The organism is Mesorhizobium sp. BHbdii (assembly GCF_053848045.1).
Map to the genome: position 1 here is coordinate 1685169 of NZ_JBSPKX010000001.1, position 115343 is coordinate 1800511.

The following is a 115343-nucleotide window of genomic DNA, read 5'->3' on the forward strand; positions in this document are numbered from 1 at the left end:
AGACCACCTATGCGCTGGAAGGGTCGATCTTCATCGCAGGTGCTGCCGTGCAATGGCTGCGCGACGGCATCAAGGTGATCGGCAAGGCCGAGCAGAGCGGCGTGCTGGCGGCGAGCGCCGACCCGACCCAACAAGTCTACCTGGTGCCGGCTTTCGTCGGGCTTGGCGCGCCGCACTGGGACGCCGAGGCGCGCGGCGCCATCTTCGGGCTGACCCGCAATTCGGGCCCGGCGGAATTTGCCCGTGCCGCACTCGAATCCGTTGCGTTCCAGACGCGCGACCTGCTCGACGCGATGCGCAGGGACTGGAAGAGCGCGTCAGCGAAGACCGTTCTCAGGGTCGATGGCGGCATGGTGGCGTCGGACTGGACGATGCAGCGGCTTGCCGACATCCTCGATGCGCCGGTCGACCGGCCGACCATCCTGGAGACGACGGCGCTCGGCGCGGCATGGCTGGCCGGCTCGAAGGCCGGCGTCTGGCCGAAGACAAGGGAATTCGCCAAGAGCTGGGCGCTCGAACGGCGGTTTCGACCGGACATGGATGCGTTGGTCCGTTCCGCAAAGCTGGCGGGTTGGCGCCATGCTGTGCGCCGGACACTGAGCACGATTTAGATTCGCGCACCAAACAAGCCTGCGCCGGTGCCGGCGCAGGCTCTTCAACAATCTTTGTTCAACTCTGCCCGGCGTATCAATAGGGCGAGATGCACTGCCGGCGGGGGCCGTAGTAAGGCTGATACGTGTTGTCATACGCCCGGTAGGATCTGTAGCGGCTGTAGCACCACTCCACGTGTGAACCGCCTCGATAGACGGGGCGGTACTGGTTGTTGATGATCGCGCCGGTGATCAGCGCGCCAGTGGCGAAGGCAGCCAGCGGGAACCAGTAGTCGTTGTAGCGACGATAGCCGGGGCGATAATAGCGATAGCCGCGATAGCCGCGCCAATACCTGAAATCGTCACCGGCGAAGCGACGAAAATCGCGGCGGGAAAAATCGCGACGGGCAAAATCGCGACGGAAATCACGGCGGAATTCGCGACGGAAATCACGGCGGAAGTCGCCGCGGCGGAAGTCGCGACGGAAATCGCGGCGTGAAAAATCGCGATCGCCGTCGAAACGCCTCCAACGCCTGTGGTCGACGGTCTGGACATCCGACGAGACGTTCTGACCTAGCGGCACGTAAATGGGCTGGGCGTTGACGGGCACGATCTCCGCTACAGCGAATGACGCTGACAGCGCGGTCGCCAGCAAGCCCGACATGATCCTGTTCATCATCTTCTCCTTGAAAGCGTCGTCCCTTGTAGCCACAAAAACGGGCAGGTTGCGCAATTGTTCCGCAAAAAATAGCAAGCTGCTGATTTGTAACGCGTCTCGGTTTTTGTGCGAGACAGCAACTCCGACCTTGTCGAGACGTTTTGCGAGGCGCCATGAGATCGCGAAAAGCCCGGCTTACGTGCCCACTTTTCCGGTTGACCGGTCGAAGCACTCTCCCTATGTTCCGCGCAATTTCGAGGGCGGCATTCTGAGCCCGCGGGAGCGCGTAGCTCAGCCGGTAGAGCAACTGACTTTTAATCAGTAGGTCCAGGGTTCGAATCCCTGCGCGCTCACCATTGTTTCACGTTAAGATTCAGTTGCTTAGGCTTATCAGCGGATTACTGCCACGACAAACGCGACCGGCAAGAGGCGGCGAGCATCGGGGCAGGTTCTCCCAAGAATCGTGTGCTGAGAGATCCGGAACACTTCGATCACACCAGCGAGACGTTTCCGCCGGCGTGGCGTTCCAGCCGGCCGGCGAGGTCGAGTTCCAGCAGCACCATGAAAACCTGGGCGGGATGCAGGCCGGTGTGGCGGATGATTTCGTCGACCGCCACCGGCGTCGGGCCGAGCGCTTCGATGACGCGGGCGCGGTCGTCCTCGCCGGGCGGCGGTGTTGCCGAAAAGTCGGGGGGCTCTTCGAGCGGCGGCGTCCTTGGTGCCAGTGCGCCGACCAGCGGCGCGATCGCACCGGTAATGTCCGAGGCTTCGGTGACCAGGGTGGCGCCGTCCTTGAGCAAGGCGTTGGTGCCGGCAGCGCGCGGATCGAGCGGCGAGCCGGGGACGGCGAAGACCAGCCGGCCCATCTCGCCGGCAAGCCTGGCGCTGATCAGCGAGCCGGAGCGTTGCGCGGCCTCGACCACGACCAGCCCCAATGCTGCACCGGCGACAAGGCGGTTGCGGCGTGGAAAATCCTGGGGGCGCGGCTCCCAGCCGAACGGCATTTCCGAAATGATGGCGCCGCCGCGCTCGGCAATCTCGTTACAGAGTTCGGCATTCTCGGGCGGGTAGGGCAGGTCGAGGCCGCCGGCCAGCACGCCGATCGTGCCGGTCGCAAGGCTGCCCTGATGTGCTGCCGTGTCGATGCCGCGCGCCAGACCGGAGACAATGCTATAGCCGTCGCGGCCGAGTTCGGCGGCGAGCGTTCGCGCCATCTTGATGCCGGCCAGCGAGGCGTTGCGGGCGCCGACGATGGCAACCGCCGGCAGCCGGAACACCGCGCCTTCGCCCTTGACCGCGAGCAGCGGCGGCGGATGGTCCATGCTTTTCATCAGCGGTGGATAGTCGGCTTCGCCGATGCCGACGAAGCGGGCGCCGGCCCGCCGGGCTGTCTCCACTTCCGCCTCGGCCTCCGCAATCGACGGGATGCGGACGATCTTTCTGGCGCCTCCCGAAATCATCAGCTCGGGCAGCATCTCGAGCGCCGTCTCGGCCGAGCCGAAACGGTTGATCAGGTCGCGAAAGGTGGCCGGGCCGACATTCGGCGTGCGGATCAAACGAAGCCAGCTCAACCGCTGCCGGTCGCTGAGCCGCGGCCCGGCGGCGCGCTGGCTCACTCCCTGGCTCCGATCTTGCCCTCGGTGCCGGCCAGCAGCCGCGCGATGTTGGCGCGGTGTTTTATGATGACGATCAGGCTCATCAGCGCGAACAGCCCGGCAATCTCAGGCGTGCTGAGGACATAGAGCGCGATCGGCACGACGACTGCTGCCGTCAGCGCCGCCAGCGAGGAATAGCGGAAAAAGAAAGCGACGGCCAGCCAGACGACGGCGAAGATCAGTGCCACCTGCCAGGCCAATGCAATCAGCACGCCGAGATAGGTGGCGACCCCCTTGCCGCCCTTGAAACCGAGCCAGACCGGAAAGAGATGGCCGAAAAAGGCGCCGAGGCCGGCCCAGGGCCCGAGCTCCGGTGCAAAGCGACCGGCGATCAGCACGGCCGCCGTGCCTTTCAGCGCGTCGAGCAGCAGCGTGGCGGCGGCAAGGCCCTTGTTGCCGGTTCGCAGCACATTGGTGGCGCCGATATTGCCGGAGCCGATATTGCGGACGTCGCCAAGACCGGCGGCACGGGTGATCAGGAGCCCGAACGGGATCGAGCCGAGCAGATAGCCGAACACTAGCGCCAAGACGATGCCGTAAGCCATTGTTCCCCCCAGATATGCCCTAAAGCGCGTCGCGTTTGACCGGCCTCAGCGACGCGCTTTAGGTTACTGTTTCATGCATGTCGTTATCGCAAAACCGCTGCACACTTTTGCGCGACATGCATTAGGCTGAAAACACTGTGCGGCCCGCCATCATCGTTTGCAAGACCTTGCCCTGCAGCCGCGCGCCTTCGAAACAGGTGTTTTTCGAGCGCGAACGGATACCGCTTTCGCTGACGATCCATGGCTCGTCGAGATCGACCAGCGCAAGATCGGCGATCGCGCCTGGCTTCAGCGTGCCGCCGGGCAGGCCGAGCAGTCTTGCCGGCGCGGTGGACAAGGTCTCGACCAATCTAAGCAGCGTCACGTCGCCATTGTGATAAAGCCGCAGCGCTGCACCCAGCAGCGTTTCCAGCCCGATGGCGCCGGCCGCGGCGTCGGCGAAAGGCAGGCGCTTGGTGTCGACGTCCTGCGGGTCGTGCGAGGAGACTATGATGTCGATCGTGCCGTCCTTGACCGCCTCGATCATCGCCAGCCGGTCTTCCTCGGCGCGCAATGGCGGCGTCAGCCGGAAGAAGGTGCGGTATTCGCCGACATCGTTCTCGTTAAGCGACAGATTGTGGATCGACACGCCTGATGTGACATTCGCGCCGTCGGCCTTCGCCCGCGTTACCGCGTTTGCCGCCATGGCCGTCGAGATCTTGGCCGCGTGATAGGCGCCGCCGGTCAGCCGCGCCAGCGCAAGGTCACGCTCCAGCGGAATGGACTCGGCCTCGCGCGGAATGCCGGCGAGGCCGAGCCAGCTGGCATAGAGGCCTTCGTTCATGACGCCTGATGAGGCGAGGTCGGCGTCTTGGGTTTCATGCGCGATCACGCCGCCGAAATCGCGCGCATAGGTCAGCGCGCGGCGCATCACCAGTGCGCTTGATATGGTGTGCCGCCCGTCGGTGAAGGCGACCGCGCCGGCCTCGCGCAGCAGGCCGAATTCGGTCATCTCGCGGCCCTCGAGGCCCTTGGTGATCGCCGCCGCCGGAAAGATGTTGACGATGGCCGTATCCTTGGCAGTGCGCAGCACGAATTCGACCAGCGCGACATTGTCGATCACCGGGTCGGTGTCGGGCATCATGACGATGGAAGTGACGCCGCCCGCCGCCGCCGCCAAGCTGGCCGAAGCGATGGTTTCGCGGTGCTCGCCGCCCGGCTCGCCGATGAAGACGCGCGCATCGATCAGGCCCGGGATGATTGCTTTTCCGGCGCAGTCGATGACGGTAGCATCTTGCGGAGCGCCCTGGTTCAAGGCCGACTTGCCGGCAGCGACGATCTTGCGGCCCTCGACAATGACAGTGCCGACCTCGTCAATGCCGCGCGACGGATCGATGATGCGGGCCCGGCTGAAGACCGTTGTGCTCATCAGGCAACCTCGCGATTGCGGCGAGGATCGAGCAGCGCTTCCATCACCGCCATGCGCACGGCAACACCCATCTCCACCTGTTCCTGGATGACGCTCTGCGGACCGTCGGCGATTTCCGAGGCAATCTCGACGCCGCGGTTCATCGGGCCGGGATGCATGACCAGAGCGCCGTCCTTGGCCGCTTTCAGCTTCTCGGCATCCAGCCCGAAATAATGGAAATATTCGCGCACCGAAGGCACGAAGGCGCCTTCCATCCGCTCGCGCTGCAGCCGCAGCATCATCACCACATCCGCCTCCTTGAGCCCTTCGGCCATCGAACGGGTGACGACTACGCCCATTTTCTCGATGCCGGCGGGCAGAAGCGTCGACGGCGCCACGACGCGGACCTGAGCGCCGAGCGCGTTGAGCAGCATGATGTTGGAACGCGCCACGCGCGAATGCAGGATGTCGCCACAGATCGCCACGATCAGCTTCGACAGCGGGCCCCTGGCGCGGCGGATGGTCAGCGCGTCGAGCAGCGCCTGCGTCGGGTGCTCATGGGCGCCGTCGCCGGCATTGATCACCGAGCAGCCGACCTTTTGCGCCAGCAGTGCGGCGGCACCCGCCGACTGGTGGCGGATGATCAATATGTCCGGGCGCATGGCGTTCAGCGTCATCGCCGTGTCGATCAGCGTCTCGCCCTTCTTCACCGAAGAGCTCGCCACCGACATGTTCATGACGTCGGCGCCTAGCCGTTTTCCGGCCAGCTCGAACGACGACTGCGTGCGGGTCGAGGCTTCGTAAAAGAGGTTGATCTGGGTGCGGCCGCGCAGCGTCGTGGTCTTCTTCTCCGACTGCCGCGAGATCGCGACCGCCCGGTCCGCCTTGTCCAGCAAAAGCTCAATGTCGGCGGGGGAAAGATCGCGGATGCCCAGAAGATGGCGGTGAGGATAGAGTGGCAGGGACGAGGCGTCGGTCATCTCAAGGCGCTGCTATAGGGTGGAGGACCTTTGGCTGCAAGCACCAGCTTTGGATTGCGGTCTTTCTCCCCGGTATTTTCGTCGCGCGCGTTGCGCGGCTTGGGCTATAAACCGCTACTGGCTTCGGATTCGTGGCCTTGTGATGATAAGGACAGTGCGTGACCGACGACGTGACGAACCAGCCGCCTCCGCTGGCAGGCGGCAACGCCTGGCGGGGCGATCCGTTGCTGATCCAGCTTGCCGAGCGTTTTTCCGATCCGGTGCGCAAAGATCTCGATGGGCTTGGCCGTTTCGTGCTGACGCAGGAGGCGCAGGAATTGGCTCGCCTGGCCAATGTCGAGACGCCGAAGCTCAGGACCCATGACCGGCGGGGCCGGCGCATCGATCTGGTCGAGTTTCATCCAGCCTATCACGCATTGATGCGCCGGTCGGTGGCGCACGGGCTGCATTCGTCGGTCTGGGAAAATGGCGATGCCGAGATCGGCCGCCGTCATCAGGTGCGCGCCGCGCGTTTCTACCTGACGGCCGAGCTCGAAACCGGGCATCTCTGTCCCATCACCATGACCAGCGCATCGCTGGCAGCGCTGATGGCAAGCCCGAAACTGTTTCGCGAATGGGCGCCGCGGGTGACGACACGCAAATACGACCAGAGCCAAAAGCCGCCGGTCGAAAAGACCGGGCTGACGCTCGGCATGGGCATGACCGAGAAGCAGGGCGGCACCGATGTCCGCGCCAACATCACCAGGGCCGAGCGGGCCGGCAGCAGCTTCTATCGGCTGACCGGCCACAAATGGTTCATGTCAGCGCCGATGTCGGATGCGTTCCTGGTGCTTGGACAGGCGCCGGAAGGACTTTCGTGCTTTCTCGTTCCCCGCATTCTCGGCGATGGTTCGAGCAACGGCTTCCGCTTCCAGCGGCTGAAGGACAAGCTCGGCAACCGCTCCAACGCCTCGTCCGAAGTGGAGTTCGTCAACGCCATCGGCGAGATGGTCGGCGAGCCCGGGGCGGGCGTGAAAACGATCATGGACATGGTGACGCTGACCCGGCTCGATTGCGCGATCGCCTCTTCGGCGATCATGCGTGCCGGCCTGGCCGAGGCCGTCCACCACACCCGTCACCGCCAGGTGTTTGGAACCAATCTGATCGAGCAGCCGCTGATGCAGCGCGTGCTGGCCGACATGGCGCTCGACGTCGCCGCGGCCACCGCGCTGTCGTTCCGGCTGGCGCGCTCCTTCGACGAAGCGGCCGGCGACCGCGGCGAGGCGGCCTTCGCTCGCGCCATGACGCCGGTCGTAAAGTACTGGGTCTGCAAGATCGCACCATCGCTGCTCTACGAAGCGATGGAGTGCCTCGGCGGCAATGGCTATGTCGAGGAGGCGCCGCTCGCCCGCTACTATCGCGAAGCTCCGGTCAACGCGATCTGGGAGGGATCCGGCAACGTCATGGCGCTCGACGTGCTGCGCGTGCTGGGGCGTGCACCCGGCCTGTTCGAGGAGGTGCTGGCCGGCATCGATCGCGATCTCGGCGCTGGCGGACGCGGCACCGTCGGTGTACTCAAGGCGGCAATGCAGGTCGCGGCAACCGACGAGGGCTCGGCCCGCCTGCTCACCGAGCAACTGGCGCTGTCGGCGGCTGCGGCGGAGCTTCGCAGGCTGGGGGCAGGGCGGATCGCCGACGCCTTCGTCGAGACGCGCCTCGCCGGCCAGTGGCGCAACACCTATGGCATGCTCGATTCGCGCCATGACGCGCGCATGATCATCGACACGCTCTATCCGCCGACGAACTGAGCCGCCAATAGCAGTACAACCGGAATGGTCGCGAAGGAAGCAAGCGTCTGCAGCGTCGTAACCGTAGCGTAAAGCTCGGCGTCGCCGCCCATCTGCTTGGCCAGCACATAACCGTTCATGGCGGTCGGCACGGCGCCGCACAGGATGAGAAACAGCAATTCCTCGCCGGTGACGCCAAGCAGGAGCGAAATGGCCAGCAGCAGCGCCGGAAACACCACCAGCTTGACCGCAACCGGGACGAGGATAGCGATCCTGGGCTTGACCAGGCTGTCGAGCCTCAGGCCCGCACCAATGCCGACGAGGCCAAGCCCAAGCGCGGCCTGGCCGATCAGCTGAAGCGTCTTGTTGACCGGCGCAAAAAGTTCGAAGGGCAGCGCGCGCAGCAGAAGACCGCCGGCAGCCGCGATCACCATTGGATTGGTCGCCATGCGGCGGATCAGCGTCGGCCAGTTGGCCGTCCTGTCGGCGAAGCGTGTAACCACGAAAACCGTCACAAGATTGATCGGCAGGATGATGATCGCCATCACCAGCGCGACGACAGCCATGCCGGCGGGCGGAAACAGTTTCTGGGCAATGGCCAGCGCCATGAAACCGTTCCAGCGGATCGACGTTTGGAAAATCGACGAGAATTCGGCCGCTCCGGCAAGACCGGCCTTGCGCAGAAACGGCCACAATGACAGCACGAATACAAACATCAGCGGCACGGTGATTGCCAGCGCCAGCATCATGGCATCCAGCTGCAGGCCGGTGAAATCGGCGTTTACGATCGTCACGAGAATCAGTGTCGGATAGAAGAACCAGTAGCCCAACTGGTCGATGCCGTGCCAGCCCGCCGGATCGATCACATCGACGCGCCGAAGAATATTCCCGCACAGGATAAGCAGGAAGATCGGCAGAATGCTTTCGAACGTGGCTTGCATGGAAGCGTCTCGGAGGGAGACTGTGCCATAGCAGGCATTGCCGGCATGTAAAGCGCCACGACCGGCGCTGTCGTGCTCCTGCGGACGTCCGTTAACCTTAACAAATGGTTTCCATTGCGGTGGCGGGCTGCAAAGCCCACTGTCCTGTTTACGGAAGCAGGAACGCCATGCGGCATATATTGAGCTCCTTTCTGGCCTTGCACTGGGCGGTCGTTTTCGCCCTGCTGGCGTTCCTCTGCATCGACGGGAATCGCGGTGTTGCGGCAGCGCTTGGCGTGCTCGGCGTCGCCGTCCAGAACACCCGCTTCGCCGACCTCGAAAACGCCGTTGTCGTGGCACCGCTTGCTGTAGCGCTGCTGGTCGTAGCGGTGCTGTTCTGCTGGGCCTTTGTCGGGACTCTGTTTAGCGATCCGACAAATCCGGACGCCACCGACAGCGTCGTGCGGGTCGCCTTCATCTCCGCCTCCGGCGTATTGTCGCTGATTGTCGTCGGCGGCGCCGCGCAGGGCATCAACGGGCTGTTCATGGTTGTCGCGGTGCAACTGGCGGCGCTGCTGGCTTCCTATGTCGCCATGCTCGCAGAGCGGCGGTCGGCCCTTGCCGCAGCGGTTCCGGGCACCGGTGAAATCCGTGCCGCCGCGCATGTGATGGCGAAGGCGGCGGCGCACAACTCGGCGCTCTCGCGCATTTCCGGCCGGCTGGACACGAACTTGAGGCCGGACACGAACTTGAGGGATGGCCGCTGATGCGTACCTTGTTCGCGTTATGGGCGGCCCCGCTCGCCCTGTTCTGGGGCTGGTTCTTCCTGTCGCTCAACGACATCAATTTCGGTTATGTCATGCTGAGCCGCCAATTGCATGACCTCGTCTTCCAGCTTTATGGGGAGATGCTCGGCATTGATCCGGCGCTCATTCCCGGCATGGTGGCAAAGGCCTGCATCTTCGACAGTCTGCTGCTCATGGCATTTTGGGCGTTCCGCCGCCGCCGGGTGATCGGCGGTTGGATCAGGATAATGCGCGACCGCTATTTCGGCCAGGCATCGACGCCGAGCGCCTGAAGCCGGTCGAGAACGCCCTGCAGAATAAAGGCCGCCGCGGCCGAATCGATCTTGCCGGCGCGTTTGCGGCGCGAAAAATCCATCTCGATCAACGTCCGCTCAGCCGCCACCGTCGACAGTCGCTCGTCCCACAAAACGAAGGGCAGGTCGGTCACACCAGCCATGTTGCGGGCGAAGGCGCGGGATTTCTGGGCGCGCGGGCCTTCCGACCCGTCCATGTGGATCGGCAGGCCGAGCACCACGGCGCCGACGTTCTCTTTCTGCAGCAAGGCGAGCAGCACAGCTGCATCCAGCGAGAATTTCCTGCGCATGATGACCGGACGCGGATGGGCGAAGGCAAAGCCCCTGTCGGAAACCGCCACGCCGATGGTCTTGTCGCCGAGGTCGAGCCCGGCCAGCGTCTTGCCGCCGCTGAGCCGCGCCGGCAACTCTTCGATGGTGATGATGCTCAACGGCCTTCCTTGGACCACACGCCGCGAAGGGATGCTGTGGGACTTTAATTTCACTGCCGGCGTTCTATCCTTTGGCGAAGCAAAAATCGAGGAAGGTATTCATGAAACTGACCTGGTACGGACATTCCGCATTCTGCATCGAAACCACCGACGCGAAAATCCTCATCGATCCCTATCTGATCGGCAATCCGTCATGGACGAGCGGCTGGGAAGGACCGGCGGAAGGGGTCACGCATGTTCTTTTGACCCATGGCCATAGCGATCACATCAGCGGTGCGCTCGAAGTGCTTGGGAAAAGCGGCGCTATGCTGGTCGCCAATTTCGAGGTCTGCATGTATCTGGTCGGCAGGGGCGCCAGCGACAAGAAGATCAATCCCGGCAATATCGGCGGCACCGTGGATTGCGGCGGTTTCACCACCACCTTCGTCCAGGCGCTGCATTCATCGTCGTTCCCGGGTGACAATGGCCTGAACACCTATCTCGGCAATCCAGGCGGCCTCGTCCTGCATTTTCCGGAAGACAAGACGCTCTATCACATGGGCGACACCGACATCTTTTCCGACATGGCGCTGATCAACGAATTACATGAGCCGAAGATCGGCATCGTTCCGATCGGCGACCGCTTTACCATGGGTGGCGCGGTGGCAGCCCTTGCCTGCCGCCGCTTCTTTCAGTTCGAGACGGTCATTCCCAGTCACTTCGGCACGTTCCCGATCATCGACCAGACCGCCGACAAGTTTGTCGCGGGGTTGGACGGATCCGGCGTGAAGGTGGCGTTGCCGGAGATCGGTGGGACGATTGCGTTGTAGAGGATGCCCAAGGCGGCAGCTATCTCAGCTGCGACGGCGTGGCCTGCCAAAGACCTTCTGGGCCGGTTCTCAGCACGATGCATGTTGCGCGGCACGCGCCGCGCCGCTATAGCGCGAACTGATTTTTCCGAGGCACGCACAAACATGTCCGTTGATCATCAGACTGTGAAGCGCGTCGCGCGTCTCGCCCGCATTGCGGTGAGCGAGGAGGATGCCGAGCGCATGACCGGCGAGTTGAACGCCATTCTGGGCTTTGTCGAGCAGTTGAACGAGGTCGATGTTTCCGGCGTCGAGCCGATGACTTCGGTGATTCCGATGGAAATGAAGAAGCGCCCGGACGTCGTCACCGACGGCAGCAAGGCGGCCGACATCGTCGCCAACGCACCGGCCACCGAAGAGAATTTCTTCCTCGTTCCGAAGGTCGTGGAGTAGCGGGCCGATGGCAATCGAGATCGCCATCGAGACGCCGCTGCAGGACGATGTGCGCGGGCTGGTTAAGGCGCTCAACGCCACGCTGCTGCAGCTGACGCCGCCGGAGCACTGCTATCACATGACCGTCGAACAGATGGCCGACAACGACACAACTGTCTTCATCGCTCGCGACAACGGCCTTGCCGTCGGTTGCGGCGCGCTGAAGCGCCACGATGGCGCCGTCGGCGAGATCAAGCGCATGTACACGCGGCCTTCGCATCGTGGACAGAAGATCGGCGCCAGGATCGTCGAGCGGATCGAAGCGCTGGCGCGCAATGAAGGGCTGAAGCGTTTGGTGCTGGAAACCGGCGACCGCCATCCGGCAGCGTGGGCCGTCTATGAAGGCGCCGGATTTTCGCGCTGCGGCCCGGTGCTGGACTATCCCGATACCGAGTGGTCGGTGTTTTACGAAAAGAGCCTTGCCTGATGAGCGACCTGACCCACCTGACGATTTCGCAGGCCCGCACCAAGCTGCGCGCCAAGGAAATCACCGCAACCGAGATCACCGAAGCCTATCTCCAGGCGATCGAGCGGGCCAATCCGACGCTCAACGCCTATGTCGTCGTTACCGACGACAAGGCGCGCGACATGGCCAAGGCCTCGGACGCGAAGCTGGCGAAGGGCGAGGGCGGGACGCTCGAAGGCATACCGCTCGGGATCAAGGACCTGTTCGGCACCGAAGGCATCCACACCCAGGCCTGCAGCCATGTGCTGGATGGGTTCAAGCCGCATTACGAATCGACTGTCACTGCCAATCTGTGGGCCGACGGCGCCGTGATGCTCGGCAAGCTCAACATGGACGAGTTCGCCATGGGCTCGTCCAACGAGACCTCCCACTACGGCCCCGTCGTCAATCCGTGGCGGCGTTCGCGCCTCGACACGGTGGTGATGCCAACCACGCATCAGGGCGATGGCGGTTTCGTCTCGGCCGGCGGCACCAGGACCGCGCGCACGCTGGACAATGCCCGGCTGGTGCCGGGCGGTTCGTCAGGCGGCTCGGCCTCCGCCGTTTCAGCGCTCCTATGTGCCGGCGCCACCGCCACCGACACCGGCGGTTCGATCCGCCAGCCCGCCGCCTTCACCGGCACGGTCGGCATCAAGCCGACCTACGGCCGCTGCTCGCGCTGGGGTATCGTCGCCTTCGCTTCGTCGCTCGACCAGGCCGGACCGATCGCCCGCGATGTGCGCGACGCCGCGATTCTCTTGAAATCGATGGCCTCGGTCGATCCGAGGGACACCACCTCGGTCGACCGGCCGGTGCCGGATTACGAGGCGGCGATCGGCAAGCCGATCAAGGGCATGAAGGTCGGCATCCCCAAGGAATACCGCGTCGAGGGCATGCCCGACGAGATCGAGGCGCTGTGGCAGAAAGGCATTGCCTGGCTGAAAGATGCCGGCGCCGAGATCGTCGATATTTCGCTTCCGCATACCAAATATGCGCTGCCGGCTTATTACATCGTCGCGCCCGCCGAAGCCTCTTCAAACCTCGCCCGCTATGACGGCGTCCGCTACGGTCTGCGCGTGCCGGGCAAGGACATCGTCGACATGTACGAGAAGACCCGCGCCGCCGGCTTCGGCCGCGAGGTCAAGCGCCGCATCATGATCGGCACCTATGTGCTCTCCGCAGGCTACTACGACGCCTACTATCTGCAGGCGCAGAAGGTGCGGAATCTCATCAAGCGGGATTTCGAAAATGCATTCACGGCCGGCGTCGATGTCATCCTGACACCGGCAACGCCGTCGGCGGCCTTCGGCATCGCCGACGAGGACATGGCCGCCGACCCGGTCAAGATGTACCTCAATGACATCTTTACGGTGACCGTGAACATGGCCGGACTGCCAGGCATCGCCGTACCCGCGGGGCTTGACGCCAAGGGCCTTCCGCTCGGCCTGCAGCTCATCGGCCGGCCCTTCGACGAGGAAACTTTGTTCCAGACCGCCCATGTCATCGAACAGGCGGCGGGTACGTTCCAGCCGGAAAAGTGGTGGTAGGATCGTTTCTAATCCAAGGCGTCGCATTTGAATGATGCGAGGCACTTTAGTCCTGGCTTATGAATGTCGTTGCCCCAACACTGCTACGCGGTTTTGGGCGGCATGCGTTAGAGCGACGTGCATCCACTTGGACGCACAAAGGACACTCTAACACTTTGAATCTACGCATCGTGCTTTCTTAAAATCGGTACCGATCTTTGGGCCGATGCGGTGAGGGTGAGGGATGTTCTTCTATCTTTCCAAATTTCTCTGGTTCTTTGTCCAGCCGTTGAATGTTGCGATCTTCCTGCTGCTGGCTGGGCTGTTGGCGTCGAGGTTCGGGTGGCAACGATTGGCGACCGCCGGCAGCTTCCTTGCCCTCGTCATTTTAGCGCTTTCGACATTGACCTCGCTCGGGGCAATGATGCTCATTCCGCTGGAGCAACGCTTCCCCAGGCCGCCGTTGCCAGAAAAGGTGGACGGTATCATTGTGCTGGGCGGCGGTTTGGAGGGCGCCACCAATGCCGTGCGTGGCGGCTATGAATTGAATGGCGCCGGCGACCGGATCGTCGAGGCGGCCGTACTGGCACGGCGTTTTCCGACAGCGAAAATCGTTATCTCCGGTGGCACCGTCCAGATGCTCGCCGAAGGTGAGGGCGATGCAGATACGGGGCCGCGTCTGCTCACTGCGCTTGGCGTGACGGCCGATCGGCTGGTCCTCGAGAACAAATCCCGCAACACTTACGAGAATGCAGTCTTCACCAGGGAACTGGTGACGCCAAAACCGGGTGAGACCTGGTTGCTGGTGACATCAGCCTTCCACATGCCACGCGCCACGGCGCTGTTCGACAAGGCCGGCTTTCCGACCATTCCGTGGCCGGTCGACTACATGACCACTGGCAAGGAAAGCATCGGTGCGTTCTTCCCTTATAGCGGGTTGGAGGTCACCACCACCGCAATCCGTGAATGGATCGGGCTCGTCGCCTACTGGCTGTCGGGCCGCATCGATCGGCTCTTCCCCGGACCGGGTGTTGGCTCGGGCGGCTGACCGATCACGGCTTGCCGCGCCGCCGAGAAGAACTGGCGACGCACCAGGACCGCCAGCAAAAGCAGCGTCGACAGCACGAACACTTTTGGGTCGACGAACCAGCCGAGATAACCGATCGAGAAAAACACGCCGCGAAGGCCGGAATTGAAGTGTTTCCCGGCCAGCATGTTCATGCGCGCGGCACGCCATACCGCCGTCTCGCTAACTGGGTTACGTGAAGCCTCGCCATGCGGAATCGGCACAGCTCCGATCAGAATCGAGCAGTAGTTGAACAGCCGGTAGGCCCAGCCGAACTTGAAAAAGGAATAGGCAAGGATCAGCACCAATCCGAGCACCTTCATCTGAAAGGCGGAGCGGGATGATGTCGCGCCGAGCGGTAGATCGCTCAGCATCGAAACAACCTGATCGGAGGCGCCGACCAAGGCAAAACAGCCGCCGATCGCAATCAGCGAACTGGAGGCGAAGAAGGCGGTTCCCTGTTGAAGACCTGCCATAATGGCGGTGTCGACGATGCGGATCTCGCGTTCGGCCATGGTCCGCATCCAGGCTTCGCGCTGGACGTTCATCGCTGTCGTCAGCGACATGCGGCTGACCAGCTTCCCGTCGGATGCGAGCGTATGCAGCACCCATACGAAAAGGAAGAAGGCCAGCGCCACGAGGTCGGCCGTCGACAAATGAAAGGAATCGCCCATGCGACCCTTTTATCACAAGCGGTGGCGCCGCTTCGATTGGCGGAACGCAACGATGTCGCTGCCGGAGCAAACAAGGTCGGCAGGTGCAGCGCCGCGATCTTCGAAAGAGCGGAAACATCACAGGAATTCCTATATGTAAATTCCAGTAGGAGACAGCGGCGCGTGTTCCTTTCGGTTTTCGACCTGTTCAAGATCGGCATTGGACCATCGAGTTCGCACACGATGGGACCGATGACAGCTGCGCGGCGTTTTCTCGACGAGGTCGCGGGAGATGACTGGCCACGCCCGGCCGGCGCCAAGGTCGACCGCATCGCCGCCAGCCTGCACGGCTCGCTTGCCTATACCGGCATCGGCCATGGTTCCGATCGCGCCGTCGTGCTCGGGCTTGCCGGCCAGACGCCGCAGACGGTGGACCCCGATCAGGCGGACAACATCGTCGACCGTATCGCCGCCGACAAGCGGATTTCGCCGCCCGGCCATCCCTCCTATCGCTTCGACCCGGCGACGGATCTGGTGCTGGATCGCAAGACGCCGCTTTCCGGCCACGCCAACGGCATGGCTTTTTTCGCCTATGATGCCGACGACCGCCTGCTGCTCAAACGCATCTATTATTCGATCGGCGGCGGCTTCGTGGTTTCCGAGGAGGAGCTGCAGCGGATGAAGGTGAAGGGCTCGGTGACGACGGAAGGCAAGAAGGTTCCATACCCCTTCAAGAACGCCGTCGAGATGCTGTCGATGGCGGCGAAAAGCGGCCTTTCCATCGCCGACATGAAGCGCGTCAACGAAGAGACGCAGATGCCGCGCGAGGAACTCGACGCCGGCCTCGACGGCATCTGGAGCGCCATGAAGAGCTGCATCGAGCGTGGCCTGTCGCAGGACGGCATCATGCCGGGCGGGCTGAAGGTGCGCCGACGCGCGCGGCAATTGCATGACAAGCTGCAGGAACAGTGGCGGCAGAACCGGCCCAATCCGCTGCTCGCCAACGACTGGCTGTCGATCTATGCCATGGCGGTGAATGAGGAGAACGCCGCCGGCGGGCGCGTCGTCACCGCGCCGACCAATGGTGCTGCAGGCACGCTGCCCGCGGTGCTGCGCTACTGGCTGCATTTCCATCCCGAGGCCGACCAGCCAAGCATCCGCGATTTCCTGCTGACCGCGGCAGCGATCGGCGGCATCATCAAGACCAACGCTTCGATCTCGGGCGCCGAAGTCGGCTGCCAGGGCGAGGTCGGTTCGGCCTCGGCGATGGCGGCAGCGGGGCTGTGCGCCGTGATGGGCGGCACGCCCGAGCAGGTCGAGAACGCCGCCGAGATCGCGCTTGAACATCATCTCGGCATGACCTGCGATCCGGTCGGCGGGCTGGTGCAGGTGCCTTGCATCGAGCGTAACGCACTCGGCGCCGTCAAGGCGGTGACTGCTGCTTCGCTGGCCATCAAGGGCGACGGCGTTCATTTCGTGCCGCTCGATGCCGCGATCGAGACCATGCGCCAGACCGGCCTCGACATGAACGAGAAATACAAGGAAACCAGCCTCGGCGGACTGGCCGTCAATATCGTGGAATGCTGAGCCAAACTTTGCACTGGGGATTGGAACTGTGGAGAACAGCACTGTGGAGAACAGCACTGCGAAGACTGGCACTGTGGAGAAAGTCGACCAGGCCGTTGACGCCTTCGCACGCCGGACTAAACCTTAATTCATGTCTCTTAATCTCATAAAGCTCTGCGTCGGCTGCGACAGCGTTGAAGATCTCGAAGAGTGGATTGCCTTCCGCCTCGACGAACGGCGGCGCGCCGGTGAACCGGTCGAGCATTACCACACCACCCGCATGATGCCGACGCGCGGCGCCGAGGTCACCGATGGCGGTTCCCTCTACTGGGTGATCAAGGGTAATGTGCAATGCCGCCAGTTGATCACGGAAATCCGTCCTTTCACCGATGACGAGGGCATCGGCCGCTGTCATCTGATGCTCGATCCCGCGGTGGTGCGCACCGAATGGCAGCCGCGCCGCGCCTTTCAAGGCTGGCGCTACCTGAAACCGTCAGACGCACCGGCCGATCTCGGCAAGGGTAAAGCGGGATTGGTCGAGATGCCGCCGAAACTCAGGCGCGAGCTTGCCGATCTCGGCCTTCTCTAGGAAGGTCCCCCAAATTCAAAGCTGCCGTGCCCGCTGGCCCTCCAGGTCGCCTCATGCTGGGCTTGCAAGCTGTGCGACAACGCCACATCTTGAATGTCATGAGCGACAAGAAGCAGCCCGTGCCCGCAAAGGCCAATCCTGCGCCGGTCGAGTCCCAATCGAGCACTGGCGAGATCGACGCCTTTATCCGTCAGGCAAGGACGCTCGCTGCGTCCGCGGCCGGTTCTGGCAGGCTGATACTCTCGCTCGACGCGACGATGAGCCGCCAGCCGACCTGGGACCTTGCCTGTGCGCTGCAGGGCGAGATGTTCGACGCCGTCGGCAAGGCCGGAGCGCTGAAGGTTCAATTGGTTTATTTTCGTGGTCTTGGCGAGTGCCGCTCATCTGCATTCGTCACCGATACGGACGCGCTGAAGCAACTGATGGCGCGAATCGAATGCCGCAGCGGCCACACCCAGATCGGCAAGGTTCTCGCCCATGCACTGAAACAGACGGCGGCGGCCAAGGTGAATGCGCTGGTCTATATCGGCGACGCGATGGAAGAAAACATAGACGATCTGGCCGAAAAGGCCGGCAGCCTCGGCCTGCACGGCGTTCCTGTCTTCGTCTTTCAGGAGGGCCATGATGCCGGTGCAGAAAAGGCATTTAAGGAGATTGCGCGCCTGTCCAAAGGTGCTTGGTTCCGATTTGATCGTCGGGCCGCCGCAACCTTGGCCAGCCTGCTTTCGGCGGTCGCCGTGTTTGCAACCGGCGGGCTGAAGGCACTGGAGGCCAGGGGCAGGCCGGAAGACCGGCTGATGATCGAGCATCTGCGGAGCAGCAGAAAATAATGGGCGCGATTATCGCATTCGTGGCGTTGCTTTTGGTGCTGCTCGGCGTGGCCACGATCTTTCTCCGCGCCGACCCCGCGAGACTCGCAAGCGGGATGAGGACACTTGGGCCCGTCATGCTGGCGCTGATCGGCGTCGCCGTGCTTCTGGTCGGACGCGAAGGTATCGGCGGCTTGATCCTGTCGACGGCGCTCGCCTGGTATGGCTCCATGCGGATGAAGCGGCCGACGGCGAAACTGGAGCCGGGCAAGCATTCGACGGTGCGCACCGCGGCACTCGAAATGGAGCTTGATCACGATACCGGCAATCTGGAGGGGCTCGTGCTCGCCGGCCGCCATGAAGGCAAGATGCTTGGCACGATGAGCCTTTCGGAGTTGCAGCAACTTTATCGCGAGCTCCCCGGCGACCCGGAGAGCCGCCAGTTGCTAGAGACGTATCTTGACGGCAGATTTCCCATCTGGCGCAAAGACGCTGAGGCGAATGGTGGCGAAGGGCTGGGTGTTTCGCCAGGTTCGGGCGCCATGACTAAGGAGGAGGCCTACAAGATCCTTGGTCTTGAAGCGGGGGCCGCCGCGGCGGATGTCCGCAAGGCGCACCGCCGCCTGATGCAGCGCCTGCACCCCGATATCGGCGGCACGTCTTTTCTGGCGGCGCGGATCAATGAAGCCAAGGACGTCTTGCTCTCCAATCACAACTAGTCTCCTTCGACGCAGAATTTTTCCGGGAGATGTTTTCGACGCCGTCTACTGCTGGACGGCGTAGCACTCGATTTTCTTTTTCTTCAGGGCGTTGCAGGCTTTCCAGGCAGCAGTCTTCGAACCAAAGCCGAACCGGGCGCGGTAATAGGTGACGCCGTCCTTTTCGAAGGCGACGGTGAAACCTGTGGCATCGGCGAGGATCGAAGGCGCCTGCTTGCTCGTCTCGTCCAGGAGAGCCTGGGCTTCGGATTGTTTTGGCGAAGAGGCGACCTGGACTGCCCAGCCGGACGGCACCGATGCCGTGTTGACGGGATCGACCGCCGCCGGTTCGGCGTAGGCTGCTGCGACCCTTGCCGTCGCGACATCGTCCGCCGTGGCCGCGGCCACTGTGTCGACCTTCTTGGTCTGAGAGACGGGCCTGGTCTGGACGACGGGGGTGGCTTCTTCAACGGCGGGGTCGGTTTCCTCAACTAGCGAGGCAATGGCATCATCGTCAGGGGCATCGTCGTCCGGCCGGCTGTCCGGCGTCGGCGCGTCGCGCTTGGGCAGGAACACTTTTGCCAGCGCGCTGATCGGGTTGCCGCCGCCGGCCTTGGCGACCAGCATGCCGCTGCCGCGCGACGACGCCTTCGGCAAATAGGTTTTGATCAATGCGGCCATCTGGTTGTCGCGGCTGCCGCCGGATTTCCCGCCTATCACCACCGCCACGATGCGGCGATCGCCGTCGTCGACCGAGGAAACGAGATTGTAGCCGGAGGCGCGGGTGTAACCGGTCTTGATGCCGTCGACGCCCTTGATGCGCCCAAGCAGGCGGTTATGGCCGTTGATGCGCTTGCGGCCGTAGAGAAACGAACGCTGCGAGAAATAGCCGTAATACTGGGGAAAATGCTCCCGCAGCGCGATGCCGAGCACCGCCATGTCGCGCGCGGTCGTGAACTGACCGGGGTTTGGCAAGCCGTGGGCGTTGCGGAAAACGGTCCCCTTCATGCCCAGCGCCCGCGCCTTGGCTGTCATCATGTGGGCGAAATTGGCTTCATTGCCGCCGAGAAGCTCGCCGAGCGCCGTCGCCGAGTCATTTGCCGACTTGGTCACCATCGACAGGATCGCGGTCTCGACCGTGATCGCGCCGCCCCGTCTGACGCCGAGTTTCGTCGGCGGTTCAGCAGCAGCATTGGCCGAAAAGACGACCCGGGAGTTCTTGCTGATCTTGCCGTTCGCCATGGCCTCGAAGGCCAGGTAAAGCGTCATCATCTTGGTGAGCGAGGCCGGATAGCGCCGACCATCGGCATTCGAAGAATAAAGCACCTTGCCGGTCTTGGCATCGATGACGATGGCCGCCGACCTCGCTGCCATGGACGAAGCAGCGTCGGCAACGACGAATGTCATCGCCAAAGCGAGGATCATTATCGTTTTCAAAGAGGACGCGGATTTGGAGAGAATGCCCGACAACGCCTGACGCACCGATGGTTCCTTTGAATTTTTTGTTGCTGGAAGGCGGCAAAGGTCCTGCCTCACTTCGAACCAAGCTATCGCGGTCAGCGTTACCAATCCGTTTATGGTAACCATCGTGTTCACCATTTTCTTCGGGCTTGAGTTTCCCTTTATTCGAATTTTAGCCATTGCCGGTGGCTGGGCCTGCACGCCGGGCCGGTCGCCTGGAACCGCGCTCGGCGAAACATTGACTTTTTGTGCAGTGCACAATATATGACTTGCATTGCACAACGCGGCCTGGACAGGGCGCGTCCACCGTTCAACGGCTACTGTCAAGGGAGCGTGAAATGACCCAGACCTATGAAGATTTCAGCAAATATGGCAAGGAGTTTGCCGACACCGGCTTGAAGAGCTTCGCATCCCTTTCCAAGGGTGCGCAGGCCATCGCCGCCGAGGCGGGCGAGTACACCAAGAAAAGTTTTGAGGCTGGCAGCGCAGCAGCCGAGAAACTTTTGTCGGCCAAGTCGCTGGAGAAGGCGATCGAGATCCAGTCCGATTTTGCCAAGCAGTCGTACGAAGCCTTCGTCGCCGAAGCGACCAAGATAGGCGATCTCTATGCCGAACTCGCCAAAGAAGCCTACAAGCCGTTCGAATCAATCGTCGCAAAAGCGAAATAATCTCGCTATAATGTGAAGATGGCTCTCGGGCCTGCAAGACAGACCCGGTCGCGAACGCGCGGCCGGGTTTTTCATGGCAATTTGAAATCAGGGGGCTCTGCCGCCTTCACGATTTCGAAAATCGGCCAAGTTTGGCCACCTAGCCATATTGTCAGCTAAACAGAAGGGCTTAAAATCGTTCATCGAAGACCTACATGTCGAACTCGCATGGGGATTCGAAAAGGCAGGGCTACGTGACGATTGGTTTGACTGCCATGAGAGATGTGGTGCGGATGCAAAACGGCAACGACGGCAATGAGGCCGGTCGCGGCACGGCTGTTATCACGCGCACCAAAACCAAGACCAAGAAGCCTAGCCTTTATCGGGTCCTCATTCTCAACGACGACTATACGCCCATGGAATTCGTGGTTCACGTACTGGAGCGTTTTTTCCAGAAGGACCGTGAAGCCGCCACACGCATCATGCTACATGTTCACAATCATGGAGTGGGCGAGTGCGGGGTCTATACATTCGAGGTGGCCGAGACCAAAGTGTCTCAGGTCATGGATTTCGCCCGACAGAATCAGCATCCGCTGCAATGCGTGATGGAGAAGAAGTGAGGTAACATGCCGGCTTTCTCCCAAGGCCTGGAAAAGGCGCTTCACCAGGCGCTGACGCTAGCCAATGAGCGGCACCACGAATACGCAACCCTTGAACATTTGCTGCTCGCTCTCATCGACGACACCGAGGCGGCCGCGGTCATGCGCGCCTGCAACGTCGATCTCGACGAGCTGAAGCACACGGTTCTCACCTATATCGACACCGAGCTCGACAATCTCGTCACCGGCTACGACGAGGATTCCAAGCCGACAGCCGGTTTCCAGCGCGTCATCCAGCGCGCGGTGATCCATGTGCAGTCGTCCGGCCGCGAGGAAGTCTCCGGCGCCAACGTGCTCGTTGCGATCTTCGCCGAGCGTGAGAGCCATGCCGCCTATTTCCTGCAGGAACAGCAGATGACCCGCTACGACGCGGTCAACTACATTTCGCATGGCATCGCCAAGCGTCCCGGCGCATCCGAGACGCGGTCGCCGCGCGGCGCCGACGACGAGCAGGGCGGCCAGAGCGGCGCCGAGCCGCAAGAGGACGGCGGCAAGAAAAAGCAGCAGCAGGACGCACTCACCGCCTATTGCATCAATCTGAACAACAAGGCCAAGGCCGGCAAGATCGATCCGCTGATCGGCCGCGGGTCCGAGATCAACCGCACCATCCAGGTGCTGTGCCGCCGCTCCAAGAACAATCCGCTCTATGTCGGCGACCCCGGCGTCGGCAAGACGGCGATCGCCGAGGGCCTTGCCAAGCGCATCGTCGAGGGTGACGTGCCGGAAGTGCTGCACAACGCCACCATCTTTGCGCTCGACATGGGAACATTGCTGGCCGGCACCCGCTATCGCGGCGATTTCGAGGAGCGGCTGAAGCAGGTCGTCAAAGAACTCGAGGATTATCCGGGCGCGGTTCTGTTCATCGACGAGATCCACACCGTGATCGGGGCAGGGGCGACGTCGGGCGGCGCCATGGATGCGTCGAACCTGTTGAAGCCGGCGCTGTCGTCCGGAACGATCCGCTGCATCGGCTCGACCACCTACAAGGAGTTCCGCCAGTTTTTCGAGAAGGACCGCGCTTTGGTGCGGCGCTTCCAGAAGATCGACGTCAACGAGCCGACCATCGAGGACGCCATCGAGATCATGAAGGGTCTGAAGCCGTATTTCGAGGAGTTCCACAAGGTTCGCTACACGGCTGAGGCGATCAAGGCTTCGGTCGAACTGTCGGCGCGCTACATCAACGACCGCAAGCTGCCGGACAAGGCAATCGACGTGATCGACGAGACCGGCGCCTCGCAGATGCTGGTGCCGGAAGCCAAGCGAAAGAAGACTATCGGCATCAAGGAGATCGAAGCGACGATCGCCACCATCGCCCGCATTCCGCCGAAGACGGTTTCCGCCGACGACGAGAAGGTGCTGGCCGGTCTCGACGTTGAGTTGAAACGTGTCGTCTACGGTCAGGACACCGCGATCACGGCATTGACCTCGGCGATCAAACTGGCGCGGGCCGGCCTGCGCGAACCGGAGAAGCCGATCGGCTCCTACCTGTTCTCGGGACCGACCGGCGTCGGCAAGACCGAAGTGGCAAAGCAGCTCGCCGCCTCGCTCGGTGTCGAGCTGATCCGCTTCGACATGTCGGAATACATGGAACGCCACACCGTCTCGCGGCTGATCGGCGCGCCTCCCGGCTATGTCGGCTTCGACCAGGGCGGCCTGTTGACCGACGGCGTCGACCAGCATCCGCATTGCGTGCTGTTGCTGGACGAGGTCGAGAAGGCGCATCCGGACCTGTTCAACATCCTGCTGCAGGTCATGGACCACGGCAAGTTGACCGACCACAACGGCAAGCAGATCGACTTCCGCAACGTCATCCTGATCATGACCACCAATGCGGGCGCCTCGGATGCGCAACGCGCGGCGATCGGGTTCGGCTCGACCAAGCGCGAAGGCGACGATGTCGAGGCGATCAACCGGCTGTTCACGCCGGAATTCCGCAACCGTCTCGATGCGATCATCCCGTTCGGCTCGCTGCCGGTTCCGGTCATCCATCAGGTGGTGCAGAAGTTCGTCATGCAGCTCGAGGCCCAGCTCTCCGAGCGTGGCGTCACCTTCGACCTGTCGCAGGAAGCGATCGCCTGGCTGGCCGAGAAGGGCTACGACGAGCGCATGGGAGCACGGCCGCTCGGCCGCGTCATCCAGGAGCACATCAAGAAGCCGCTGGCCGACGAGGTGCTGTTCGGTAAGCTCAAGAAGGGCGGCACGGTGCGTGTCACCGTCGAGAAGAAGGAGACCGGCGAGACCGGCCTGAAGCTCGAGTCGCTCGCCGACGAGGCGCCGGTCAAGCCGAAAAAGGAAGAACCGGACGACACACCGAAACTCAAGAAAGCTGCCAGCAAGAAGCCCGTCGCGAAAAAGGCGATCGCGCAGAAGGCGGAGCCCAAGGGCAAGGATGGCGGCAAGCGCAGCTTGGTGCCGCAACTGCCCCGAAAGGCATGATGGCCTGAAAAATAAAAAAGCCCCGGAAACGGGGCTTTTTTTTTGGATAAAGAGGTAGTGGATGCTGGAGGCGTGCGCGACGCCCGGCTTCAGCTTCAGCTTCCCAGCTCTGTTCGTATCTTGTCAGCATTCTCAGTCAACACTTCCGGTTTCTCCATCTGCCCGCTATGCGGCTTCAAAGGGATTCCCTCGAAGCGCGGAATGACATGGACATGGAGGTGGTAGACGGTCTGGCCCGAAGCAGGCTCATTGAACTGCAGGATGGTGACACCATCGGCGCCGAAGGCCTTCTTCACCGCCAACGCCACCTTCTGCACGACGGCGAAGAGCGGGCCGAATACTGCCGGGTCCGCGTCAAGCAGGTTGCGCGACTGCGCCTTCGGCACAACCAGCGTATGACCCGGCCCTTGCGGCATTACATCCATGAAGGCAACGATCGCGTCATCTTCATAGACGCGATGCGACGGGATTTCACCGCGCAGAATTTTCGCGAAGATATTGTTGCTGTCGTAGGTGGGGTCAGCCATGGCGTGCGCTCCGGATTGTGCCTTGCTCTACCGCATCAAACCCGAAAATCGGAATCGATTTTCGGAAAGTACGATGCGGAGATTCAAAGTGTTAGAGCATGCTTTGTGCGTCCAATTGGACGCGGCGCCCTAACCGTCCGCCACATCCTTGCGGAACGGCGTGTGCTCTTCAAGATAGTCGCCCATCCGCTCCACTTCGCGCCGCTCGCGCCTGAGATAGTCGGCGACCGCGTTGCGCAAGCCGGGATGCGCGATGTAATGCGCCGAATGCATGGTCACCGGCCTATAGCCGCGCGCCAGCTTGTGCTCGCCTTGCGCGCCGGCTTCGACCACTTTCAGCTTACGGTCGATCGCGAAGTCAATCGCCTGGTGATAGCAGACCTCGAAATGCAGGAACGGATGGTCTTCGATGCAGCCCCAGTTGCGGCCGTAGAGCGCATCGTAACCGATGAAATTGATAGCGCCGGCAATGTAGCGTCCATTGCGCTTGGCCATCACCAGCAGAATGTCGTCGGCCATGCGCTCGCCGATCATCGAGAAAAACTCGCGGTTGAGGTAGGGCCGCCCCCATTTCCTGCTGCCGGTATCCATGTAGAAGGCAAAGAAGTCGTCCCAGATCCTTTCGGTGAGATCCCTGCCGGTCAGCCAGTCGATCGAGATGCCGTGGGCTAGCGCCTCGCGCCGCTCCTTCTTCATGGCCTTGCGCTTGCGCGACGCCAGAGTGGCGAGAAAATCGTCGTAGGTCGAAAAACCTTCGTTGAAGAAGTGGAACTGCTGGTCGGTGCGGTGCAGGAAACCCGCCGCTTCCAGCGCCCCGACATCCTTCTGCTGCGCGAAGGTTACGTGCGCGGAAGAAACGCCGAGCTTGTCCGTCACCGCCTTAAGGCCTTCTGCCAAGCCGGCTTTCACGGCGCGACTGTCCTCGCCCTTGTTGACCAGCAGGCGAGGACCGGTGACCGGCGTGAACGGCACGGCGCATTGCAGTTTTGGGTAGTAACGCCCGCCGACGCGCTCGAACGCGTCGGACCAGCCGTGATCGAAAACATACTCGCCCTGGCTATGCGATTTCAGGTAGCAGGGAACGGAACCGAGCAGTTTTCCCTGCGCTGTCTCCAGCCTGAGATGATGACCCCGCCAGCCGGTGCGCTGCACGGCGCAGCCCGAATCTTCGAGCGCGCTCAGAAAAGCGAACGAAACGAGGGGGTTGTAGCCGTTTTCTGTATCGCCGCGTGCGGTACCGCCGAGGCCATCCCATTCCGCGCAGGTGAAGGCTCCGATGCCGGAGGCAACCCGGATCGCATACGCTCCATTCGCCGTTTGCCCGTCGCCTTCATCGCCTTGATCCATGAGGCTTATTTAAGCTCCGTGCCGGTCCATGCAAGCTCGGTTTTCAAGCGACCTGCACAAGATCGGGTTCGAATCCTTCGAACGTCATTTGGTCGGCGTATCTAAAGGTCAGGTCGACCGCCGGTTGGTCGAGCACGGTCCACGTGATAACCGGCATTTTGAGCCTTTCGCGCACGAAACTGACAAACCGGTTCGGCAGGTCGCCGGCGGCGTAGGAGGCGAAGGCGATGTCGTGCGCCAGCATGGCGAAATGCGCCTCGATCAGCTTGACGTCCTTGCCATAAGCGGTCAGTCCGCCCGGAACGCCGGGCGCGTGTTTCGGGAAATCGCGGATCAGCCAGTGGTCGAACGACATGATCGCCGCCTTGCCCTTGTAGCGCTTGAGCATCTCGCCGACACTTTCCACCAGACCTTCGTCCCGGCCGGGGACCCCTTTCAACTCGACGACCATCGGCACACGACCATCGACCAGGTCGAGTGCCTGCTGCAAAGTCGGCAGATGGTCTGATGTGCCGCCAATCCTGAGCGCCGTCATCTCCGCTGCCGTTCGCTGCCAGACGAAGCCGTCCTGGCCGGTCAGCCGCTTCAGATCGCTGTCGTGAATGACGACCGGGATGCGGTCAGACGACAGATGCACATCGCATTCGATCGCATAGCCGCGTTCGGCTGCCGCGGCAAAGGCGGAAAGCGTGTTCTCCCACCGCGTCTTGTTCATGTCGTGGAGGCCGCGATGGGCAACGGGTCGGGCGGTCAGCCAGGAAAGATCGGTCATGACTGGCTCATTCGACTTCGAAGATGGCTTCTATTTCCACTGCGGCATTAAGCGGCAGTGAGGCGGCGCCGACGGCGGAGCGGGCATGTTTGCCGTGATCGCCGAGCACTGCAACCAGAAAATCCGAGGCGCCGTTGGCAACCAGGTGCTGTTCGACAAAATCCGGTGCCGAGGCGACGAAGACGGTGAGCTTCACCAGGCGGCGGATTTTCTCAAGATCGCCAAGGGCTGTCTTGGCCTGCGCCAATATGTTGATTGCGCAGTATTTTGCCGCTTCCTTGCCGCTTGCGGTGTCGACATCGCGGCCGAGCAGTCCGCTCGCCTGCAGCTTGCCCTCGCTGAGCGGCAGCTGTCCGGCGGTGAACAGCAGATTGCCTGACCTGGAATAGGGCACGTAATTGGCGGCGGGCGCGGCTGCGACCGGAAGCGTCACGCCGAGATCGCTTAGCCGCTTTTCGATTGTTTCGCTCATGGTATTTCCCTATTGCTTGATGACGCCGGGCAGGCCGGGCCGAAATTGCTATTTTTGCCTCGCTTCCGCCACGACTTTTTTTAAGCTGGACCCTCTTTCCTGCGGCCTGCCATCAGGCGCGATGATCGGAGCCCCTCATGCGCGCAACACGCCTCGCATTCCACGCTGTCCTGCTGCCAGCGGTGTTCTCGATGGCGCCGGCTTTTGCCGTACCGGCGCTGCAAGCCCATCGCGCGGTTTACGATCTGAGCCTGGACAAAGCCTCCGATCGCTCCGGCATTACCGGCATTTCCGGCCGCATGGTTTATGAGTTCAACGGCTCACCTTGCGAAGGCTACACGGTGAAGTTCCGCTTCGTCACCCAGATTGCCACTAACGACAATGCAACAAAGCTGACCGACCAGCAGACGACCACTTTCGAGGACGCCGAAGGCAAGACGTTCTCGTTCGTGACAAAATCCTTCGTCGACCAGAACCTCGACAAGGAGGTCAAGGGCACCGCGACGAAGGAGACGAAGGGCCTCAAGGTCGACATCGACAAGCCGGAGAAGAGCAGCCTCGAACTCGCTGCCACCCAGTTTCCGACCCAGCATCTGGCCGAACTGATCGACAAGGCCGAAAAGGGCGAAAATTTCTACGAAACCAACCTGTTCGACGGCTCGGAAGATGCCGACAAAGTGATGACCACCACCGTCGTCGTCGGCAAGAAAGCCGATGCCGACAAAGCTGATCCGGAAGCGCCGGCATTGGCGAAACTCGCCACCGACAAATACTGGCCAGTCGACATCGCCTATTTCGACGGCACCGACAAGTCAGGCGAGGAGGTGCCGGAGTACCGGATCAGCTTCAAGCTGCATGACAACGGCATCACGCGCGACCTCGTCATGGACTATGGCGAGTTCTCGATGACCGGCAAGCTGGTCAATCTGTCGTTATTCGATCAGTCGAAAGCCTGTCCGCCGAAATAGGCTTCAGGTTAACCACGCCCGCAAGGCGGCGCCTACAGCGCCGCGCGTTCTTGGCCGCGCAAAGGACGCTGAAGCACTTTGATTTTGCGTATGATCCTTTCCGAATCGATTCCGATTTCTGGGGTCATGCGCCATGACTTGAACACGCCGCAATTGCATCTCAACTTCTACGCCGATGGGTCGATCGGGGGGTGGGTTGAGCAGAATCGATGTGTTCGTGGCGCCGAGGCCCAATCCGGCGCTGATCAGGATCATGACTGTAGTCAACCGGGTTGTCATGTTGCATGGCATTCCCGGGTTTCGCGACCTGTTGCCGTTCAACCGCCTGGCCGGATTGCGCGGCGTCGCCAATGTCCGTCGTATCGACTTTCCCGACGACGACCGGCAGCGGCTGAAGGCCTGTTGCGGCGTCGGCAAGGCGACGTTCATAACGCCTAACCATCCGGAATTCTTTACCGACTGGATGATCGACAAGGAGATCGTCTCGCAGGTCAGTCCGCTCGCGGCATCCTGGGCCACGCATGGCGTCGTCAACGGCCTCGGCCGGATCATGCAGAAATTCTGGCTGGCCAACAATCTGATCGCCCAGATTCCCGGCAACAGTGGGGCCGCCAAGGAACACTCGATCGCCTGGGCGCTGAAAGGGCATGGTGTTCTCTTGCATCCCGAAGGCGGCGTCGGCTGGCATGCTAATGTCGTCGGTTCGCTCCTTCCGGGGGCGGTCGAGATGGGGTTCGAAGCGCTCAAGCGCGGTCGCGCCACGGATCAGGATTGTAGGATTTGGATCGCGCCGGTTGTCTGGAAGCTCGCCTTCACCAAAAATGTCGAGCCGGCGCTGGCGCAGGAATGCGCGTATGTCGAGAAGAGCCTGAAGATCGAACGCCGTGCCGCCGATACGCTGCCGGAGCGCGTCCACCATGTCTATGCGACGTTGCTGTCGCGCGATGAGATTGCCTGTGGCATGGCGCCCGACGAACGGGCTTCGTATGCAGCGCGTCAGACGCAACTGCTGCTCGAATTGAGCCGGCGCCTGGGGGAGGGCATTTCGTTCGATCCCGGCGCCAACGAGATCGCCGAGCTTTTGCGCCGGTCGCGCCGCTGGCTGCGGGAAAACACCGGCGACGCTGAGAGACAAAAACAGGTCCGCACGCTGGCGGACACCATCCAGCGTCTCCAGCGCGTCGGACCGTGGGCCTCAGTGAACTCGCGCATCACGCAAGAGGAGATCGCCGAGCATCTGAAGCGCGTCCGCAACGACTATTGCAAGGGCACGCTGCGCGACACGATCAACCGCTTCGTGCCGCAGCCGGCCGGGCCGCGCTGCGCGCATATCCGGGTGCCGGAACCGTTGGGATTGCACGCCTTTCCGGGCTCGATCGACGATGCGCTCGCCGAACTGCACAGCCGTATGCAGGCGGCTGTCACCACGTCAGTAGCCGAACTCGAAGCCGCGGGCGGCTTCATTTTCTATCCGAATCCCTTCTATCATCGCTAACGTTTGGATCTTGGCCCCAGGTGAACTGCGGCTCCGCTGGTCGGCGCAAGATGAAGGAGTGCGGCAAACCTCATGGCGGTGTATGTCGACGCGGCGATCTGGAAATGGGTCGGCCACCGCTGGTGTCATCTGCTGGCCGACGACACCGACGAGCTGCATCGTTTTGCAGCACAGCTCGGCGTCAAGCGTTCGTCCTATCAGGGGCCGCCGAAGACATCGGCGCCGCATTATGACATAACCGGCTTCGAGCGCGACCGCGCGGTGCGATTAGGCGCCATCGAATGCAGCCGCGAAGAGATCGTTGCTGTTTTCCGGCGTGTCCGCGTGCCGAAGGGGAAGATACGACTATAGCCCGGGTGCGCTGATCGCCGCATGCTGAGCCGCAAGACACCGCAGCGCTTGCGTTTGTCGCGCATCCCCTCTATATGCGCGCTCATTCCACACACGGACTTTGGTGTCTGCCCGGGAGAAATCCGGCTGAAACCTCCGGTGGCGTTCGAGGACAAAGTCCAGAAATGCCTGTGTCCGTGGAGGCTAACCGGAAAGGATACTCAAGAATGGCTCTGCCTGATTTCAGCATGCGCCAGCTTTTGGAAGCTGGCATTCACTTCGGCCACCAGACTCACCGCTGGAACCCGAAGATGGCGCCCTATATCTATGGCGCCCGGAACAACATCCACATCATCGACCTCTCGCAGACGGTGCCGCTGCTGCACCAGGCGCTCAAGCAGGTTTCCGACACCGTCGCCAAGGGTGGCCGCGTACTGTTCGTCGGCACCAAGCGCCAGGCGTCCGACATCGTCGCCGACGCCGCGCAGCGCTCGGCCCAGTACTATGTCAACTCCCGCTGGCTCGGCGGCATGATGACCAACTGGAAGACGATCTCGAATTCCATCCAGCGCCTGCGCAAGCTCGACGAGATGCTGGCTGGCGAGGCCCAGGGGCTCACCAAGAAGGAGCGCCTCAACCTCGATCGCGAGCGCGAGAAGCTCGACAAGGCGCTGGGCGGCATCAAGGACATGGGCTCGACGCCCGACCTGATGTTCGTGATCGACACCAACAAGGAAGCGATCGCCATCCTCGAGGCCAAGCGCCTCGGCATCCCGGTCGTCGCCATCATCGATTCCAACTGCGACCCGGACAAGATCGATTTCCCGATCCCCGGCAATGATGACGCGGCCCGCGCCATCCAGCTCTATTGCGATCTGATCGCCAAGGCTGCAATCGACGGCATTGCTCGCCAGCAGGGCGCGCTTGGCGTCGACGTTGGCGCTTTGGCCGAGGCCCCGATCGAGCCGGCACTCGAGCCGACGCCGACCGCCGAGACACCGGCTGCCCGGACACCGGAAGCATAGCAGGGAAGGCCGGTTTCGGCCTTCATCTTTCTCATATTCTGGCGCGCTAAGCGCTGGCGCCAGGCGCATCATCGAGGACCGGTGGTGCGTCGGTGCATTTTAAACAAAGAGGCGACAATGAGTATTTCGGCTGCACAGGTCAAAGAACTCCGCGACTTGACCGGCGCGGGCATGATGGACTGCAAGGCGGCGTTGAACGAGACCAACGGCAACATGGAAGAGGCCGTCGACTGGCTGCGCAAGAAGGGCATTTCCAAGGCCGACAAGAAGGCCGGCCGTACCGCGGCCGAAGGCCTGATCGGCGTCGATTCCGGTATCCGCGAGGCGGCGGTCGTCGAGGTCAATTCTGAGACCGACTTCGTTGCCCGCAACGCCGCCTTCCAGGAGATCGTCGCCAAGGTCGCCAAGGTCGCGCTCGCCTATGGCGGCAAGACCGAGGCCGTCGCAGCCGCCCCCTATCCGGGTTCCGACAAGTCGGTTGCCGACACCATCAAGGACGCTGTCGGCACTATCGGTGAGAATCTTGGCTTCCGCCGTTCGGCCAAGCTCACGGTCGAGCACGGCGCTGTCGCGACCTACGTCCACAATGCGGTTGCCGACGGCCTTGGCAAGCTCGGCGTGCTGGTCGCCATCGAGACGACAGGCAACGCGCAGGCCGCCAACGCCTTTGCCCGTCAGGTCGCCATGCATGTCGCCGCCACCAACCCGATGGCGCTGACGACGGAGCAGCTCGATCCGGCCGCGGTCGAGCGCGAGAAGGCGATCTTCGCCGACCAGGCGCGCCAGTCCGGCAAGCCGGAGGCGATCATCGAGAAGATGGTCGAGGGCCGTCTGCGCAAGTTCTACGAAGAGGTCGTGCTGCTCAAGCAGGCTTTCGTGCTCAATCCCGACATCACGGTCGAGAAGGCGCTGCAGGATGCCGAGAAGGAAATCGGCGCACCGGCCAAGATCACTGCTTATCTGCGCTTCGCGCTCGGCGAGGGCATCGAGAAGGAAGAGACCGATTTTGCGGCGGAAGTCGCGGCGGCGGTCAAGAAGTAAACCGCCCCCCATCTTTCTGAGAAGACTTTATGGCCGGGTGTCCGCGAGGATGCCCGGCCGATTTCTTGCGCGGTGCGGCCGGCGACAGGCCGGTTGGCTATCTGCCGGATCTGCTCATGCCCGGATCTGCTCATGCAAGGTGCATTTGCCGGCGTAAGCTAAAGGCTGGAAGAGAGTTTTCCGGTTCGGGCGCCGCGTGACATCGCGGCGCCCTTCGTGTATCGGAACCCAATGTTTCGGGGCAGCGCCTGCGCGGCGGCAGCCCGCGGCGCGTCACATGCATGATAATGAGGACCAGATGACGGTGAAGCCCCTCTACCGACGTGTCTTGCTGAAAGCATCTGGCGAAGCGTTGATGGGCGAGCAGCATTTCGGCATCGACGTGTCGGTAGTCGATCGCATCGCCGCCGACATAGCCGAGGCCCGCGCCCTGGGCATCGAGGTCGGCATCGTCATCGGCGGCGGCAACATCTTTCGCGGCGTGGCGGTTGCGTCCAAGGGAGGTGACCGGGTCACCGGCGACCACATGGGCATGCTCGCCACCGTCATCAACTCGCTGGCGCTGCGCACTTCGCTGAACAAGATCGGCGTCGACGCGGTGGTGCTGTCGGCAATCGCCATGCCTGAGCTTTGCGAGAGCTTTTCGCAGCGCCAAGCGACCGCCTACATGAACCAGGGCAAGGTCGTCATTTTCGCCGGCGGCACCGGCAATCCTTTCTTCACCACCGATTCGGCCGCGGCGCTGCGCGCGGCGGAAATCGGCGCCGATGCGCTGTTCAAGGGTACCCAGGTCGACGGCGTTTATTCGGCAGATCCCAAGAAGGACCCGAATGCGACCCGCTTCGAGCGCATCAGCCATGGCGAAGTCATAAGACGCGGTCTTTCGATCATGGATACGGCCGCGATTGCACTTGCGCGCGAAAACAACATTCCGATAATCGTTTATTCGATCCACGAGAAGGGTGGTTTCGGTGATATTCTGAGGGGCGGCGGCCGTTGCACGGTCGTCACGGACGACTGATCGGGAGCCCGATCCCGAACCGAAGGTTTCCCGTAGGCGAAAAGCGGGAACCGGTTTCCGGATTGAGGCTTGAATACGGGATTACCCTGAAGTGAACCCGGCTAACGGGTCGAGGAGACGATGATGAGTGGCGAATACGATGATCTCAAACGGCGCATGGACGGGGCGATCGCTGCGTTCAAGCACGATCTGGCTTCGCTGCGGACCGGCCGCGCTTCGAGCAACCTGCTCGACGCGATCCAGGTGCAGGCCTACGGCACCACCATGCCGATCAACCAGGTGGCAAACGTGTCGGTGCCGGAGCCGCGCATGATTTCGGTTTCGGTCTGGGATAAGTCGATGGTCGGCGCGGTCGATCGCGCCATCCGTGAATCCAATCTCGGCTTCAATCCGATCGTCGATGGCACCAATCTCAGAATTCCGCTGCCCGAGCTCAACGAACAGCGCCGCAAGGAACTGGTCAAGATCTCGCACGGTTATGCAGAGAATGCCCGTATAGCCGTGCGCCACGTGCGCCGGGACGGCATGGAGTTTCTCAAAAAGGCGGAAAAGGACGGCGATATAAGCGAAGACGATCATCGCAAGCGGTCCGACCAGGTTCAGAAACTCACCGACGAGACGATCAGCACCATCGACCATCTGCTTTCCGATAAGGAAGCTGAAATCATGCAGGTTTAGGGTCTGGCCACTGCTGGCTCGAAAGCGAGAACATGACAAGCCCCGCGCATGTCGCGATCATCATGGACGGAAACGGACGTTGGGCCAAGGCGCGTGGCTTGCCACGGCTTGCTGGGCATCGTGCCGGCGTCGAGGCGCTGCGCAACACGGTGCGCGCCGCTCCTGGCCTCGGCATCTCGTTCCTGACCGTCTACGCCTTCTCCTCGGAAAACTGGTCGCGGCCGAAGTCCGAAGTCAGCGACCTAATGGGCCTGTTGAAAATCTTCATTCGCCGCGATCTCGCCGAGCTGCACCAAAACGGCGTGCGGGTCAGGATCATCGGCGACAGGGCAGGGCTGCAGCCTGACATCAGGACCCTGCTTGAAGAGGCCGAAACCCTGACCGTCCACAACGACGCCCTGACCCTGATCATCGCTTTCAACTATGGCGGACGCGACGAGATCGTGCGCACAGCGCGCAAGCTTGCCTCGGCGGTGGCGCGCGGCGAGCTCGACAGCGAGGCGATCACGGCCGAATCCTTTGCCGGCTCTCTCGACACCCAGGGTATTCCGGATCCGGAACTGGTCATCCGTACCAGCGGCGAGCTCAGGCTGTCGAATTTCCTTCTGTGGCAAGCGGCCTATAGCGAGCTTGTTTTCCTGCCTTGCTACTGGCCCGATTTCAGCCGCGAGCATTTGGCCGACGCATTGCGCGACTTTGCCGGTCGCGAGCGCCGTTTCGGCGGTCTGGGCGCTCAAGACGTCGCCGTGACGGCCAAGGGATGAGCAACCTCCAGCTTCGGGTTATTTCTGCCGTCGTGCTTGCGGTCGTCACACTCAGCCTGACCTGGCTGGGCGGACTGCCCTTCCGGTTGCTTTGCGCGGCCATGACGATTCTGATCTTCTACGAATGGTCACGAATGTGCCGCCCGGTTGCCGCCACGGGTCTTGGTTTTCTGCCGGAAGCGCTGCTTCTGGTTTTCGTCGGCGGTTTGGTCGCCGGCTTGCCTGCGTCATGGCTTCTGCTTCTTGTGGCAGTGATGGTCGTTGTCACCGTGGTCGTGGGTTCGATGCGCCAGATTTCGATGCGCCAGGCGGGACAGTGGGACGCGTCCGGCCTTGCCTATGCCGCCATTTCCGGACTGTCACTTGCTCTTTTGCGTGACGGCGATCATCCCGGCCTCGTCGCCATTCTCTTCCTGTTCGCGGTGGTTTGGGCGACCGACATATCAGCCTATTTCGTCGGCCGCGCTGTCGGCGGTCCGAAGCTGGCGCCGTCGATCTCACCAGGCAAGACTCAGAGCGGGGCACTCGGCGGCGCCGTCGGCGGCGTGGTTGCCGGGCTGCTTCTGGCGGCCGCGGCCGGAGGCGGAAATCTCGCAGTGCTCGGCGTCGTCGCGCTCGTGCTTTCGCTCGTCTCCCAAGCCGGCGACCTTTTCGAATCATGGGTGAAGCGCCGCCACAACCGCAAGGATTCGGGCACGCTGATACCGGGCCATGGCGGCGTCATGGACCGGGTCGACGGGCTTGTCGCGGCGGCTTTCGCCCTGTACGTCATCGGCTGGATTTCGGCGACCGCCGACCATCCGGCACAGGGGCTGTTTCCAGCTTGACCAGCATTGATTCCCGGCCTGGTTTTCTTGACCTGCGCAGGATGCGCCATGGATTCGCCTGGATTGATGCCACAGTCGCGGTACGACCGTGCTGCGGACGAATTTGAGGACATGAGTTGAACGAGATTCTTCACGCGGTTTTCAGCACGGAAGGCTTTGTCCTGGGCACGCTGGTGCCGTTCCTGTTCGTGCTGACCGTAGTCGTGTTCGTCCACGAGATGGGCCATTATCTCGTCGGCCGCTGGTGCGGCATCGGCGTGAAAGTCTTTTCGATCGGCTTCGGCCCGGAACTCTTCGGCTTCAATGACAGCCATGGCACGCGCTGGAAACTCTGCGCAATACCACTCGGCGGCTACGTCAAATTCGTCGGCGACATGAACGCCACATCGAGCCAGCCCAGCTCGGAGGAGATCGAAACGCTGACCGATGCCGAGCGCAAGATCGCGTTTCACGCGCAGCCGGTCTGGAAGCGCGCCGCGACTGTGGTGGCCGGTCCGCTGTTCAATTTCCTGCTGACGATCGCCGTCTTCGCGGTGCTGTTTACCGCCTATGGCCGCCCTGTGATGGAGCCGATGGTGGCTGAAGTCACCGCCGACAGTCCGGCGGCGCAGGCCGGGATCCTGCCCGGGGACCGATTCGTCAGCGTCGACGGCAGCAAGGTCCAGACCTTCGCCGACGTCCAGCGCCGGGTCTCGGGCCGCGGCGGCGACGCCATCACCTTCGTCATGCTGCGCGACGGCAAGGAGATCACCGTTACGGCGACGCCGCGGTTAATGGAACAGGAAGACGCGCTGGGCAACAAGGTCAAGGTGGCCGTGATCGGCGTCGTCAACAACCAGGAATTCGGCCAACCGCGCCTGATCACCTACAGCCCGGCTGGCGCACTGGCTGCCGCGGTCGAGGAAACCGGCCACATCATCCAGGGTACCGGCCAGTTCCTGCAGCGTTTCGTCGTCGGTCGCGAAGACAAATGCCAGCTGGGCGGTCCAATCAAGATCGCAAAGATGTCGGGGCAGGCGGCAAAACTGGGCTTCGACTGGCTTGTGCAACTTGTTGCGCTGTTGTCGGTCGGGATCGGTATTCTCAACCTTTTGCCGATTCCCCCCCTCGACGGCGGCCATCTCCTGTTCTACGGCGTGGAGGCCGTCATTCGGCGACCGGTGTCGGAACGGATGATGGAAATGGGTTACAGGGCCGGCCTGCTTTTCGTCTTGGGCTTCATGGGGTTCGTTTTCTGGAACGACCTGTTTGGATGCTGAAATCATGAAGAAATTTGGCTTCGGCACAGCCAATGTTGAGACGCCGTTTACCATGCATGGGGATATGCGTGACGCGAAAGCCACGCAACAGGGTTAAGTAAATACAAATTAACCAGGAGCCTTGCGTGTAGGGAAAATCCGGTTAATACGGTAGGGGAAATTACCGCACGTCCGGTTTTCTCGCCGTGGGGACTTCGAGAAAAGGTACAAAAGCCCGATGAAGGCAGCATCCAAGTTTCTGAGCGCCGCGTCCGCGGTGGCCCTGTCCGCCGCCCTGGTCGTACCAGGTGCGCTCGCAGTGCAGTTCGTTGCCACATCGGCGGCCGAGGCCGCTGTTGTTTCAAGAGTTGAAGTCAGCGGCAATCAGCGTGTCGACGCCGACACGATCCGCAACTACGTCACGATCAAGCCCGGCAAGCCATTTTCCAGTTCCGATATCGACGATGCGGTCAAGGCGCTGTTCGGCACCGGGCTGTTCTCGGACGTCCAGATCAACCAGGTCGGTTCGTCGCTGGTCATCAAGGTTTCCGAATATCAGGTCGTGAACCAGGTGCTGTTCCAGGGCAACAAGAAGCTCAAGGACAACGCCCTTGCGGCCGCGGTCCAGTTGAAGCCGCGTGGAACGTTCTCGCAGCAGGCGCTCGATGCCGATGTCGAGGCGGTCAAGGCTGCCTACAGGCGTATCGGCCGCGACGACGCCGCCGTGACCACCCAGATCATGGACCTCGGCGACAACCGCGTGAACGTGGTCTTCAACATCAACGAAGGCGGCCGCACGCAGATCGCCGCGATCAATTTCGTCGGCAACAGTGCCTACTCGAGCCGTCGCCTGTCCGACGTCATCTCCACCAAGCGCTCGTCCATCCTTTCGTTCGTGCTGCGCGACGACGTTTATGACGAAGATAAGCTGCGCGCCGACGAGGAGCTGCTGCGCCGTTTTTATTACAATCACGGCTATGCTGACTTCCAGGTGATTTCCGCGGTCGGCGAACTCGACGAAACCACCAACAAGTACACGGTGACCATCACCGTGCAGGAGGGCGACCGCTACACCTTCGGCGACGTCAGCGTCGAGAGCACGATTCCCGAGGTCGACGCTGCATCGCTGCAGTCGGCGGTCGAAACCCACAAGGGCGACGTTTACAACGCTGAGAACGTCGAAGACACCATCATTGCGTTGACCGAGAGGGTCGCCGGTTCCGGCTATCCCTTCGCCCAGGTGACGCCGCGCGGCGACCGCAATTTCGAGAACCACACCATTTCAGTGGTCTATACGATCGACCAGGGCACCAAGGCCTATGTCGAGCGCATCGAGATTCGCGGCAACGACCGGACACGCGACTATGTCATTCGCCGCGAATTCGACGTGAGCGAGGGCGATGCCTTCAACCAGGTTCTCATCCAGCGCGCGAAGAAGCGGCTGGAAGCGCTCGATTATTTTGAAAAAGTCGAAGTTTCCACCGTTCCCGGCTCTGAGCCAGACCAGGTGGTGCTCGTGGTCGACGTGGTTGAAAAATCGACCGGCGAGTTCTCGATTGGCGCCGGCTATTCGACAGGCGGCGACACGTCAGGCCCGTCGGTCGAGGGATCGATCACCGAGCGCAACTTCCTCGGACGCGGCCAGTTCATCAAACTATCGGCGGGCGGCGGCAGGAATTCGCGCGACTACAGCTTCTCCTTCACCGAGCCCTATTTCCTCGGGCGGCGCATTGCCGCCGGTTTCGATGTCTTCAATCGGACCAGGGAGTACGACGACTATAAGAGCGAGACGCTAGGCGCGACAGTGCGCTTCGGCCTGCCGATCACCGACAACATCTCGACGCAGCTGGCGTACAATATCTCGCAGGAGAAGTATAAGCTCGACGATGGCTGCGATCCAATGGCTGGCTGCGACATCTCTACGGCTATCCTAAACGGGATTGAGGAAAGCCCGTGGCTCAAGTCGTCGGTCAGTCTCGGCCTGGTTTACAACACCATCGACGACATGAAGAACCCGCATGAAGGCATCTTCGCCAACGTCACCACGGAATTCGCCGGCCTCGGCGGCGACGCCAAATTCGTCAAGGTGACCGCGCGTGGCAGCGTTTACCAGACATTGTCTGAGCAGCTTGATCTGGTTGGTTTGATTTCGGGCGGAGCCGGCCATATCCAGGGCTACGGCAACGACGACCTGCGCATCTTCGATCATTTCCAGAGCAGCGACCGCATGATTCGTGGCTTCGCCTATGGCGGCATTGGCCCGGTCGACAATGAAGACGGCGACGACCATCTCGGTGGCACCACCTATTTCAATGCCTCTGCGGAAGCCCAGTTCCCAATGCCGGTCATTCCGGAAAGCTTCGGCCTGCGCGGCGCGGTCTTCGCCGATGCGGCGACGCTCTATGGCAGCAAGATCGATCCTACACTGGTCGATCAGTCGACGGTCGACATGCAGTGGCGCGCCTCTGTCGGCGTCGGTCTTATGTGGGCGTCGCCCTTTGGCCCGATCCGCATCGACTATGCGATTCCGGTCCTCAAGGAGGACACCGACGACGTGCAGGAATTCAACTTCGGTATATCGACCCGCTTCTGATCGGTGGGCAACGATGCTTCCGGGCGCTGGAGTCCGGAAGAGAGTGATCCGACACTACAGCGCCGAGCGTCCTCTTGGACGCGCAAAGGACGCTGTAGAACTTTGATTTTGCGCATGATGCTTTCCGAAAATCGATTCCGATTTTCGGGGTCATGCGCTAGCTGGATATAGCTTCTGGAATGACCGATCCGGTGTTCTTCGCGCCATCACGCCGGTATACGGCTGGCGAAGTCGCGAATCTGACCGGCTCGGTGCTTGTTGATCCCGACCTCTCCGATATATCGATCGAAGCCTTGGCGCCGGCAAGCGAAGGCGGCGAGCACGCTCTTGTCTTCGTCGATGGCAGGCGCAACTTCGCGCTGATGCAATCGCTGCGGGCAGCGGCGGTTCTCTGTCCCGCCGAATTTGCCGGCAAAGCGCCGGCGGGCATCGCGGTTTTGGTCCATCCACGCCCGCAACAGGCTTTCGCGATGGTCGGACGCCTTCTTTTTCCGGCGGCTGCGACACCGGCGCCGATGACCGGCGAAACCGGTATCTCGCCGCATGCCCATGTCGATCTATCGGCGCATGTCGAGGCCGGCGCGATCGTCGAGGCCGGCGCGATCATCGGCCCCCGCGCATCTATCGGCAGCGGAACCGTCATTGCTCCTCATGCCGTCATCGGTCCCTCCTGCCAGTTCGGCCGCGACGGCTATGTCGGTCCAGGCGCCAGCATCCAGTACGCCCTTATCGGCAACCGCGTCATCATTCATGGCGGCGCCCGCATCGGCCAGGACGGTTTTGGCTTCGTGGCCGGCGCCAAGGGCCCGGAGCGCGTCCCGCAAATCGGCCGGGTCGTCATCCAGGACGACGTCGAGATCGGTTCGAACACCACGGTCGATCGTGGCGCCATGTCCGACACGATCATCGGTCAAGGCACCAAGATCGACAATCTGGTGCAGATCGCTCATAACGTCCGTATCGGCCGCAACTGCATAATCGCCGGCCTTTCGGGTATTTCCGGTTCCGTAACGGTGGGCGACAACGTCACCATGGGTGGCGGTGTCGGCCTTGCAGATCACCTGACCATAGGGACAGGAGCCAAGCTTGCTGCAAGAAGCGGGTTCATGAGCAACGTCCCTGCGGGCGAGATTTGGGGTGGGTACCCAGCGCAGCCCATGGCGGAAGCCATGCGGGAGATCGCGGCTCTGCGAAGACTGGCCAGGGCGCGCAAATTAGGCGACGGAGGGAAGAACTGAGATGGTGGCGGCGACGACGCTCGAGGCGGTCGACATATTGGGGCTGATGAAGCTCCTGCCGCATCGCTATCCGTTCCTGATGATCGACCGCATCATCGACATCGATGGCGACGAGTCCGCTATAGGCATCAAGAACGTGACCATAAACGAGCCGCATTTCCAGGGTCATTTTCCGGATCAGCCGGTCATGCCCGGCGTGCTGATCGTCGAGGCGATGGCACAGACGGCTGGCGCCATCTGCATCCGCAGCCTTGGCACCGAAAAACCGTCGCTGGTCTATTTCCTGACCATCGACAATGCCAAATTCCGTAAACCGGTCGTTCCCGGCGACCAGTTGAAGATCCATGTGAAGAAAATCAAGAAACGCGGCAACCTTCTCAAATTCGCCTGCGAGGCTCTGGTCGACGGCGTCAAGGCCGCGGAAGCCGAGATCTCGGCGATGATGGTTACGAGCGACTGACGATCGAATGCTTATGAAAATCCAGACAGTCATCCATCCATCGTCGGTCATCGAGGCCGGCGCAAAAATCGGCGAAGGCGTCCGCATCGGGCCGTTCTGCCACATCAGCGCCGACGCGGTGATCGGCGACCGCGTCGAACTGGTCAGCCACGTCTCGGTGATGGGCGCGACCATCATCGGTGCGTCGACCAAAGTGTATCCGATGGCGACACTGGGCGCGCCGCCGCAGAACACCAAGCACAAGGGCGGCCGCACCACGCTGGTCATCGGCGAGAACTGCACGATCCGCGAAGGCGTGACCATGCACCTCGGCACCGATTCCAGCCGCGGCGAGACGACGATTGGCGACAACGGCAATTTCCTTGCCTACGCCCACATCGCCCATGACTGCATCGTCGGCAAGAATGCCACCTTCGCCAATCAGGCGACGCTGGGCGGCCATTGCGAGATCGGCGACAACGTCTATATCGGTGGCCTCACCGCCGTTCATCAGTTTGTCCGCGTCGGTGACAACGCCTTTCTCGGCGGTTGTTCGGCAATCGTCGGGGATGTCATTCCCTACGCCATCGCCGTCGGCAATCGCGCCAGCCTTCGCGGACTCAACATCATCGGCCTGAAGCGCGCGGGCCTGCCGCGCTCCGAGATCCATACGCTGCGCAAGGCCTACAGGACGATCTTCGATCGCTCCCGAACCGTCGGCGAGAACGTCGAGTTCGCCAAGGCGGAATTCGCCTCGTCACCGACCGCCATGAAAATCATCGATTTCATCGCCAGTCGCGGCAAGCGGCACTATGCCGTCCCGTCGCTCAAGGCTGGCGACGGCGACGATGCAGATGACGAAGATTGAGGCCACCCGGACGGGCCTTGATCTCGCGCCAGACGCCAAGGTCGGCATCATTGCCGGCGGCGGCAGTCTGCCGGTCGAAGTCGCCAGGGCGCTTGGTGGGCAAGGTAAGTCTCCCTTCGTGGTAATCGTGGCGGGCGAGGTCGACCGCATATCCGATTTCGACGCCTACGAGCAGGCGACGTTGAGGCTGGAGGATGTTGGCTCACTGCTGCCGACGCTCAAAAATCATCATGTTACCCATTTGGTGACAGCGGGCCATATCACACGCCGTCCCCGGCTGAGCGCCATGCGCCTCAATCTCGGCCTGCTCGCCTGGGTGCCCAGCCTTTTTGTCGGTGTAACCCAAGGCGACGACACCGTGCTGAAACTGTTCGTGCGGAGGATCGAGCGCAGCGGCATCAACGTTGTCGGCGCCCATGAGATCGTGCCGGAATTGGTCGCTGCCGAAGGCGCGCTGACCAAGGCTATGCCGCGGAAATCCGATTGGCGCGACATCGAAGCGGCGCATACGGCGGCAAAGGCCATCGGCGCGCTGGATATCGGCCAGGCGGCTGTTGCGATCGGCGGCCGCGCCATCGCGCTGGAGGGCGTCGAGGGCACTGACGGATTGCTCGATCGAACAAGGCAGTTGCGCGACCATGGCAGGCTGGCCGGTAGAACGCGCGGCGTCCTGGTCAAATGCGCCAAGCCCGGCCAGGAGTTGCGCGCCGACCTGCCCTCCATCGGCCCGCATACGGTCGAGGCGGCGCATGCCGCCGGACTTGCCGGCATTGCCATCGAAGCCGGCCGCTCGCTGGTTCTGGAAGGCCCTACCGTCGTTGCCCGCGCCAATGCGCTCGGCCTATTCGTGATCGGCCTGCCTGCTGCGGAGCCGATGCATGGCGACTAAGAAACCGCTGAAGATCGCCATCGTCGCCGGCGAGGAATCCGGCGACCTGCTTGGCGCCGACATCGTAGCGTCGCTCAAGCGCGCGACTGGCCGCGAGGTCCGGCTCGTCGGCATCGGCGGCCGGCATTTGCAGGCGCTCGGCCTCACGCCGCTCTTCGACGGCGGCGAGATCGCGCTGATGGGCCTGAGCGCCATCCTGCGCGACCTGCCGCGCCTGATGCGACGGATCAGCCAGACGGCCGACGCGGTCGCCGGTGAAAAGCCCGACTGCCTCATCACCATCGACAGCCCGGATTTTTCGCTGCGCGTGGCGAAGAAGGTGCGTGCCGCCGATCCGGCAATCCCGATCATCCACTATGTCTGCCCGAGCGTCTGGGCGTGGCGGCCGGGCAGGGCGGAAGCGATGAAACCGTATGTCGATCATATCCTCTGCATCCTGCCTTTCGAGGTGAAGGAGCTCGCCCGCCTCGGCGGTCCGCCCGGCACCTATATCGGCCATCGCCTTATGCACGATCCGGGCGTGCTCGGCGCTGCCAAGGCGCAAAGCCTGCTGCGCGACCTGTCCGAGGATCGTGTGAAGACACTGCTTGTGCTGCCCGGCTCGCGTCGCGGTGAGGTGCGACGGCTGGTTGGCCCGTTCGGCAAGACGATCTCGATCCTACGCGCACGCGGACACCGCTTGCGCCTGCTGTTGCCGACGGTGCCGCATGTCGCCGACCTAGTCAGGGCTTCGGTGGCAAGCTGGGACGAGAAGCCGGAGATCATCCTTGATACCGAACGCAAATGGCAGGCCTTCGGCAAGGCCGATGCAGCGCTGATCGCATCGGGAACGGTGTCGCTGGAACTGGCGCTGTCGGGCGTGCCGATGATCTCCTGCTACCGGCTCGATCCGGTCATGCGGATTGCCCAGCGCCTGATCACCGTATGGAGCGCCGCCTTGCCCAATCTCATCGCCGATCGCCCGATCGTGCCGGAAAGCTACAACGAATATGTGCGGCCGCACTATCTGGCGCGGCAGTTGGAGGCGCTTTTTTCCGACACCCCCTATCGCGCATGGCAGAAGGACGGTTTTGCCGAGGTGGCCAGACGCATGGCCGTTGATGAACCTTCCGGCGATATCGCTGCGGGGGTCGTGATGAAATACATCTAGTGAGTAGTGAGTAGTGAGTAGTGAGTAGTGAGTAGTGAGTAGTGAAGATAGCAGAGCACCGCTCGGCGTCTAGAATTCCTATTTACTACTCACTACTCACTTCTTCTATTCAGCGCTTAGCAATCGGCACGTAGTCGCGTTCCGGCGCACCTGTATAGAGCTGGCGCGGGCGACCGATCTTCTGGTGCGGATCCTCGATCATCTCTTTCCACTGCGCGATCCAGCCGACGGTACGGGCGACCGCGAACAGCACGGTGAACATGGTGGTGGGGAAGCCCAGCGCCTTCAGCGTGATGCCGGAATAGAAATCGACGTTCGGATAAAGCTTCTTCTCGATGAAATAGGAGTCGGTCAGCGCGATCTTTTCCAGTTCCATGGCGATGTCGAGCAGCGGATCATCCTTGATGCCGAGTTCGCCCAAAACCTCATGTGCGGTCTTCTGCATGATCTTGGCGCGCGGATCGTAGTTCTTGTAGACGCGGTGGCCAAAGCCCATCAACCGGAACGGATCGTTCTTGTCCTTGGCGCGGGCGATGAATTCCGGGATGTGGTCGACATGGCCGATCTCGCCCAGCATGTTCAAGGCCGCTTCGTTGGCGCCGCCATGAGCCGGTCCCCACAGGCAGGCGATGCCGGCGGCGATGCAGGCAAACGGGTTGGCGCCCGACGAGCCGGCGAGGCGAACGGTCGAGGTCGAGGCGTTCTGCTCGTGATCGGCATGCAGGATGAAGATGCGCTCCATCGCACGCGCCAGCACCGGATTGATCTTGTATTCCTCACACGGCACGGCAAAGCACATATGCAGGAAGTTGGCCGCGAAATTCAGCTCGTTCTTCGGGTAAATGAAGGGCTGGCCGATGTGGTACTTATAAGCCATCGCCGCGATCGTCGGCATCTTGGCGATCAGCCGCATCGACGCGACCATGCGCTGGTAGGGGTCCGAGATGTCGGTGGAATCGTGATAGAAGGCTGACAGCGCGCCGACCACGCCGCACATCACCGCCATCGGGTGCGCGTCGCGGCGAAAACCGGTGAAGAAGCGCGACATCTGCTCGTGCACCATGGTGTGGCGCGTCACCCGGTAGTCGAAATCGTCCTTCTGCGCCTTGGTCGGCAATTCGCCGTAGAGCAAGAGGTAGCAGACTTCGAGGAAGTCGCCATGTTCGGCCAACTGGTCGATCGGATAGCCGCGATGCAAAAGGATGCCGGCATCGCCATCGATGAAGGTGATTTCCGACTCGCAGCTGGCCGTCGAAGTGAAGCCGGGATCATAAGTGAACGCCCCGGTGGTGCTGTAAAGCGAGCCGATATCGATGACGTCTGGTCCGACCGAGCCGCTTCGCACCTTGAGCTCGTGAGTTTTGCCGCCGAATTCAAGTTTCGCAGTCGACGCGTGGGTTTTGCCGCCAAATTCCATTTTTGTCGCAGCTTCGGACATTGCAAACTCCTTTAGGTTTTCTCATGCCGGCAAAGGCGAAATATCTGCAACGCAACACTTCGAAAGCACCGGAGTTCGCGCGTTTGCGCCCGCAATTGGATTTGCGTGCCAAATTGGGCCAAGCCTAATGTTGCACTGCGAAACCCACCTTTCAATGCCAATCTTCTTGGGCCAGTTTTGCTAATCGATTTGATCCGCGACGCGCGCCAGGCTTTCCTCGCGGCCAAGCACGGCAAGCACGTCGAACACGCCCGGCGAGGTGCTTTTGCCGGTGAGCGCGGCGCGCAAGGGTTGGGCCACAGCGCCGAGCTTATGGCCGCCGGCCACCGCATATTCCCGGATCGCAGCCTCCGCTGCTTCGGCCGTCCAGTCGCCTGAAATCGCCTTCAGCGCCGCATGAGCACCCCGCAGGATCTCGCGCGCATGACCGCCGAGCAGCGCCGCCGCCTTCTCGTCGATCCGCAGCGGCCGCTCGGCAAATAGGAAGGCGGCACCGTCGGCCAGCTCGACCAGTGTCTTGGCCCGCTCCTTTAAGCCGGGCAGGGCGGCGAGCAACTGCGCCTTGCGCGTGTCGTCGAGGCGCGCTGCGATCGCCGGGCCGCCTTCCAGATAGGGCAAGGTGGCGATGAAGATATCGAGCAATTCGGCGTCGTTCATGCGGCGCATATGCACGCCGTTCAGCGCCTCGAGCTTGGCGAAGTCGAAGCGGGCGGCCCCCTTGTTGACGTCGCCGATGTCGAACCAGGCAATCATGTCGGCGATCGACATGACCTCGTCGTCGCCGTGGCTCCAGCCAAGCCGCGCCAGGTAGTTGAGCAGTGCCTCAGGCAGGTAGCCCATGGCACGATAGGCTTCGACGCCTAGGGCACCGTGCCGCTTCGACAGCTTGGCACCGTCGGCGCCATGGATCAGCGGGATATGCGACATCGACGGCACGTCCCAGTCCATGGCTCGATAGATCACCATCTGGCGGGCGGCATTGGTCAGATGGTCGTCGCCGCGGATGATGTGGGTGATGCCCATGTCATGGTCGTCGACGACGACGGCATGCATATAGGTCGGATTGCCGTCCGAGCGCAGGATGATGAAATCGTCGAGATCCTTGTTGGGGAAGCGGACTTCGCCCTGCACGCGGTCATGCACCACCGTCTCGCCGCCGGCCGGCGCCTTGATGCGGATCGCGCCCTTGGCGCCGGCCGGCGCCTCCGACGGGTCGCGGTCGCGCCAGCGGCCGTCATACCGAGGAGGCAGCCCCTTGGCACGCGCGCTCTCGCGCATCGCCTCCAACTCGGCCGGCGTCGCATAGCAGTAATAGGCTTTGCCGAGCCGCACCAGCTCCTCGGCGACCGCGCGGTGGCGCGGCGCGCGCTCGAGCTGCGATACCGGCTCGCCGTCCCAGGTGAGGCCGAGCCAGGTGAGCCCATCGAGAATGGCAGCGGTTGCCGCATCGGTCGAACGCTCGCGATCGGTGTCCTCGATGCGCAGCAGCATCTTGCCGCCAGTGTGTTTCGCATACAGCCAGTTGAACAGCGCCGTGCGCGCCCCGCCAATATGCAGGAACCCGGTGGGCGAGGGGGCAAAACGGGTGACGACCTTGTCGGACATGGAACTCTCAGGCAAGCGCAGGAAACGGATGTGGTTGCGCGGACTTTCGCGCGTCGCGCGTTCATGTAGCATAGGAGGTCAAGGGCGCAAGGGGCAGACCCGATGGCTGGACCAGGCCGGGGCGTGGACGAGAGCGAGGGCGCGATCACAAGCGTCAGCGAACGATCGCTGTTTGCCGACGTTCCTCACGCCGAGCCGCTACCCGCTTCGCTGCCTGCATCGCACCCGGCCACCCAGCCTCTTTCGCCGGACCGCTCCGCGCCAATACCGGCTCCACAACCGGGGCCCGTCATTCGTTTCCGCCGACAGCTCAGCCATCTTTCACCATCCGGTATCCGCAACAGCGTGGCCTCGGCAGCCGGCCTGGAACTCGACCGCGGCGTCGCCTTCCTGCTGGTGCCGGTTTTTCTGGCGTGCGGGGTGATCGTCTATTTTTCGCTTACCGTCGAACCGGACTTTCCGCAGCCCATTGCCGTCGTGGTCCTCGCGGCATTGTGTGCGGCTGTCACCCGCTCATGGCGCAAGACGCATCTGTGCTTCATGGCAGCGTTGCTGTGCGCACTCGGTGTTCTCGCCGCCAAGGTTGAAACCTGGCGCGCGGGAACGCAGATGCTCGGTTCGGAAATCCAGACCCAGCTCACCGGCCGTGTCGTTAGGCTCGATCAGATGGCGAACGGCCGGATCAGGCTGACCATCGACGTGATGTCGACCGCCCGGCCGACACTGCGTTATGCACCGGGACGTGTCAGGGTTTCGGCACGCAAAATTCCCGCTGAGATGACTGCAGGCTCGGTGGCAACCGGTTATGTGCGGCTTTTGCCTCCGACTGGCCCGGTTAGGCCGGACAGTTATGACTTCTCCTTTGACAGCTATTTCGCCGGTATCGGTGCCAGTGGCTTTTTCCTCGGCAATCCGAAGATCGTCGTTTCCGAGAATGTGCCGTTCGCCGCGCGCCTTTCTTCCTCGATCGAAAAGGCGCGCGAAAACATTGCCGACCATATCAGGGACAGCATTGGTGGCGCCGAGGGGGAGATTGCCGCCGCACTGATCATCGGTGTGCGTGCCGGCATTCCCGAAGAGATAAACGAATCGATGCGGCGCACCGGCATCTATCACATCATCTCGATTTCCGGCCTGCACATGGCGCTTGTCGCCGGCACGATCATGGGATTGCTGCGCGGCGCCTTTGCGCTGTTTCCCGATTTTTCGTCACGCCGGCCGGTCAAGAAATATGCGGCTGCTGCCGCACTCCTTTCCATCGCTGCCTATCTCATTTTTTCCGGTATCGTGGTCGCGGCTGAACGCAGCTTCATCATGCTGGCGGTAATGCTTGTCGCCGTGCTGTTCGACCGAGCGGCACTTACCATGCGCAATCTGACGATTTCTGCCATCGCCGTCATCGTCGTGTCGCCGCACGAGGTGGTCGGCCCAAGCTTCCAGATGTCCTTCGCCGCGACTGCTGCTCTCGTGGGCGCCTATGCCGGCTGGTCCGACTATCGTGCCGACAGGGCCACGGCGCCGCCACAGCGACGGTCGCCGGTCGCTTTCGTCACGCGAAAACTCGCCGCTGGGACAGGTACCATCGCAATGACCTCCATCATTGCCGGCAGCGCCACCGCGCTCTTCGCCATCTGGCACTTCCAGCGCGTATCGCCGCTTAGCCTGTTCGCCAATCTGGCGGTCATGCCAATCGTCACGGTCGTCATGTTCCTGGCCGTCCTCAGCGCTCTGGCAATGCCTTTCGGCTTCGACGAACCTTTCCTCTACATGATGGGCAAGGGACTGACGGCCATGATCGCAATATCGGGACGGATTTCCGAGCGGTCGCCGGTCGATGCAGTCGGGCTGATCTCGTTGCAGTCGGTTCTGCTGGTGACGGTCGCCCTGGTCATCGCCACGATCGCGACGACATGGTTGCGGCTTGCGGCACTTCCCTTTGCGCTCGCCGGCCTGCTGACGATTTCCGACACGCGCGCCCCCGATGTGCTGATTTCGGAAGATGCGCATCTGGTGGCGCTGCCGATCGGCGGCGGCGAACTTGCCGTCAACCGGGTGCGTTCGAACGAATTCACCACCGACAACTGGAAACATGCGCTGGTTTCAGCGACCATTGTCGAGCCGGAGACATTCGAAATAGGAGACGTGCGGTTCGACGTCGCCGACCCGGCCGACCTGCCGCCTGGAGCGCCCTTCTACTGCACTGCCGGCCTGTGCCTCGCCCGGCACCCGTCCGGCGCGATCATCGCACTCGCCGACGACCGCAAAACCGCACGGCCAGCCTGTGCCTTTGCGGATTTGATCGTCATCGACGATGCCACAGCCTATTATAATCCCTGCCGCAATCCGCTGGTTCTCGTCGTCACCAAACGGCAGCTCGCTCGCATGGGCAGTGCCGCCGTCTTCTTCGATCCGCTATCAGCGACGACGCGCGCAGAAATCCGTTTTGCCGTCAGACAGCCATATAGGCCTTGGCACGAGCAGCGGAGATATTCGCGCGAGGCGAGGGGCTTGCCACCATACCGCAGGGCCGAGAAACCCAAGAAACCTGCCGCTCAGTAACGCCGGATCAGTCCGACGAGCTTGCCTTGCACCTTGACCCGGTCCGGCCCGAAGATGCGCGTCTCATAGGCCGGATTGGCGGCTTCCAGTGCGATCGAGGCGCCCTTGCGGCGGAACCGCTTCAGCGTCGCTTCCTCCTCGTCGACCAAGGCGACGATGATCTCGCCAGGCTGAGCGGTGTCGGCGTTGCGGATGATGACCGTGTCGCCGTCGAAAATGCCGGCCTCGATCATCGAATCACCCTTGACCTCCAGCGCGTAGTGCGTGCCGCCGGTGATCATGTCCGGTGGTACCGAGATCGAATGCGTCTGGTGCTGGATGGCGTCGATCGGCACACCGGCAGCGATGCGGCCCATCACCGGTATGGAGATGGTGGCAACGACGTCGTCGTCATTGCCGGCCGCGGGCAGGCGCGAAGGCGCCGGTTTGATCTGTCGTCCGAGGCTGCCCTGCCCAAGGCTGCCCTGAATGACGCTTGGCGAGAATTTGCGAGCCGCATTGAGGCCGGGCGCGATCGAATCGGGCAGGCGCAGCACCTCCAGCGCGCGGGCCCGGTTGGGCAGGCGGCGAATGAAACCGCGCTCCTCCAGCGCCGTGATCAGCCGATGGATCCCCGATTTCGAGGCGAGGTCGAGCGCTTCCTTCATCTCGTCGAACGAGGGCGGAATGCCGCTTTCCTTCAGCCGCTCGTGGATGAACATCAGCAGTTCATGTTGTTTGCGTGTCAGCATCGCGACCCCCAACAGAATCAGAAAAACAAACCCAGAACAAACACTATCTGTTCCAGTTGTGTTCCGCAACCGTTTAAAGTTTAATGAATGTGTTGACGTTTTGTTCAGCGTAGCATCAGCACGCTACACGCGGCGCCCGTCGCGGCTGGCGGAGCGAATGGCTCGCGCACGATCAGCCCGTTGGCGTCGGCCAGCATTTTGAGCATCGAGGAATCTTGGATGCCGAACGGGGTCGCTAGTGGCGTGCCGTCTTCCTTCACCACCGCGCGTACATAGTCCTGCCTGAGATCGTTGGCCGGCATGGCGGCGCCGAGCCGCGCCTGACGCATGTCCTGCCGGAAGGCGCGGCCGCCGAGCCGCGCAAGCAGCGGCTTCAGAAAGAGCTGCGTGCAGACCAGACTCGCCACCGGATTGCCAGGCAGGCCGATGCAGCGGATGTCGCCCAGCCGCCCGAACATCAACGGCTTGCCAGGCCGCATGGCGATTTTCCAGAAATCGAGCGTCATGCCTTCACCGGTCAGCACGTTATGGACCAGGTCATGGTCGCCGACCGAGGCGCCGCCCAGCGTGACAATGACGTCGGCGCCTGCGTCGACCGCTTGTTTCACCAGCGTGGCGATCGCCTCCTTGCGGTCGGGGGCGATGCCGAGATCGAGCGCGCTGGCGCCGACCGAGCGGGCCGCGGCGGCGACGCCATAGGCATTGGACGAGATGATCTTGTCGGGGCCAAGGTCGCTGCCCGGCGGCAGCAATTCGTCGCCGGTGGCGATGATGGCGATCAGCGGCCGTTTCACCACGCTGACCTGCGGGTGGTTGGCCGACGCCGCCAGCGACAATGCCGCCGGATCAAGCGGGCGGCCTTTCTCCAGCAGGACGTCGCCCTTCGAGAAATCGAGCCCGAGGCGGCGGATGTTGCGGCCTTCAACCGTCGACGCGGTCACTTCGACGCTGCCGCCGCCGAGATCCCTTGCATTCTCCTGGATGACGATGGTGTCGGCGCCTGCAGGAAGCGGCGCGCCGGTGAAGATGCGCACGGCCTGCGCCGGGCCGACTGTTCCGGCAAAGCCGCGTCCGGCCGGCGCCATGCCGATCACCGAAAGTCTTGCGGGCACGGACGCGACGTCCTCGGCCCGCACGGCATAGCCGTCCATGGCGGACGCGTTGAACGGCGGCTGGGTGCGGAGCGCCAGAAGCGGCTCCGCCAGCACGCGGTCGGCGGCGTCCATCAGGGCGACGCATTCAGCCTGCAAGGGCGCAGCATCCTCAAGCAGGCGCTCGAGCGCCTCGGCGACCGGAAGCAGTGCCATTATTGGCCTGCCCCCTTGGCGTCCGCCTTGTAGTCGCCGGATTTGCCGCCGGTCTTTTCGACCAGCCTGATGCCCGAGATCACCATGGCGCGGTCGACCGCCTTGGCCATGTCATAGATGGTCAGGCAGGCGACCGAGACGGCGGTCAGCGCTTCCATCTCGACGCCGGTCTTACCTGTGACGCGGGCCAGCGCCGTGACCTTCAGGCCTGGCAGCGTCGCGTCCGGTTCGATGTCAACGGATACCTTGGTCAACAGCAGCGGATGGCAGAGCGGGATCAGCTCATGCGTCCTCTTGGCCGCCATGATGCCGGCGATGCGCGCCGTGCCCAGCACGTCGCCCTTTTTGGCATCGCCGTCGAGAATCATCTTCAGCGTTTCGGGCCGCATCGCGACAAGACCTTCGGCGATTGCCGTGCGCGTCGTCTCCGCCTTGTCGCCGACATCGACCATATTGGCTTCGCCTTTCGCGCCAAGATGGGTGAGGGCGGCCGTCATCGTCAGTCAGCCTTAGAGCGACGTGCGTCCGTTTGGACGCGCAAAGTACGCTCTAACCCTTTGAAACTATGCATCGTGCTCTCCAAAAATCGATTCCGATCTTCGGGTCGATAGATGAGCCGGCGCCTTGCCCGTCAAAAGCAGGCGCGTTGCAGTGGCCACATTCTGTTGCCGCATCAGGCTCTCGCCGACGAGGAACGTACCGATGTCGCTCAGTTCCAGCCTGCGGCAGTCTTCGTGCGAGAAAATACCGCTCTCGCTGACCAGCAGGCGGTCTGCCGGCACCATCTTCGCGAGCCGCTCCGAGGTCTCGATGCTGGTTTCGAACGTCCGGAGATTGCGGTTGTTGATGCCGATCAGCCGCGATGACAGTTTCAGCGCGCGTTCCGTCTCGGCCTCGTCATGCACTTCGACCAGTGCGTCCATGCCGAGTTCGAACGCCGTCGTTTCGAGTTCGCTGGCCACGGCGTCATCGACGCTCGCCATGATGATCAAGATGGCATCCGCGCCCCACGCACGGGCTTCGAACACCTGATAGGGCTCGAACAGAAAATCCTTGCGCAAAGCGGGCAATGTCACGGCGTTGCGCGCATCGGTGAGGAATTCAGGCGCGCCCTGGAAGGACGGCGCGTCGGTCAGCACGGAAAGGCAGGCAGCACCACCTTTCGCATAGGCCCTGGCCAGTGCCGGCGGATCGAAATCGGCGCGGATCAGGCCCTTGGACGGGCTCGCCTTCTTTATCTCGGCGATCAGCGCGAAGCTGCCGGATTTGCGCTTGGCTTCAAGAGCCGAGAGAAACCCGCGCGCTGCGTCGGTGTCCTTCGCCCGCGCCTTGATCTCGGCAAGCGGCACGCGCGCCTTCGCCGCAGCGATCTCGTCGCGCTTGTAGGCTTCGATCTTGCGCAGGATATCAGACACGGCTCTATCCGTTCGAAATCTCGACCAGCCGGTCGAGCACTTTCAGCGACCGGCCGCTGTCGATGGCTTGCGCTGCCGTCGCCATGCCGTCGGCAAGCGTCGTCGCCTTGCCCGCCACCACCAGTCCGGCGCCGGCGTTCATCAGCACTGTATCACGAAAGGCGCCGGCAGCGCCGCCCAGCATATCGCGCAGCGCCTGGGCGTTGTAGGCGGCGTCGCCGCCGCGCAACTCGTCCTTGGTGTGCCGCTTCAGCCCGACCGCTTCCGGGGTCAGTGAAAAGCTGCGGATCTCGCCGCCGACCAGTTCGGCCACTTGGGTCTCACCGGTGGTGGTGATCTCGTCATAGCCGTCGCCATGGGCGACCCAGGCGTGGTCGGCGCCCAGTGCCTTCAGCGTCTCGGCCACCGGCATGATCCATTCAGGCAAGAAGACGCCGACCATCTGCCGGCTCACACTGGCCGGATTGGAGAGCGGACCAAGCAGGTTGAAGATGGTGCGGGTGCCGAGCTCGACGCGGATCGGGCCGACATGCTTCATCGCCGGATGATGCGCCGGCGCGAACATGAAGCCGACGCCTGTGTCGTGGATACAGCGGCCGATCGTTTCCGGCGGGATATCGATCTTGACGCCGAGCGCGGTCAGCACGTCGGCGGCGCCGGTCTGCGAGGATAGTCCGCGATTGCCGTGCTTGGCCACCGGCACGCCGCAGGCGGCGATGACGAAGGCGGATGCGGTCGATATGTTGACGCTGTGCGAATTGTCGCCGCCGGTGCCGACGATGTCGATCGCGCCAGCGGGCGCGTCGACGCGCAGCATCTTGGCACGCATGGTGGCGACGGCGCCGGAAATCTCGCTCACCGTCTCGCCGCGCACGCGCAGCGCCATCAGGAAGCCGCCGATCTGGCCGGGCGTAGCGTCGCCCGACATGATGATGTCGAAGGCCTCGCGCGCCTCCTCGAAGGAAAGGGAGTTGCCGGTGGCGACCTTGGCGATATGGGTCTTGAGCGCGCTCATCTGGTCAGGGCTTGGGCAACGGCGGTCTGGTCGATGCGAACGTCGTACTGCGTCTGAAGCTGCGCCACCAGCTGGTCGAGCAGGTCGTCGGACATGCCGGCGGTGAACGATTTCTGCGCGTCGTCCGGCACCGAGCTGGCGTCGGCTCCGGCAGGTTCGAAGACTTCGGCGATCTTGAACAGGATCTGTCCGTCGCCGGTGGGCGAAGGGATCAATCCGGTCCCGCCTTCGCCTTCGCCGAACATCGCAGCCGCCCCTTCCTTGCCGAAATCGACGTCGTCCGCCTCGCGCTTGACGCCGCGCTTGGTCTGCTTCTCAAGCTTGAGCTCGCTCGCGATCACGTCGAGCGTGGCGCCGGCCTTGAGACGCTTTTCGAGCTCGTCCGCTTTTGCCGTGAGCCGCTTGGTCGTTTCCGCCGCCGTCCAGTCAGCTACCACCTTCTGTCGGACTTCATCCAGGGTGCGGTCGCGGGCCGGCGTGATCGACTCCACCTCGTAGAACACGAAGCCGTTGTCGGCGGTGGTGAGGTCGGGATTCTCGGTGCCCGGTTCGGCGTCGAACACCGCCTTGATGAGTTCCGGCGATTCCGGCAAGTCCTTGACGACGGTGCCGTCCGGCCTCAGGCCGGTGCGATCGATCGCGTCGATGGTGACGACCTTCAGCTTCAGTTTTTCGGCCGCTTGCTTGAGCGTGCTGCCCGAAGCGCGGATATCTTCGTAATTGTCGTGCACATCCAACAGAATGCGGCTTGCCTCGCCCAGCGCCAGATCCCTGCGGATATCTGCGGACACTTCGGCCAGCGGCTTCACCACTTCGGGCTTGATGTCGGTGACGCGCAGCAGCACCGGACCGAAGGCGCCCTGAACGACCGGACTTACTTCGTTGACATTAAGCGCAAACGCCGCATCCGCCACTGCCTTGTCGGCGATCTTGTCCTTGGACAGCGTGCCGAGCAGCGTGTCGGCTTGCGTCTTGCCCTCGGCGACGACGATCTTGTCGAAGGTAGCGCCGGTCTTGAGTGAATCGAGCGCGGCCTTCGCGGCATCCGGCGTTTTGAACACGAGCTGTTCGATGGTGCGCGTTTCCGGCGTGGTGTAGCGCCCCTTGTTCTTGTTGTAGTCGTCGCTGACCTGTTGGTCGGTCACGGCACTCGGATCCATGATGTCTTGCGGCTCGAGCCTGACATAGGAGAATTTGCGGTATTCGGGCGCCGCATAGGTCTTCTTGCTTTCCTCGAAATAGGCCGAAAGCGCAGTGTCGGATGGCGCTTCAATCGGCTCGACCAGCGATTTCGGCAAAGTCACATACTCGATGGTGCGGTCTTCGCCACGATAGAGCGCGACTGCCTTCAAGAAAGTATCCGGAGCCTTGAGGCCGTCCGAAACCGCCTCGACAATCTGCTGGCGCACAGCCACCTGGGCGCGATTTCTCAGATAGTCTTCCGGCCGCATGCCGACCTGTTGCAGTATGTATTCGAACGTCCTCCGGTCGAAGGTGCCGCCAGGACCCTTGAAAGCTGGGTCTTCATGCGTGAGTTGGGCCAGCCGGTCCTTGGACAACCCAAGCCCGAGCTTGCGCGCCTGCTCATCGAGGACTGCACCCGACACGAGTTGCGCCAGCACCTGGTTATCGAGGCCGAGTGCCGTCGCCTGCTCGCGGCTGATGCGCTGGCCGAATTGCTGCGACATCACGCTGATCTGGCGATCATAGGCGAGGCGATACTCGTTGATTGACACTTTGGTGCCTCCGGCCGTGATAACGGCATCGTGGCCCGCAAAACCACCGACCATCTGCCCGGAAATGCCCCAGACGGCAAAGCTCAACACCAACAATACCAGCAGCGCCTTCGCGACCCAGGTCCCCGCCGCGTTTCTCAAGATACTAAGCATGGTCACTTCCGATTTTTGGCGCATTTTCGCATGCGCCGAGTTTGAAACAAGCGCAATAGCGTCCTTCCGGCCCACTGTCGATTGCTTTGTAGGCTGAGTTTGGTAGTGAGGACGCAGCCGAATATTGCCCGGAGAAGCAAATCCCATGACGCTAGGAATCCGCCCGCTGGTCGCAGGCAACTGGAAAATGAACGGCACCAGCGCCTCGCTCAACGAACTCAGGATGATCGGCAACGGCTTCATGAGCGGGCTCGATGCGGAGACCGAAGCGCTGGTCTGCGTTCCGGCGACGCTACTCGCGCACGCCGCAGAGATTTTGTCGCGCACGCCGGTCCGGGCCGGGGGCGAGGATTGCCACACGAAGGAGAGCGGCGCCCATACCGGCTGCATTTCGGCCGAGATGCTGAAGGATGCGGGCGCTAGCTACGTCATCGTCGGCCATTCCGAACGTCGCGCCGATCACAATGAGGACGACGCCATTGTTCAGGCCAAGGCGTCCGCGGCGTGGCGCGCCGGGCTGGTAGCCATCATCTGCATCGGCGAGACGAGAGCCGAGCGCGAGGCGGGCGCGACGCTCGATGTGCTGTCGCGCCAGGTCGCCGGCTCGGTTCCGCCCAACGCCACGGCGTCGAACACCGTTATAGCCTATGAGCCGGTATGGGCGATCGGCACTGGACTGACGCCGACCGCCGCCGACGTTGCTGAGGCTCATGCGCATATTCGCGAAAAACTGTCGGAAAAGCTTGGCAGCGCGGCGGCGAAGATGCGCATCCTCTATGGCGGCTCGGTCAAGCCGTCGAACGCGGTCGAACTGCTCGGCGTGAAAAATGTCGACGGCGCGCTGGTCGGCGGCGCCAGTCTGAAGGCGGCGGACTTTCTCGGTATCGCCGAAGCCTATCGAAATATCTCGTAGCATCGAAAGGCTATCGGGGTACTTCGGATAGGCTGTGCCGCAGCGGGAAATCGTTGCAAAGGGCGCATTGCTTCCCATATTCCGGCCACGGGCTTGGAAATGCCATCAAAGCATTGTATTGAGCCGCCTCCAAATCACCGGCCGTATCCGCGGCCGCGCAAGGCTTTGCCAGGGTAAGCTATGGAAACCGTTCTGATCGTCGTCCACCTCATGGTCGTGCTCGCTCTTGTCGGCGTGGTGCTGCTGCAGCGCTCCGAAGGCGGCGGCCTCGGCATCGGCGGCGGCTCGGGCTTCATGACCGCGCGCGGCGCGGCCAACGCGCTGACGCGGGCGACGGCGATCCTGGCGGCGGCTTTCTTCGCCACCTCGCTGACATTGTCGATCGTCGCCCGTTATGGCGAGAAGCCAATCGATATTCTCGATCGTGTGCCTGTGACTAACGGCGGGGGCGGCGTGCTCAACCAATTGCCTGGCACCACGGCGCCGACACCACCTTCCGGCAATACAGCGCCAACGCCGCCTTCCGGCAATGATGCTGCAGCCCCGGCTCCCGCTGCACCGCCTGCGGCGGATTCGACCGCGCCGCCGGCCACAAACGGCGTCACCCTGCCAGTAACGCCGCAGGTTCCGAACCAGTAACCAGCAGACGTCCGGCGCCGCGATCTGTTGTTGTTTGAACACAGTCGCGGCAAATGCCGCACGATCCCAAGGATTCGACCGGGCACGGCACGACAGGGCGCTTGAGGCGTCTTCGATTAATCGATTATAGATTGCGCGCGGCACTTTCGGCGTCCTTGGGGGACGCCGGGCGACGCCGTGGGCAACAAGCATTGAACGATCGGATCTCAGCCATGCAGCTTCGCAGCTTCATATTAGCCGGCCTTTGTGCCGTGCTCAGCCTTGGTGGGCCCGCTTACGCGGCCATGCCGGCGGGTAATTCGGCCTCTAAAACCGCAGTAACAACTGACGTCGTCAACGTCGCCGCCAAAAGCGATACGGCGCAGCTAAGGCTCCTCAAGAAGAAGAAAAATCCGACCGTGGACGATCTGGCCCAAATCGGCAAGATCGAAGCCAAGATTGCGGCCGACAAAGAGGCCGCTCGAGCCAAGGCGCTCGAGGCCAGGAAGCTAGCGATGCGCGAGGCGGCCAAAGCCAAGGCCGACGCGGAACGGCAGGCGTTCCTTGCCAAGAAGAGCCTTGCCAAGAAGGATAAGTCCGCTGCCCAGCTGGCCGACGGAAAGCCGGCTAAGAAGACCGTCAAGATCATCGAACCTATCGCACCGATCCAGTCGGCCGAGCCGGTTTCCGCCGAGGCCATGAACGTCGCGTTGACCGGCAACAACGGTGAATTGCGCAGCGAGCCGGTTGGACAGAAGCCGCAGAGCGTCGGGCTGTTCGCCGGTCTGTTCGGCGGCACGTCCTCGTCGATGTCGCTGCTCCCCGAGACCCGCGCTCTCGATGCCGCACTCGCCAGGAAGGAAGCCAAGAAGCAGTTCAAGGTGAAGCCGGAGTTCGTGCCGCAAGAGGTCGAATTCACCGGCTACAGTCCCGGTACCATCGTTATCGATACCAGCGCGCGCCGCCTCTACCTCGTTGAATCTTCATGGACCGCCCGCCGTTATGCGATCGCGGTCGGTCGTGACGGCCTGCAGTTCAAGGGCACGGTCGCGGTCGGCGACAAGCAGGAATGGCCGCGCTGGATTCCGACGCTCGAGATGCAGAAGCGTGAACCGAAGAATTATGGCCGGTACAAGGACGGCATGCCCGGCGGCGGCGAAAATCCGCTCGGCGCGCGCGCCATCTATCTCTACGACGGCAAGAAAGACACCCATCTGCGCATTCACGGCACCATCGCGCCGCAGTCGATCGGAACGAGCGCCTCCAATGGCTGCTTCCGCATGATCAACGAGCACGTCATGGACCTTTACCGCCGGGTGAAAGTGGGCACCAAGGTCGTCATCATCTGACGACTTAACGGGCTATTCCAAAGGGCCGGTCTCGCCGGCCCTTTTGTTTTGGTTCGAGCATCACCAGGGCGCCTTCTTGGGAAAAAGCCTTCGCGGCGGTTTTTTCTCTGGCGGAATCAATTCGGCCGCGTTAAGCGATGACTCCCATGGCGCGATATGTATTCATCACAGGCGGCGTGGTTTCCTCACTCGGAAAAGGCATCGCTGCAGCGGCCCTTGGGGCTCTCTTGCAGGCGCGAGGCTATCGCGCGCGCATAAAGAAGCTCGATCCCTATCTCAATGTCGATCCCGGCACGATGTCGCCATACCAGCATGGCGAAGTCTTCGTGACCGACGACGGCGCCGAGACCGATCTCGATCTTGGCCATTATGAGCGCTTCACCGGCCGCTCGGCCAACCAGCAGGACAACATCACCACAGGCCGCATCTACAAGAACATCATCGAGCGGGAGCGGCGTGGCGACTATCTTGGCGCCACCGTGCAAGTGATTCCGCACGTTACCGACGAGATCAAGAACTTCATTCTCAACGGCAATGACGACTATGACTTCGTGCTGTGCGAGATTGGCGGTACGGTCGGCGACATCGAGGCGATGCCGTTCCTGGAGGCGATCCGCCAGCTCGGCAACGATCTGCCGCGCAACAACGCCGTCTACGTGCACCTGACGCTGATGCCCTACATTCCAACGGCGGGCGAATTGAAGACCAAGCCGACCCAGCATTCGGTCAAGGAATTGCGCGGCATCGGCATTGCGCCCGACATTCTGCTGGTCCGCGCCGACCGCCCCATCCCCAGGGAAGAGCGCCGCAAACTGTCGCTGTTCTGCAATGTCCGCGAGAGCGCGGTCATTCAGGCACTCGACGTCCCGCACATCTATGACGTGCCGATGGCCTATCACAATGAAGGGCTGGATTCGGAGGTGCTGGCCGCTTTCGGCATCGATCCGGCGCCGAAGCCGCGCATGGAGCCCTGGCAAGCGGTGTCCAACCGCATTCACAATCCGGAAGGCGAGGTGACCATCGCCGTCGTCGGCAAGTATACCGGCCTCAAGGACGCGTACAAATCGCTGATCGAGGCGCTGTCGCATGGCGGCCTCGCCAACCACGTCAAGGTCAAGCTCGACTGGATTGAGAGCGAGATTTTCGAGAAGGAAGATCCGGCGCCGTGGCTGGAAAAGGTCCACGGGATTCTGGTCCCCGGCGGCTTTGGCGAGCGCGGCGCCGAAGGCAAGATCCTGGCGGCGAAGTTCGCCCGCGAGCGAAAAGTGCCATATTTCGGCATCTGCTTCGGCATGCAGATGGCTTGCATCGAAGCAGCGCGCTCGCTGGCCGGCGTCGAGCATGCCTCGTCGACCGAATTCGGTCCGACCGAGGAACCGGTCGTCGGCCTGATGACCGAATGGCTGAAAGGCAACATGCTGGAGAAGCGCAGGGAAACTGGCGACCTCGGCGGCACCATGCGGCTCGGCGCCTATCAGGCTGACCTCGCCAGGGGTTCGAAAATCGCCGACATCTACGGTGACACGCAGATTTCCGAGCGCCACCGCCACCGCTATGAGGTTAATGTCGACTACAAGGAGCGGCTCGAGGATTGCGGCCTGGTCTTTGCCGGCATGTCGCCCGACGGCGTGCTGCCGGAAACGGTCGAATACCCCGACCATCCCTGGTTCATCGGCGTGCAGTATCATCCCGAGTTGAAAAGCCGGCCACTCGACCCGCACCCGCTGTTTGCCAGCTTCATAGAGGCCGCGGTGGAACAGTCGCGGCTGGTCTAGGCTGCCACCGGCCGTCATGCAAACTTACGTCGCTCTGCTTTACAGCATCGTTCTGGGCGAGGGGCGACGTCTCGTCATGTCCGATCTCAGGGCCATGACAGAAGGCCTGGGGCTGTACAACCCGCGCACGCTGGTGGCGACCGGCAATCTGGTCTTCGAGACGAAAGAGACAGAAATTGCCGCGTTGGAGCGCCGGTTGGAGACGGCGTTCGAAAAGACCTTCGGCCGCCATGTCGACATCATCGTGCGCCGCGCGGATGACTGGTTGAAGCTTGCGGCCGGCAATCCGTTTCCCGCCGAATCGGCTGCCGCGGCGGATCAGGTAGCGGTGCGCGTGATGCGTAAGCCCGTTCCCGCTGAGGCCCTCGCGGCGCTGGAGGCCTATGTCGGGAACGATGAGCGAATGCAGGCCGTCGGCGGCGACATCTGGATCTTCTTTTCCCGCGGGACGCCAAGTTCGCGGTTGCTTGCGGCGACAAGCCATAAACGTCTCGGTGTCGGCACATCCCGCAACTGGAACACAGTGCGCAAATTGGCGGAGATGGTCGGCGGGTAGGCTTCTCCTTCTCCCACAAGCTAGGGGAGGAGGGGACAATTATGTCATGCCTTCGCCGTCCCGGCTCCGGCGGGACTCGCCATTTCCCTGTAGAGAGCCTCGACGCGAGGGAACCGGCAACCGCTTGGTTTGCCGGCTTTGGCCTTATAGGCATTCGATGAAAGCCGCGCGTATCGGCGCACAACGGTTCGTCGCACCCTTGTCACGTTTGGTGATTCGATTTCGGTCGAACGATATGAGAGACTTCGTCTTGGCCCGGCCTTATTTTTTAACATCGGGCCCTGTTTGCCGGAACCAAGTGGTCAGCCGTAAGTTTAACAAGGTTCGATCAGGCACGTAGCGATCGACCGGGAGGAAACGATGGATCGCCTGCAATTCTTTGCGCCTGTGCGGATTTCGCGCGGGCAGGAAAGCCCTGCCGAAGAAATTTATAGTGTAGCCGAAGCGATGGGGTTCTTGCGTAAATGGCCAATAGGCCGGCGTGGGCCAGTCTACCAGTGCGCGGTGAATTGCTGCTCTGCGGCTCTGGCGGGCCGGATGTCTGCAGAAGAAGCAAGGAAGGCTTTTGCGGGCTTCGCCCGCATCACACGCTTGCTCGACGACGACATGGCACTGCCGATGGGCGGCGAAAATATTGATAGCGTGCATGCGCTGAGGCGATGAACGTTCATATTGCACCCCGCCATGAACGCGGTGCCTGCGGCAACGTCACAGCACCTCGACTGAGGCAGCCAACACGCAGCCAGCGCCGCGCTCGGTGACAACGAGCTTCGGCTCGCTCGGGTTGACCTCAAGCTTGCGGCTCAGTCGAAATATCTGCACGTCGATACTGCGGTCGAACACCTCTTCGTCGTGAATCCTGCTGGCGGCGAGAAGCTGCTCGCGGCTCAGGATCTGCTACGGCGATTGCAGGAACGCTGCCAGCATGTCGAGGATCATCAGGTCCACCGGTCTTTCGTTGAGGACGCGCGACAAGGGCCGGCATGCTCGTCACGACACTGCCTTTCTTGTCCGCTCGAACATGGAAATGACATTGTTGTTCGATGGCCGCTCGCCGTTGCCCGTCACCCGGTCGAGGTCGCCACGCTTGCGAAGGCGGGCCGCATCCAGAAGCATGCTGCCGGCCCAGCGATAGACGTTATTGTCACGGACCATCTCGCGCATGGGCCGCATACGCTCGCGCTGTTCCTCCGGCGTCATTGTCAGCGCCTGCAGCAGCGCTTCGCTCGTCATGGCCGTATCGTAGGGATTGACTATCAGTGCCTCCAGGAGTTCGCGCGAAGCGCCGGCAAAGGTGCTGAGCAGCAGCACGCCCTGTTCGTCGTCGCGCGCCGCGACGAATTCCTTGGCCACCAGGTTCATGCCGTCATGCAGGCTGGTGACCATGCATATGTCGGCCGCCCGATAGATCTCGTAGACTTGTTCCTGCGAGTGATGTTCGGCCACCATCAGGAGAGGACTGTAGTCCTCGGTGCCATAGCGCTGGTTGAGCTCTTCGACATAGCGAAGGCATTCGTCATGAAGTTGCTGGTAGGCCGGCAATGTGCCCCGGCTGGGCGCCGCGACCTGCAGGAAAACCACTTTGCCTACCCATTCGGGATATCGCGTGAACAATTCGTCCAAGGCGTGAAAGCGATCGAGAATGCCTTTGGTGTAGTCGAGGCGCTCGACGCCGACGCACAGTTTGACGTTCGCAGGCAGCCCGAATCTTTCGCGGACACGGGCACGGCATTCCTCGACAGCCGGCAATCTTGCCAGCAGTTCGGCCGGCCATTCTATTGAAATGGGGTAAGCGTGGACCAGAGTCGTTTGCCCGCCATAGGAGATCGCCGCGTCCGCCCGTTCTATGCGGCTTTCCAGGAAGCGATCGACGCTTTCGGTGAAATTGTTGGCGTGGAACTGAGTATGGAAGCCGATAATGGAGCTGCCCAGCAAGCCTTCCAGGATCCGTTCACGCCATGGACAGATGCTGTACACTTCCGAATTGGGCCACGGGATGTGCCAGAAAGTGATGACGATTGCCTCGGGCAGGCGCTCGCGGATCATGCGCGGCAAGAGCGCGAAGTGGTAGTCCTGGACCAGCACAATCGGCCGCTCGTTGCGCGCCTCGGCAACCACTGTATCGGCGAACTTCCGGTTGACGGCCTCATAGGCCTCCCAATCCGACGCGCGAAAAATCGGGCGGGTGAACGCGATATGGCAAAGCGGCCACAGACCTTCATTGGCGAAGCCCAGATAATAGGCCTGGTATTCTTCCTCCGTCAGCCAGACCCTGCGCAGCGTGTAGGACGGATTGCCAGGCGGCACCTCAACCCGGTCGTTCTCGTCGACGGTGAGACGGTCCGCTGTTCCGCCGCCGTAGGCGATCCAGGTGCCGGCACAGGCTCGGGTGATCGGCTCAAGCGCCGAAACCAGCCCGCTGGCCGGTACCAAGAGCTCGACGCCGTCATCGTTGACGTTGTGGATGTACGGTTCGCGGTTGGATACCACGATCACCTGCGTCTCCGGCAGATCCTCGGCCAGGATCTTGCGCAAGGTATCGGGCGACCATGTGATCAGCGCTGCATCGGCCGAGTGGCCGTTCTTTTCAAACTCCCGCAGCACTGTGCGAGTCGCTTCCGAACTCACGTCCTCGCCTGCGGTGGATGCGGCTGCTGGTATGTGGCGTCGGCGGGATATCGAGAACACCAGGGCAACTGCGGAAAGGCCAAGGCTTGCAATGATTAGAACCCAGAGTACCTCTATGCCATAGTCCGACATTGGAATAACGATTTTTCTCAGGCCGATCAGTGGCCACGTTGGTGTGTCGAATTCGCAGCCGGCCAATCGTGACAAGCTGCCGTGCGTCGGAACGTTCAGACGGGCCATCGGTTCCGCTAATCGCAGCGCAGCGGTCGGTTCCGAAAAGCCAAACTAGGTCCGCACGATGAGCGGCACTAAGCCCTCATGCCGGTCGGCGAGAAAGGCGACGACCCTATCGCCGACACACTGGAAGGTGAGATCCACCTTCCTGGTGCCAACGCCCAGATGCCTCAGCGTGAGCGTGTCGATACCAATCGGCAGCCTGGGACCGGTGACGTGGATTTCGCTGTCCCAGCCGTCGATCTCCAGGCCGAGGCAGGCCTGCATCAGCATGAAGGCAGACCCGGCCGACCAGGCCTGCGGCAGGCACGCGACGGGATAGGCGATCGGCGCTTCGCCCGGCGCGCGGGTAAAGCCGCAGAACAGTTCGGGCAACCGCATGTTGAAATGGACAGCCGATTCGAAGGTGCTGCTCATCAGCCGGACCACGCTTTCACCCTCGCCAAAGCGTGCCAGACCGGCGCCGCACATGGCGGTGTCATGCGGCCAGATCGAGCCGTTGTGGTATGACATCGGGTTGAAGAACACAGCATCGTCGGCGAGCGTCCTCAGCCCCCAGCCCGAATGGAAGGAAGCCGAAAGCAGCTGGTCGGCGACCAGCTTCGCCCGCGTCGGCTCGGGGAGCCCGACATAGAGAAGATGCCCGACATTAGACGTCCGCACCTTGCAGGGCTCGCCGGCGCCATCAATCGCCAAGGCATAGAAGCCGAGATCATCCAGCCAGAAATGGCGTTCCACAGCGGCACGCATGGCGTCGGCGCGGCTGTCCCAATGATCGGCCCTCACACCTTCGCTGCGGCGGCGGGCGAGCGCCGCCAGCCCCCGGAACGCGGCAAAGACATAGCCTTGCACCTCCACCAGAGCGATCGGTCCCTTTGGGATGCGGCCATCTGCATGGAAGATGGAATCGATGCTGTCCTTCCATCCCTGGTTGGAGAGGCCGGACTCGGCGGCACGCTGATAGGTTACGAAGCCGGTCGGCCGGCTCGCCTCCTCGGTCCACTCGGCCGCAGCGCAGAGCGACGGCCACAGGCTGTCGACGAACGCCATGTCGCCGGTACGGTCCGCATAGGCGCAGGCGAGATGGATGAAGAGCGGCGTCGTGTCGACACCGCCATAGTAGCGGCCGAAGGGGAGCTCCCGCAGCGCCGCCATTTCGCCTTTGCGGGTCTCGTGCATGATCTTACCCGGCTGAGAATCGCTGAACGGCGATGTCTCCGTAGCCTGGTGCTGGGCAAGGAAGGCCAGCACGCCTCGCGCCAAACCCGGGTTGAGCCACAGCATCTGCAACGCGGAGATCACGCCGTCACGGCCGAACGCAGTAGAAAACCAAGGGATACCCGCATATGGGTAGGGTCCGGTCGTAAGCTCCGTGGTCAGCAGCGCCACATCCGCGCGAGCGCGCTCGACCCAATCGTTGAAGACGCGGCCGGAACTGTGCACAGTGGCGCCATGGCGACGCTTGGCCCGCATGCCAAAGCGAGCGCGGGCCGCGGCGGCGCGGTAGCGATCGCGGTTCGGCGTTTCCGCCACTTCGGGACCGACCTCGACATACAGCACCTTGCTGCTGCGCCTCGTCACGGCAATCAGGAAGTCCGCACGGTCGACCGTCAGCTGGTCCGGCGCCTGCGAGAACGATATCGCCGACATCCGCGCCAGCCCGTCTAGCCCGTCGTAGCGAAGCAGGACGGAGGTCGCATCCGTCTCGGCAGCATGGGCCATGCCGCGCTTCAGCCTTGTCGAGCCGCGCACTTCGAACATGTCGCGGAAATCGGCGGCAAAATGCAGCGAAACGCGGATAGTGGAGTGGTCCTGGCTGTAATTGGAAAGGGTAATGCGTTCAAATAACCGGTCCTGCCAAAGCAGCCTGACGCGTTCGATATGGATCGCGCCCTGCGGAATGTCCCTGCCGCGGGCGCTCTGCATCGGCAGATTGGTCAGGTTGGAGGTGAAGAGCACATTGTCCTGGCTGAGCGACGCACCGAGCAGCGATGTTTGCCGGCCGCCGACGGTCAGCCGGAATTCGGAAAGCACTCGGGTGTCGTCACGGAAGAAGCCGTCGCCGGCGCCGCGGATATCGCCGTAGGCGTCGGCCACGGCAAAGCAATCGCCTTGGTTGAGGGCGAACAGCCGATGCGGCTCTCGAGGTGCGGTGGCGTCCAGGGACGCAAGTGCTACCGCCGGATCAAGCTTGCGCTCGTCGAGTTGCGCCATTCGCTACATATCCCTCTCGTTTCGCCCCCCGAGGTAATGCCGCTCACAACGCTCTTGCTTCGGCCGAGGCGCCGATCAGGCGCGCATAGGCGGAAACGTAGTCGCGGGTCATTCTTTCGGCGGAAAACCGCCTTTCGAAGACAGCTCGCACCTTCCGCCTGTCGAGCCGCAGCATGCCCGGCACCGAGGCGACTGCGCCCTCCATGGAATCCACGATAAAACCGGTCGCGCCTTGATCGACGATTTCCGGCATTGCGCCGGAGTTCCAGGCGATCACCGGCGTGCCGCAGGCCATCGCCTCTATGACGGCAAGACCGAACGGCTCTGGCCAGTCGATCGGGAATACCAGGCCGGCCGCCTTGCCGAGGAAGTCCGCCTTCTTATCCTCCTCGATCTCGCCGACATAGTCGACACGGTCACCGTCGACCAGCGGCTCGACCATCTCCCGGAAATAGGCGCGGTCGTCATCGCCGATCTTTGCCGCAAGCTTCAGTTTCAGCCCCGAGCGCAGCGCGATCTCGATGGCACGGTCCGGACGTTTATCGCGCGACATTCGGCCAAGGAAGGCGAGGTAGGGCTCCTCTGGGCTCGTCTCGAAAACCGGTTTGTAGAGTTCGGTCGGCAGCCCGTGGTGGATCGTCGTCAGCCAGTTGGCGTTGGCGAGCCCCGTGCTTTGGCTACGGGATACGGAGATCATCGGAAAGCGCGGAAAACGCTCATAGGCCGGCGCCAGATCGACATAGTCGAGCCTGCCATGCGGCGTCGTCACCGTCCGCTCGGGCATATGCTCGAAGAAGGAAAAATGCAGGAAATGGCTGAGGTGGAAGTGAATGATATCAAAATCATGAGCTCGTTTCCTCACCTCGGAAAGCATCGAAAGGTGCGCGGCTGTCTCGGATTTCAGCGGGCGTGGGTCAAGACGCAGCGCACGCTCGCGACACGGCACCAATTTTGCCGACGTTTTTGTATCGCCACTGGCGAACAAGGTTACGTCATGGCCAAGCTCGACCAATCCTTCGGTCAGATAGGAGACAATGCGCTCCGTACCTCCATAAAGCCGGGGCGGCACGGATTCATGGAGCGGCGCCACATGGGCTATTCTCATAGGCTGGCATTTCCCTCAAACATCATCGCTGAAGTCGAAATGCATCACCCCCCCGAACGTTCCGCAACGGCAAGAAGTCGGGCGATGATTGGCGATTCACCAGTCGACCCTTTGCCATTTATCAAGGCCGTGGGCGTTTTTGCCGGGAACCAATTGGCTGGCCGTGAATTTAACTAAGTTCGATCGAACGCATCGCGATCGACGGGGAGGAAAGATGAATCGCCTGCAGTTCTTTACGCCGGTGCTAATTTCGCGTGGGCAGGGAAAACCTGTCGAAGAAATCGACAGTGTCAGCGAAGCGATGACGTTCTTGCGCCACTGGCCGAAAGGGCGGCGCGGCCCGGTATATCAATGCGCGCTGAACTGCTGCGCTGCGGCTCTGGCGGGCCAGATGTCTGCCGAGGAAGCAAGAAAGGCTTTTACGGGCTTTGCCCGGATCACCCGGCTGCTGGATGACGACATGTCGCTGCCGACAGGCAGCGAAAGGATGGACGGCCTATACACGGCGAGGCGATAGACGGTAGATCCACTCGCGACGATCCGCGCCAGTGCGTCCACGCCGCCAAAGAGACGGGGCTTCAAGCTGCAGTTCTTGCACCTGTCTCTGTTGGCGGGCCCTCACGCGAGGTCGTTTCCCGTTAGCTCATTCAGGTCACAAAGAATGCAGCTGCCGTAAGCGACAGACCTGGAGAGAGAGTGGCGAATTGTGTTTGAACCGCGCCGCCGATCCCGTCGCTGTCGAAAGAGAGCGCTCCGGTTGAATTGTTGTAGAGGATACGGTCGGAACTGTCGTGCGCGGCCGCACCCGCAAAGAAAGCGGCGGATGTGAGCGCGCCCGAGCTCAGCCCGGCAAATATAGCGTTGTCGATGTGGATCTTGTCCTGGAGCTTGTTGAAGTCAATAACCCTGTCAATATTGCCGGCCCCCAGAGCGGTATTGAAAACGAAGGCATCATTGCCGCCAAAGCCGGTCATCTTATCAGCGCCGCCGCCGCCGTTGATGATGTTGGCGCCGGCATTGCCTTGAATGGTCTGGGCCAGTTCGTTGCCGGTGAGGTTGATTGCCGTCGTGCCGGCGTCGTTCGTGGTGCCCAGGACTTCAATCGAGATGCCGGCTGAGAGCGCATGGCTCACAGAGGTCCAGACCCTGTCTTGACCTTGGCCAGAGGACTCGACCACCTTGTCGCCGGCATTGTCGACGTAGTAGTCATCGTTTCCGCCATAGCCGACCATTGTGTCGGCGCCGGCGCGGCCGTTGATGATGTTGGCGCCGGCATTGCCCTGAATGGTCTGGGCGATCTCGTTGCCCGTGAGGTTGATTGGCGTCGTGCCCGACTGGCTGGTGGTGGCGAGAAGCTCGATCTGCGAGCCGGCCGAAAGGGCATGACTCAATGAGGCGAGCACCTTGTCGGTGCCGCCGCCCACCGCCTCGACGACCCTGTCGCCCGCATTGTCGACATAATAGGTGTCGTTGCCGCCGTAGCCGGTCATCGTATCGGCGCCAGCGAGGCCGTTGATGACATTGGCGCCGGCATTGCCCTGGATAGTCTGGGCAAACGCATTGCCGGAGAGGTTGATTGCCGTCGTGCCAGACGGATTCGTGGTGGCGAGGAGCTCGATTTCCGAGCCGGCCGCGAGCGCATAGTTCAGCGAGGTGAGCACCCTGTCGGTGCCGCCGCCGGCCGCCTCATTCACCTTGTCGCCGGCATTGTCGACGTAGTAGGTGTCGTTGCCGCCGTAGCCGATCATCGTATGGGCACCGGTCCCCTGAAGTACATCGGCTCCGCTGGTGCCATAGAGCGTATCGTCGGTTGGAGGTGGGGTCGTGGTGCTGGTGTTGTGTCGCAGGAAAAAGTCCTGCATCGCCGGAGTGTTCCCAAGCGAGGTTTCGCCGTTCTGCGAGGCCCATTTATAAGCCATGTCAAACGCAGGATTGGGAACCAGCCTTTCCCAGTGGTCCATCATGGTCTGCATCTGGGATGTCGTGGGCATGACATATGACCCGCCCGTATTGGTCGTCCAGCCGCCGCCGCCAAACGCCTGATAAACCGGAACGATCGCGCTCTGCGGGATGCCTGCTTCCAACGCCGCAGCCACAGCTCTATCAATGTAGTTGAAGTCCACCGCAGTCGTGCGCACCGGATAAGGATTTATTCCGTAGTAATCGATCCCTGTGTTGGCAGGATTGTAGGTGTTGGAATAATTCGAATCTGTGTACGACCCCATGTCCATCAGGGTGATGAAAGTCTTGGCGCCTGGAAAATGGGAATGGATCCAGTCGGATTCCGCCTTCAGATTGGCAGCGCTCACTTGGGTATGATATCTGCCGGTGGGATCCGGCTCGTCAGTCAGAAAAAATCCAAAAACCTTCGGATTATTGAGGAGAGGCGTTACCTTGTCGATAAACGACTGGGTTACACCATTGCTCTCGCCGAGCCAGATCAGGGCTTTCGAGCCATCCGGCAACGCGTTGACCGATGACGCGTATTGAAGATCAACCAGATTGAAGCCATAGGCCTTGGCCTGGGCAGCTGAGGCGCCCCAGGTGTAGTGCATCGTGGCCATGCGAATATCCCCTCGTGTGATTCTGTAGCGCCCCCATCCCTGCCTACGCGACGGTCCATATTAGCGCCAAATCAATTAGCGATACGCTGTTGATAGAATCGTTGATCTTGGATGGATCACCAATTTTCATGCGATTTGACTGCAGGGACTTGCGCGAAACTTAACGACGGCAATGTTGGATAAATAGCCAATCGGTTGGGATCGCCTGGTTTTCCCGAACGGCCGGCGCGCGCGCGGGCCATTCGAAGGCAGAGGTCACAGGTTCGAATTATGTCGGTGCGCCAAGTGGCGCCGGCGATCCGCGCCAGGGCATCCACGCCGCCAAACGAGACAGGCTTCAAAAGTGCAGTTTATGCACCAGTCTCTGTTGGCGAGCGCGGGCCCTCGCGCGATGGCTTTTCCCGCTAGCTCCGTTAGGTCACAAGGAACGAGGCTGCCGTAAGCGACAGATCTGGAGAAAGAGTGGCGAACTGTGTTTGAGACGCGCCGCCTGTGCCGTCGCTGTCGTAGGAGAGCGCTCCAGTCGAACTGTTGTAGATGATGTGGTCGGAGCTATCATGCGCGGCATTACCCGCAAAGAAAGAGTCGGATGCGAGCTTGCCCAGCTTAAGCTCGGCAAAAATCGCGTCGTCGAGGTGGATCTTGTTCTGGGACGGGTTGAAGTCGGTGACCTTGTCGACATTGCCGTTACCAAGGGCGCTATTGAAGACGAAAATGTCGTTGCCGCCAAAGCCGCTCAATTTATCGGCACCGCCGCCGCCGTTGATGACGTTGGCGCCGGCATTGCCCTGGATGGTTTGGGCCGACTCGTTGCCGGTCAGGTTGATTCCCGTGGTCCCGGCGTCCTTTGTGGTGCCAAGGACTTCAATTGACGAGCCGGCTGAGATCGCATAGCTCACAGAGGTCCACACCCTGTCTTGACCTTGGCCAGAGGACTCGACCACCTTGTCGCCGGCATTATCGACGTAGTAGTCATCGTTGCCGCCAAAACCGCTCAACTTATCGGCACCGCCGCCGCCGTTGATGACGTTTGCGCCGGCATTGCCCTGGATGGTTTGGGCCGACTCGTTGCCGGTCAGGTTGATTGCCGTGGTGCCCGCGTCCTTCGTGGTGCCAAGGACTTCAATCGATGAGCCGGCTGAGAGCGCATAGCTCACAGAGGTCCACACCCTGTCTTGACCTTGGCCAGAGGACTCGACCCCCTTGTCGCCGGCATTGTCGACATAGTATTCGTCGTTGCCGCCGTGGCCGATCATGGTGTCGGCACCGCCGCCGCCGTTTAGAGTGTTGGCGCCAACATTTCCCTCGATGGTCTGGGCGGAGCCGTCGGATGGGGGCGTGCCAGAATCGCTAACCGGAGGCGTATCAGAATCGCTAACTGGAGGCGTGGCAGAATCGCTGACTGGAGGCGTGTCAGAATCGCTAACTGGAGGCGTGGCAGGATCGCTAACTGGAGGCGTGGCAGGATCACTAACTGGAGGTGTAGCCGGGGCGTCATCCTGAAGATTGTGTTCCCGGAAGACGGCTTGCAGTTCCGGGGAGCTCTCAAGTGCGACGTCGCCTTCCTGCGAACCCCAGGCATAGGCAAAGTCGAATTCGGGCGACGGAACCAGTTCGTTCCAATGGTCCATCATCGTCTCCAACTGATCCGTCGTCGGCATGACATATTTGCCGCCCGTGTTGGTCGTCCAATTGCCGCCGCCAAAGGTCTGATGGACCGGGACGATCTGGCTGACCGGGATGCCCGACTCCACCGCTGCAGCCACGGTTCTGTCGATCATGTCATAGTCGACCGTGTCTGTTCCGGTGCGCACCGGGTAAGCGCTTATTCCAAACAGATCGATGTGCGTGTTGTCATAGTTGTAGGTGTTGGAAAAATCCGGGTCAGCGGCAGACCCCATGTCCATCGCGGTGATGAAGGTCTTGGCGTCTGGCATGCGAGAGTGGATCCAGTCGGATTCGGCTTTCAGATCCTCAGCGTCCACCTTTGTGTGGTACTTGCCGGTGGGATCCGGCTCGTCGACGAGAAAAAACCCATACACCTTCGGATTGCCAAGGAAGGGGGTGACTTTGTCGATAAAGGACTGGGTTACGCCCTCGCCCTCGTTGAGCCAGACCATAGCCTTCATGCCATCCGGCAGCTCGTTGACCTGGTCGATGTATTGAACGTCGACCAGGTTGAAACCGGCGCTTGCGACTTCTGTGGCGGACCCACCTGCTGCGAAATGAAGTGCCATTGATAATCCTTTTTTCTTAGCGCCCCGCGGTGGGGCCTGCCTACTCGACGACGTATATTAGCGCCAAATCACATACCCACACCCCTCTGATAGATTCGTTGATCACCGGTAGGATCGCCTCACGGAAGCAGGCTTTTACTTAGGATAACCACGATATTTCCAAGTAGCATGCCAATTTTACCATTGTATAAATTAACCACGGCATTTCAGATAAATTGTACGTTTTTCGGATTGGTCTTTAACATGCTTATATGTGATCCGTCTTCGGTAGTGAATTCCTGTCGAGTAGTTTGCCTTTCAATAAGATTGTAGATGGCGTCGAAGCCGGTATTTTCGCGAAGATGCTTTGGTGATGCTGACCCGCTGAAGTGACCCTACAAAAGTCTGATTGCAAGTGACGGTAACTAGAGTCCATGAATAGAACGGCAGCCAGAATAGCTTTTCTCTACAATATACACCTAGATGCGGGCAAATCTGACTGCGTTAAGCCAGGTGCTGAGCCAGGCCTTGTTCTCTGGCGTCGCAACCCAATTTTCTGTGGACACCGTGGGCAGGTGCTCGCTCATAACGATGTCATCCGCCAACGACATTGCCGACATCGGAGATGGTTGAGGCTGGTCGCAGGCAGATTCGACCAGGGGCGGAAGTGACTGAGATGCGGTTCAACCAGCGTACTGAGGCACCGGCCCACGATCGGGACGATGCTCAGGCTGGCAAAGCACCGACCGAACCCAGACTGAGGTAACAACGGACGGCATCGGAAGCGCAGTCCTTGATTGCCCCGCCCGCCGGCGAATGTGCGCGCAGGACATGCAGACGATCCCGCCACACCCCTCATTGCGCAGAAGGATATGCGCGTCGAGGAGGCCCGCCATACGGGCCTCGGTAGCGCACCCTGTGCAGGTCCTTGGCGTGGATTGCCTCGCCAAGCCGGAGGCTTAGCTGCCTGATGCTCGCAAGGCCTTGATCCAAATGCGGTTTGCGTCATGCAAACAGACGAGGACAGTAGGCAAGCCTGCCCGTACCGTGACTTGGCATCCATACACGCAGAAGAAGCGAAACCAAGATCATGAAGGCAGAGTCAAAAGCCGGCCACTTCCCGCGATTCGCGGACGGCACATGGTCGGGAGAGGCAGGATGAACCCGCATCTCGTGTGTGTGGGAGGCGAGGATCACGCCTTAAGAATTCCGTTCCTGATGTCGCTTCGCGAAAGGGGTTTTCGGGTCACTGCAGTCTCGAGTGGCGGTGAAACCGCATTTTCGCGGCATGGCATTCCGCATCACCGCTATGGTTTCGACCGATTTGCCAGCGGCGGCAGCGGGGAGTGGGGCGCCATCCGAACGATTCGAAAATTAATGTCGGAACTGCGACCGGATGTTGTCCAAAGTTTCGACACCAAACCGAACCTGCTGACGCCACTTGCGGTGCGCGGGAAGGCTCCCGTCATCCGCACGATCAACGGTCTGGGCTGGACATTCTCGTCGCAGGAGCCACGGGCTCTGGCCCTGCGTCCAATCTTTTGCGGACTGCAATGGCTTTCGTCCTTCTGGACGGCTGCGACGGTCTTCCAAAATCGGGACGATCAGGCTTTCTTCGAGCGTTGTCGACTGATCCGACGCGGCAGCGGGCGGCTGATCCGCAGTTCTGGAATCGACGTCGATGCGTTCGCCATGGCAAGGCATCTTGCCCCGTCAGCGGCGAAAATGCGCGAAGAGCTTGGACTCCAATCCGCCGAAATCGTAATTTTTGTCGGCCGGCTGACCCGCCAGAAGGGTATCCCGACACTCCTCAAAGCAGTCCCACGCATCCTGTCTAAAAGGCCTGATGCGCGTTTTGTGCTTGTCGGCCCATGGGAATCTGAAGGGCCATTTGCGGTCGATAAATCGGATATTGATCGATATGCCCCCCATGTCATCGCCCTAGGCCCACGACGCGATGTTCCAGCCCTTCTTGGCATGGCCGATCTGTTCGCCTTTCCGACGCAGTATCGGGAAGGGATCCCGCGCGTCCTGCTCGAGGCAGGACTGGCGGGATTGCCTATCGTCGCCTCAAGGATGCCTGGCTGCAAGGACGTGGTTGAAGACGGATGGAACGGCTATCTAGTCCGACCGCACGATGCTGATGGCCTTGCGTCTCGAATAATAGACATCCTGTCCGACCGCGGTCGCGGAAAGATCATGGGCGGTCGTTCCGTCGAGCTCGTTCGGGAGCAGTTCGCGCTGCCGTGGGTCGTCGACCAGTATTGCGATCTGTACAAAAATGTCCTTAGCGCCAAATCCCATGGAGGTCTCGCTCGACCGGCGTCCTCGATCTTGCTTGAAGAGGATGCCGCAAACCGCGGATCGGGTGGAGCACGCCGATGATCCGGGATGCGTTGCTGGCCAGCGGCATTGCGATGGGCTATGCGGCGCAGTTCGGTGTTCCGGGATTGCCCGTCGGATATACCGAATTGTTCTTATCGCTTTGGATCATGCTGTCGATCGGGCGAGTAGTCGCCGGTGGTCACTTGGAGGCCACGCCGGCCCTGTTTCGTCTTGCGACCTTCTGGCTGATCATGACGTTCACCCTGGCGGTCGGGGCCCTTGTCGGCTTACTGACCACGGCGGTTCTGGACCTCTCGGCGCCGATTCACGACATCATGGCATACCTGCTGCTGGCCAGCGTGACCTGCCTGGCTGCCGCGGAGCCCGACGCCGCTCGCCACCTGCGCCGCACTGCTTGGTGGCTGATCTGGATAGCGAATGCATGCTTTACGTTTCAGCTGGCACTTGGGTGGGGTTGGATCCACCAAGCCGGTGTCGATCCCTGGTTCTGGGATCGCTTCATGGGCTGGTCCGACAATCCGAACCAACTTGCGCTCTATTGTGCAATTTTTGGTCCGCTGGCGTTGCATCTTGCGACGACCACAAGCAATCCATGGGGGAGGCTGATTGGGTTCAGCAGCCTTGTGCTGACCGTCTATGTCGGAAGGCTGACAAAGAGTGATAGCTATCTACTTACAAGCGTCCTGACCGGCCTGATATTTCTGGGGCTGCGGGTTCGGACATGGCTCACGACCGGTGACAAGGGCAGCGTTTCCCGGCAAGTCGCCGTCCTCTTGATGGTCGGCTTCCTTCCCCTGGCGATGTCGATGACGCCCTACGTGCTCAGGGACATAAGCAGTGTCGAAAATTTCGCCAAGAGCCTCAGCAAGGGGAGGGGCGGCGAGGAAACCGCCGAAACCGCTGAACTTCGCGTCAGGCTCTGGGGTAATGCAGTCTACAAGGGTGTGACGTCCGCGTCTCTTGGCCTCGGTCCTGGCCCGCATGTGGACCGCCCCTCCGTCGTCTATCGGCAGTTTCTGCCCGAACCTTTCGAGGCCCACAACACGATCCTCGATCTGTACACGCAAGGTGGTCTGGTTGCGGTCCTGGCCCTGTTTTGGATCGTCGGCTCTGCTGCCATGTCAGCATGGCGTGCGAAGCTCGATGCCCTTTTTGCGCTGGTGGTCGCGATCGTGATTTACGGGGTTCCGCACCTGATCATCCGCCACCCGATCGTTTGGTTTGCGGTGACCCTCTGTCTTGTTGCCGGAACGCCGCGAGCAGTGTCGGCTACTTCCAGTGAAACTTCCAGGGACTTGGGGTGACGGGATGTGTGGGGTTGCCGGAATTCTTCTTGCACCCGATGCGGCCAGTGCGAAGCCGCTGAGGGCAATAGCGCAAATGACGACAGCCCTTCGTCACCGTGGGCCTGATGGCGAAGGCTTCTGGAAAGATCGTGAAGCCGGCGTTGCCTTCGGCCACAGGCGTTTGGCCATCGTCGACTTGTCGGAGGCGGGACACCAGCCGATGCATTCGGCAACTGGCCGATATACCATCACCTTTAACGGCGAAATATACAATTTCCACGATCTGCGCCGCGAACTTGAAGGCGCGGGCCATCGTTTCCGCGGCACCTGCGATACCGAAGTCATGCTGTGCGCGATCGAAAGTTGGGGGCTCGATACCGCACTCACGCGCTTCGCCGGCATGTTCGCTTTTGGATTGTGGGATATGAAGACGAGGACTCTTCATCTCGCCCGCGACCGAATGGGCAAAAAGCCGCTTTACGTTGCTTCAACACGCGATGCGCTCGTTTTTGCCTCCGAGTTGAAGGCGATCAACTGCTTTCCAGGTTTCTGTCAGGAACTCGATATCGATGCCGCCACGTCGATGCTGTCGAGGGGGTGGGTACCGGATAACAAGTGCATCTGGCGCGGCGTGTTCAAGCTGCCGCCCGGCTCACTCCTGTCGGTGACGGCCGCAGATTTCGCTGAGGCCCGCAGTGTCGCGTTGCTTTCGCATCGTATCCGATACTGGTGGTCTCTGGCCGAAGTCGCCGCGAAAGGTCGGCAGGAACCAATTGTCGGCACTGACGAAGAACTGACGGATGAGCTTGACGGCCTGCTTCGACTTGCGGTCCGGGAACGCATGAACGTTGATGTGCCGCTGGGCGGCTTTCTATCCGGTGGTGTCGACAGCTCCGTCGTTGTTGCCCTGATGCAGGCTCAATCCACAAAACCAGTGCGTACGTTCACGGTCGCTTTCGGAGAGGGCGGGTTTGATGAGGCTCCCCATGCTGCGGAGGTCGCACGGCACCTGGGCACCGACCATACCGAACTTCACCTTTCTTGCGCGACCGCGCGCGAGGTCATTCCAGAACTGCCGAAGACCTGGGACGAGCCGTTCGCCGACGAATCGCAGATACCAACTCTGCTCGTGGCGAGGCTCGCTCGCCAGCACGTTACGGTGGCTCTGACGGGCGACGGTGGCGACGAATGCTTCGCCGGCTACGCTCGCCATCTCATGGCAGCCCGTGCGAGACGACAGCATAGGCTGCCGTCGCCGCTGCGTCAGACGCTTGCGGCCGGTGTTGGATTGCTGGCTCGTGCAGCCCGTCACGATCTCGTCAGCAAGCTGCCGCTTTCGGCGCATGCGCGGCACGCGCTGCGGAGCGACCGGTTGGATCGCTTGGCTCGGCTGCTCGCAGCGGCAGATGAGGACGAATTGTATCAGCGGCTTAGGGGATCATCGACCGAGAACCTCACCCAGCATGAGCTGCCCTTATCAGTTCACGGCGCACCGCCGCTTGATGGCCTGCTGTCCCGTCTCTTGTACGACGACATGGTCGGCTATCTACCCGGCGACATACTGGTGAAGCTGGACCGCGCCAGCATGGCCGCCAGTCTCGAGGGGCGATGCCCGCTTCTCGACCATCAGGTTGTCGACTTCGCCTGGCGATTGCCGGCGGACGTAATGGTTCGCCACGGCAGAGGCAAGTGGATACTTCGTCAGTTGCTGCATCGGTATGTTCCCAAGCGGCTGACTGATCGGCCGAAGCAGGGCTTCGACGTCCCTATAGCAGTCTGGCTGAGAGGGCCGCTGCGCATCTGGGCCAGCGACCTGCTCGCCGATATGCGCCTCTCCGGAGACGGGATCTTCGACTTTGCAAAGGTCCAGACGTGCTGGCGAGATCACATGGATGGAAGGCAGGATCATTCTCGTGATTTGTGGGCGGCGTTGATGTTCCAGGCCTGGCGCAACGAGGCCCATCGGCCGCCGGCGCCCGCAGCGGACCTGTATCGCGTACTCGAACTGGCAGGAGTATAAAATGGAAGGTTCCATAGTCAGCCGCAAGCAACTTCCGCGCGCCACTGAGATGCACGTAACCGCGCACGAGACCAAGCCGCGCATGAGGCGGCCGCTGCGCGAGCAGATAGACGCGCAGAGTTCAATCCATCAACTCCTCATTACTATCATGAGGAGAAAACGGTTCCTGCTCGCCATGGTGGTTCTGGGCGGTGTTTTGGCCGGGCTTGCGGGTTTTGCTGTCCCTGTCGGGTTCGAGGCGAGTACGCAAGTTATTCTCGATGCTCCAAACAGGAATGGGCCCGCCGGCGCGGTACCTGCTCCGGAGATGCTGGATGCCAGCATTGACGACAATATAACCATGCTCTTGTCGCAAGGAAATCTGCGTCGCGTGATGGCAGAGCTGCGCAAGACGGAGTTCGGCGGCACCGCCGAACAAGGTGATGCCGGAACTGGAAGTTCTCGTCCCGACCCTGCTCGCGGCGGCCGGCCGATTTTGCGCTCATTTGCAGACGGCCTGCTGGCCGGAATTTGGCCGCAGGGCAAGCCGGAAGCTGCGGATGCAGCTGAACTAAAGGCGTTGCGAAAGGGCATGAGGGTTGGGCAGGAACTGCGATCGAGAGTCATCAGCATAGGCTTTACCGATCCCGATCCGGCGCGAGCCGCCATGGTGGCTAATACGATCGCCCGATTGTATATCGACGATCTCGCGAAGAGACGCCAGGCAGCGGACAGACTGGAACTCACCTCGATAGTCGCGGCTCTGCCGGGCGTACAACGCGATCTGGCAGAAGCGACCGATCGTCTGGAAAAGTATCGGCTGAGCCATGGTGCAGTGGACCAAGGCGCTGCGGACAACGCCGCCAAGGAGACGGCTGAACTCAGCCAGCAGATTTCCTTGTCGAAAGCGGATCTCTCCGCCACGGAATCTCGCCTTCAACATATTCAGGAGCTGCGAAAGGAGGGGGCATCTGTCGCCTCGCTCGCTCAAGCTATCGGATCACCGGCGCTGGCCGACCTGGCGGCTCGTCAGGCCAATGACACGGCAGATAAAAATCTGAGCGATCTGATCAACCGCGAGATCGAACAAGATACCGCTCGTCTCGCTGCCGAGGCCAGCATCTACCGGGCCCAGATTGCAGCTCTGGAAAGTCGCAAGAATGTGCTCGACGCGGTTGTGGCCGATACGGCCGGCCGGCTGTCCGGGCTGCGTGCACTCGAGCCGCAGGTCAGTATCTTGACGGAACGATACAACCAGCTTCTGACCCAACAACAGGACTTGATACGGCGCATCGCAACTCCCTCGGCCGGCGTGTCGGTCCTTTCGGCGGCATGGCCGCCGACGGTTCCTAAGACCCTGTCGCCGATTTTCCTTATTCCACCCGGTATGGTTGTGTTTGGGCTTCTTGGCGGGGTACTCGTTGTCGTTCGCAACCGCCTCGATCAGACTTTGCGGGGCGAGGCCGAAGCTGAAGCAGCGCTCGGGGTTCCGTGCCTGGGGCTGATACCACAAGCTGCCACAATGCACGCCAAACGGCTAAAGCAGCTGGTTTTAGGCCAGCAGAACACGAGATACAGCCGCGCCGTGACATCCCTGCTTGTCGCCGCAGCACCCAAGCAAGCGAGGGATCGCTCGTCGCACATCATTCTCGTAACGTCCAGCGTCCAGGATGATGGCAAGACCGAGCTTGCATGGAGCCTGGCCTTGGCAGCCACCCGACTGGGGGGCCGAGTGCTTTTCCTCGATCTTGACCGCACGGGCGCCCGCCTCACGAACGAATTCCTGGATGAATTTACGGCGCTCAAGCCACACAACTTTTTCGGGGACTATGTGGGTGAACGCTGTGCCTTGCACGATGCAATCGCGGGAATGCCTGAAATCGGAATCGACTTCATGGCTCTCGCACCGTCGGAGGATCTGCTGGCGTTGCTGTCCACGGTCGACAGTTCCCTGTTCACGGATGAGCTGCACTCGATCTACAGCGTCGTCATCATAAATGGACCGCTGGGACTTGGAGGGCCGGAGGCCGGGCTTCTGACGGGCTGGGCTGATGCGGTTCTTTTCGCCATTCGCTGGGGCAGGACGAGACGCAGCATCGCACGCGGTGTTTTGGAAACGCTTGCTAGCGATGCGTCAGATTCGGCCCCTGTGGGGAGCGTTCTCACGCAGGTTAATCTCAAGAAGCACGCCGGCTACCAGTTCGGGGACAGCGCTGATCTTTTGCTCGAGGAAACATCATGAGCGTCACAAGCGGACTTCGAAGCAACGATGGTTGCGGAAATCGCGCGGGTATCGCCACGATCGGATTGGACCCATGATCATTGAACTCTTCGGACCGCCTGGATCCGGCAAGAGGACCTTTGCTCACGCCCTTGCCCGGCGACTGCGGGAGGAGGGGTACCACGCCAAGGTTGCCCTCAGTCACCGACCTCGCCAGAGGGGATCGAGCGTCGATCTCGGGGTCTTCCTGGCTATTTTCAGGATCATATCGGCGATATTATCAACATTGAAAATCCTGCTTTCTGCGAGAGGCAGGATCAAGGATCTTTCAACGTCCCTTTCCATGATAAGAGTGATGCCACCAGACAAAAGAATATGGCGGGCCCGGCTCTGGCAGCACATATTGAAGCTTTCGCGCCGCTGGGATGAGGCCAAGCAATCCAGAGAAGTAGTCATATTCGATCAGGGCTACGTCCAGGCGATTGCGTCGCTGGCAATGTTCAATGGAACCGCAGACAAGGTTGCGCTGGCAAAGGCACTCAGTCTCGCGCCCGCAGCTGATTTCACGCTCAGAGTTGTTGCACCACGCGCGATCGTGGAGACGCGCTTGCAGCAGCGGATGGAGCATGAAGCGCCTGCGGAGCGAATTTTCGAGGCAGATTTTGACACAAACATGGGCACTTTCGGGGTATTTCAAAGCATAAATGACATTCTCGTCGGGTCCGACCGAAAAGTCATTCCGATCCACACTCTCAACGATCAGTCCTCGTTAGAAGGCATTCAGTGTGTTGAGCGGAAGATAATCTCGAAAATTTTGCAAGCCGGGGGTGGACCTGCGGCCAAAGGCAGCCAAGGCCATGAGATACCCGACGCTGACCACGACTGTAATGATATGAAGACCGCACGAACTTCTGCGGCCTCTCTTGCCGCCGGGGATATAGTTTTGTCCCACAACAAAGACATGGGCCGGAGTCTCGGCTACGCCAGCATCTTCGCTCTTTTGATCTATATCGGTGGTGCGGGGTTGACCAGCTTGGCGCAGTTGTTGATTGCGCGACTCGTCGGTTCCACCAGCTATGGCATCTATTCCTATGTCTTGGCCTGGACCTCCGTGCTTGGCTATCTTGCAACGCTGGGTTTCAATGTCTCCCTACTGCGCTTCGTGTCAGCCTACAGGGCAAACGGGCGGCTTGACCTGGCACATGGTGTCGTCAGGTTTGCTCTGCAAAGATCGCTGGCGGCGGCGACACTGTTCGGCATGATCGGCGCTGCTCTGCTCTATTTCTTTTCAGATCCTTCTCACAAGGAACTTGAAATCAGCCAGCTCCTTGGCATGGCAGCAGTGCCTTTGGTCACCGCCTCCGCGTTGGGTGCAGCACTTATTCGTGCCTTCGGCGGTGGTGTCTCAGCCCTCCTGCCGGAACGCATCGTACGCGACGGCCTGTTGTTGATGTTGCTGGGAGTCGCGGCTTTTTCCGGATCATGGACCCTCAACGCACCCCTGGTGATGCAAGCGGTTCTGGCAAGTTCGGGCATCACGGTCGGACTGGTGTTCATCATGGCGACAAGGTTTCAGCCCCCCGGCTTGCGGCAGACTCAACCCAGCGACGCGTCGCAAGAGTGGTGGGCGGCCGTTCCGCCAATCATGCTCATGGCCGGGCTCGATGTTTTCATCAGTCGGGCCGGGGTTATGGTGCTGGGCTGGACAGGTCATATTCGAGACGCAGGTATCTTCGCCTTGGGACTGAATGTTGCGTTGCTTGTGAGTCTTGCCCTCGTCGCCGTCGGCGTGATGTTTTCGCCAGCAGCGGCTGCCCTTCATACCCGAGGCGATCGGAAGGGCCTGCAGCAGTTATTTTCACGAGCCGCCATACTTTCCTCTGCCGGCGCCATAGCGATGGCCATCCCGCTGGTTGTGATCGTTAAACCTCTCATGAACTGGTTCGGTGAGGATTTCAGCACAGGAGCACCCATCGCGCGGGTACTGATGCTCGGATATGTCTTTGTGGCGCTGTGCGGACCCCAGCTGAATCTCTTGACCATGACCGGAAACGAATGGGCAGCAGCAGCCGCCATGATCGTTGGCGCAGTCGCCGGTATCATAGGCTGTGCGGCAGGAATCGAGCTTTACGGTCCGCTGGGTGCTGCAGTGGGCCTGGCGCTTGCATTGGCCGTTTGGAACCTGGCGATGGCGATCTATATCAGAAAACGACTGAAGATCATGCCTGCGCTGATCTTTGCGCTAACGTCACTCAGAACAGGTGCAGTCGACGGCCAGCACCAGCAACGGTATTGGTTCTTGCGCTGACCCGAGATTTTCGGAGCTGGATTCCAAATTCGCTCATTGGGCCGCTCCAACACTGGGCCGCTCCAGAATTGACTTTGCGAATATCAGATCACACTGACAACGCCGCCCGACAGGTGCGCGGCCGACACCTCGGGCTCTCAGACCCGCATGAACGCTTTGTGCTGGCTGCAGCATCCGTCCCGTGAAAGTGTCGACCATTGCGCTCCGTCCTCGGGCGCTGTCGCGGGTGCGGAGCCGACAGCATTGTGAAGGTCGCTGACGTTACTCACTCCTTGAAACCGTGCCTATGTGAAGTCGAACATCGTGGCGTTTCTCAATGTGCTTGAGGGCTGCTGGCAGTTCGGCATTGATCACCTCGTTTACGCCTCGTCGAGCCCGACCATACCGTTTTCCGAGCACCATGGCGCCGCATCGCGTCTGCAATATCGGCAATGACCGGCCAGAAGAGATCAACTGGCTGGTTCAATCATCGAGACGGCTGGCCAGCGATGTACCTTTGCCGCCCCGGCGACGTTTCTGGACACTCGCGCCGGCGCACTCCGGCCCTGAGCGGCGAGGTGCACAAATTGTGACGGCTGAAAGTCTGACAACAGCAGCTGAAGCGCGCCGAGTCCGCCAGATCCATTCGCAGCGGGGTGCACCCCGGCTCGGCACAGAGGCGTGCAAAACCCGCTTCGTTAGTGTTGGATCATGAAAAGGGGTGTGAAATTGTCGACGTTCACGACCTCGATTCCGTGCCGCCCAAGCTGCAAGGCCACGTGATAGCCAAGGAAGAGGATCGAACCCGCCCGGGCTAGTTCCACCGCGGAGCGATCTGATCGCGATCAAACGGATTCCATCTTCAGCGCGCGGAAAGAGCAGACGGTTTGTGGATCATTGTCCAACCGGTGGTCCCCGCCCAGACGCTGTACGCCGGCGCATCGAAGCCAGCCGTAGTTGGGCAACCTATGTTGGAACAGCTCCAAATTCCGGTCGCCTGAATCCTGGTGGATGCCGACGTCCGGCGCCTGAGAACCAGACCATGATCCCGAGAAGCGCAACCGGTTTTCAGGAAAGATCTGGTAAAATGATAAGTTAGAGTTCCATCCCGACTCTATCGGGATGGAACATGCTCTAGGCGGCCGCCCTTATGGTAACACCGAAATGCGCCCCAGAAGAGCCACCAGTTCCGCCTGACGTCTCGTTTCGGTCTTGGCGAATAGCGAGGCAAGCTGGGAGCGGATCGTGGTGCGGCTGAGGCGCCAACTGCGGGCGATCTCCAACGGCGCATCGCCCTGAGCTAAGCGCAGCGCAAGGTGCGTTTCCGCGCTCGTCAAGCCAAACATCCTTTGCAGTGTCTGAGGATTTGGCCCCGACCTGTTCTCACGATCAAGCAATGCCACAATGCTCGTTCCGTCAGGAGCGATAAGGCCGTTCTCTTTCAGTATCACCGGCCTGTCGCTTCTGCTGCGGATCACCACCCAAGACAGTGAACCCGGCAGGAAATGGGCCGGAACATTAGCGATCAGCCGCCTTAGGGCTATCGAAAGCTCACCGGCTGTATCAGCCGCTTCGCCCTGGCGCTCCAGTGTGGTTTGGGCAGCTGCGTTCCATTCGATTACTTTTCTTTCGCGGTTCAGTACGAGATATCCACAGCCGATGCGATCGAGCATGCCGGTGATGGATTCCAGGCTGCGTTTCTTTGGTTGGTCGCCCTCTGCGTCCGGCCAATCCGATGCTCGAGCTGAAGGATAAGCATACGATGGCCGTGTCATCTGCGTGCCGGCGTTATACTTGGTCCCTATTGTAATGTATCGTTTGCCCGCAACGACATCGCTGTGTCTATCGATCAGAGTCATTTTTCAACCTCCCCAAGTTTCACAGCCCGAAAATAAGTTGTTCGGGATTTACAAACAGTCTTGTATGCATAGGGCTCGCAAAAACGGGCCCTATTACGTTGAAACTCTATATATTCTGAGGAGTTCTGACCAAGTCATGCCTCCCCCCGTCGGTTAAAATGCGCGCTGTGATAGTGGTATGGCAATCCGGCAGTCGGACTAGGTTGTACGTTTTTTGCTCTAGTCTCGACGGCCTAGTCAAATGGTTGTAGTCTACGCCTATGAACTCGCAGTCGCGCAGGCCCCATTCGAACCCATCGGGCAGACTGCTAACTCATGTGGCCTCCGCATTGGTACTGGCTGCTACACTGATATTTGAAACAAAAGCGTCAGTATATATTGGGGAAGGTTCGAGTTTTCTGGAATTTATTCCAGCCATTATAATCATTTCCTACCTTGAAGACCGTGGGCCTGCGCTTGCGGCGACAATCCTGATGGTGGCTGCCGGCCTGTGGGCACGAAGCACCCTGCATGGTCAGATCTCCGGCGAAGATTGGGCGCGCGCCATTCTGCTTGTGGTTTCGGGCGGCGTGATTGCCATGACGTTCCATCGGCTGCGGCAGGACTTGCGTGAGCTGCTGGAAGTAGCGGAAGCCAGACTCGCTGCCGTCGAAGCAACCGAAAACCGCTACCGTTGGGCTTTCGAACGCGCCGCCATGGGATTCGCAAACACCAACGAGAGAGGTGAGCTGCTGCAATCCAACAGACGCCTCAGTGAGATGACTGGCTACGAGGAGGAGGAGCTTGCCCAATTGCGGCTCGAGACACTCGTTCATCCGGACGACCGTGATGCCTTGGCGCAGTTGCTGGCGGGCCTGGGTAACGACTCTGCTTCGTTCGCTTCGGAGGTGCGTCTGTTAAGAAAGAACGGTTCGGCATTCTGGGCGCGGCTAACCCTGTCTTCATCCGCGCCCGACGGGGTTCTCTCAGAGAGCATCTTTGTGGTGGTCGACGATATCTCGGAACGACGAGCCGTACACGAAGCGCTTCGGGCTCAGAAGGAGTGGCTGGATCTCGCTTTGTCTGCCGGACGCCTGGCCACGTGGCGAATCGACCTTAAAGACGGGATCGTCACCGGCTCCGGCACGTTCTGGGACATTCTCGGCCTGCCCCCGGCCGCTAGCCGCCGTTTGGACGAACTGTCAGCCCTCATTCATCCGGCGGACTGGCCAAAGCTGGTAGCATCGAGAAAGCTCGCATCAGTCACCAATTACGACGTCGAGATTCGCGTCCGACGACCGGACGGACATATCCGCTGGGTTGCCCTGCGCGGAAGGGAAGAGAAATACGATGATCGTCTACAGCGGCTCGGCGTGGCCGCCGACCTGACCGAGCGACGACAGACCACGCTGCTACGCGCCGCGGCAAAGAAGCGGGAGCGCATTATGCTCGAACAACGCCACAGGTTCAGCAACCTATTCCCTGTGATCACGGCGCTGGTGAACATGGTCGACGTTCCCGAGAACAATGTCGCCAGGTACAAGGAGACGCTCGTCGACCGGATTCGTGCGCTCGAAGCAACGCATCTGCTGCTTTCACGCAACGGCAATGCGTCGGGGATGCTCCACGATCTCGTTGTCCAGGAGTTGCAGCCGTATATGGGAACACGCGACATATCGGTCAGCGGTCCTTCCGTTGTGATTTCAGGCGGCGCCGCCGAAAGCTTTGCGATGATTGTTCACGAGCTTGCGACCAACTCCTTGAAACATGGAGCGCTCGGCGATTCAAAAGGCCGGATCGAGGTAAATTGGACGTTCGCGTCTGAAGACGCAAGTAGTGACATCGTGTTCGAGTGGGTGGAATCGGGGCGACGGCGGACTTCAAAAGTTGTCCGTCATGGTTTCGGTTCCATGATACTCGGAGTGGATGGGGCGCCGCTTGTTGGTTACTCGCCCAAGTTGGAAATGTCGGATCACGGGCTGCGATATTCGCTGCGGCTGTCGCGCAAGGAAATCGGCCCATAACGCATTGGCGCAAAATCGGCCTCGTTTCTACAAGCCATAATGCGTAGATTCAAGTTTTAGAGCGTCCCTTGCGCGCCCAACAGGACGCGGCTCTCTAATTGATATCCCTGGTTAGCCAAGTCTTCAGCATAACGGCAGCTTCTGTCCGATTCCGTACCCCAAGCTCACGCAGAACCGCAGCGGCATGGATTTTCGTCGTCGCTTCGGCGATTTCCAGATCGCGCGCAATTTCCTTATTCGAATACCCTTCCGCCATCAGCTTGAGGACCTCCTTTTGTCTCGAGGTCAGCCTGCCAAGATTGCCACTGGTGGTACGTCGGTGTGGGATATGCTCGGAGGGAGTAGGTACGTGAGTTGCTTGTGCGGCTCCGGGGCGCGACAGAAGTGCAGGGACGTAGATGCGGCCCGAAAGGATTTCGTTGACGGCCATGACGACCTCCTCGTCCCTTTGCGACTTTACGATATAGCCGTGAAGGCCGATCGACAGAGCCGTGAGTATCTCCGAACGTGAATCATTCCCGGAAACGATCGCAAAGCGTGTATCCGGATAAGCCGACAGAATGCCGCTGAGCACTTCCTGATTGAACAATCCCGGCATGTTCAGGTCCAGGATCGCAAGATCAACTGACGCCTGTTCCGCCAGCAGACTGAGTACGGCATCGAAACACGACGCCTCAAATATTTCCACACCTGGAATGCCTGCGGTCAGTGCCAATCGCAAGCCACGACGATACAAGCCGTGATCGTCGGCGATGACGATTCGATACATTGAACTACCCCAACGAATCCTGGAATGATTGAACGGTGATGGCCTTAAAGTCGTGGCCGACCACTCGTCGATTCATCCAGTCAACACTTGCGATGCCCCAACACCGCAAGCGTCAGATTGCTAATATAATCCTAAATGACGGGAAACGCTCCTCTTATTTTTGAATCCCGCGAACGGAGCCGGCTGACCTGTCGAACATTCGTTCTCAGCCTCCAAGACCCGTGTCCCAACCGCTCGCTTCGATGCCGATACCGCGCAATCGCCGGGTTGTCCTGGGTCGTTCCGGCGATTGATGGATACTAGGCTCATTGTAAGCACTCTTCGGGTTTTGTCGGTCTTGTGGCCCCAAGCTGATCGGCCAAGAACTGATCGCTGAAGCGCGCTCCGAGCCTGCCTCTGCGACAGGCGCCAGCCTTCGTCGATCGGCAGGGTTATTGAATACCAGAATGTCTGAATCGCTACCATTCGAATGCACGACGACATCCCCCCCGACGGCCACATACCATTTAGCTACAATGTCCGGATCAGGGCCGGCGGGAAACCTCACCGGTCCTTTAAGAGAACAAGAACGCGGCTTTCCGGACGCTGTGGCCGTAACGATGGCGTTTAGGTCGAGTGAACATGGGAGGACCAGATGAAAGCAGTGATTCAATGTGGTGGAATGGGGACACGCCTTCGCCCCTTCACATCGGTCTTGCCGAAACCGCTCATGCCGATCGGTGCTCGACCGGTTCTTGAGATGCTTCTGAAATGGCTGCGACGCAATGGCATCCAAGAGGTCTACATCACAACCGGGTATCTCGGCCACTTGATCCGCACCGTATGCGGAGATGGCTCGCAGTGGAACCTGAAAATTCGATACACGCAAGAAATGGAGCCGCTCGGCACCATCGGACCGCTCTCCTTGATCAGAGATGAGCTGACAGAACCATTCATCGTCCTCAACGGAGATGTCCTTACCGATCTAAGCCTCAGTCGATTTGTGGCAGCGCACCGCAAGCACACCGATCCGGTGACGATCGCGACAGCTTGCCGCCTGATCAAAATGGACTTCGGCGTCATAGACGAAGTCGACAACACCGTGCAGATCTTTCGCGAGAAGCCGACGCTTTCGCACCTGGTCAGCATGGGAATCTACTGCATGAATCCAGACGTTCTGCAGTTTATTCCATCTGGCATTCCCTTCGGGTTTGACGACCTGATGCTGCAGATGATGCAGAACGGTACAACTGTCCACGTGTACAAGCATGATGGCCTCTGGCTCGATATTGGGCGCGTCGACGATTTCCAGAATGCACAAGCCATTTCCTGGGAAGACCAGTCGGCCTCGATCGAGGTCACTGCCACGGCCGCATGACGAGATCGCCAAGCCGATCCCACAGTCCAACAGTCTAGGAGGTTATGATGCTCTTGGTCAGTGCCCCAATTTTGGGTGTGCCGGAGAAGGCAGCTTTGTCCAAGGTCATCGATAGCGGCTGGCTGACCATGGGAGAGCAGGTGAGAGCCTTTGAAGAGGCTTTTGCCCACATGCATGGTGCAGAGGATTGCGTCGCGGTCAATTCTTGTACTGCAGCGCTTCATCTCATTCTACATGCACTCGGTATCGGACCAGGCGACGAAGTGCTGGTCCCGTCAATGACCTTCGTGGCGACCGCAAACGCGGTTCTCTACGTCGGTGCCACTCCGGTCTTTGTCGATATCGAGTCGGCCGACGTGCCGCTGATGTCGATCGTGGAAGCTGAAGCGCGATGCACTGCGCGCACCAAGGCGGTCATTCTCGTACATTTTGCCGGCTATCTCGCCAATCGGGAAGAATGGCAGAAGTTCGCTCGTGCCCGAGGGCTGCAGATCATCGAGGATGCCGCGCATGCGCCCGGCCTGAAGGAGGTAGGTACATTTGGTGCCGCGGCCGCCTTCAGCTTCTATGGCAACAAGAATATGACCACGGCGGAAGGTGGGGCCGTGATTGCCCGAGATCCCAATCTGCTTGAGACAATCCGCCAGGCCCGTGGGCACGGCATGACCACGGGGACACATCAGAGGCTGAACAGTCGCACGCCGCAGTACGATGTCACCATGCTCGGATTCAACTATCGCATGGATGAAATGCGCGCTGCAATCGGACTGGTCCAGCTGCAGAATCTGCAAGAGTGGAACGAGATCAGGCGTATTCTGGTCATGCTGTATCGACGTCTGATCGCAAAACATTGTCCGGCCGTAACAGTTCCGTTCCACGAGCCGCGGACGTCCGCCTATCATATCATGCCCGTCCTTTTGCCGCGTTACGCTGACAGGCAAGACGTCATCGATGAATTGCGCAGGCAAGGAATACAAACCACCATCCACTATCCACCGGTGCACCAGATGACGCTCTATCGCGAGCTTTTCCCCGGCACATATTTGCCTCGGACAGAGGACTTTGCCCAGCGTGAGCTCACGGTGCCACTGCATCCCCAGATCACCGCGCCTGTCGTCGAATCAGTGGCGGCCGCTCTTGCCGCTGCAGTCCACAGTTGCGCCCAAGCAGGAACAGCAGCATGAATGCCTTGGATTTATCCATACATCGATCTGTCGTCTCAAGCGCCGTCCATGGGTTTGCGAGACGTGCAATTGATCTCGTGATCGCTACAGCAGCCGCCATAGTCTTCGCTCCGCTGATGCTGGTGATCGCCCTAGCGCTCTTACTGGAAGGCGGCCGGCCCATCTTCTTTACGCAAACCCGCGTGGGTGCCGGTGGGCGGCCGTTCCGCATGTATAAGTTTCGCAAATTCGCGGTGCGATGCGATCCCGGTGGCTTGGCGCTGACCATGGCCGGCGACAGCCGCATGACGAGAATAGGTCGGTTCCTCGCCCTCACCAAGTTCGACGAGCTCCCGCAATTGTGGAATGTCTTCAGAGGCGAGATGGCAATTGTCGGGCCGCGGCCGGAGAGCCTTGTCTTTGCCGATTGTTTCCGCGGTGGCTTTGAGGCCGTTCTACAATACAAGCCGGGCTTGTTGGGTCCGGCCCAGGTCCTCTTCCGGCATGAGGCCAAATACTATCCGCGATCCGCGGATCCGGTACTGTTCTACCGCGAGGTTCTGTTTCCTGCCAAGGCCAAGATCGACCTCTCCTACTATCCGCAGCGGACGATCGCCGCTGACATCATCTGGATGATGCGCGGCTTTCTGGCGGTTCTCGGCTTGGTCTCGCGGCCGCCGGTCGGCCTGGTCTCGCCGCCACCAATCGGCATGTGAGAACATGCTTGGCATGGCCAGGCTCTGGTGAATTCGCAAGTCAGCGCTTCACGTCAAAGGGGGAACGCTTAGTCATGAACTACAGGGGTAGGAAAGTTCTGGTTACGGGTGCCGATGGGTTCATCGGGTCGCATCTCACCGAAGCGCTCGTCCGTGGTGGGGCGGATGTCACGGCGCTCGCCCTCTACAATTCCTTCGACAGTCATGGTTGGCTGGATGATTTGCCGGACACCATTCGAAGCCAGTTGAACCTCGTCCGCGGCGACGTTCGCGACAGCGCGTTCCTGAGCCGGATCATGCGTGGCCAGGCCGTTGTGTTTCATCTCGCCGCACTCATCGCGATTCCATACTCATACGCGGCCGCCCAATCCTATGTGGAGACCAACATCCTGGGCACAGTGAATGTCCTCGAAGCGGCGCGGCAATGGGAGACAGAGCGTGTGGTGCACACCTCGACCAGCGAGGTCTATGGCACTGCACAGACCATGCCTATCCGCGAATCCCATCCGCTGCGGGGCCAGTCACCCTATTCGGCATCCAAGATCGGCGCGGACATGATGGCAGAGTCCTACGCCAGGTCGTTCGACGTCCCCGTCGTGATTATGCGACCGTTCAATACCTACGGCCCACGTCAGAGTGAGCGGGCCATCGTGCCGACCATCATAAGGCAGGCTCTCGACAAAAACTGCCCGGCGATCATGGTCGGGGACACAAGTCCGGTCCGCGACCTTACCTTTGTGGAAGACACTGCGGCGGCGTTCCTGACAGCAGGTTCGGCCGAGCTCGAATTCGGCCATGCCTACAATGCCGGAAGCCAGCGCGCTGTGACGGTCTCGGACGTATTGGATCTGGTGCTCGAGTTGAGCGGCTCCAAAAAACCGGTTCACCGCGACGAACGCCGTCTGCGGCCGCAGAATTCCGAAGTCCGTGCCTTGCTGGCCGATTCTTCGCAACTCGAGACGAAGACCGGATGGCGGGCGCAGACCAGCCTGCGGGAAGGATTGGAGCGAACCATCGGATGGTGGCAGGCGCGCCTCAGCGAAGGCCGCGTACGCCGCGAAATGGGTTATATGACATGACCTTCTACCAGCGTGCATCGGCTCTGCTGTTGATTGCCGTTGCCATATCGTTGGGTCTGCCCGCGGCCGGACGCCGGCAAAGCAGCGAGCAGACACAATTTGTCGCGCCGGTGATGATGGATCTGCCCGACTATCTGCGCCCAGTGACGGATCCGGCGTTTGGGACAATCTTTACGCGCATTACCAAACCGGGAGTGCTTGGCAATGGGGTCGCATGCGGGAACAAATATTGCAGCCACCGTTATTCGAGTGCCCAAGCCTGGAATTCAGACCAGAGCCTTCTCGTCATTACCAACGGCTGTAGCGGCGGCATGTGCTTTTTCGACGGGCACACATATGCTCCGCTGTTCCGCCGCGCTCGATCGACTGAATGCGAATGGCACCCTCAAAACGCCGATCTGATGATCTGCGTTCAGGGTCGGCAAGTGTCGACCTGGGCGCCACGGACCAATCGCGAAGATGTCCTGTTTGTTTCGACTGAGTATCACGATTTCCATTTCGGACCGGGCAAGGGCAATCCAAGCCGTGACGGTGACCGCATAGCCGTGCGCGCAGTGCGTAAGAATGGCGATGCGGTGGTCTTTGCTTACGATCTCAAGCAACGGCGGAAATTCCCGGACATCGATCTTGAGCCTATTGGCGGAACCAACGGCACCTGCTCGATTTCTCCGCTCGGAACCAACATTCTATGCCTTCAGGAGATAACAAGCGGCATCGAACAGGGCTTCATTTTTAGTGTCGAGGGCACTTTGCTCCAGAGGTGGATGGAACATCACCGGCCCGGGCATGGCGATATGACAGTCGATGACGACGGCAGCGAAGTCTATGTCGGTATCAGCAAGTCCGATCCGGACAAGTATCAGGTGATCAAGCGAAGGCTGTCCGATGGCAGGGTCACCCCACTTATGAAATACGGCGAAGCCATGCATGCATCCCTGCGTGCGCTGGATAGGCCTGGTTGGGTGTTCCTGACCTATGGCGGCGATCCGGATGAGATATCGGCTCACCCGGACTGGGCGCCATATGCACAGGAAGTGATCGCGCTGCGCATCGACGGCAGCGGGGACGTCCGACGCATCGCACAAACGAGAAGCACTCAGTTAGACTATCGAAGCGAGAGTCATGCCTCACCGTCCCCTGACGGCTCGCAGGTAATCTGGTCGAGCAACTGGGGCGTGCCCGGCGGGCCAGTCTACGACTTCATCTCCCGTGTCGATTGGCCGGAAGAGTCGACGTTGAACCGGAAGGAGATTGTCACCAATGGTCTTCACTAATCGTATCCTTCTTGCCGCGCTTGGTATGCTGGCTGCCGTGGGTATGGCCGCCGCAGCGGAGACGCGGGTCGCGTATCGAATTTCCGCCGGCGATACCGTCGAGATTGGAATTGCCTCCATCCCGGAACGAACGCAACGTGTCATGGTTCAAATGGACGGCACGATCGCGCTTCCCGAAGTCGGCATGGTTTCGGTCGGCGGCCTCACTCCGGCCGAATTGCAGACACGCATGGAGACGATCTTGACTACCAAGATATTTCACCAGCGTCTGCCCGATGGGCGGGAGCAAATGATCGTCGTCAAGCCGAGCGACGTCACCGCTGTGATCGCAGACTATCGCCCGATCTACGTGACCGGCGACGTGCTCACTCCCGGACAGCAGGCTTACCGACCGCTCATGACCGTGCGGCAGGCGATCGCCGTGTCTGGCGGTTTCAGCCTTCTGCGGGCAAGGGCAAACCAGGTTGGCCCAGATCCGGTGGATCTGCGGCGCGACTATGAATCGGCCTGGGGGGAGTACACCAGAGACTATTTTCATAGCGCCCGCCTGCGCGCCGAACTTCAGAACCAGGCGAATTTCGACATGAAGCCACCACAGGGGTCACCCTTGTCGGCCGCTTTCGTGTCGGCAATCACCCAGGCAGAAGCAGAAGGGCTCAAAATTTCCCTGGACAACTTCCAGCAGGAGCAAAGCTACCTCGAAAAAAGTGCCAAGGATGCTGCGGCCCAGATCGAGGTCCTGCTCAAGCGCGAGAAGACCGAAGCCGACGCAGTGAAGGCGGACGAGGACGACCTGGCGCGAATAACGAAAGTATTTAAAGCAGGCAATCTGACCAACGACAGACTCGCCGATGTCCGGCGCGGTGTGATTCTCTCTTCCAGCCGGGCGCTCGAAACGTCGGTTGAACTCATGAGAACACGACGCCAGCAGGATGATTTTGTCAGGCAGCACGAGCGCAATGACAATCTGAGAAGGATGGCTCTTCTGACCGAGCTCAAGGACACCAACGTGCGTCTTGCCGACATCACCGCAAGACTTCGCGCCGCCAGCCAGAAGCTGCAGCCCACGGGGGCGTCCGCCCAGCCACTGCCAGTTGCCGGCGAAACCATCCAGGCTCAGGTCACGATCATTCGCAAGATGGGTGAGGAATGGCGCAAACAGCCGGCCGGAGAAGACACCGAGGTATCACCGGGTGACACGATAGAGGTAAGGTTCAGCAGCGGTCTCGAGAACGCCGCGGTCCGATAGACTGCTGTACCTTGTTCTGTCGCGATTGCCGATTGCGTTACTGTCTGAAAGCTCTGGAAACCTGGTCGGTAAAGGGTTTCAGCAAATAGGACCATACATTGCGCTCGTCAGTGCGTATGTGAACTTCGGCGGGCATGCCGGGTTTGAGTATTTTCGCTCCCGACAGACAGGTCGTGGAATTTTCGACATTGATGCGCGCCGAAAAGTATGAAAGCTGACGTTGCTGATCCTTAATCAGATCTGCAGAGATGCGGTTGACCGAACCTTGGCAAACAGGTGTCGTCCCTACGTCGAAAGCCGGAAAGCGGATTGAAACCCGCTGTCCTGGACGCACGTCATCGATACGCTCTGGAGAAACGAGCGCATCGACAACCAGGTTGTCGGCATCGGGCACAATCATCATGAGCACTTCCCCGGGAGCAATCACGCCTCCGATGGTGTGGACCGCGGATTCTTGTACCGTTCCCGACTGTGGGGCGCGGATATCTGTCCTGGCGAGTTCGTCTTCCGCCACTATCTTGCGCTCATTGAGTTCGGTCTGCTTGGCTTCCGTTTCGCGAAGTTCGCTCGTTACCTCGCTCCGCATTTGCTCGTCCAGCTGAAGCACCTGCAGGTCAGTCTCACTGATGCGGGCTTGGACCTCGGCGATTGCCGCGACAAGGCGTCCTGACTCGCCGCGAGTCCGGCTCTTCTCCAAGCTGATGGTGCTCAGCCTTTCTTTAGAGACCAACTTCTTGGAGTAGAGAGACTCGACGTCAGCAAGGTTCAGCGTCAGCAGATTCAGCGACTCGTCCATCGCCGCTTGCTGCGCTTTGAGGCCATCGATCTGACGTTCCAATTGCTTCGAGCGGCTTTGCAATTGTGCCTTCTGGCCCGCCAGCGCCGCAGCACGGCTTTCGAACACGGCCCGCTCGCCACTGATAAGCGTCGCCAGTTGCGGGTCGCCCATCTTGACCCGAAGGCTGGGCGGAATCTGGATTTCCGGCAGACCCTGTCGCTCGGCTTCCAGCCGGGCCAGACGAATGGTGGCGCGATTGAGCTCCTCGCTGATTATCTGCAGGTTTGCTCGGGTCAATGTGTTGTCCAGCCTGACCAATACGTCGCCGGCCTGCACATGATCCCCGTCCTTGGCGAATATGCCGCCGACAGTGCCGCCGGTTTGATGCTGGACTTTCTTTATGTTGCTTTCGACCACCACAGTGGCAGGTGCAATCACCGCGCCGGCAATCTTGGTCAAGCCCAGCCAGAGTCCTCCGCCGAAGATCAACAGGAAGGTGATTGCCAAGCCCAAGAGCAGATTGGCCCGTATGCCATCCGGCTCTGGCTTCGTCTCGAGCGATTGGCTTTCGCCAGCGACCGCGGGATATGACGACACGGTCACGCTAGAACAATACCTCACATAGGCCCGCCTGCACCTTTCTGCAGCGGAACGATAATATGCTGCCAGCCCCAAGAGCAGATTGGTCCGGAGGCCATCCGGCTCTGGCTTCGCTCCAATCGGTTGGCTTTCGCCAGCAACCGGAGCATATGATGACGGGGACACATCAGACACGGAGCAAGACCTCACGCATGGCCGCTTGCGCCTTGTTGCAGCGGGACGACACTATTTTGCCGCGGGAAGGGCCGGACCACATTTGCCAGAACGTCTTCGCGCGAGCCAAATGAATGGAGCATGCCATTCGACAAGACGAGCACCTGATCGATGTTACCGAGAGCTGACGGACGATGCGCAACAACAATCGCGATGCCGCCACGCTCGCGCACCGCCAGGATTGCCCCAGCCAGGGCAACATCGCCATCTGCATCCAGATTGGAATTTGGTTCATCGAGAACGACAAGGAATGGATCGCCATAAAGCGCCCTGGCGAGCCCGACGAGTTGCCTCTGCCCAGCCGACAGGGCCGCTCCGCCTTCACCGATGCGCGTTTGGAAACCTTCCGGCAGACGCATGATCATCTTGTCCACGCCCGCAGCCTTGGCGGCTGCCAGCACGCCCTTTGCGTCACTCTTGCCGCCGAACCTTGAGATGTTGTCTGCGATCGTTCCGTCGAACAGTTCAACGTCCTGCGGCAGGTAGCCAATATGGGTGCCGAGCAGTTCCGAATTCCACTGATCGAGCGAGGCGCCGTCCAACCTTACCGTTCCACGAAGCGGCTTCCATGCCCCGACCAAAGCACGCACGAGCGTCGTTTTGCCAGAGCCGCTCGGGCCGACGATCGCCAACCCCGCGCCCCTCGACAGGCGAAAGCTTACATTGACGAGCGTTGGTCTTTGCAGACTTGGTGGCGCGACCGTCAGTTCCTCGACCGCAAGCTGTGTCTGTGGGCGCGGCAGCTCCATAGGGTCTTTCTGGCTACCGAAAGCATCCAACGCTGCCGCCAGATCGGTATAGCTTCGCCGGGTGGCCAGAAATCCTCTCCAGTTTGCGATTGCCACATCGACCGGCGCCAATGAGCGGCCCAGCAATATGGACGATGCGATGATCACGCCGGGCGAAGCCTCGCCGCCGATCACAAGGTAGGCACCAAGCCCCAGTACCGAGGACTGCAGGGCCATTCGAAGTGTCTTCGACAATGAACTCGCTGCGCCGACGACATCGGAGAGCTGTTCCTGATTCTTGAGGTAAAGATGGCTGATCTCATTCCAGCGCCGACCGAGCTGAGCGGAAAGGCCCATCGCCTGGACAACCTCCGCATTGCGGCGGCCGGAATCGGCAAGGAGCCGCTGTGCCACGAGCGTCTCAGACGCACGCGCGGCGGGTTTGCGAGCAACGACTTCCGCGACTACCGTCAAAAGTACGACAGCAGCCGCGCCGATGGTTGCCAACACACCAAGCGAAGGGTGCAGCAGATAGATGACCACCATATAAAACGGAATCCAAGGAGCGTCGAAGACGACCGTCGGTCCCAGTCCGGAAAGAAATCCGCGCAACTGGTCCAGATCGCGAAGCGGCTGCACTCGGTTCGCATCCTGCCCAGCAGTAAGCGGCAGGGAAAGCGAGGCAGCGAACGCCTTTTGCTGCAGATCTCTGTGCAGGCGGCTGCCGATGCGGACCAACAGGCGAAGCCTGACGAAATCGAGGAGCCCATAGACAGCGTAGAGGCCAAGCATCCCGATCGTAAATCCGATGAGAGTAGGAATGCTCTGGGAAGGCAGCACGCGATCGTAGATCTGGAGCATATAGACGGAGCCGGTCAGGGCGAGAACGTTTATCACTGCCGAGAAAACGCCGACGCCAACCAGTCCATGCGTTGAGCCGAACATAGCGGAGCGTAGATCGGGCGAGCGCCCTTGCGTTGACTTCATGATCTGCGATCTTTCGTGCGAAATTGCCGCGCGAACGTGTTGGTCATGTCGAATGATGGATAAACCCTCTTGCCTTGCGGGAAGCGGCTGCTTTCCGTTAGCTACTGAAACATTACGCTTTGCTTACGTATGTGCCTTTTGATTAAAATGTAGCAAAATCGTGACGCATGACCGAGAATTCGGGAATTGGCTTTGCAAGGCTGGGGATAACCGGGCTGGGAGCCCGGATATTTCCAATGATGAGACAATATTCCCAATCATGCGACAGATGAGAGGCTCATGATCACCTTTTGTTGCATCATGTCTTCAAACCTTAGGGCGGCGAGTGTTTTTCGATTTGCCCATCGAGAATTTAATGAATTTGGGATACACTTAATTGGGGCGGAATTGTCGGACAACGGCACCGGCAATGTCAGGAAGGCGGTCTGTCATGAGCGAAGAGATCAGTGTCGCCGAAGCCTACAACAAAGGCCGCACCACCTTCATGGGGCTGGAGTTGCTCATCGCGCCCGGTGCGCTCGTTCCCCGGCCCGAGACGGAGTTGCTTGGCAAGACCGCTCTTGATGTTCTGAGTCAAATCAACCTGCCGGCGCCACGCGTCGTCGATATGTGCTGCGGGGCCGGCAATCTGGCGTGCGCCATCGTGCACTTCGCTCCCACCGCGCGTGTCTGGGCGAGCGATCTTACCGATGGATGCGTCCAAGTCGCGCGCCGCAACGTCGCCCATCACGGCATGGCGGATCGCGTGTCCGTGCTTCAGGGCGACTTGTTCAGTGCTTTCTCGGGCTTGGAGCTTGATGGTACGATGGACGTGATTGTCTGCAATCCGCCCTACATTTCGGAAAAGCGGCTTCAGGGCGACCGCGTGCATCTGACGGAGCTTGAGCCGCGTGAAGCGTTTGCGGCCGGCCCCTACGGCCTGAGCATCCATATGCGGGTGATCAAGGACGCGCCGCGTTACTTGCGGCGCGGAGGCATCCTGCTCTTCGAGGTCGGCCTCGGCCAGGACCGGCAGGTCATCAGTCTGCTGGAGCGTTCCAAGGCTTACGAGAACATCCGCGCGGTCACGAACGAAGCCGGCGAGGGCAGGGTAGTTGTGGGACATACCACGTCGCAAGCGTGAGCCGTGCCGCGACTGCGGCAGGCTCGGTGGCGCTGTCGGCGGCGTAAAACAACGCTGGGCAGATGTCGGCAATCAGTTTTGCTTGCGGAGAACATATTGCGCAATTCCTTGGATAGAATCGAGGTTCTCCGGCAGGAGTTCGCTGTCTTCCACGGTAATGCCGAAGGTCTCCTCGATAAAGCCGATAACCTCGAGTACCCCTGTCGAGTCGACGATGCCTTGGTCGAGAAGGGACGTATTGCTCTCCAGAGCATCCGCGTCGGCTATGTAGAAATTCGACGCCAGGAAAGCGCGAATCTGGTCCTTGCAGGTCTCGGCTCTATCCTTGGTAGACAACATTGAATCCTCCTCCGATACTGATACTAAAGATGAATTCTGATCAATTCATCCAGAAACCGCCTCATGACAGGGCCGTTTTTTTGAGTTTGCCTGTGTCTGTCATCGGTAGGCTGGGCACGATCACGATGGACTTCGGAACCATGAAATTTTCCAATCGTCTCTGGCATTCTTTCTGCAACTGCCTTTCGCCGACGATTCTTCCTTGCTCGATCACGACGAAGGCTTTCACAGCTTGTCCGAGCAACTCGTCCGGAACGCCGATGACCGCGGCTTCCCGCACACCTGGAATATCCAGCAGCGCGTTTTCCACCTCCTTCGGCGCTATCTTCTCTCCTCGCGATTTTATGATCTCATCGCCGCGACCGATGAAGTAGAGGTAGCCTTCCGCGTCCATCCGGCAGTAGTCGCCGGTGTACAAGACCTGCTCGCCCGGCAACGGGCCGGGTTTGAGTTTTCTGGCCGTGGCTTCCGGCTTACCCCAATAGCCCTTCATCACCGTCGCCCCGCGGATGACGAGTTGGCCAACGACATCAGGACCCACCGGCCTGTCATGCTCGTCGACAATCCACATTTCCGTGTTCGGGATGGCGATGCCGACGCTCAATGGCTTTCGCTCAAGGTCTTCCGGCGGCAGATAGGTGCAGCGCTTGCATTCGGTGAGGCCATACATTGAATAGATGCGCGCATCCGGAAACAGGTCCTGCAGCATGAGAATGTGCTTGAGCGGCAGGGCAGCCGCAGTGTTCGTGACGTAGCGAATGCTCGAAAAGTCATGGTTTTTCAGCGACTTGAGATCCGAGAGTGCGGCGAAGATGGTCGGCACGCCGGGAAAACCTGTCACCCTCTCCTGCTTGATCAACCCGAGGATCTGCGCCGGGAAAGCGAACGAGCGTTCAAGCACCAGCCGAGCGCCAGTGCGAAACGCCATGATCATCTGGTACAGGCCGTAATCGAAGGCGAGAGGCAAAACGTTGAGGATCACCTCGTCTTCGCACAGCTTCAGGTATGAAGCGATCGACGTGCACGCGGCAGTCATGTTCCTGTGCGTCAGCATCACGCCCTTGGGTTCGCCTGTCGATCCAGATGTGTAGATGATGGCAGCGAGATCGATATCGATGCACCGGCGCGCCGGCGGTACGCTACCATCGGCGGCGACTACGCTGTCCCAGCGCACGGCGTGCGGCAGTCCTGTCAGCTCGGCCTCGATGATCGGCCCGGAGACGATCACCCGGCGCAATGACGGGCAGTTGCGTGCCGGTTCGCTAAAGATCGAGTGCAGGTGCCTGTCCGTGATCAGTGCCGTCGGTCGGCAATCGTTGAGCAGGTAATCAAGCTTGTCGCTCTTGGTGAGCGGATTGACGATGCACACCACGGCGTTCGCCTTGAGCACCGCCCAGAAGGCGACGACCGTCTCGACAGTGTTGTCGGCGAAGATCATCACGCGATCTCCGCGTGCAACCCCAGACGCGGCCAGATGTTGCGCGATGGCGTTCGAGCGCGCTTCGAGCTCGCCATAGGTGACACGTTGCCCGCCGCACACCAGCGCCACCTTCTCACAGACCCGGCTGGCGGCGTGGGTGAGGTAGTCATGCAGCAGTGGTACGGCGCCATGCATCATGCCAGCACCTCTTCGCGATGCTCGCGGTCAACGTCGACGCTGAGCTCGCCCAGGCGGACCCCACCGGGACGGCTTGCGACAAACTGCTGGTGAAGAAGCTGGGTCGACAGCACGCCGACCAGCGCCATGTTGTCGGAATTGGACAGATCGCCGTCGCTCGCCCTGGCTCGACATTTGTCCAGCAGACGCGTGACCGACTTCGGATCGAAAACGTTTGCCTCGCGCAGCGACGTCTCCGAAAGCGCTTCGCGGACATAGGCCGGAGCATCGCCGGCAACGAAGCAAAGCGCGTTGGGCGCTCGGTACGGCTGCTTCTTGCGGGCCACGATTTCCGACGGCACGATCGGTTCCGCCACCCGCTTCAACACGTGCTTTTCGTCGAGGACGCGCAGCTTGTAGGCATCCGGAAGCGAATTCGCGAGCGTCACGAGTTCATCGTCCAGGAACGGGAAGCGCCCCTCGACGGAGTGGGCCATGAGCATCCTGTCCCCTTGCGAAGAAAGCAGGTATCCCGACATCAGCGTCTGGATCTCGATATACTGGTCCTGCGCGAGCGAGCCCCATCGCGAAAACTCCGCGGGCAGGCGGGCGATCAGCTCGGGCACGGCATTGCGGCGCTCGGACTCGGCGCGCATGTCGGCGGAGAACAATCGCTTGATGGCGCTGGTGGTGCGCCAGCGTGTGTCATGTGCAAAGCCGGGCGTGTCATAGGCCTGGATATCGCGCCCGAAGAACTGGCGCGCCATTGCTTGCTGATGTACCGGCGAGCGGCTGAGATAGGGATACAGGCGCTCCAGCAGCCGTGAGCGCCGTGTCGATGCGGGCTGGCGTCCCCAAAAGCGGCGAACTCTGCCTTCGCGGAACAGGTCATAGCCAGCGAACATTTCGTCAGCTCCTTCGCCGGTCAGCACGACCTTGATGCCGTGTTTTCGCACCAGCCTAGAGAGCAGGAACAGCGGCGCAGGCGCTGTCCTCAGGATTGGACGCTCTGTGTGGTAGATCACCTCGGGAAAGATCTCGGCGATGTCGCTGCGCGAAACCACCACCTCATGGTGCTCGCTCCGGGTCGCGCCGGCGACCAGGCGCTGGAAACGGGTCTCGTCATACTCGGCGTCGGCGAAACGCAGGGAGAAGGTCTGGAACCGCTCGCCCGCGTAGCGCCTTCCCAGCGTGGCGACTAGCGAGCTGTCGAGCCCGCCCGACAGATAGCAGCCGACCGGCACGTCGGCCTGCACGATCCTGAGCGCCGTCGCAGCCTCCAGGGCGCCGCGCACTTCGTCCACCGCGTCGTCGAGCGAGCCGGTGAATTCCCCACGGCGGGAATCGGAAATATCGGGATAGCAAGGCTTCCAGAAGGCCCGCTCGCGAACGGTGCCACTTTCGTAAATGCGGACGTGCCCTGGGGTGAGTTCGCTGATCCCCTGAAATACGCCTTGCGGCGGAACGACTGTCCAGAGCGTGAAAGTCTGATCGATGCCGGCTGGATCAAAAGCACGGGGTATATTCATGTCGGCCGCGAAAATGGCTTTCACTTCGCTGGCAAAGTAAAGGCGCCCCCCATGCTCGCAGAAATGCAAGGGGCAGATACCAAACCGATCGCGCGATAACACGAGACGACCCGCCACCGAGTCCCAGATTGCGACCGCCCATTGCCCGTTCATCCGCTCGAAGGCAGCCTCGCCCCACGCGCGATAGGCATGGACGATGACCTCTGTGTCGCTATGGGTGCGGAAGCGGTGGCCGAGGGCGATCAACTTTTCACGCAACTCGAGGTAGTTGAAGATCTCGCCGTTGAAGACGATCCACGTCGTGTCGCCCGCGTCCGCGAGTGGCTGCTGGCCGTTGGAGAGATCGACGACGGACAGGCGGGCATGCGCCAATCCCGCGCGTTTGTCGCGGTAAAGGCCGCGCTCGTCAGGGCCGCGATGCGCGAGTGCGCCCACCATGTGCATCAATGCCTCGCGCGAAGGAGGAGCCGCGTAGGCGCCTAGCGAGATGATTCCGGCTATGCCGCACATCCGGTCAGCCCTCGCCCATCGCAGTGGTCGGCAAAGGCCGTGCGTGAAGGTAGCGTGCGGCACGCCGTTTGGTGTCGATGTCCTTGAAGACTTTCTGAACCTGGGCCGCGGTGAGGCCGGCAGCTGCGGCGACCTCGTCGGCAGAAATTCCGTGGTTCAAGCCGTAGAGGCACAGATCCATCAGATGATAAGGCAGCGCGAAGTAGAATTCTTCCTGACTCTGGGCCATGGAGAAGGTATCCGTGGTCGGCGGCCGCCGCCGGACCTCTTCATCCACCCCAAGGTATTCAGCCAGCTGGTAAACCTGGGTCTTGTAGAGGTGGACGATTGGCATCAGATCGGCAATTCCGTCGCCCTGCTTGACGAAGAAGCCTTGGTCGTACTCCAGGCGGTTTGGCGTACCTGCCACGGCATAGTTGAGGCGGTCCGCGTGGTAGTACTCGGTCATCTTGCGCAGGCGCTGTTTGTAGTTGGTTGCAGCAACGATCTGCAGATAGGCTGCCGGCGACAGACGCACCGTATCGGTCTTGCCCTCGGGATCCTGAACCGTGAGGCGTGTGATGTTGAGACCGTGGCTCTCGAGAACCGACGCGAGCACGAGCTTGCATTTCCAGCCGTCGCCATATTGGGGAACGACCGTCTGGATCGCTTCGATCTGTCGGCGATAGGCGCCGACGGCCTCAAGTGCTGGTGCTATGTCTTCCAGGATCGTATCGATGCCAAGCTGGGCTGCGACGCTGCGGCCAAGCCTTAGCGAATCGCCGGAGGAATGGCGCTCCGGCATGAATATCCCCAAGACCTTGTCTTTCCCGAACGCGCGTGCGCACAAGGATGCGACAACGGAGCTGTCGATACCCCCGGAGAGGCCGACAACCACGCCACGGCGCCGCAGCGTGCCAAAAACCTGCTCGCGCAGGATCTGAACGATGCGATCGACCTCCGCGCGAGCATCGAGCACCAGCGTGCCCGTGCTGAATTGTGAGATCACGTCGATGGTCTGTACTCCCGTTTGCAAAGCTCAGCCGCAGAATAGGTTTGCTCCAACGCCTTCTTGATGAGTGGGCGGTTGGTGGCGAGATGGGGCTCTGTGACGATATCGAAGTGACTGCCAACGACCGGAATCACATCCAGACGCACGAAAGCGCCATCCCACCCTATGGCCAGAGGCATTTTGGGCCGTGCGCAGCGGAAGAGGGTTCCAGTGATCGGCAGCGTCGGTCTGGGTCTCGCCAACCACTGATAGAAAGCTCGCCCCCGCAATTGTCCCTGCAGTTCCAGCTTGGTCCTGAAGCTCGTCGTGTTGAACCCGTCCTGGGCATAGCGATCGAGGATGCGGGCGAGCTGCGCCTCGAAGCCCATTTTTACAGCGACTTTTGCAACGAAGCGGCAAACCATCCGGTCAGCGGTCACGCGGTTGGTTCGGATCCGATGATATGTGCGGACAAACATCTCCCAATAGGTGCTGCGCTCGCCGAGGAGGCTCGTGTCGAGGATGCCGAGGAACTTCACAGTTCGCCCCGCGGCCAGCAGCCGCTCCGCAACCTCGAACGCGACGGCGCCGCCGAGCGAATGGCCGAGAAGTCTTATCGGACCCGTTGGCTGAGCGCGGCGGATCTGCTGAACCGCGCCCTCGGCGATGTTTGCGACAGTGTTTGGTCCGCGCAATATCATAGCCAGGGCAGGATATCTGATGGGGACCACTCGTGCGATCTTGCCCATCGAGGACGCAAAGGCGGCGAAGCTTGGGCCATAGCCGGCGGATCCCGGGAGCAGGAAAAGAATTGGGGGGTCGTGCTTTTGTACTTGCGTGCGTAGGGCGCCTGCTTGTGCGGACACGACCGCCTTGACCATTTCGTCCGCGCTCATACCGACCGTGAAGCCCTCGAGACTGAGTTCCTGCCCGATGGCGCTTTCGATTTCCATGACGCATTGCAGCAGCTTCAGCGAATCTCCGCCTGCGTCATCCCAGCGGCCTGCGGCGACGCGTGTATTGAGGATATTGTTCCAGGCATGCTGCACTGTCCGGTGGACGGTCAGTTCGCTCGCATTGGACGGCTGCGCGGCTGGGGCAATCTTCCTGGCTGAAAGATCGATCTCCGCAAGCGTAGTCATGTCGACCTTGCCACCCGGCAGACGCGGAATCCCGGCGATCGTGTGGAGCCGCAAGGGACACAGCGGCGGCGGCAGCTTCGTTCTGACAAGCTGGCGAAGCTCGTCCGAAAAGGCAGGGCCCGCCCATGGCTGGGGAATGGCGAATGCAACAAGCTCATTTGCCGCCGTCACGATTGCAACGGCATCCTCCACGTCAGGCGCGCTACGCAACACCCGTTCGAGTTCGGCCGGCTCGATACGCCGACCATTGATCGTTATCTGGCGCCCCTTACGTCCGACGATCCGCAGCAGGCCATGACTGTCAAGTTGGACGAGGTCACCCGTCGCGAGGATCCGAAGATCCGGGTCATCCGGATCCGATTCCGCCGGCACGACGGCGCCGTTCTCCCAATGGCCAAGCAGGACATACGGGCTTCTTATCAGGAGCTCTCCGCTCTTGCCCGGCTGAACGCGGCGGCCTCTTTCATCGACAATCGCGAACGCGATTCCTGGAAGCAGCCAGCCAACCGGAACCGAGACGCCTTCCTCCGGCCAGTCCTGCGGTAAGAACCATTGCGACCCTGTGGTCTCGGTTGACGAGTAACCGATCTGGATGAGGCAAGTGCTCGAAACGACCTTGCGCAGCAGGGCGATATCGGTCCATGACACCGTCTCTCCTCCGATCCGGGCCACTCGGAGCGAGCGGAACGCGTCAGCAGGTTTGTCCGCCATGAGTGCGCGGAGCAAGGCCGGAACCAGATAGGTCACCGTCACGCCTTCGGATTCTACCAGGCGTTGGACCGCCCGCAGGCCGATGGCTTCGAGCTCGGCGAGATGCAAGGTGGCGCCGGTCAGAACGGCAGCGAGAACCTCCCGGCAACCGGCGATCGTGGCGGGCGCGGTCAAGGGCAGGAAAACATCATCCGAATTGATGTGGCATGCGTCGACATATTGCTGAACCCGCCACAGCAGACTGCGCTGGCTGTTGACGACGCCTTTGGGATGGCCAGTGCTGCCTGAGGTGTAGAGTACTATCGCGGGCGCGTCGACCGAGACGGAACAGGACTGGGGTATCGGCTGCACTTGCGGCGTGATGCTGGTAGTCGCATCAATCCAGTGGACATCCTGAGCCAAACCGACAGGGCGAACATTGCCGTCGCCTATGACCGCCGAGAGCCGCGCCGCAACAACTATCTCATTGGTTCGCGAGTAGGGATCTCTCGTGTTGAGTGGCACGGAAGGCCGCCCAACCGCCATGCTCGCCAAGATAGCCACCGGGTACCAGGCAGAGTTGGCCTGAAGGATTCCGATCGCCTGCCCGTTGGGAACGACGGCCGCAATTCGGTGGGACAACATCTCGACGGCCTGGAAAAGCTGGGAATACGTCAGACGAGTGGTGCCGTCGCTGATCGCGAGTTTGTTGGGATATTGCTTGGTGACGTCTCTCAGGTGATCGAAGACGGTAACGTTCGCAAAATCGACGCCCATGCGTTGATGAGGGCGCAGTACAGGACCGCCCTGATCAAGTGCGTAATCCGGGACGTTTGACCACCTGCGGGAGGCCGCTGGCTGACAATCCGCCCCTAGATCCAGACGTGCCTTTTCTGATCCCAAATATGCCGGAGACATGAGTGGCTCACGCTAAGATTAAGGTCACTTATCGCCCCCGGCCGAAATCTTTTCATCGATCATTCTGATGATGCGGCGATCTTCACCAAACGGCCGCGGTTGCTCACTTTGGCGTCGTCTCGTGCTGCGGACGCTTCGCGTCGACCGGAGGCTCACGGGCACAGGCGATCGCGCCTGACAACCGACCAGCGCCGCCGGCTATTGGCTTAATTCGTGCTGTTGCGGGCTATAATCGGCAATGTGGCAGCAGGCGCCGCCGCTGTCAGTGGTCGCGAAGTCGTCAGGAAATTAGCGCGATACAGCTAGGAGCAAAGATTCAGGGGTTTGAGCCTACCCGGCTCTCTGATCAGTTTTTTGGGCTTTTCTTGGTTTACCTGGTGCTTTTGTCGGGCCACGCCCGCTGGTGTCGGAGTCTCCGTCGGAGACAAAGCAGTATGCAAAGATATGTCCCCGGTTCTCGTCGGTTACTCGGATCCAATCCTTTTCCCACGTTCGGAGGGTAACACGTCGATCTGTCGACATGGCGGCGGCTTTGAAAGGGCTCGGCGCGTTGATGATACGCACCGCGATCACGTCATCGCCCTCCATTTGTTCGACGAGGTATGTCTGCATAAAGGCCTCCCCAGCGCCCATTGCAACCTTAACGTCAGCCAAAGAGTTCGGTTGCAGCGTAACAAAGCGATTTTTGACAAATGTGACGACCCGACGGGGCCGTTCAAGGCATTGGGCGAGGGTTTAAAGCTGGATCGACCAAGCGGCGCGCAGGTCGTCGGCTTGGGCGGTCCTGACGCCGCAAGCAGTCAGCGCGCCTTTGGTCGCCGCTACGAGCGCGGCATTGTCCTTGGCGGTTGTACCGTCGGCCAGAGTAAAATTGTTCTCGAAGCCGACGCGGGCATGACCGCCCAGCAGCGCACCGGCCGTAACGCAAGCGGTTTCTTCCCGACCGAAGGCGCAGACCATCCAGTGCGCGAAGCGCGGGCGGTCATGCGCAAGAAAGGGAAGCAGATCGGCCGGTCGCGAAACCTGGCCTGGCGTGTAGCGGCCGAGCACATAGAGCACCGGGATGCCATCGAAAGGCACCAGCCCGCGCTGCTGCATGGCGGCTAGGGCCGACGTCTCTTCGGGCGCGTAGAGGATCATCTGAGGGGCGATCCGCTCGCACTTCAGCCACCACAGGAACTCCGCGAAAGCGGTCTCATGGGCAGCGTCTGGCACCAGTTCGCGCAGCGCCAGCGAAACCGCCTCAGGGCGGGTAGCGCGCACCACCGCCATCTGCTCGGCCGGCTGGTATCGGCCGACCGCTTCGCTGGTGATCTGGATGATCAGCCGCTCGCCCACCGCATCGCGTATCGCTTTCGTCGTTTCGCGATAAGCGTGCGCGTCGAGCAAATGGCCGCCGTCGCGATCGCGGACATGCGCATGGATCATAGCGGCGCCCGCCTCGAGGCAGGCGGCGGCGGTTCGGGCCAGTTCCTGGGGGCCGATCGGCAGGGCAGGGTGGTCTTCCTTGCCACGCCGTCCACCATTCGGCGCAACGGCGATTGCCGTCGGCGCGATAAGTCCGGGGCCGGTCACGTCCCTGTCGACGGTCATAGGTGCAGTCCAATTGTTTCAGTATTGCGCACTATGTAACATATGTTGCATGATAGGGTCGCTCCAAACCGCGCCATCGTCAATCGAGGAAAGCATGACACACATCCTGCATCGCCAGATCCATGCGACCCTGCCCGTCGCGATAGGCGGCAAGGGTATCGAACTCTTCGACCGCGATGGCCGCGCCTATATCGACGCGTCAGGCGGCGCGGCGGTTTCCTGCCTCGGCCACAGCCATCCCGACGTGACGGCCGCGCTCCACGCACAGGCCGATAAGCTCGCCTATGCCCACACCAGCTTTTTCACCAACGAGCGGGCCGAGACATTGGCCGACAAGCTCGTCTCCGGGGCGCCACAAGGTATTAGCCACGCCTATTTCGTGTCCGGCGGCTCCGAAGCGGTGGAGGCGGCGCTCAAGATGGCACGGCAGTTTTTCGTCGAGACTGGCAAGCCCGAGCGGCGAAACGTCATTGCCCGTCGACAGAGCTATCACGGCAACACGCTCGGCGCTCTCGCTGCCGGGGGTAATGAGTGGCGCCGTGCCCAATTCCGCCCGTTGCTGATCAACACGTACCACATCGAGCCATGCTATGCCTACCGCTACCAGAAGGCCGGTGAGAGTGAGGAGGCCTACGGCCTGCGCGCCGCCCAGGCGCTCGAGGACAAAATTCTCGAACTCGGTCCGGACACCGTCATGGCCTTCGTCGCGGAACCTGTCGTCGGCGCGACAGCAGGGGCGGTGCCCGCCGTTCCCGGCTATTTCAGGCGCATCCGCGAAATCTGTGACCGCTACGGTGTGCTCCTCATCCTCGACGAGGTGATGTGCGGCATGGGCCGCACCGGGACGCTGCATGCCTGCGAGCAGGACGGTGTCGCGCCCGACCTGATGACAATAGCCAAAGGCCTCGGTGGAGGCTACCAGCCTATTGGTGCGGTGCTGCTTTCACGCCGCATCTTCGACGCTTTCGCCGAAGGCTCCGGCTTCTTCCAGCACGGCCACACCTATATGTGCCACCCGATGGCCTGCGCGGCGGCTCTTGCCGTCCAGGAGGTGATCGCTCGGGACGATCTGCTCGCCAATGTTCGGGCGATGGGAGCACATCTTTCGCAGCGACTGGGCGAGCGGTTCGGCAACCATGCCCATATCGGCGACATTCGCGGGCGCGGCCTTTTCATGGGTGTGGAACTGGTTGAGGATCGCTCGACCAAGGCGCCCTTTGAACCGAAGCTGAAGCTCAATGCGAAGATCAAGCGCGAGGCAATGGCGCGCGGACTGCTCGTCTATCCCGCGGGAGGCACGATCGACGGCGTGCGCGGCGATCATGTGCTGCTTGCGCCGCCATTCGTCGTGGACGCCGCAGCAATCGACGCGATTGTCGAACGACTCGGCGACGCGATAGACGCTGCGGTGGCATAGCGCCAGCGCCCCTCATTCCGGCAGATAGGCCCCGAACGCCTGTAACTCCAGTTCCGTCTCCCTGACACGAGCCGCGGCGGCCGGCCCGCTGCGCGCCAGCATCGTTGCAGCCAGCGCTTCCACGATAGCCATAGCTGCGGCTACCGACGGGAAGAAGGACGGGCTGTCGGTAGAGAATCGCAAGGTAACGTCGGCATGCCGCGCGATCGGAGCAGCCATGCTGTCGACGATCGCGACAATCGGAACGCTGTGTCGTTGCGCAGCCTCCATCACCGGCCCGAGTTCACGCGAATAGGGCGAAAAGCCGATCGCGACGACCGCTTCCCTCTTTCCAAGCGCTGCGAGTTCCGCCTCCATCGCACCGCCGTCGCCGCCGAGCAGCGTGACGTCGCGCCGAAACATCCGGCAGAGGTAGACGAGCGCGTGGGCGGGCGCGCGGCAGCTTCGGAACCCGGCGACGCGTATGCGCTGTGCCTTCTCCAGTATCGCGCAAGCCGTTGCTATTTCTTCGCTGCCATTGGCCGCTTCGGCCGCCGCCAGATTGGCAACGGTCGTCCTCAGCGATTCAGCGAAAATCGCCTCCGACCCGCGCTTGACAAGCGCATCGGCCCTTGCCGCGAAAGGCGCCTTTCCGGAGCGCAGCCGGTCCTCGAACGGCTTGCGCAGCGCCGCCCAGTCACCGAAGCCCAGCCGCCGCGCCAATCGCACGAAGGTCGTCGGTGTCACCTCTGATCGCGCGGCCAGAACCCGCATGGAAACCAGCGCCACCTCGTCGGGATGATCGACCAGGAATCGCGCCGCCTTGCGCAGTTCTGAGCTCAGTTCGGGGAGTTCGGTCAATATACGCGCCAGAAGCGCGTCGAAACCCATCTCCCGCGTATTCATTGTAACAAGCATTTCCCTTGATTGATAAAGCGCAACAATCGTAGCATGCATCGACGTGCCTTGACACTAAAACAACCGGACGGCGCGACGGCACGCAAAGTACCAAGGGAGAACCAGATGAAACATGCCCGAACTGCACGCCACGGAGCGCAGATCGCCGCCTTGTCGGCCGCGCTGCTGTTTTCGGCCAGCGCAATGGCGCAGCAGAATTTCGTTACCATCGGGACCGGTGGCGTCACCGGCGTCTATTATGCCGCCGGCGGCGCTATCTGCCGCCTGCTCAACAAGGATCGTAAGACGCATGGCATCCGCTGCTCGGTGGAATCGACCGGCGGATCGGCATTCAACGTGAACACGATCAAGGAAGGCGAACTCGACTTCGGCATGGCGCAGTCCGACGTCCAGTACAACGCCTACAAGGGGCTGGAATCATTCAAGGACGGTGGCGCCCATACCGACCTGCGTGCGGTTTTCTCGATCCATCCGGAGCCGTTCACGGTCCTGGCGCATCCGAATGCCGGCGTGACGAAATTCGAGGACTTCAAGGGTAAACGTTTCAACGTCGGCAATCCCGGTTCCGGGACACGCGCTTCCATGGAACGTCTGCTCGGCGCGATGGGCTGGACGTTGGCCGACTTTTCGCTCGCATCGGAGTTGAAGGCTGACGAGCACGGCCCGGCTCTCTGCGACGGCAAGATCGACGGGTTCTTCTACGGCGTCGGCCATCCCTCCGCGAACATCCAGGATCCGACCACTACCTGCGCTGCCAAGCTGGTGCCGTTGACCGGAGAAGTCGTGGACAAGCTGGTCGCAGAAAATCCCTACTACGCCAAGGCGGTGATCCCGGGCGGGCTCTACGCCAACAATCCCGACGATACCGAGACTTTCGGGGTGCTCGCCACGCTGGTCACCTCGGCCAAGGTTCCTGACGAGAGCGTCTATCAGCTGACCAGGTCGGTGTTCGAAAATTTCGACGAGTTCAAGTCGCTGCATCCGGCCTTTGCCAATCTCGATCCGGCCAAGATGGTGTCGGAAGGAAATTCCGCGCCACTGCATCCGGGCGCTGAAAAATACTTCAAGGAGAAGGGCTGGCTGAAGTAGGCTTCGTGATCTGACGACAGCCCGGCGGATCCAGCGGACCCACCGGACCATCCGCAACAGGAGGCGTCATGAGCGAAGTGAAGGGACAACCGGCCGGCGTCGATCTCGAAGAGCTCGAACAGCTTGTCGCGGAGGCTGATACGGGTGGCAGGCATCCGAGCGGAACAGTCGCTCGAATCCTGCTTTGGGTTGCAGTTGCCTGGTCGCTTTTCCAGCTCTGGTACGCTTCGCCTTTGCCGTTCGTGTTCGGCTTCGGCATCCTTAATGATACGGAAGCGCGCGCCATTCACCTCGGCTTCGCGCTGTTCTTGACGTTCCTCGCCTATCCGGCGCTGAGATCCTCGCCCCGCGATCGTGTGCCGCTGCTCGACTGGGTGCTGGCCGCGGTCGGGGGGTTTGCCGGCTCCTATCTCTTTCTCTTCTACGTCGAGCTTTCCGGACGGCCCGGCCAGCCAACCACGCTCGATCTCGTTACCGGCACAGTTGGCATCCTGTTGCTCCTCGAAGCGACGCGCCGCGCGCTCGGCCTTCCAATGGTGGTCGTGGCATGTGTCTTCATCTTCTATACCTTTGCCGGCCAGTACATGCCGGACGTGATTCAGCATCGCGGCGCATCGCTCAATAAGTTTCTCAACCATCAATGGCTGACCACCGAAGGCGTCTTCGGGATTGCACTTGGCGTATCGACGAGCTTCGTCTTTCTCTTCGTCCTGTTCGGTACGCTTCTGGAAAAGGCAGGTGCCGGCAACTGGATGATGCAGATCTCCATCGCGCTGCTCGGCCATCTGCGCGGCGGCCCGGCGAAAGTCGCCGTGGTCTCATCGGCTCTCAACGGCGTCGTGTCCGGCTCGTCCGTCTCCAACGTGGTTTCAGGCGGCATCTTCACCATCCCGCTGATGAAGCGCACCGGCCTTTCCGGCGTCAAGGCGGGCGCCATCGAGGCTTCAGCCTCGATCAACGGCCAGATCATGCCGCCGGTCATGGGCGCGGCCGCCTTCCTGATGGTCGAATATGTCGGCATTCCCTATTCGGAGATCGTCATGCACGCGCTGCTGCCGGCGGTCTTCTCCTATCTCGCGCTGCTCTACATGGTTCATCTCGAAGCGATAAAGATGGACCTGAAGACGATCCCGCAGCGTCCGACGCCGGCAAGAGAACGGATGCTGCGGATGGGGCTGGGACTGTCGGGCAGCATTCTCGCTGTCTGTATAGTCTATTACGGCATCGTTGCTATCCAGGCTGTCTTTGGCGGGACTGCGCCGCCGGTGCTCGGAATCGCTGGCGTAGCTCTCTACGTCGCCTCGGTCTGGTATTCCTCGCGCTATCCGGACCTCGCACTTGACGATCCGAACGCGCCAATCCTGGAACTGCCGCGCGCCTGGGACGTCACGCGGACCGGGCTCGATTTCCTCATCCCGATCGCGGTGCTTCTGTGGTGCCTGATGGTAGAGCAGATGTCGCCAGGCCTCTCGGCGTTCTGGGCGACCCTGTCGATCCTCGGTATCGTCGCCACCCGCAAGCCGCTGATGGCGGTATTCCGTAACGAAAACCTCGCCGCCTCAGTGCGTGCTGCCTGGGACGACCTGATCGACGGGCTGGCGCTCGGCGCCCGCAACATGATCGGCATCGGTATCGCCACGGCCACCGCCGGCATCGTCGTCGGCACGATCACGCTGACCGGTCTCGGCCTGATGATGACGGAGCTCGTCGAGTTCATCTCCGGCGGCAACGTCATCCTTATGCTGATCCTGATCGCCGCGATCAGCCTTGTGCTCGGCATGGGTATTCCGACCACCGCAAACTACATCCTCGTGGCGACGCTGATGGCGCCGGTGGTGGTCGATCTCGGTGCGCAGGCCGGACTGCCGATCCCGCTGATCGCGGTCCACCTGTTCGTCTTTTACTTCGGCATCATGGCCGACATCACCCCGCCCGTCGGGCTGGCGGCCTTCGCTGCGGCGGCGATTTCCAAGGAAGACCCGATCGCCACCGGCTTCCAGGGCGCGCTCTATTCGCTGCGCACCGCGATCCTGCCGTTCGTCTTCATCTTCAATCCGGCGATCCTGCTGATCGAAGTCGACACCTGGCCCCAGACGATCTGGGTGGCGACGGTCTCATTGATCGCCATCCTGCTGTTTTCGGCAGCGACAATGAACTGGTTCGTGACGAAAAGCCGGCTTTGGGAAAGTGCGGCCCTGCTTCTCATCTGCTTCACGCTGTTTCGGCCGGACTGGTGGCTCAACCAGGTGTCGCCGCCTTACGAGGAGTTGCCGGCGAGCGAGTTCCTGTCGGCGGTCGCGCAGACGCCGGCCGATGGCCGCATCAATTTCGTCGTCGAGGGTGTCGACCTCATGGGCGAAGATGTACGCAAGACGGTCAATGTGCCGCTCGGGGAGCCGGGCGAGCCGCTGGAGCGCCTGCGCGGCATTGGACTTACCATCACGCAAGCGGGCGACGCGCTGATGATCAGCAATGTCGATTTCGGCTCCTACGCCAAGCGCATCGGGCTGGATGTCGGATATGACGTGGTGGCGGTGCTCAGAAAGGCCGACCAGCCCTCGAGCATCATTCCGATCGGCCTGGCGCTCGCTGCGACCGCCGGCGTCGCCGGGCTGCAGTTTGCGCGGGCGCGTAAGCAGGCAGACAGGAAGGAAACCGGGCCGGCGCGCTGAGACTGCAACGGTGGATAACAGCTGGTGGGAGGCTCCGGGGAAAAAACTCCTCAGTCGGCGGTCAGCACCACCTTGACGCTCTGCGAGCGGTCGGCAGCCAGGCGAAAGGCATCGCGAGCCGAGGAGAGGGGGCGTTCGGCGGTCACCAGCTTCAGGACGTCTATATCCCCGCCGACGATGAGATCGACCGCCTGATCGAATTCTGCGTCGAAACGAAACGTGCCGTGCAGATTGATTTCTTTGGCCATCACCGCGTTGGCCGGCACCGGGATCTGACCACCCGGCAGATTGCCGACCTGAACGACCGTGCCGCCGCGCCGAACGCTGGCGATCGCCGCCGCGAGGCCCGCTGCCGTGCCTGAAATCTCGAACGCGACATCGATCGCCCTGTGGGACGCGAGCGCCTTGAGCTCCTCGTCGCCGCTGGACAGGTCGATCGTCCTGTTTGCTCCAAGCTTGCTGGCGAAGGCGAGTGGCGCCTCTGCTATGTCGACGACGGTGAGCTCGCCACATCCCTTGAGCCCGGCGGCGAGCATTGTCAGGAGCCCGATCGGGCCGGCGCCGAACAGTATCACGTTGCGGCCGGCAATGTCGCCGGCCCGCGCCACCGCGTGCAGGCTGACGGCGAGTGGTTCGGCGAGTGCCGCGGCCTGATAGGCGATAGAATGCGGAACCTTGACGCATTGCGCCGGCGTGGCATCGAACACGCTGGCAAAACCGCCCTGCATATGCGGCGTTTTCGAAGCCGAGCCCATGAAATAGATGTTTTCGCAGAGATTGGCGCGGCCCTCGGCGCATCGGGCGCATTGTCCGCACCAGCGCGACGGGTTGACTGCCACGCGATCACCGACGGCAAGTCCGGGCGCGTCCGCGCTGATTTCGACAATCTCTCCGGCGACCTCGTGGCCAAGCACGAGCGGCGATTTGACGACAAAATCGCCGGTCCGCGCATGACGGAAATAATGCAGGTCCGAACCGCAGATGCCGCCTGCGCCGAAACGCACGCGCACCATTCCCGGCGTGAGGGGGCCGAGCGGATGCTCGACGACACGCAGATCCTCGGGGCCGAACAGCGTCGCGGCGACTGCGCTGTCGGTCATCGGATCAGTCCCATTTGCGTCGGCAGCCACAGCGTGATGGCGGGGATGAAGGTGATCAGGATCAGCGCGACAATCAACGGGACGAGCCAGGGCAGAATTGCCATGGTCGTACGCTCGACCGACAGCTTGGCGACCCGCGAGAGGACGAACAGCACCATGCCGAGCGGCGGATGGAGGAGACCGATCATCAGATTAAGCGTCATGATCAGACCGAAATGCACAGGATCGATCCCGTAGAGGACCACGATCGGCAGGAGGATCGGAACAAGGATCGTGATAGCGGCGATCGTGTCGAGGAAACAGCCGACTACCAGCATCAGGATGTTCACCAGGATCAGGAACACCCATTTGTTTTCGGTCAGCGATGTGATGAAGACCGAGAAGAGCTGCGCCGCCTGACTGACCGTGAGCAACCAGGCGAAGATCGACGCTGCTGTGACGATGAAGAGGACTGACGCGGTCGTCTCGATCGTGTCGAAACTGGCCTTGGCCAAGGCTGCGAGTGTCATCGTGCGATAGCGCACGAGCCCGAGAAACAACGACCAGATGACGGCGGCCATCGCCGCTTCGGTCGGCGTGAACCAGCCCATGGTCATGCCGCCGATCAGGATGATCGGTGTCATGAGCGCCATGACGGCGGAGAAATCGAAATACCAGTCGCAGGCGATCAGGACGACGAGCGCGATGCCAACGGCAATATTGAGCGACAGTCCCATCTCGACAAGTACATAAACCGCCAGCGGAAAGCAGCATACGACGGCCACCTCGATCGAGGCGGCGGCGAGCCGGTTCAACTTGAACGGCGTGTCCGAACCCCAGCCCCGCCGATGGGCGAAGATCGCGACCGTCACCATCATCAGCACCGTCATGACGACGCCGGGCAGGATGCCGGCCATGAACAGCGCGCCGATCGAGACGTTGGCCATCATGCCGTAGATGACGAAGGGCAACGACGGCGGGAAGATCGGACCGAGCGTCGAGGACGCCGCGGTGACGCCGACGGCCGCCTCCACGGGATAGCCGTGGTCGCGCATCGCCTTGATCTCGATGGTGCCGATACCGGCGGCATCGGCAAGGGCTGCGCCCGACATACCGGCGAAGACCACCGATCCGATGATGTTCACCTGGGCGAGACCGCCCTTCATCCAGCCGACAAGCGCCAGC

99 protein-coding genes and 1 tRNA gene (2 of these 100 cut by a window edge) are annotated in these 115343 nt (G+C 61.2%); 59 read left to right on the forward strand and 41 right to left on the reverse strand.

All coding sequences use genetic code 11. The features are described from left to right. Positions 1–611 carry the final stretch of a glycerol kinase GlpK gene (glpK, locus tag ACWTU8_RS08155; RefSeq protein WP_455847719.1) on the forward strand. Its footprint begins 883 nt before the window's first position, so only the last 611 of its 1494 coding nucleotides appear in the window; the start codon falls outside the window, past its left edge; the stop codon is at positions 609–611. Between the two features lie 76 nt (positions 612–687). Here glpK and ACWTU8_RS08160 read toward each other — a convergent pair whose 3' ends face one another. Further along, a complete protein-coding gene (locus tag ACWTU8_RS08160; RefSeq protein WP_455848411.1) occupies positions 688–1266 on the reverse strand; it encodes a BA14K family protein in 579 nt (192 codons plus the stop codon). 262 nt (positions 1267–1528) lie between these two features. Here ACWTU8_RS08160 and ACWTU8_RS08165 point away from each other — a divergent pair. Beyond that, positions 1529–1604, forward strand: a tRNA-Lys gene (locus ACWTU8_RS08165). 135 nt (positions 1605–1739) lie between these two features. On the opposite strand, the gene dprA is transcribed toward ACWTU8_RS08165, so the two are convergent. From dprA to ACWTU8_RS08185, 4 genes are all read right to left on the reverse strand, one after another. Next, entirely contained in the window at positions 1740–2864 is a 1125-nt protein-coding gene (gene dprA / locus ACWTU8_RS08170; RefSeq protein WP_455847720.1) for a DNA-processing protein DprA, read from the reverse strand. Beyond that, the gene (gene plsY, locus ACWTU8_RS08175; RefSeq protein WP_455847721.1) at positions 2861–3448 is read right to left on the reverse strand and encodes a glycerol-3-phosphate 1-O-acyltransferase PlsY; all 588 of its coding nucleotides are present in this window, start codon (positions 3446–3448) and stop codon (positions 2861–2863) included. Before plsY ends, dprA begins: the two co-directional genes overlap by 4 nt. A 121-nt stretch (positions 3449–3569) precedes the next feature. Further along, positions 3570–4856, reverse strand: a complete 1287-nt coding sequence (locus ACWTU8_RS08180; RefSeq protein ID WP_455847722.1) for a dihydroorotase — start codon at positions 4854–4856, stop codon at positions 3570–3572. Continuing rightward, positions 4856–5815 (reverse strand): aspartate carbamoyltransferase catalytic subunit, encoded by a 960-nt coding sequence (locus tag ACWTU8_RS08185; RefSeq protein ID WP_455847723.1) that lies wholly within the window; start codon positions 5813–5815, stop codon positions 4856–4858. Before ACWTU8_RS08185 ends, ACWTU8_RS08180 begins: the two co-directional genes overlap by 1 nt. A 158-nt stretch (positions 5816–5973) precedes the next feature. Here ACWTU8_RS08185 and ACWTU8_RS08190 point away from each other — a divergent pair, with 158 nt between their 5' ends. After that, a complete protein-coding gene (locus ACWTU8_RS08190) occupies positions 5974–7602 on the forward strand; it encodes a DNA alkylation response protein (RefSeq protein WP_455847724.1) in 1629 nt (542 codons plus the stop codon). Here the strand turns inward: ACWTU8_RS08190 and ACWTU8_RS08195 are convergent. Beyond that, entirely contained in the window at positions 7584–8522 is a 939-nt protein-coding gene (locus tag ACWTU8_RS08195; protein ID WP_029352826.1) for an AEC family transporter, read from the reverse strand. The genes ACWTU8_RS08190 and ACWTU8_RS08195 overlap by 19 nt on opposite strands. A 167-nt stretch (positions 8523–8689) precedes the next feature. Here ACWTU8_RS08195 and ACWTU8_RS08200 point away from each other — a divergent pair, with 167 nt between their 5' ends. Both ACWTU8_RS08200 and ACWTU8_RS08205 read left to right on the forward strand, forming a co-directional pair. Next, a complete protein-coding gene (locus tag ACWTU8_RS08200) occupies positions 8690–9268 on the forward strand; it encodes a hypothetical protein (protein WP_455847725.1) in 579 nt (192 codons plus the stop codon). Further along, positions 9268–9579 (forward strand): DUF6105 family protein, encoded by a 312-nt coding sequence (locus ACWTU8_RS08205; RefSeq protein WP_127314907.1) that lies wholly within the window; start codon positions 9268–9270, stop codon positions 9577–9579. The genes ACWTU8_RS08200 and ACWTU8_RS08205 overlap by 1 nt, the downstream gene beginning before the upstream one ends. Here the strand turns inward: ACWTU8_RS08205 and ruvX are convergent. Beyond that, positions 9546–10031, reverse strand: a complete 486-nt coding sequence (ruvX, locus tag ACWTU8_RS08210; RefSeq protein ID WP_455847726.1) for a Holliday junction resolvase RuvX — start codon at positions 10029–10031, stop codon at positions 9546–9548. The genes ACWTU8_RS08205 and ruvX overlap by 34 nt on opposite strands. A 101-nt stretch (positions 10032–10132) precedes the next feature. Here ruvX and ACWTU8_RS08215 point away from each other — a divergent pair, with 101 nt between their 5' ends. The 5 genes from ACWTU8_RS08215 to ACWTU8_RS08235 all read left to right on the forward strand — a co-directional run bounded on the left by ACWTU8_RS08215 (position 10133) and on the right by ACWTU8_RS08235 (position 14330). Next, the gene (locus ACWTU8_RS08215; RefSeq protein ID WP_455847727.1) at positions 10133–10840 is read left to right on the forward strand and encodes a metal-dependent hydrolase; all 708 of its coding nucleotides are present in this window, start codon (positions 10133–10135) and stop codon (positions 10838–10840) included. A gap of 144 nt (positions 10841–10984) precedes the next feature. Beyond that, on the forward strand, positions 10985–11272 hold the full coding sequence (gatC, locus tag ACWTU8_RS08220; protein ID WP_455847728.1) for an Asp-tRNA(Asn)/Glu-tRNA(Gln) amidotransferase subunit GatC: 288 nt from the start codon (positions 10985–10987) through the stop codon (positions 11270–11272). A 7-nt stretch (positions 11273–11279) separates the two neighbouring features. Then, entirely contained in the window at positions 11280–11738 is a 459-nt protein-coding gene (locus ACWTU8_RS08225) for a GNAT family N-acetyltransferase (RefSeq protein WP_455847729.1), read from the forward strand. Further along, positions 11738–13303 carry an amidase gene (locus ACWTU8_RS08230; protein ID WP_455847730.1) on the forward strand — a complete coding sequence of 522 codons (1566 nt, stop codon included), beginning with the start codon at positions 11738–11740 and terminating at the stop codon, positions 13301–13303. The genes ACWTU8_RS08225 and ACWTU8_RS08230 overlap by 1 nt, the downstream gene beginning before the upstream one ends. Positions 13304–13526: 223 nt before the next feature. Then, positions 13527–14330: a YdcF family protein gene (locus ACWTU8_RS08235; protein WP_455847731.1), complete on the forward strand. Its 804-nt coding sequence runs from the start codon at positions 13527–13529 to the stop codon at positions 14328–14330. On the opposite strand, the gene ACWTU8_RS08240 is transcribed toward ACWTU8_RS08235, so the two are convergent. Beyond that, positions 14267–15022 carry a DUF599 domain-containing protein gene (locus tag ACWTU8_RS08240; protein WP_455847732.1) on the reverse strand — a complete coding sequence of 252 codons (756 nt, stop codon included), beginning with the start codon at positions 15020–15022 and terminating at the stop codon, positions 14267–14269. The genes ACWTU8_RS08235 and ACWTU8_RS08240 overlap by 64 nt on opposite strands. Before the next feature lie 162 nt (positions 15023–15184). Between ACWTU8_RS08240 and ACWTU8_RS08245 the strand changes: the two genes are divergently transcribed. The 4 genes from ACWTU8_RS08245 (at position 15185) to ACWTU8_RS08260 (ending at position 18684) form a co-directional block, all read left to right on the forward strand. Next, on the forward strand, positions 15185–16588 hold the full coding sequence (locus ACWTU8_RS08245) for an L-serine ammonia-lyase (RefSeq protein WP_455847733.1): 1404 nt from the start codon (positions 15185–15187) through the stop codon (positions 16586–16588). Between the two features lie 130 nt (positions 16589–16718). Then, positions 16719–17156 carry a DUF1489 family protein gene (locus ACWTU8_RS08250; RefSeq protein ID WP_254020132.1) on the forward strand — a complete coding sequence of 146 codons (438 nt, stop codon included), beginning with the start codon at positions 16719–16721 and terminating at the stop codon, positions 17154–17156. A 98-nt stretch (positions 17157–17254) separates the two neighbouring features. After that, entirely contained in the window at positions 17255–17986 is a 732-nt protein-coding gene (locus ACWTU8_RS08255) for a VWA domain-containing protein (RefSeq protein WP_455847734.1), read from the forward strand. Then, on the forward strand, positions 17986–18684 hold the full coding sequence (locus ACWTU8_RS08260; RefSeq protein ID WP_455847735.1) for a DnaJ domain-containing protein: 699 nt from the start codon (positions 17986–17988) through the stop codon (positions 18682–18684). The genes ACWTU8_RS08255 and ACWTU8_RS08260 overlap by 1 nt, the downstream gene beginning before the upstream one ends. 45 nt (positions 18685–18729) lie before the next feature. Here ACWTU8_RS08260 and ACWTU8_RS08265 read toward each other — a convergent pair whose 3' ends face one another. Then, on the reverse strand, positions 18730–20145 hold the full coding sequence (locus ACWTU8_RS08265; RefSeq protein ID WP_455847736.1) for a D-alanyl-D-alanine carboxypeptidase: 1416 nt from the start codon (positions 20143–20145) through the stop codon (positions 18730–18732). A gap of 106 nt (positions 20146–20251) precedes the next feature. On the opposite strand from ACWTU8_RS08265, the gene ACWTU8_RS08270 reads away from it, so the two are divergent. The 4 genes from ACWTU8_RS08270 to clpA all read left to right on the forward strand — a co-directional run bounded on the left by ACWTU8_RS08270 (position 20252) and on the right by clpA (position 23866). Beyond that, a complete protein-coding gene (locus ACWTU8_RS08270; protein WP_455847737.1) occupies positions 20252–20392 on the forward strand; it encodes a hypothetical protein in 141 nt (46 codons plus the stop codon). 70 nt (positions 20393–20462) lie between these two features. Next, the gene (locus ACWTU8_RS08275) at positions 20463–20792 is read left to right on the forward strand and encodes a phasin family protein (RefSeq protein WP_455847738.1); all 330 of its coding nucleotides are present in this window, start codon (positions 20463–20465) and stop codon (positions 20790–20792) included. Between the two features lie 272 nt (positions 20793–21064). Further along, on the forward strand, positions 21065–21391 hold the full coding sequence (clpS, locus tag ACWTU8_RS08280; protein ID WP_029352795.1) for an ATP-dependent Clp protease adapter ClpS: 327 nt from the start codon (positions 21065–21067) through the stop codon (positions 21389–21391). A gap of 6 nt (positions 21392–21397) precedes the next feature. Continuing rightward, complete coding sequence (clpA, locus tag ACWTU8_RS08285) at positions 21398–23866, forward strand: ATP-dependent Clp protease ATP-binding subunit ClpA (RefSeq protein ID WP_455847739.1); 2469 nt, start codon at positions 21398–21400, stop codon at positions 23864–23866. Between the two features lie 95 nt (positions 23867–23961). On the opposite strand, the gene ACWTU8_RS08290 is transcribed toward clpA, so the two are convergent. The 4 genes from ACWTU8_RS08290 to ACWTU8_RS08305 all read right to left on the reverse strand — a co-directional run bounded on the left by ACWTU8_RS08290 (position 23962) and on the right by ACWTU8_RS08305 (position 26984). Then, complete coding sequence (locus ACWTU8_RS08290) at positions 23962–24393, reverse strand: HIT family protein (RefSeq protein ID WP_455847740.1); 432 nt, start codon at positions 24391–24393, stop codon at positions 23962–23964. 129 nt (positions 24394–24522) lie between these two features. Then, positions 24523–25740 (reverse strand): GNAT family N-acetyltransferase, encoded by a 1218-nt coding sequence (locus tag ACWTU8_RS08295; protein WP_455847741.1) that lies wholly within the window; start codon positions 25738–25740, stop codon positions 24523–24525. A gap of 43 nt (positions 25741–25783) precedes the next feature. After that, positions 25784–26512 (reverse strand): glycerophosphodiester phosphodiesterase, encoded by a 729-nt coding sequence (locus tag ACWTU8_RS08300; protein ID WP_455847742.1) that lies wholly within the window; start codon positions 26510–26512, stop codon positions 25784–25786. Positions 26513–26519: 7 nt separating this feature from the next. Continuing rightward, positions 26520–26984: a RidA family protein gene (locus tag ACWTU8_RS08305; protein WP_455847743.1), complete on the reverse strand. Its 465-nt coding sequence runs from the start codon at positions 26982–26984 to the stop codon at positions 26520–26522. Positions 26985–27121: 137 nt separating this feature from the next. On the opposite strand from ACWTU8_RS08305, the gene ACWTU8_RS08310 reads away from it, so the two are divergent. The 16 genes from ACWTU8_RS08310 to lpxB all read left to right on the forward strand — a co-directional run bounded on the left by ACWTU8_RS08310 (position 27122) and on the right by lpxB (position 43548). After that, positions 27122–27952: a cell envelope integrity EipB family protein gene (locus tag ACWTU8_RS08310; RefSeq protein ID WP_029352783.1), complete on the forward strand. Its 831-nt coding sequence runs from the start codon at positions 27122–27124 to the stop codon at positions 27950–27952. A 196-nt stretch (positions 27953–28148) separates the two neighbouring features. Continuing rightward, positions 28149–29447, forward strand: a complete 1299-nt coding sequence (locus ACWTU8_RS08315) for a hypothetical protein (protein ID WP_455847744.1) — start codon at positions 28149–28151, stop codon at positions 29445–29447. A 72-nt stretch (positions 29448–29519) separates the two neighbouring features. After that, on the forward strand, positions 29520–29798 hold the full coding sequence (locus ACWTU8_RS08320) for a DUF4031 domain-containing protein (RefSeq protein ID WP_287086971.1): 279 nt from the start codon (positions 29520–29522) through the stop codon (positions 29796–29798). A gap of 206 nt (positions 29799–30004) precedes the next feature. Then, positions 30005–30802 (forward strand): 30S ribosomal protein S2, encoded by a 798-nt coding sequence (gene rpsB / locus ACWTU8_RS08325; protein WP_029352777.1) that lies wholly within the window; start codon positions 30005–30007, stop codon positions 30800–30802. 117 nt (positions 30803–30919) lie between these two features. Next, the gene (gene tsf / locus ACWTU8_RS08330; RefSeq protein WP_029352775.1) at positions 30920–31843 is read left to right on the forward strand and encodes a translation elongation factor Ts; all 924 of its coding nucleotides are present in this window, start codon (positions 30920–30922) and stop codon (positions 31841–31843) included. A gap of 298 nt (positions 31844–32141) precedes the next feature. After that, positions 32142–32864: a UMP kinase gene (gene pyrH / locus ACWTU8_RS08335; RefSeq protein WP_029352773.1), complete on the forward strand. Its 723-nt coding sequence runs from the start codon at positions 32142–32144 to the stop codon at positions 32862–32864. A 123-nt stretch (positions 32865–32987) separates the two neighbouring features. Then, the gene (gene frr / locus ACWTU8_RS08340; RefSeq protein WP_036267909.1) at positions 32988–33542 is read left to right on the forward strand and encodes a ribosome recycling factor; all 555 of its coding nucleotides are present in this window, start codon (positions 32988–32990) and stop codon (positions 33540–33542) included. Positions 33543–33574: 32 nt separating this feature from the next. Beyond that, positions 33575–34306: an isoprenyl transferase gene (locus ACWTU8_RS08345; RefSeq protein WP_455847745.1), complete on the forward strand. Its 732-nt coding sequence runs from the start codon at positions 33575–33577 to the stop codon at positions 34304–34306. Then, positions 34303–35133: a phosphatidate cytidylyltransferase gene (locus ACWTU8_RS08350; RefSeq protein ID WP_455847746.1), complete on the forward strand. Its 831-nt coding sequence runs from the start codon at positions 34303–34305 to the stop codon at positions 35131–35133. Before ACWTU8_RS08345 ends, ACWTU8_RS08350 begins: the two co-directional genes overlap by 4 nt. Positions 35134–35249: 116 nt before the next feature. Further along, entirely contained in the window at positions 35250–36392 is a 1143-nt protein-coding gene (gene rseP, locus ACWTU8_RS08355; RefSeq protein ID WP_455847747.1) for an RIP metalloprotease RseP, read from the forward strand. 217 nt (positions 36393–36609) lie between these two features. Further along, positions 36610–38964, forward strand: a complete 2355-nt coding sequence (bamA, locus tag ACWTU8_RS08360; protein WP_455847748.1) for an outer membrane protein assembly factor BamA — start codon at positions 36610–36612, stop codon at positions 38962–38964. A gap of 179 nt (positions 38965–39143) precedes the next feature. Continuing rightward, positions 39144–40202, forward strand: coding sequence for a UDP-3-O-(3-hydroxymyristoyl)glucosamine N-acyltransferase (lpxD, locus tag ACWTU8_RS08365; RefSeq protein WP_455847749.1), 1059 nt, complete (start codon positions 39144–39146; stop codon positions 40200–40202). 1 nt (position 40203) lies between these two features. Next, positions 40204–40662 carry a 3-hydroxyacyl-ACP dehydratase FabZ gene (fabZ, locus tag ACWTU8_RS08370; protein WP_095520391.1) on the forward strand — a complete coding sequence of 153 codons (459 nt, stop codon included), beginning with the start codon at positions 40204–40206 and terminating at the stop codon, positions 40660–40662. Between the two features lie 13 nt (positions 40663–40675). Beyond that, positions 40676–41509 carry an acyl-ACP--UDP-N-acetylglucosamine O-acyltransferase gene (lpxA, locus tag ACWTU8_RS08375; RefSeq protein WP_455847750.1) on the forward strand — a complete coding sequence of 278 codons (834 nt, stop codon included), beginning with the start codon at positions 40676–40678 and terminating at the stop codon, positions 41507–41509. Then, positions 41496–42398, forward strand: a complete 903-nt coding sequence (locus ACWTU8_RS08380) for an LpxI family protein (RefSeq protein WP_455847751.1) — start codon at positions 41496–41498, stop codon at positions 42396–42398. The genes lpxA and ACWTU8_RS08380 overlap by 14 nt, the downstream gene beginning before the upstream one ends. After that, a complete protein-coding gene (gene lpxB, locus ACWTU8_RS08385; protein ID WP_455847752.1) occupies positions 42388–43548 on the forward strand; it encodes a lipid-A-disaccharide synthase in 1161 nt (386 codons plus the stop codon). Before ACWTU8_RS08380 ends, lpxB begins: the two co-directional genes overlap by 11 nt. A gap of 109 nt (positions 43549–43657) precedes the next feature. Here lpxB and gltA read toward each other — a convergent pair whose 3' ends face one another. Both gltA and gltX read right to left on the reverse strand, forming a co-directional pair. Further along, a complete protein-coding gene (gltA, locus tag ACWTU8_RS08390) occupies positions 43658–44986 on the reverse strand; it encodes a citrate synthase (protein ID WP_065009590.1) in 1329 nt (442 codons plus the stop codon). A 180-nt stretch (positions 44987–45166) separates the two neighbouring features. Further along, on the reverse strand, positions 45167–46591 hold the full coding sequence (gene gltX / locus ACWTU8_RS08395) for a glutamate--tRNA ligase (protein WP_455847753.1): 1425 nt from the start codon (positions 46589–46591) through the stop codon (positions 45167–45169). A gap of 102 nt (positions 46592–46693) precedes the next feature. On the opposite strand from gltX, the gene ACWTU8_RS08400 reads away from it, so the two are divergent. Then, positions 46694–49150: a ComEC/Rec2 family competence protein gene (locus ACWTU8_RS08400; protein WP_455847754.1), complete on the forward strand. Its 2457-nt coding sequence runs from the start codon at positions 46694–46696 to the stop codon at positions 49148–49150. On the opposite strand, the gene lexA is transcribed toward ACWTU8_RS08400, so the two are convergent. The 6 genes from lexA to ACWTU8_RS08430 all read right to left on the reverse strand — a co-directional run bounded on the left by lexA (position 49144) and on the right by ACWTU8_RS08430 (position 55507). After that, complete coding sequence (lexA, locus tag ACWTU8_RS08405) at positions 49144–49881, reverse strand: transcriptional repressor LexA (protein WP_065009592.1); 738 nt, start codon at positions 49879–49881, stop codon at positions 49144–49146. The two genes, ACWTU8_RS08400 and lexA, sit on opposite strands and share 7 nt — an antisense overlap. 104 nt (positions 49882–49985) lie before the next feature. Beyond that, positions 49986–51188, reverse strand: coding sequence for a molybdopterin molybdotransferase MoeA (locus ACWTU8_RS08410; protein WP_455847755.1), 1203 nt, complete (start codon positions 51186–51188; stop codon positions 49986–49988). Then, a complete protein-coding gene (gene moaC, locus ACWTU8_RS08415; protein ID WP_258116959.1) occupies positions 51188–51685 on the reverse strand; it encodes a cyclic pyranopterin monophosphate synthase MoaC in 498 nt (165 codons plus the stop codon). The genes ACWTU8_RS08410 and moaC overlap by 1 nt, the downstream gene beginning before the upstream one ends. 66 nt (positions 51686–51751) lie before the next feature. Beyond that, a complete protein-coding gene (trpC, locus tag ACWTU8_RS08420) occupies positions 51752–52603 on the reverse strand; it encodes an indole-3-glycerol phosphate synthase TrpC (protein WP_455847756.1) in 852 nt (283 codons plus the stop codon). Between the two features lie 4 nt (positions 52604–52607). Next, entirely contained in the window at positions 52608–53618 is a 1011-nt protein-coding gene (gene trpD, locus ACWTU8_RS08425; protein ID WP_029352738.1) for an anthranilate phosphoribosyltransferase, read from the reverse strand. Then, positions 53615–55507, reverse strand: coding sequence for a SurA N-terminal domain-containing protein (locus ACWTU8_RS08430; protein ID WP_455847757.1), 1893 nt, complete (start codon positions 55505–55507; stop codon positions 53615–53617). The genes trpD and ACWTU8_RS08430 overlap by 4 nt, the downstream gene beginning before the upstream one ends. Before the next feature lie 145 nt (positions 55508–55652). On the opposite strand from ACWTU8_RS08430, the gene tpiA reads away from it, so the two are divergent. The 6 genes from tpiA (at position 55653) to ACWTU8_RS08460 (ending at position 61381) form a co-directional block, all read left to right on the forward strand. After that, complete coding sequence (gene tpiA / locus ACWTU8_RS08435) at positions 55653–56420, forward strand: triose-phosphate isomerase (RefSeq protein WP_455847758.1); 768 nt, start codon at positions 55653–55655, stop codon at positions 56418–56420. 180 nt (positions 56421–56600) lie between these two features. Continuing rightward, positions 56601–57059, forward strand: coding sequence for a preprotein translocase subunit SecG (gene secG / locus ACWTU8_RS08440; protein WP_455847759.1), 459 nt, complete (start codon positions 56601–56603; stop codon positions 57057–57059). A gap of 212 nt (positions 57060–57271) precedes the next feature. Further along, positions 57272–58387 carry a L,D-transpeptidase gene (locus ACWTU8_RS08445; protein WP_455847760.1) on the forward strand — a complete coding sequence of 372 codons (1116 nt, stop codon included), beginning with the start codon at positions 57272–57274 and terminating at the stop codon, positions 58385–58387. A gap of 137 nt (positions 58388–58524) precedes the next feature. Further along, positions 58525–60162, forward strand: a complete 1638-nt coding sequence (locus tag ACWTU8_RS08450) for a CTP synthase (RefSeq protein WP_084831416.1) — start codon at positions 58525–58527, stop codon at positions 60160–60162. Positions 60163–60178: 16 nt separating this feature from the next. After that, entirely contained in the window at positions 60179–60718 is a 540-nt protein-coding gene (locus tag ACWTU8_RS08455; protein WP_455847761.1) for a DUF1697 domain-containing protein, read from the forward strand. Positions 60719–61078: 360 nt separating this feature from the next. Then, the gene (locus ACWTU8_RS08460) at positions 61079–61381 is read left to right on the forward strand and encodes a DUF982 domain-containing protein (RefSeq protein ID WP_455847762.1); all 303 of its coding nucleotides are present in this window, start codon (positions 61079–61081) and stop codon (positions 61379–61381) included. A gap of 45 nt (positions 61382–61426) precedes the next feature. Here the strand turns inward: ACWTU8_RS08460 and ACWTU8_RS08465 are convergent, their stop codons facing one another. From ACWTU8_RS08465 to ACWTU8_RS08480, 4 genes are all read right to left on the reverse strand, one after another. After that, positions 61427–61612: a winged helix-turn-helix domain-containing protein gene (locus ACWTU8_RS08465; protein ID WP_455848412.1), complete on the reverse strand. Its 186-nt coding sequence runs from the start codon at positions 61610–61612 to the stop codon at positions 61427–61429. 96 nt (positions 61613–61708) lie between these two features. Further along, the gene (locus ACWTU8_RS08470) at positions 61709–63478 is read right to left on the reverse strand and encodes an alpha,alpha-trehalose-phosphate synthase (UDP-forming) (protein WP_455847763.1); all 1770 of its coding nucleotides are present in this window, start codon (positions 63476–63478) and stop codon (positions 61709–61711) included. Positions 63479–63631: 153 nt separating this feature from the next. Continuing rightward, positions 63632–65794 (reverse strand): amylo-alpha-1,6-glucosidase, encoded by a 2163-nt coding sequence (locus ACWTU8_RS08475; protein ID WP_455847764.1) that lies wholly within the window; start codon positions 65792–65794, stop codon positions 63632–63634. Between the two features lie 43 nt (positions 65795–65837). Further along, a complete protein-coding gene (locus tag ACWTU8_RS08480; protein WP_455847765.1) occupies positions 65838–66899 on the reverse strand; it encodes a glycosyltransferase family 4 protein in 1062 nt (353 codons plus the stop codon). Positions 66900–67113: 214 nt separating this feature from the next. Here ACWTU8_RS08480 and ACWTU8_RS08485 point away from each other — a divergent pair, with 214 nt between their 5' ends. Continuing rightward, positions 67114–67416, forward strand: a complete 303-nt coding sequence (locus ACWTU8_RS08485; RefSeq protein ID WP_455847766.1) for a DUF982 domain-containing protein — start codon at positions 67114–67116, stop codon at positions 67414–67416. A 130-nt stretch (positions 67417–67546) separates the two neighbouring features. Here ACWTU8_RS08485 and ACWTU8_RS08490 read toward each other — a convergent pair whose 3' ends face one another. Continuing rightward, entirely contained in the window at positions 67547–69463 is a 1917-nt protein-coding gene (locus ACWTU8_RS08490; RefSeq protein WP_455847767.1) for a calcium-binding protein, read from the reverse strand. A 413-nt stretch (positions 69464–69876) separates the two neighbouring features. Further along, entirely contained in the window at positions 69877–71700 is a 1824-nt protein-coding gene (locus tag ACWTU8_RS08495) for a calcium-binding protein (protein WP_455847768.1), read from the reverse strand. Between the two features lie 1137 nt (positions 71701–72837). Here ACWTU8_RS08495 and ACWTU8_RS08500 point away from each other — a divergent pair. From ACWTU8_RS08500 to ACWTU8_RS08525, 6 genes are all read left to right on the forward strand, one after another. Beyond that, positions 72838–74064 (forward strand): glycosyltransferase, encoded by a 1227-nt coding sequence (locus tag ACWTU8_RS08500; protein WP_455847769.1) that lies wholly within the window; start codon positions 72838–72840, stop codon positions 74062–74064. Then, positions 74061–75329 (forward strand): O-antigen ligase family protein, encoded by a 1269-nt coding sequence (locus ACWTU8_RS08505; RefSeq protein WP_455847770.1) that lies wholly within the window; start codon positions 74061–74063, stop codon positions 75327–75329. Before ACWTU8_RS08500 ends, ACWTU8_RS08505 begins: the two co-directional genes overlap by 4 nt. Before the next feature lie 4 nt (positions 75330–75333). After that, positions 75334–77331 (forward strand): asparagine synthase (glutamine-hydrolyzing), encoded by a 1998-nt coding sequence (gene asnB, locus ACWTU8_RS08510; RefSeq protein ID WP_455847771.1) that lies wholly within the window; start codon positions 75334–75336, stop codon positions 77329–77331. Between the two features lies 1 nt (position 77332). Then, positions 77333–79552, forward strand: a complete 2220-nt coding sequence (locus tag ACWTU8_RS08515; protein WP_455847772.1) for a GumC family protein — start codon at positions 77333–77335, stop codon at positions 79550–79552. 73 nt (positions 79553–79625) lie between these two features. Continuing rightward, positions 79626–81839 (forward strand): oligosaccharide flippase family protein, encoded by a 2214-nt coding sequence (locus ACWTU8_RS08520; RefSeq protein WP_455847773.1) that lies wholly within the window; start codon positions 79626–79628, stop codon positions 81837–81839. Between the two features lie 288 nt (positions 81840–82127). After that, a complete protein-coding gene (locus ACWTU8_RS08525) occupies positions 82128–82274 on the forward strand; it encodes a hypothetical protein (RefSeq protein ID WP_455847774.1) in 147 nt (48 codons plus the stop codon). A gap of 692 nt (positions 82275–82966) precedes the next feature. Here ACWTU8_RS08525 and ACWTU8_RS08530 read toward each other — a convergent pair. Continuing rightward, positions 82967–83677 carry a helix-turn-helix transcriptional regulator gene (locus ACWTU8_RS08530; RefSeq protein WP_455847775.1) on the reverse strand — a complete coding sequence of 237 codons (711 nt, stop codon included), beginning with the start codon at positions 83675–83677 and terminating at the stop codon, positions 82967–82969. A 317-nt stretch (positions 83678–83994) separates the two neighbouring features. Between ACWTU8_RS08530 and ACWTU8_RS08535 the strand changes: the two genes are divergently transcribed. Further along, complete coding sequence (locus tag ACWTU8_RS08535; RefSeq protein WP_455847776.1) at positions 83995–85680, forward strand: PAS domain S-box protein; 1686 nt, start codon at positions 83995–83997, stop codon at positions 85678–85680. A 94-nt stretch (positions 85681–85774) separates the two neighbouring features. Here ACWTU8_RS08535 and ACWTU8_RS08540 read toward each other — a convergent pair whose 3' ends face one another. Further along, positions 85775–86449: a response regulator transcription factor gene (locus ACWTU8_RS08540; RefSeq protein WP_352953270.1), complete on the reverse strand. Its 675-nt coding sequence runs from the start codon at positions 86447–86449 to the stop codon at positions 85775–85777. Between the two features lie 634 nt (positions 86450–87083). Here ACWTU8_RS08540 and ACWTU8_RS08545 point away from each other — a divergent pair. From ACWTU8_RS08545 to ACWTU8_RS08570, 6 genes are all read left to right on the forward strand, one after another. Further along, positions 87084–87806, forward strand: coding sequence for a nucleotidyltransferase family protein (locus ACWTU8_RS08545; RefSeq protein ID WP_029352700.1), 723 nt, complete (start codon positions 87084–87086; stop codon positions 87804–87806). A 47-nt stretch (positions 87807–87853) separates the two neighbouring features. Next, positions 87854–88990 carry a DegT/DnrJ/EryC1/StrS family aminotransferase gene (locus ACWTU8_RS08550; RefSeq protein WP_455848413.1) on the forward strand — a complete coding sequence of 379 codons (1137 nt, stop codon included), beginning with the start codon at positions 87854–87856 and terminating at the stop codon, positions 88988–88990. Continuing rightward, positions 88987–89685, forward strand: coding sequence for a sugar transferase (locus ACWTU8_RS08555; RefSeq protein WP_455847777.1), 699 nt, complete (start codon positions 88987–88989; stop codon positions 89683–89685). The genes ACWTU8_RS08550 and ACWTU8_RS08555 overlap by 4 nt, the downstream gene beginning before the upstream one ends. Before the next feature lie 74 nt (positions 89686–89759). Beyond that, the gene (locus ACWTU8_RS08560) at positions 89760–90764 is read left to right on the forward strand and encodes an SDR family NAD(P)-dependent oxidoreductase (protein WP_455848414.1); all 1005 of its coding nucleotides are present in this window, start codon (positions 89760–89762) and stop codon (positions 90762–90764) included. Beyond that, on the forward strand, positions 90761–92038 hold the full coding sequence (locus ACWTU8_RS08565; RefSeq protein ID WP_455847778.1) for a hypothetical protein: 1278 nt from the start codon (positions 90761–90763) through the stop codon (positions 92036–92038). The genes ACWTU8_RS08560 and ACWTU8_RS08565 overlap by 4 nt, the downstream gene beginning before the upstream one ends. Next, a complete protein-coding gene (locus ACWTU8_RS08570; protein WP_455847779.1) occupies positions 92025–93287 on the forward strand; it encodes a polysaccharide biosynthesis/export family protein in 1263 nt (420 codons plus the stop codon). The genes ACWTU8_RS08565 and ACWTU8_RS08570 overlap by 14 nt, the downstream gene beginning before the upstream one ends. A gap of 37 nt (positions 93288–93324) precedes the next feature. Here ACWTU8_RS08570 and ACWTU8_RS08575 read toward each other — a convergent pair whose 3' ends face one another. Beyond that, positions 93325–94662: an HlyD family type I secretion periplasmic adaptor subunit gene (locus tag ACWTU8_RS08575; RefSeq protein WP_455848415.1), complete on the reverse strand. Its 1338-nt coding sequence runs from the start codon at positions 94660–94662 to the stop codon at positions 93325–93327. A 188-nt stretch (positions 94663–94850) separates the two neighbouring features. After that, positions 94851–96593: a type I secretion system permease/ATPase gene (locus ACWTU8_RS08580; RefSeq protein WP_455847780.1), complete on the reverse strand. Its 1743-nt coding sequence runs from the start codon at positions 96591–96593 to the stop codon at positions 94851–94853. A 430-nt stretch (positions 96594–97023) separates the two neighbouring features. On the opposite strand from ACWTU8_RS08580, the gene ACWTU8_RS08585 reads away from it, so the two are divergent. Next, positions 97024–97716, forward strand: coding sequence for a N5-glutamine methyltransferase family protein (locus ACWTU8_RS08585; protein WP_455847781.1), 693 nt, complete (start codon positions 97024–97026; stop codon positions 97714–97716). A 72-nt stretch (positions 97717–97788) separates the two neighbouring features. Here ACWTU8_RS08585 and ACWTU8_RS08590 read toward each other — a convergent pair whose 3' ends face one another. From ACWTU8_RS08590 to ACWTU8_RS08620, 7 genes are all read right to left on the reverse strand, one after another. Then, positions 97789–98055 (reverse strand): acyl carrier protein, encoded by a 267-nt coding sequence (locus tag ACWTU8_RS08590; protein WP_029352679.1) that lies wholly within the window; start codon positions 98053–98055, stop codon positions 97789–97791. Positions 98056–98116: 61 nt separating this feature from the next. Next, the gene (locus ACWTU8_RS08595) at positions 98117–99673 is read right to left on the reverse strand and encodes a class I adenylate-forming enzyme family protein (RefSeq protein WP_455847782.1); all 1557 of its coding nucleotides are present in this window, start codon (positions 99671–99673) and stop codon (positions 98117–98119) included. Next, a complete protein-coding gene (gene asnB, locus ACWTU8_RS08600; RefSeq protein WP_455847783.1) occupies positions 99670–101691 on the reverse strand; it encodes an asparagine synthase (glutamine-hydrolyzing) in 2022 nt (673 codons plus the stop codon). Before asnB (ACWTU8_RS08600) ends, ACWTU8_RS08595 begins: the two co-directional genes overlap by 4 nt. A 4-nt stretch (positions 101692–101695) precedes the next feature. Then, on the reverse strand, positions 101696–102679 hold the full coding sequence (gene nadE / locus ACWTU8_RS08605) for an NAD(+) synthase (protein WP_455847784.1): 984 nt from the start codon (positions 102677–102679) through the stop codon (positions 101696–101698). Continuing rightward, entirely contained in the window at positions 102676–105411 is a 2736-nt protein-coding gene (locus ACWTU8_RS08610; protein WP_455847785.1) for an AMP-binding protein, read from the reverse strand. Before ACWTU8_RS08610 ends, nadE begins: the two co-directional genes overlap by 4 nt. 330 nt (positions 105412–105741) lie before the next feature. Beyond that, the gene (locus ACWTU8_RS08615) at positions 105742–106023 is read right to left on the reverse strand and encodes a hypothetical protein (RefSeq protein ID WP_455847786.1); all 282 of its coding nucleotides are present in this window, start codon (positions 106021–106023) and stop codon (positions 105742–105744) included. 123 nt (positions 106024–106146) lie between these two features. After that, positions 106147–107004, reverse strand: coding sequence for a 3-keto-5-aminohexanoate cleavage protein (locus tag ACWTU8_RS08620; protein ID WP_455847787.1), 858 nt, complete (start codon positions 107002–107004; stop codon positions 106147–106149). A gap of 94 nt (positions 107005–107098) precedes the next feature. On the opposite strand from ACWTU8_RS08620, the gene ACWTU8_RS08625 reads away from it, so the two are divergent. Further along, positions 107099–108421, forward strand: coding sequence for an aspartate aminotransferase family protein (locus tag ACWTU8_RS08625; RefSeq protein WP_455847788.1), 1323 nt, complete (start codon positions 107099–107101; stop codon positions 108419–108421). Between the two features lie 12 nt (positions 108422–108433). Here the strand turns inward: ACWTU8_RS08625 and ACWTU8_RS08630 are convergent, their stop codons facing one another. After that, positions 108434–109306 (reverse strand): MurR/RpiR family transcriptional regulator, encoded by an 873-nt coding sequence (locus ACWTU8_RS08630; RefSeq protein WP_455839745.1) that lies wholly within the window; start codon positions 109304–109306, stop codon positions 108434–108436. A gap of 117 nt (positions 109307–109423) precedes the next feature. Between ACWTU8_RS08630 and ACWTU8_RS08635 the strand changes: the two genes are divergently transcribed. Both ACWTU8_RS08635 and ACWTU8_RS08640 read left to right on the forward strand, forming a co-directional pair. Continuing rightward, positions 109424–110407, forward strand: coding sequence for a TAXI family TRAP transporter solute-binding subunit (locus ACWTU8_RS08635; RefSeq protein WP_455847789.1), 984 nt, complete (start codon positions 109424–109426; stop codon positions 110405–110407). Between the two features lie 68 nt (positions 110408–110475). Beyond that, positions 110476–113079, forward strand: coding sequence for a TRAP transporter permease (locus tag ACWTU8_RS08640; protein ID WP_455847790.1), 2604 nt, complete (start codon positions 110476–110478; stop codon positions 113077–113079). A gap of 50 nt (positions 113080–113129) precedes the next feature. On the opposite strand, the gene ACWTU8_RS08645 is transcribed toward ACWTU8_RS08640, so the two are convergent. Both ACWTU8_RS08645 and ACWTU8_RS08650 read right to left on the reverse strand, forming a co-directional pair. Then, positions 113130–114179 carry an L-idonate 5-dehydrogenase gene (locus tag ACWTU8_RS08645; protein ID WP_455847791.1) on the reverse strand — a complete coding sequence of 350 codons (1050 nt, stop codon included), beginning with the start codon at positions 114177–114179 and terminating at the stop codon, positions 113130–113132. Next, positions 114176–115343 carry the 3' portion of a TRAP transporter large permease gene (locus ACWTU8_RS08650; RefSeq protein ID WP_128344434.1) on the reverse strand. Its footprint extends 239 nt past the window's final position, so 1168 of the gene's 1407 nt are visible here — the last part of the coding sequence; its start codon lies beyond the right edge, outside the window; its stop codon occupies positions 114176–114178. Before ACWTU8_RS08650 ends, ACWTU8_RS08645 begins: the two co-directional genes overlap by 4 nt.

Bases quoted from the DNA above. Each gene is read 5' to 3' on its own strand.
- ACWTU8_RS08160 (WP_455848411.1), bottom strand. From the start codon at position 1,266: ATGAACAGGATCATGTCGGGCTTGCTGGCGACCGCGCTGTCAGCGTCA.
- plsY (WP_455847721.1), bottom strand. From the start codon at position 3,448: ATGGCTTACGGCATCGTCTTGGCGCTAGTGTTCGGCTATCTGCTCGGC.
- ACWTU8_RS08180 (WP_455847722.1), bottom strand. From the start codon at position 4,856: ATGAGCACAACGGTCTTCAGCCGGGCCCGCATCATCGATCCGTCGCGC.
- ACWTU8_RS08185 (WP_455847723.1), bottom strand. From the start codon at position 5,815: ATGACCGACGCCTCGTCCCTGCCACTCTATCCTCACCGCCATCTTCTG.
- ACWTU8_RS08195 (WP_029352826.1), bottom strand. From the start codon at position 8,522: ATGCAAGCCACGTTCGAAAGCATTCTGCCGATCTTCCTGCTTATCCTG.
- ACWTU8_RS08200 (WP_455847725.1), top strand. From the start codon at position 8,690: ATGCGGCATATATTGAGCTCCTTTCTGGCCTTGCACTGGGCGGTCGTT.
- ACWTU8_RS08205 (WP_127314907.1), top strand. From the start codon at position 9,268: ATGCGTACCTTGTTCGCGTTATGGGCGGCCCCGCTCGCCCTGTTCTGG.
- ACWTU8_RS08215 (WP_455847727.1), top strand. From the start codon at position 10,133: ATGAAACTGACCTGGTACGGACATTCCGCATTCTGCATCGAAACCACC.
- gatC (WP_455847728.1), top strand. From the start codon at position 10,985: ATGTCCGTTGATCATCAGACTGTGAAGCGCGTCGCGCGTCTCGCCCGC.
- ACWTU8_RS08225 (WP_455847729.1), top strand. From the start codon at position 11,280: ATGGCAATCGAGATCGCCATCGAGACGCCGCTGCAGGACGATGTGCGC.
- ACWTU8_RS08230 (WP_455847730.1), top strand. From the start codon at position 11,738: ATGAGCGACCTGACCCACCTGACGATTTCGCAGGCCCGCACCAAGCTG.
- ACWTU8_RS08235 (WP_455847731.1), top strand. From the start codon at position 13,527: ATGTTCTTCTATCTTTCCAAATTTCTCTGGTTCTTTGTCCAGCCGTTG.
- ACWTU8_RS08240 (WP_455847732.1), bottom strand. From the start codon at position 15,022: ATGGGCGATTCCTTTCATTTGTCGACGGCCGACCTCGTGGCGCTGGCC.
- ACWTU8_RS08250 (WP_254020132.1), top strand. From the start codon at position 16,719: ATGTCTCTTAATCTCATAAAGCTCTGCGTCGGCTGCGACAGCGTTGAA.
- ACWTU8_RS08255 (WP_455847734.1), top strand. From the start codon at position 17,255: ATGAGCGACAAGAAGCAGCCCGTGCCCGCAAAGGCCAATCCTGCGCCG.
- ACWTU8_RS08260 (WP_455847735.1), top strand. From the start codon at position 17,986: ATGGGCGCGATTATCGCATTCGTGGCGTTGCTTTTGGTGCTGCTCGGC.
- ACWTU8_RS08275 (WP_455847738.1), top strand. From the start codon at position 20,463: ATGACCCAGACCTATGAAGATTTCAGCAAATATGGCAAGGAGTTTGCC.
- clpS (WP_029352795.1), top strand. From the start codon at position 21,065: ATGCAAAACGGCAACGACGGCAATGAGGCCGGTCGCGGCACGGCTGTT.
- clpA (WP_455847739.1), top strand. From the start codon at position 21,398: ATGCCGGCTTTCTCCCAAGGCCTGGAAAAGGCGCTTCACCAGGCGCTG.
- ACWTU8_RS08290 (WP_455847740.1), bottom strand. From the start codon at position 24,393: ATGGCTGACCCCACCTACGACAGCAACAATATCTTCGCGAAAATTCTG.
- ACWTU8_RS08295 (WP_455847741.1), bottom strand. From the start codon at position 25,740: ATGGATCAAGGCGATGAAGGCGACGGGCAAACGGCGAATGGAGCGTAT.
- ACWTU8_RS08300 (WP_455847742.1), bottom strand. From the start codon at position 26,512: ATGACCGATCTTTCCTGGCTGACCGCCCGACCCGTTGCCCATCGCGGC.
- ACWTU8_RS08305 (WP_455847743.1), bottom strand. From the start codon at position 26,984: ATGAGCGAAACAATCGAAAAGCGGCTAAGCGATCTCGGCGTGACGCTT.
- ACWTU8_RS08310 (WP_029352783.1), top strand. From the start codon at position 27,122: ATGCGCGCAACACGCCTCGCATTCCACGCTGTCCTGCTGCCAGCGGTG.
- ACWTU8_RS08320 (WP_287086971.1), top strand. From the start codon at position 29,520: ATGGCGGTGTATGTCGACGCGGCGATCTGGAAATGGGTCGGCCACCGC.
- rpsB (WP_029352777.1), top strand. From the start codon at position 30,005: ATGGCTCTGCCTGATTTCAGCATGCGCCAGCTTTTGGAAGCTGGCATT.
- tsf (WP_029352775.1), top strand. From the start codon at position 30,920: ATGAGTATTTCGGCTGCACAGGTCAAAGAACTCCGCGACTTGACCGGC.
- pyrH (WP_029352773.1), top strand. From the start codon at position 32,142: ATGACGGTGAAGCCCCTCTACCGACGTGTCTTGCTGAAAGCATCTGGC.
- frr (WP_036267909.1), top strand. From the start codon at position 32,988: ATGAGTGGCGAATACGATGATCTCAAACGGCGCATGGACGGGGCGATC.
- ACWTU8_RS08345 (WP_455847745.1), top strand. From the start codon at position 33,575: ATGACAAGCCCCGCGCATGTCGCGATCATCATGGACGGAAACGGACGT.
- ACWTU8_RS08350 (WP_455847746.1), top strand. From the start codon at position 34,303: ATGAGCAACCTCCAGCTTCGGGTTATTTCTGCCGTCGTGCTTGCGGTC.
- bamA (WP_455847748.1), top strand. From the start codon at position 36,610: ATGAAGGCAGCATCCAAGTTTCTGAGCGCCGCGTCCGCGGTGGCCCTG.
- lpxD (WP_455847749.1), top strand. From the start codon at position 39,144: ATGACCGATCCGGTGTTCTTCGCGCCATCACGCCGGTATACGGCTGGC.
- fabZ (WP_095520391.1), top strand. From the start codon at position 40,204: ATGGTGGCGGCGACGACGCTCGAGGCGGTCGACATATTGGGGCTGATG.
- lpxA (WP_455847750.1), top strand. From the start codon at position 40,676: ATGAAAATCCAGACAGTCATCCATCCATCGTCGGTCATCGAGGCCGGC.
- ACWTU8_RS08380 (WP_455847751.1), top strand. From the start codon at position 41,496: ATGACGAAGATTGAGGCCACCCGGACGGGCCTTGATCTCGCGCCAGAC.
- lpxB (WP_455847752.1), top strand. From the start codon at position 42,388: ATGGCGACTAAGAAACCGCTGAAGATCGCCATCGTCGCCGGCGAGGAA.
- gltA (WP_065009590.1), bottom strand. From the start codon at position 44,986: ATGTCCGAAGCTGCGACAAAAATGGAATTTGGCGGCAAAACCCACGCG.
- gltX (WP_455847753.1), bottom strand. From the start codon at position 46,591: ATGTCCGACAAGGTCGTCACCCGTTTTGCCCCCTCGCCCACCGGGTTC.
- ACWTU8_RS08400 (WP_455847754.1), top strand. From the start codon at position 46,694: ATGGCTGGACCAGGCCGGGGCGTGGACGAGAGCGAGGGCGCGATCACA.
- lexA (WP_065009592.1), bottom strand. From the start codon at position 49,881: ATGCTGACACGCAAACAACATGAACTGCTGATGTTCATCCACGAGCGG.
- ACWTU8_RS08410 (WP_455847755.1), bottom strand. From the start codon at position 51,188: ATGGCACTGCTTCCGGTCGCCGAGGCGCTCGAGCGCCTGCTTGAGGAT.
- moaC (WP_258116959.1), bottom strand. From the start codon at position 51,685: ATGACGGCCGCCCTCACCCATCTTGGCGCGAAAGGCGAAGCCAATATG.
- trpD (WP_029352738.1), bottom strand. From the start codon at position 53,618: ATGAGCGCGCTCAAGACCCATATCGCCAAGGTCGCCACCGGCAACTCC.
- ACWTU8_RS08430 (WP_455847757.1), bottom strand. From the start codon at position 55,507: ATGCTTAGTATCTTGAGAAACGCGGCGGGGACCTGGGTCGCGAAGGCG.
- tpiA (WP_455847758.1), top strand. From the start codon at position 55,653: ATGACGCTAGGAATCCGCCCGCTGGTCGCAGGCAACTGGAAAATGAAC.
- secG (WP_455847759.1), top strand. From the start codon at position 56,601: ATGGAAACCGTTCTGATCGTCGTCCACCTCATGGTCGTGCTCGCTCTT.
- ACWTU8_RS08445 (WP_455847760.1), top strand. From the start codon at position 57,272: ATGCAGCTTCGCAGCTTCATATTAGCCGGCCTTTGTGCCGTGCTCAGC.
- ACWTU8_RS08450 (WP_084831416.1), top strand. From the start codon at position 58,525: ATGACTCCCATGGCGCGATATGTATTCATCACAGGCGGCGTGGTTTCC.
- ACWTU8_RS08455 (WP_455847761.1), top strand. From the start codon at position 60,179: ATGCAAACTTACGTCGCTCTGCTTTACAGCATCGTTCTGGGCGAGGGG.
- ACWTU8_RS08460 (WP_455847762.1), top strand. From the start codon at position 61,079: ATGGATCGCCTGCAATTCTTTGCGCCTGTGCGGATTTCGCGCGGGCAG.
- ACWTU8_RS08470 (WP_455847763.1), bottom strand. From the start codon at position 63,478: ATGTCGGACTATGGCATAGAGGTACTCTGGGTTCTAATCATTGCAAGC.
- ACWTU8_RS08475 (WP_455847764.1), bottom strand. From the start codon at position 65,794: ATGGCGCAACTCGACGAGCGCAAGCTTGATCCGGCGGTAGCACTTGCG.
- ACWTU8_RS08480 (WP_455847765.1), bottom strand. From the start codon at position 66,899: ATGAGAATAGCCCATGTGGCGCCGCTCCATGAATCCGTGCCGCCCCGG.
- ACWTU8_RS08485 (WP_455847766.1), top strand. From the start codon at position 67,114: ATGAATCGCCTGCAGTTCTTTACGCCGGTGCTAATTTCGCGTGGGCAG.
- ACWTU8_RS08490 (WP_455847767.1), bottom strand. From the start codon at position 69,463: ATGGCCACGATGCACTACACCTGGGGCGCCTCAGCTGCCCAGGCCAAG.
- ACWTU8_RS08495 (WP_455847768.1), bottom strand. From the start codon at position 71,700: ATGGCACTTCATTTCGCAGCAGGTGGGTCCGCCACAGAAGTCGCAAGC.
- ACWTU8_RS08500 (WP_455847769.1), top strand. From the start codon at position 72,838: ATGAACCCGCATCTCGTGTGTGTGGGAGGCGAGGATCACGCCTTAAGA.
- ACWTU8_RS08505 (WP_455847770.1), top strand. From the start codon at position 74,061: ATGATCCGGGATGCGTTGCTGGCCAGCGGCATTGCGATGGGCTATGCG.
- asnB (WP_455847771.1), top strand. From the start codon at position 75,334: ATGTGTGGGGTTGCCGGAATTCTTCTTGCACCCGATGCGGCCAGTGCG.
- ACWTU8_RS08515 (WP_455847772.1), top strand. From the start codon at position 77,333: ATGGAAGGTTCCATAGTCAGCCGCAAGCAACTTCCGCGCGCCACTGAG.
- ACWTU8_RS08520 (WP_455847773.1), top strand. From the start codon at position 79,626: ATGATCATTGAACTCTTCGGACCGCCTGGATCCGGCAAGAGGACCTTT.
- ACWTU8_RS08530 (WP_455847775.1), bottom strand. From the start codon at position 83,677: ATGACTCTGATCGATAGACACAGCGATGTCGTTGCGGGCAAACGATAC.
- ACWTU8_RS08540 (WP_352953270.1), bottom strand. From the start codon at position 86,449: ATGTATCGAATCGTCATCGCCGACGATCACGGCTTGTATCGTCGTGGC.
- ACWTU8_RS08545 (WP_029352700.1), top strand. From the start codon at position 87,084: ATGAAAGCAGTGATTCAATGTGGTGGAATGGGGACACGCCTTCGCCCC.
- ACWTU8_RS08550 (WP_455848413.1), top strand. From the start codon at position 87,854: ATGCTCTTGGTCAGTGCCCCAATTTTGGGTGTGCCGGAGAAGGCAGCT.
- ACWTU8_RS08555 (WP_455847777.1), top strand. From the start codon at position 88,987: ATGAATGCCTTGGATTTATCCATACATCGATCTGTCGTCTCAAGCGCC.
- ACWTU8_RS08560 (WP_455848414.1), top strand. From the start codon at position 89,760: ATGAACTACAGGGGTAGGAAAGTTCTGGTTACGGGTGCCGATGGGTTC.
- ACWTU8_RS08565 (WP_455847778.1), top strand. From the start codon at position 90,761: ATGACCTTCTACCAGCGTGCATCGGCTCTGCTGTTGATTGCCGTTGCC.
- ACWTU8_RS08570 (WP_455847779.1), top strand. From the start codon at position 92,025: ATGGTCTTCACTAATCGTATCCTTCTTGCCGCGCTTGGTATGCTGGCT.
- ACWTU8_RS08580 (WP_455847780.1), bottom strand. From the start codon at position 96,593: ATGAAGTCAACGCAAGGGCGCTCGCCCGATCTACGCTCCGCTATGTTC.
- ACWTU8_RS08585 (WP_455847781.1), top strand. From the start codon at position 97,024: ATGAGCGAAGAGATCAGTGTCGCCGAAGCCTACAACAAAGGCCGCACC.
- ACWTU8_RS08590 (WP_029352679.1), bottom strand. From the start codon at position 98,055: ATGTTGTCTACCAAGGATAGAGCCGAGACCTGCAAGGACCAGATTCGC.
- ACWTU8_RS08595 (WP_455847782.1), bottom strand. From the start codon at position 99,673: ATGATGCATGGCGCCGTACCACTGCTGCATGACTACCTCACCCACGCC.
- asnB (WP_455847783.1), bottom strand. From the start codon at position 101,691: ATGTGCGGCATAGCCGGAATCATCTCGCTAGGCGCCTACGCGGCTCCT.
- ACWTU8_RS08610 (WP_455847785.1), bottom strand. From the start codon at position 105,411: ATGTCTCCGGCATATTTGGGATCAGAAAAGGCACGTCTGGATCTAGGG.
- ACWTU8_RS08615 (WP_455847786.1), bottom strand. From the start codon at position 106,023: ATGCAGACATACCTCGTCGAACAAATGGAGGGCGATGACGTGATCGCG.
- ACWTU8_RS08620 (WP_455847787.1), bottom strand. From the start codon at position 107,004: ATGACCGTCGACAGGGACGTGACCGGCCCCGGACTTATCGCGCCGACG.
- ACWTU8_RS08625 (WP_455847788.1), top strand. From the start codon at position 107,099: ATGACACACATCCTGCATCGCCAGATCCATGCGACCCTGCCCGTCGCG.
- ACWTU8_RS08630 (WP_455839745.1), bottom strand. From the start codon at position 109,306: ATGAATACGCGGGAGATGGGTTTCGACGCGCTTCTGGCGCGTATATTG.
- ACWTU8_RS08635 (WP_455847789.1), top strand. From the start codon at position 109,424: ATGAAACATGCCCGAACTGCACGCCACGGAGCGCAGATCGCCGCCTTG.
- ACWTU8_RS08640 (WP_455847790.1), top strand. From the start codon at position 110,476: ATGAGCGAAGTGAAGGGACAACCGGCCGGCGTCGATCTCGAAGAGCTC.
- ACWTU8_RS08645 (WP_455847791.1), bottom strand. From the start codon at position 114,179: ATGACCGACAGCGCAGTCGCCGCGACGCTGTTCGGCCCCGAGGATCTG.